This is a genomic window from Streptomyces aureus (genome assembly GCF_000725495.1).
In the GTDB taxonomy this organism is placed as follows: Bacteria; Actinomycetota; Actinomycetes; order Streptomycetales; family Streptomycetaceae; genus Streptomyces; species Streptomyces aureus_B.
On the sequence record NZ_JNZD01000020.1, the window covers coordinates 1 to 115,343 of the forward strand.

99 protein-coding genes and 5 pseudogenes (1 of these 104 running past the window's edge) are annotated in these 115,343 nt (G+C 68.2%); 48 read left to right on the forward strand and 56 right to left on the reverse strand.

Translation table 11 applies throughout. The features are described from left to right. Positions 1-526 precede the first annotated feature (526 nt). Entirely contained in the window at positions 527-763 is a 237-nt protein-coding gene (locus IO36_RS23500) for a hypothetical protein (RefSeq protein ID WP_037622868.1), read from the reverse strand. Between the two features lie 557 nt (positions 764-1,320). Between IO36_RS23500 and IO36_RS44745 the strand changes: the two are divergent. Then, positions 1,321-1,658 (forward strand): annotated as a pseudogene (locus IO36_RS44745) (GTP-binding protein); the annotation flags it as partial. Here the strand turns inward: IO36_RS44745 and IO36_RS44750 are convergent. From IO36_RS44750 to tap, 3 genes and pseudogenes are all read right to left on the reverse strand, one after another. Next, positions 1,594-1,869 (reverse strand): annotated as a pseudogene (locus tag IO36_RS44750) (DNA topoisomerase IV); the annotation flags it as partial. The pseudogenes IO36_RS44745 and IO36_RS44750 overlap by 65 nt on opposite strands. Before the next feature lie 9 nt (positions 1,870-1,878). Further along, positions 1,879-2,436, reverse strand: a complete 558-nt coding sequence (gene tpg, locus IO36_RS23505; RefSeq protein WP_037622748.1) for a telomere-protecting terminal protein Tpg — start codon at positions 2,434-2,436, stop codon at positions 1,879-1,881. A gap of 11 nt (positions 2,437-2,447) precedes the next feature. Beyond that, positions 2,448-4,673, reverse strand: coding sequence for a telomere-associated protein Tap (tap, locus tag IO36_RS23510; protein WP_037622749.1), 2,226 nt, complete (start codon positions 4,671-4,673; stop codon positions 2,448-2,450). Between the two features lie 245 nt (positions 4,674-4,918). Between tap and IO36_RS23515 the strand changes: the two genes are divergently transcribed. The 5 genes from IO36_RS23515 to IO36_RS23535 all read left to right on the forward strand — a co-directional run bounded on the left by IO36_RS23515 (position 4,919) and on the right by IO36_RS23535 (position 9,687). Then, on the forward strand, positions 4,919-5,845 hold the full coding sequence (locus tag IO36_RS23515) for an ankyrin repeat domain-containing protein (RefSeq protein ID WP_051900857.1): 927 nt from the start codon (positions 4,919-4,921) through the stop codon (positions 5,843-5,845). A gap of 17 nt (positions 5,846-5,862) precedes the next feature. Then, the gene (locus IO36_RS23520) at positions 5,863-8,310 is read left to right on the forward strand and encodes a DEAD/DEAH box helicase (RefSeq protein WP_037622751.1); all 2,448 of its coding nucleotides are present in this window, start codon (positions 5,863-5,865) and stop codon (positions 8,308-8,310) included. 63 nt (positions 8,311-8,373) lie between these two features. Further along, the gene (locus IO36_RS23525; RefSeq protein WP_037622752.1) at positions 8,374-8,631 is read left to right on the forward strand and encodes a toxin-antitoxin system HicB family antitoxin; all 258 of its coding nucleotides are present in this window, start codon (positions 8,374-8,376) and stop codon (positions 8,629-8,631) included. Then, on the forward strand, positions 8,628-8,879 hold the full coding sequence (locus tag IO36_RS23530) for a hypothetical protein (protein ID WP_037622754.1): 252 nt from the start codon (positions 8,628-8,630) through the stop codon (positions 8,877-8,879). The genes IO36_RS23525 and IO36_RS23530 overlap by 4 nt, the downstream gene beginning before the upstream one ends. A 133-nt stretch (positions 8,880-9,012) precedes the next feature. Beyond that, positions 9,013-9,687 carry a hypothetical protein gene (locus IO36_RS23535; RefSeq protein ID WP_037622755.1) on the forward strand — a complete coding sequence of 225 codons (675 nt, stop codon included), beginning with the start codon at positions 9,013-9,015 and terminating at the stop codon, positions 9,685-9,687. A 198-nt stretch (positions 9,688-9,885) separates the two neighbouring features. On the opposite strand, the gene IO36_RS23540 is transcribed toward IO36_RS23535, so the two are convergent. Both IO36_RS23540 and IO36_RS46910 read right to left on the reverse strand, forming a co-directional pair. Next, positions 9,886-10,782, reverse strand: a complete 897-nt coding sequence (locus IO36_RS23540) for a helix-turn-helix domain-containing protein (protein WP_037622756.1) — start codon at positions 10,780-10,782, stop codon at positions 9,886-9,888. A 1-nt stretch (position 10,783) separates the two neighbouring features. Beyond that, complete coding sequence (locus IO36_RS46910) at positions 10,784-11,047, reverse strand: hypothetical protein (protein ID WP_037622758.1); 264 nt, start codon at positions 11,045-11,047, stop codon at positions 10,784-10,786. A 519-nt stretch (positions 11,048-11,566) separates the two neighbouring features. Here IO36_RS46910 and IO36_RS23550 point away from each other — a divergent pair. Further along, on the forward strand, positions 11,567-12,082 hold the full coding sequence (locus tag IO36_RS23550) for a hypothetical protein (RefSeq protein ID WP_037622759.1): 516 nt from the start codon (positions 11,567-11,569) through the stop codon (positions 12,080-12,082). A gap of 24 nt (positions 12,083-12,106) precedes the next feature. Here the strand turns inward: IO36_RS23550 and IO36_RS43255 are convergent, their stop codons facing one another. Next, entirely contained in the window at positions 12,107-13,048 is a 942-nt protein-coding gene (locus tag IO36_RS43255) for a helix-turn-helix domain-containing protein (RefSeq protein ID WP_051900858.1), read from the reverse strand. 9 nt (positions 13,049-13,057) lie between these two features. Then, entirely contained in the window at positions 13,058-13,336 is a 279-nt protein-coding gene (locus tag IO36_RS23560) for a hypothetical protein (RefSeq protein ID WP_037622761.1), read from the reverse strand. A 724-nt stretch (positions 13,337-14,060) separates the two neighbouring features. On the opposite strand from IO36_RS23560, the gene IO36_RS23565 reads away from it, so the two are divergent. After that, a complete protein-coding gene (locus IO36_RS23565; RefSeq protein ID WP_078943385.1) occupies positions 14,061-14,804 on the forward strand; it encodes a TIGR02391 family protein in 744 nt (247 codons plus the stop codon). Between the two features lie 489 nt (positions 14,805-15,293). On the opposite strand, the gene IO36_RS43260 is transcribed toward IO36_RS23565, so the two are convergent. Continuing rightward, positions 15,294-15,884, reverse strand: a complete 591-nt coding sequence (locus IO36_RS43260; RefSeq protein WP_158997440.1) for a hypothetical protein — start codon at positions 15,882-15,884, stop codon at positions 15,294-15,296. 259 nt (positions 15,885-16,143) lie between these two features. On the opposite strand from IO36_RS43260, the gene IO36_RS46085 reads away from it, so the two are divergent. From IO36_RS46085 to IO36_RS23585, 3 genes are all read left to right on the forward strand, one after another. Next, entirely contained in the window at positions 16,144-16,911 is a 768-nt protein-coding gene (locus IO36_RS46085) for a hypothetical protein (protein ID WP_037622764.1), read from the forward strand. 100 nt (positions 16,912-17,011) lie between these two features. Continuing rightward, complete coding sequence (locus tag IO36_RS23580) at positions 17,012-18,670, forward strand: hypothetical protein (protein ID WP_158997442.1); 1,659 nt, start codon at positions 17,012-17,014, stop codon at positions 18,668-18,670. A 123-nt stretch (positions 18,671-18,793) separates the two neighbouring features. Next, positions 18,794-18,991, forward strand: coding sequence for a hypothetical protein (locus tag IO36_RS23585; RefSeq protein WP_037622767.1), 198 nt, complete (start codon positions 18,794-18,796; stop codon positions 18,989-18,991). Between the two features lie 142 nt (positions 18,992-19,133). Here IO36_RS23585 and IO36_RS23590 read toward each other — a convergent pair whose 3' ends face one another. From IO36_RS23590 to IO36_RS23605, 4 genes are all read right to left on the reverse strand, one after another. After that, positions 19,134-20,018, reverse strand: coding sequence for a hypothetical protein (locus IO36_RS23590; protein WP_037622770.1), 885 nt, complete (start codon positions 20,016-20,018; stop codon positions 19,134-19,136). Beyond that, positions 20,015-20,254: a hypothetical protein gene (locus tag IO36_RS23595; RefSeq protein ID WP_158997444.1), complete on the reverse strand. Its 240-nt coding sequence runs from the start codon at positions 20,252-20,254 to the stop codon at positions 20,015-20,017. The genes IO36_RS23590 and IO36_RS23595 overlap by 4 nt, the downstream gene beginning before the upstream one ends. Before the next feature lie 331 nt (positions 20,255-20,585). Beyond that, the gene (locus IO36_RS23600; RefSeq protein ID WP_037622772.1) at positions 20,586-20,948 is read right to left on the reverse strand and encodes a hypothetical protein; all 363 of its coding nucleotides are present in this window, start codon (positions 20,946-20,948) and stop codon (positions 20,586-20,588) included. 520 nt (positions 20,949-21,468) lie between these two features. After that, a complete protein-coding gene (locus IO36_RS23605) occupies positions 21,469-21,894 on the reverse strand; it encodes a RipA family octameric membrane protein (RefSeq protein ID WP_245173441.1) in 426 nt (141 codons plus the stop codon). Positions 21,895-22,020: 126 nt separating this feature from the next. Between IO36_RS23605 and IO36_RS23610 the strand changes: the two genes are divergently transcribed. The 3 genes from IO36_RS23610 (at position 22,021) to IO36_RS23620 (ending at position 26,605) form a co-directional block, all read left to right on the forward strand. Continuing rightward, complete coding sequence (locus tag IO36_RS23610; protein ID WP_167347412.1) at positions 22,021-24,729, forward strand: hypothetical protein; 2,709 nt, start codon at positions 22,021-22,023, stop codon at positions 24,727-24,729. Then, positions 24,729-25,805, forward strand: coding sequence for a hypothetical protein (locus tag IO36_RS23615; protein ID WP_037622774.1), 1,077 nt, complete (start codon positions 24,729-24,731; stop codon positions 25,803-25,805). Before IO36_RS23610 ends, IO36_RS23615 begins: the two co-directional genes overlap by 1 nt. A gap of 188 nt (positions 25,806-25,993) precedes the next feature. Continuing rightward, the gene (locus IO36_RS23620) at positions 25,994-26,605 is read left to right on the forward strand and encodes a GIY-YIG nuclease family protein (RefSeq protein WP_051900860.1); all 612 of its coding nucleotides are present in this window, start codon (positions 25,994-25,996) and stop codon (positions 26,603-26,605) included. 71 nt (positions 26,606-26,676) lie between these two features. Here IO36_RS23620 and IO36_RS23625 read toward each other — a convergent pair whose 3' ends face one another. Together IO36_RS23625 and IO36_RS43265 are read right to left on the reverse strand one after the other, a co-directional pair. Continuing rightward, positions 26,677-26,919 carry a hypothetical protein gene (locus IO36_RS23625; protein ID WP_037622775.1) on the reverse strand — a complete coding sequence of 81 codons (243 nt, stop codon included), beginning with the start codon at positions 26,917-26,919 and terminating at the stop codon, positions 26,677-26,679. A gap of 190 nt (positions 26,920-27,109) precedes the next feature. Then, positions 27,110-27,742 carry a PDDEXK family nuclease gene (locus tag IO36_RS43265; RefSeq protein ID WP_051900861.1) on the reverse strand — a complete coding sequence of 211 codons (633 nt, stop codon included), beginning with the start codon at positions 27,740-27,742 and terminating at the stop codon, positions 27,110-27,112. 432 nt (positions 27,743-28,174) lie between these two features. Between IO36_RS43265 and IO36_RS43270 the strand changes: the two genes are divergently transcribed. Further along, entirely contained in the window at positions 28,175-30,859 is a 2,685-nt protein-coding gene (locus tag IO36_RS43270) for an ATP-binding protein (protein WP_051900862.1), read from the forward strand. A 485-nt stretch (positions 30,860-31,344) separates the two neighbouring features. Continuing rightward, positions 31,345-31,644: pseudogene (locus IO36_RS23640) on the forward strand (IS630 family transposase); the annotation flags it as partial. Positions 31,645-31,648: 4 nt separating this feature from the next. Here the strand turns inward: IO36_RS23640 and IO36_RS48290 are convergent. After that, positions 31,649-32,092 carry a hypothetical protein gene (locus IO36_RS48290; RefSeq protein ID WP_037622878.1) on the reverse strand — a complete coding sequence of 148 codons (444 nt, stop codon included), beginning with the start codon at positions 32,090-32,092 and terminating at the stop codon, positions 31,649-31,651. A gap of 356 nt (positions 32,093-32,448) precedes the next feature. Beyond that, positions 32,449-32,907: a MarR family winged helix-turn-helix transcriptional regulator gene (locus IO36_RS23650; protein WP_037622777.1), complete on the reverse strand. Its 459-nt coding sequence runs from the start codon at positions 32,905-32,907 to the stop codon at positions 32,449-32,451. Positions 32,908-32,995: 88 nt separating this feature from the next. On the opposite strand from IO36_RS23650, the gene IO36_RS23655 reads away from it, so the two are divergent. Further along, positions 32,996-33,922 carry a quinone oxidoreductase family protein gene (locus IO36_RS23655; protein WP_037622779.1) on the forward strand — a complete coding sequence of 309 codons (927 nt, stop codon included), beginning with the start codon at positions 32,996-32,998 and terminating at the stop codon, positions 33,920-33,922. 37 nt (positions 33,923-33,959) lie between these two features. On the opposite strand, the gene IO36_RS23660 is transcribed toward IO36_RS23655, so the two are convergent. From IO36_RS23660 to IO36_RS23675, 4 genes are all read right to left on the reverse strand, one after another. Further along, positions 33,960-37,118 (reverse strand): DEAD/DEAH box helicase, encoded by a 3,159-nt coding sequence (locus IO36_RS23660; RefSeq protein ID WP_245173443.1) that lies wholly within the window; start codon positions 37,116-37,118, stop codon positions 33,960-33,962. Positions 37,119-37,527: 409 nt separating this feature from the next. Then, positions 37,528-37,800: a hypothetical protein gene (locus tag IO36_RS23665; RefSeq protein ID WP_037622880.1), complete on the reverse strand. Its 273-nt coding sequence runs from the start codon at positions 37,798-37,800 to the stop codon at positions 37,528-37,530. A 356-nt stretch (positions 37,801-38,156) separates the two neighbouring features. After that, positions 38,157-39,170 carry a hypothetical protein gene (locus IO36_RS23670; protein WP_037622781.1) on the reverse strand — a complete coding sequence of 338 codons (1,014 nt, stop codon included), beginning with the start codon at positions 39,168-39,170 and terminating at the stop codon, positions 38,157-38,159. A 316-nt stretch (positions 39,171-39,486) separates the two neighbouring features. Next, entirely contained in the window at positions 39,487-39,780 is a 294-nt protein-coding gene (locus IO36_RS23675) for a hypothetical protein (protein WP_037622782.1), read from the reverse strand. A 48-nt stretch (positions 39,781-39,828) separates the two neighbouring features. Here IO36_RS23675 and IO36_RS23680 point away from each other — a divergent pair, with 48 nt between their 5' ends. Beyond that, complete coding sequence (locus tag IO36_RS23680; RefSeq protein WP_158997448.1) at positions 39,829-40,848, forward strand: nucleotide kinase domain-containing protein; 1,020 nt, start codon at positions 39,829-39,831, stop codon at positions 40,846-40,848. A gap of 114 nt (positions 40,849-40,962) precedes the next feature. On the opposite strand, the gene IO36_RS48975 is transcribed toward IO36_RS23680, so the two are convergent. The 5 genes from IO36_RS48975 to IO36_RS23705 form a co-directional block, all read right to left on the reverse strand. Next, positions 40,963-42,117 carry an RNA polymerase sigma factor gene (locus tag IO36_RS48975; RefSeq protein WP_078943386.1) on the reverse strand — a complete coding sequence of 385 codons (1,155 nt, stop codon included), beginning with the start codon at positions 42,115-42,117 and terminating at the stop codon, positions 40,963-40,965. Positions 42,118-42,584: 467 nt separating this feature from the next. Further along, positions 42,585-43,430 (reverse strand): thymidylate synthase family protein, encoded by an 846-nt coding sequence (locus IO36_RS23690; protein WP_037622785.1) that lies wholly within the window; start codon positions 43,428-43,430, stop codon positions 42,585-42,587. A 50-nt stretch (positions 43,431-43,480) separates the two neighbouring features. Then, positions 43,481-44,395: an ImmA/IrrE family metallo-endopeptidase gene (locus IO36_RS23695; protein WP_037622786.1), complete on the reverse strand. Its 915-nt coding sequence runs from the start codon at positions 44,393-44,395 to the stop codon at positions 43,481-43,483. Next, positions 44,392-44,805, reverse strand: a complete 414-nt coding sequence (locus IO36_RS23700; RefSeq protein WP_037622787.1) for a helix-turn-helix domain-containing protein — start codon at positions 44,803-44,805, stop codon at positions 44,392-44,394. The genes IO36_RS23695 and IO36_RS23700 overlap by 4 nt, the downstream gene beginning before the upstream one ends. Beyond that, positions 44,802-45,083 carry an acyl carrier protein gene (locus tag IO36_RS23705; protein ID WP_037622788.1) on the reverse strand — a complete coding sequence of 94 codons (282 nt, stop codon included), beginning with the start codon at positions 45,081-45,083 and terminating at the stop codon, positions 44,802-44,804. Before IO36_RS23705 ends, IO36_RS23700 begins: the two co-directional genes overlap by 4 nt. 115 nt (positions 45,084-45,198) lie before the next feature. Here IO36_RS23705 and IO36_RS23710 point away from each other — a divergent pair, with 115 nt between their 5' ends. The 3 genes from IO36_RS23710 (at position 45,199) to IO36_RS43285 (ending at position 48,438) form a co-directional block, all read left to right on the forward strand. After that, positions 45,199-46,077: a nucleoside triphosphate pyrophosphohydrolase family protein gene (locus tag IO36_RS23710; protein ID WP_037622790.1), complete on the forward strand. Its 879-nt coding sequence runs from the start codon at positions 45,199-45,201 to the stop codon at positions 46,075-46,077. A 271-nt stretch (positions 46,078-46,348) separates the two neighbouring features. Further along, complete coding sequence (locus IO36_RS46920) at positions 46,349-46,702, forward strand: effector-associated constant component EACC1 (RefSeq protein ID WP_051900863.1); 354 nt, start codon at positions 46,349-46,351, stop codon at positions 46,700-46,702. 44 nt (positions 46,703-46,746) lie between these two features. Continuing rightward, positions 46,747-48,438 carry a caspase, EACC1-associated type gene (locus IO36_RS43285; protein ID WP_051900864.1) on the forward strand — a complete coding sequence of 564 codons (1,692 nt, stop codon included), beginning with the start codon at positions 46,747-46,749 and terminating at the stop codon, positions 48,436-48,438. Positions 48,439-48,622: 184 nt separating this feature from the next. Here the strand turns inward: IO36_RS43285 and IO36_RS23725 are convergent, their stop codons facing one another. Beyond that, the gene (locus IO36_RS23725; RefSeq protein WP_051900865.1) at positions 48,623-49,486 is read right to left on the reverse strand and encodes a hypothetical protein; all 864 of its coding nucleotides are present in this window, start codon (positions 49,484-49,486) and stop codon (positions 48,623-48,625) included. 1,001 nt (positions 49,487-50,487) lie between these two features. On the opposite strand from IO36_RS23725, the gene IO36_RS23730 reads away from it, so the two are divergent. The 8 genes from IO36_RS23730 (at position 50,488) to IO36_RS23765 (ending at position 59,854) form a co-directional block, all read left to right on the forward strand. Continuing rightward, complete coding sequence (locus tag IO36_RS23730) at positions 50,488-51,045, forward strand: hypothetical protein (RefSeq protein ID WP_037622791.1); 558 nt, start codon at positions 50,488-50,490, stop codon at positions 51,043-51,045. Beyond that, on the forward strand, positions 51,036-52,691 hold the full coding sequence (locus IO36_RS23735) for a Mu transposase C-terminal domain-containing protein (protein ID WP_158997452.1): 1,656 nt from the start codon (positions 51,036-51,038) through the stop codon (positions 52,689-52,691). The genes IO36_RS23730 and IO36_RS23735 overlap by 10 nt, the downstream gene beginning before the upstream one ends. 236 nt (positions 52,692-52,927) lie before the next feature. Continuing rightward, positions 52,928-53,764, forward strand: a complete 837-nt coding sequence (locus tag IO36_RS23740; protein ID WP_078943389.1) for an AAA family ATPase — start codon at positions 52,928-52,930, stop codon at positions 53,762-53,764. Beyond that, positions 53,761-54,528, forward strand: coding sequence for an AAA family ATPase (locus IO36_RS23745; RefSeq protein ID WP_051900868.1), 768 nt, complete (start codon positions 53,761-53,763; stop codon positions 54,526-54,528). The genes IO36_RS23740 and IO36_RS23745 overlap by 4 nt, the downstream gene beginning before the upstream one ends. Then, complete coding sequence (locus tag IO36_RS43290; RefSeq protein ID WP_051900869.1) at positions 54,525-55,646, forward strand: hypothetical protein; 1,122 nt, start codon at positions 54,525-54,527, stop codon at positions 55,644-55,646. The genes IO36_RS23745 and IO36_RS43290 overlap by 4 nt, the downstream gene beginning before the upstream one ends. Positions 55,647-56,385: 739 nt before the next feature. Beyond that, complete coding sequence (locus IO36_RS23755; protein ID WP_037622792.1) at positions 56,386-56,982, forward strand: helix-turn-helix domain-containing protein; 597 nt, start codon at positions 56,386-56,388, stop codon at positions 56,980-56,982. A gap of 23 nt (positions 56,983-57,005) precedes the next feature. After that, on the forward strand, positions 57,006-59,132 hold the full coding sequence (locus tag IO36_RS23760) for a hypothetical protein (protein ID WP_037622794.1): 2,127 nt from the start codon (positions 57,006-57,008) through the stop codon (positions 59,130-59,132). Next, positions 59,132-59,854 (forward strand): hypothetical protein, encoded by a 723-nt coding sequence (locus IO36_RS23765; RefSeq protein WP_037622796.1) that lies wholly within the window; start codon positions 59,132-59,134, stop codon positions 59,852-59,854. Before IO36_RS23760 ends, IO36_RS23765 begins: the two co-directional genes overlap by 1 nt. A gap of 136 nt (positions 59,855-59,990) precedes the next feature. On the opposite strand, the gene IO36_RS23770 is transcribed toward IO36_RS23765, so the two are convergent. Next, complete coding sequence (locus IO36_RS23770; RefSeq protein ID WP_037622798.1) at positions 59,991-60,434, reverse strand: pyridoxamine 5'-phosphate oxidase family protein; 444 nt, start codon at positions 60,432-60,434, stop codon at positions 59,991-59,993. Between the two features lie 634 nt (positions 60,435-61,068). On the opposite strand from IO36_RS23770, the gene IO36_RS23775 reads away from it, so the two are divergent. The 7 genes from IO36_RS23775 to IO36_RS43295 all read left to right on the forward strand — a co-directional run bounded on the left by IO36_RS23775 (position 61,069) and on the right by IO36_RS43295 (position 65,313). Continuing rightward, positions 61,069-61,443, forward strand: coding sequence for a hypothetical protein (locus IO36_RS23775; RefSeq protein WP_037622800.1), 375 nt, complete (start codon positions 61,069-61,071; stop codon positions 61,441-61,443). Between the two features lie 1,442 nt (positions 61,444-62,885). Further along, entirely contained in the window at positions 62,886-63,080 is a 195-nt protein-coding gene (locus IO36_RS23780) for a hypothetical protein (protein ID WP_245173445.1), read from the forward strand. A 5-nt stretch (positions 63,081-63,085) separates the two neighbouring features. Further along, a complete protein-coding gene (locus tag IO36_RS23785) occupies positions 63,086-63,424 on the forward strand; it encodes an ArsR/SmtB family transcription factor (protein ID WP_037622892.1) in 339 nt (112 codons plus the stop codon). Positions 63,425-63,540: 116 nt separating this feature from the next. Then, positions 63,541-63,897 (forward strand): ATP-binding protein, encoded by a 357-nt coding sequence (locus tag IO36_RS23790; protein ID WP_245173447.1) that lies wholly within the window; start codon positions 63,541-63,543, stop codon positions 63,895-63,897. A 50-nt stretch (positions 63,898-63,947) separates the two neighbouring features. Further along, positions 63,948-64,127, forward strand: coding sequence for a DUF6126 family protein (locus tag IO36_RS23795; protein ID WP_037622803.1), 180 nt, complete (start codon positions 63,948-63,950; stop codon positions 64,125-64,127). A gap of 210 nt (positions 64,128-64,337) precedes the next feature. Next, positions 64,338-64,835 (forward strand): hypothetical protein, encoded by a 498-nt coding sequence (locus tag IO36_RS23800; protein WP_037622804.1) that lies wholly within the window; start codon positions 64,338-64,340, stop codon positions 64,833-64,835. A gap of 127 nt (positions 64,836-64,962) precedes the next feature. Continuing rightward, a complete protein-coding gene (locus IO36_RS43295; protein ID WP_051900870.1) occupies positions 64,963-65,313 on the forward strand; it encodes a YceI family protein in 351 nt (116 codons plus the stop codon). A gap of 62 nt (positions 65,314-65,375) precedes the next feature. On the opposite strand, the gene IO36_RS23810 is transcribed toward IO36_RS43295, so the two are convergent. From IO36_RS23810 to IO36_RS23845, 9 genes are all read right to left on the reverse strand, one after another. Further along, on the reverse strand, positions 65,376-65,777 hold the full coding sequence (locus tag IO36_RS23810; RefSeq protein ID WP_037622805.1) for an SMI1/KNR4 family protein: 402 nt from the start codon (positions 65,775-65,777) through the stop codon (positions 65,376-65,378). After that, positions 65,743-65,925, reverse strand: a complete 183-nt coding sequence (locus IO36_RS44770) for a transposase family protein (RefSeq protein WP_280923749.1) — start codon at positions 65,923-65,925, stop codon at positions 65,743-65,745. Before IO36_RS44770 ends, IO36_RS23810 begins: the two co-directional genes overlap by 35 nt. An 81-nt stretch (positions 65,926-66,006) precedes the next feature. Next, positions 66,007-67,488 carry a hydrogenase large subunit gene (locus IO36_RS23815; RefSeq protein ID WP_037622806.1) on the reverse strand — a complete coding sequence of 494 codons (1,482 nt, stop codon included), beginning with the start codon at positions 67,486-67,488 and terminating at the stop codon, positions 66,007-66,009. Positions 67,489-67,491: 3 nt separating this feature from the next. Continuing rightward, positions 67,492-69,108, reverse strand: coding sequence for a proton-conducting transporter transmembrane domain-containing protein (locus tag IO36_RS23820; protein WP_037622807.1), 1,617 nt, complete (start codon positions 69,106-69,108; stop codon positions 67,492-67,494). Continuing rightward, positions 69,108-69,800 carry a hypothetical protein gene (locus IO36_RS23825; protein ID WP_037622808.1) on the reverse strand — a complete coding sequence of 231 codons (693 nt, stop codon included), beginning with the start codon at positions 69,798-69,800 and terminating at the stop codon, positions 69,108-69,110. The genes IO36_RS23820 and IO36_RS23825 overlap by 1 nt, the downstream gene beginning before the upstream one ends. After that, positions 69,797-70,753 carry a respiratory chain complex I subunit 1 family protein gene (locus IO36_RS23830; RefSeq protein ID WP_037622809.1) on the reverse strand — a complete coding sequence of 319 codons (957 nt, stop codon included), beginning with the start codon at positions 70,751-70,753 and terminating at the stop codon, positions 69,797-69,799. Before IO36_RS23830 ends, IO36_RS23825 begins: the two co-directional genes overlap by 4 nt. Next, on the reverse strand, positions 70,753-72,639 hold the full coding sequence (locus IO36_RS23835) for a proton-conducting transporter transmembrane domain-containing protein (protein ID WP_245173448.1): 1,887 nt from the start codon (positions 72,637-72,639) through the stop codon (positions 70,753-70,755). Before IO36_RS23835 ends, IO36_RS23830 begins: the two co-directional genes overlap by 1 nt. 143 nt (positions 72,640-72,782) lie before the next feature. Then, positions 72,783-73,265, reverse strand: coding sequence for an NADH-quinone oxidoreductase subunit B family protein (locus IO36_RS23840; RefSeq protein ID WP_037622810.1), 483 nt, complete (start codon positions 73,263-73,265; stop codon positions 72,783-72,785). Between the two features lie 176 nt (positions 73,266-73,441). Next, positions 73,442-73,792: an ArsR/SmtB family transcription factor gene (locus IO36_RS23845; protein WP_037622896.1), complete on the reverse strand. Its 351-nt coding sequence runs from the start codon at positions 73,790-73,792 to the stop codon at positions 73,442-73,444. A gap of 435 nt (positions 73,793-74,227) precedes the next feature. Here IO36_RS23845 and IO36_RS23850 point away from each other — a divergent pair, with 435 nt between their 5' ends. Beyond that, complete coding sequence (locus IO36_RS23850; RefSeq protein ID WP_037622897.1) at positions 74,228-75,025, forward strand: 2-phosphosulfolactate phosphatase; 798 nt, start codon at positions 74,228-74,230, stop codon at positions 75,023-75,025. A gap of 366 nt (positions 75,026-75,391) precedes the next feature. On the opposite strand, the gene IO36_RS23855 is transcribed toward IO36_RS23850, so the two are convergent. The 8 genes and pseudogenes from IO36_RS23855 to IO36_RS43300 form a co-directional block, all read right to left on the reverse strand. Beyond that, a complete protein-coding gene (locus IO36_RS23855) occupies positions 75,392-75,784 on the reverse strand; it encodes an STAS domain-containing protein (protein ID WP_037622811.1) in 393 nt (130 codons plus the stop codon). Positions 75,785-75,843: 59 nt separating this feature from the next. Beyond that, entirely contained in the window at positions 75,844-76,269 is a 426-nt protein-coding gene (locus tag IO36_RS23860; protein ID WP_037622812.1) for an ATP-binding protein, read from the reverse strand. Beyond that, positions 76,269-76,679: a pyridoxamine 5'-phosphate oxidase family protein gene (locus IO36_RS23865; RefSeq protein WP_037622815.1), complete on the reverse strand. Its 411-nt coding sequence runs from the start codon at positions 76,677-76,679 to the stop codon at positions 76,269-76,271. Before IO36_RS23865 ends, IO36_RS23860 begins: the two co-directional genes overlap by 1 nt. Continuing rightward, on the reverse strand, positions 76,676-78,406 hold the full coding sequence (locus IO36_RS23870) for a SulP family inorganic anion transporter (RefSeq protein WP_037622816.1): 1,731 nt from the start codon (positions 78,404-78,406) through the stop codon (positions 76,676-76,678). The genes IO36_RS23865 and IO36_RS23870 overlap by 4 nt, the downstream gene beginning before the upstream one ends. After that, positions 78,403-78,744 (reverse strand): ArsR/SmtB family transcription factor, encoded by a 342-nt coding sequence (locus tag IO36_RS23875; protein WP_037622818.1) that lies wholly within the window; start codon positions 78,742-78,744, stop codon positions 78,403-78,405. Before IO36_RS23875 ends, IO36_RS23870 begins: the two co-directional genes overlap by 4 nt. A 155-nt stretch (positions 78,745-78,899) precedes the next feature. Further along, on the reverse strand, positions 78,900-79,259 hold the full coding sequence (locus tag IO36_RS23880; protein ID WP_037622819.1) for a zinc ribbon domain-containing protein YjdM: 360 nt from the start codon (positions 79,257-79,259) through the stop codon (positions 78,900-78,902). Positions 79,260-79,560: 301 nt separating this feature from the next. Then, positions 79,561-80,411: pseudogene (locus tag IO36_RS44780) on the reverse strand (IS5 family transposase). Between the two features lie 399 nt (positions 80,412-80,810). Then, entirely contained in the window at positions 80,811-81,653 is an 843-nt protein-coding gene (locus tag IO36_RS43300) for an NAD(P)/FAD-dependent oxidoreductase (protein ID WP_051900872.1), read from the reverse strand. Positions 81,654-81,713: 60 nt separating this feature from the next. On the opposite strand from IO36_RS43300, the gene IO36_RS23905 reads away from it, so the two are divergent. Then, complete coding sequence (locus IO36_RS23905; protein WP_037622825.1) at positions 81,714-82,277, forward strand: DinB family protein; 564 nt, start codon at positions 81,714-81,716, stop codon at positions 82,275-82,277. A gap of 705 nt (positions 82,278-82,982) precedes the next feature. Here the strand turns inward: IO36_RS23905 and IO36_RS48295 are convergent. After that, entirely contained in the window at positions 82,983-83,567 is a 585-nt protein-coding gene (locus IO36_RS48295; protein WP_245173450.1) for a hypothetical protein, read from the reverse strand. Between the two features lie 623 nt (positions 83,568-84,190). Here IO36_RS48295 and IO36_RS23915 point away from each other — a divergent pair. From IO36_RS23915 to IO36_RS23930, 4 genes are all read left to right on the forward strand, one after another. Next, complete coding sequence (locus IO36_RS23915; RefSeq protein ID WP_037622827.1) at positions 84,191-84,454, forward strand: helix-turn-helix transcriptional regulator; 264 nt, start codon at positions 84,191-84,193, stop codon at positions 84,452-84,454. A 168-nt stretch (positions 84,455-84,622) separates the two neighbouring features. Next, positions 84,623-85,486 (forward strand): DUF6083 domain-containing protein, encoded by an 864-nt coding sequence (locus IO36_RS23920; protein ID WP_037622829.1) that lies wholly within the window; start codon positions 84,623-84,625, stop codon positions 85,484-85,486. Further along, positions 85,483-85,965 carry a hypothetical protein gene (locus IO36_RS23925; protein WP_037622831.1) on the forward strand — a complete coding sequence of 161 codons (483 nt, stop codon included), beginning with the start codon at positions 85,483-85,485 and terminating at the stop codon, positions 85,963-85,965. Before IO36_RS23920 ends, IO36_RS23925 begins: the two co-directional genes overlap by 4 nt. Then, positions 85,962-87,428: a UvrD-helicase domain-containing protein gene (locus IO36_RS23930; RefSeq protein ID WP_037622901.1), complete on the forward strand. Its 1,467-nt coding sequence runs from the start codon at positions 85,962-85,964 to the stop codon at positions 87,426-87,428. The genes IO36_RS23925 and IO36_RS23930 overlap by 4 nt, the downstream gene beginning before the upstream one ends. A gap of 78 nt (positions 87,429-87,506) precedes the next feature. Here IO36_RS23930 and IO36_RS44790 read toward each other — a convergent pair whose 3' ends face one another. Then, positions 87,507-87,713, reverse strand: coding sequence for a DUF3761 domain-containing protein (locus IO36_RS44790; RefSeq protein WP_078943399.1), 207 nt, complete (start codon positions 87,711-87,713; stop codon positions 87,507-87,509). A 668-nt stretch (positions 87,714-88,381) separates the two neighbouring features. Between IO36_RS44790 and IO36_RS23940 the strand changes: the two genes are divergently transcribed. The 6 genes and pseudogenes from IO36_RS23940 to IO36_RS23965 all read left to right on the forward strand — a co-directional run bounded on the left by IO36_RS23940 (position 88,382) and on the right by IO36_RS23965 (position 94,305). Beyond that, entirely contained in the window at positions 88,382-89,629 is a 1,248-nt protein-coding gene (locus IO36_RS23940; RefSeq protein WP_245173451.1) for a hypothetical protein, read from the forward strand. 61 nt (positions 89,630-89,690) lie between these two features. After that, positions 89,691-90,971 (forward strand): NucA/NucB deoxyribonuclease domain-containing protein, encoded by a 1,281-nt coding sequence (locus tag IO36_RS23945; protein WP_051900873.1) that lies wholly within the window; start codon positions 89,691-89,693, stop codon positions 90,969-90,971. Positions 90,972-90,991: 20 nt separating this feature from the next. After that, positions 90,992-91,540, forward strand: a complete 549-nt coding sequence (locus IO36_RS23950; protein ID WP_037622834.1) for a hypothetical protein — start codon at positions 90,992-90,994, stop codon at positions 91,538-91,540. Between the two features lie 526 nt (positions 91,541-92,066). Beyond that, entirely contained in the window at positions 92,067-92,549 is a 483-nt protein-coding gene (locus IO36_RS23955) for a lamin tail domain-containing protein (RefSeq protein WP_037622835.1), read from the forward strand. A 447-nt stretch (positions 92,550-92,996) separates the two neighbouring features. Continuing rightward, positions 92,997-93,292 (forward strand): annotated as a pseudogene (locus IO36_RS23960) (hypothetical protein). Positions 93,293-93,645: 353 nt separating this feature from the next. After that, positions 93,646-94,305 (forward strand): HNH endonuclease family protein, encoded by a 660-nt coding sequence (locus IO36_RS23965; RefSeq protein WP_037622836.1) that lies wholly within the window; start codon positions 93,646-93,648, stop codon positions 94,303-94,305. Between the two features lie 277 nt (positions 94,306-94,582). Here IO36_RS23965 and IO36_RS23970 read toward each other — a convergent pair whose 3' ends face one another. From IO36_RS23970 to IO36_RS24005, 9 genes are all read right to left on the reverse strand, one after another. Next, on the reverse strand, positions 94,583-96,307 hold the full coding sequence (locus tag IO36_RS23970; RefSeq protein ID WP_245173452.1) for a TerD family protein: 1,725 nt from the start codon (positions 96,305-96,307) through the stop codon (positions 94,583-94,585). 307 nt (positions 96,308-96,614) lie between these two features. Continuing rightward, entirely contained in the window at positions 96,615-97,028 is a 414-nt protein-coding gene (locus IO36_RS23975; protein WP_037622838.1) for a hypothetical protein, read from the reverse strand. Positions 97,029-97,257: 229 nt separating this feature from the next. After that, positions 97,258-98,964 carry a lytic transglycosylase domain-containing protein gene (locus tag IO36_RS23980; protein ID WP_037622840.1) on the reverse strand — a complete coding sequence of 569 codons (1,707 nt, stop codon included), beginning with the start codon at positions 98,962-98,964 and terminating at the stop codon, positions 97,258-97,260. Positions 98,965-99,114: 150 nt separating this feature from the next. Further along, a complete protein-coding gene (locus tag IO36_RS23985; protein ID WP_037622841.1) occupies positions 99,115-100,140 on the reverse strand; it encodes an FKBP-type peptidyl-prolyl cis-trans isomerase in 1,026 nt (341 codons plus the stop codon). A 168-nt stretch (positions 100,141-100,308) separates the two neighbouring features. Continuing rightward, the gene (locus IO36_RS46925) at positions 100,309-100,719 is read right to left on the reverse strand and encodes a hypothetical protein (RefSeq protein WP_158997456.1); all 411 of its coding nucleotides are present in this window, start codon (positions 100,717-100,719) and stop codon (positions 100,309-100,311) included. 105 nt (positions 100,720-100,824) lie between these two features. Beyond that, the gene (locus IO36_RS23990) at positions 100,825-106,791 is read right to left on the reverse strand and encodes a DNRLRE domain-containing protein (RefSeq protein ID WP_051900875.1); all 5,967 of its coding nucleotides are present in this window, start codon (positions 106,789-106,791) and stop codon (positions 100,825-100,827) included. Between the two features lie 2,128 nt (positions 106,792-108,919). Further along, positions 108,920-109,585 (reverse strand): hypothetical protein, encoded by a 666-nt coding sequence (locus IO36_RS23995; protein WP_037622843.1) that lies wholly within the window; start codon positions 109,583-109,585, stop codon positions 108,920-108,922. Between the two features lie 415 nt (positions 109,586-110,000). Then, positions 110,001-111,320, reverse strand: a complete 1,320-nt coding sequence (locus IO36_RS24000) for a TIGR02679 family protein (protein ID WP_037622844.1) — start codon at positions 111,318-111,320, stop codon at positions 110,001-110,003. Next, positions 111,317-115,343: the 3' portion of a TIGR02680 family protein gene (locus IO36_RS24005; protein WP_051900876.1), read on the reverse strand. 206 nt of this gene lie beyond the right edge of the window; the window shows 4,027 of its 4,233 coding nt (coding positions 207-4,233); the start codon falls outside the window, past its right edge — the gene reads right to left on this strand; it ends in the stop codon at positions 111,317-111,319. The genes IO36_RS24000 and IO36_RS24005 overlap by 4 nt, the downstream gene beginning before the upstream one ends.

A 115,343-nucleotide genomic window follows, 5' to 3' on the forward strand; every position in this document is an offset into this window, starting at 1 on the left:
CGTCCGGTCCGGGAGCAACGGCTCGATCCGCGCCCACTGCGCGTCAGTTAACGGCACACCCGGACCAACGATCCGATGATCTAAACGAAACGGCCTAGGTCGTACGTCATGCCGAGTGCGATCAAGATCACGCAAGGCCATACGTAGCCGGGTTGAACGTGGCCGGCGGCGAGTGCCAGGCCGCTTCCGCCGGTTGTGGCGCCGATTGCCGAGGCCCAGCCGGACCGCGGCACGGGGACGCTGAAGCTGATATGGCGCGCTGCGCCTTCTGCATCCGATTCGGTGACCGCGGGACCTTGTGTCGCTCGACGTCGCTGTTGGCGGTGTGTAGCTTCGGAATTGGTCAAGGGTTCCTCCCTCCTGTTCACGCATGTGGTGGTGGGGCTGGTGACTGCGACGGGGGCTCTGGAGGCGCGTCCGGCCGGCAAGCAAGGACCGTGATTCCAGGGCCCCTTCGTCGAGTGAAGCAGGCAGCCTTATGGTGCTGATGGGGCGGCTGCAAAAGCAGATCTGCCCGGTGACCGTTTCACTGCTCGGGAATGTCCCTCTTGGCGCGCAGGAGTGTCTCTCTGCTGATGATTACGATGCGCTCGTAATCCGCGCGTGCCGCGTGGGGAGGGAGCTGCTTGTCGAGTGCCGCTGTCGCTTCTGTGTCGATAACGGCGAAATTTCCGTCGCTCAGCTCGAAGATATCGGGGCGTGTGCCGTCCGGCAGGCTGCCTCGTTCGCGTGGAGATGCGCCGATACGACGCATGATCTTCAACTGGATCCCGGTCCTCAGGTTTAGACGGTGCAAACCATGGCACCTTATCCCGATTCGGGACATAGTCTACTTGCTGCGCGAATATCTATACCGAGGCGATCTCGTGCAGTTGAGGATTTTGCCTCGCCAGGGCAGCGCTATGGAAGCGAACTGAGCGACCAGAGGCGCAAGTGGGGCGAGTTGCTAGTCCGACTGCGTGCGACTGGCCGATGGCCGCCATTCCTCTGAATCTGTGGATCGCCGATAAGTCTTTCCACTCTTCGGCCCGTTCATGCTTTCTGCGACGCTGTTTGGGTTCACGCAGGCGTTGTTCCTTGAACCGGCGCTGCTGGGCGACCAGGACCGCGAGGATCCCTACCGCGAACGCGAGCCCTGCCGTCGCGGCAGAACCCAGCGTCCGCACCCCTTGGTTCTGTGTGGCCATGTCAACCCCCGAATCAGGCGACCGTCCGGCCGGCCGTCGGTTGTGGCGCGACAGGGAGCTGAGCGCCGGTCCCGTGAGCCGGTGCGCGCACCGGTTCAGAGAGGGCGCATGGTGAGTCGGTCTCGCCAGCTTCCTGGGTTCCGGCAAGACCACACTGCTCAACCACCTCCTGCACCGCAGTGGTGGCAGCCGTATCGGGGCCGTGGTCAACGACTCAGCGCGATCGAGATTGATCAATACCTGGACCGGCTGGCTCGGCCCTCCGCACGCATCGACGTCATCGTCATCGAGGCCAGCGGACTCGCCGAGCCCCAGGAACTCGTACGCATGGTGCTCGCCAGCGAGCATCCGGGGATCGTCTACGGAGGGCTCGTCGAGGTCGTCGACGCCGCCGAGTTCGCGAGCACCCGCGAGAAGCACCCCGAGATCGACCGGCACCTCGCCCTCGCCGATCTCGTCGTCGCTGGTCGAAGGGCGTCAGCTTTGCAGTGGTCTGGACGGAGTCGTCCAGCGTCCCCCGTGAACCCGCCACCGGGAAGACCACCAGGTCCTCCTCGCCGGTGCGCAGCTCGACGGCGCCGACGATGCGGTCGCCGTCCTTGAAGGTGATGACCTCCAACTGCTCCTTGTTCGAGGGGTAGTTGGGCACCACTATCTGCCCCGCTGCCCGATGACTAGAGAGACCTGCGGTCTACAGCTCGAACCGGAGGTCGACGAGGTCGGTGAGGTGGACTTCGAGGCCGTGGGCGCGGCGGCCGTTGTCGCGGAAGTAGACCTCGCCGAGTGCTTCGGCGGCGATCTGGCGCAGGTCGTCCTCGTCGGTGCCGTCCTGCTGGGCTTGGAGGAGGCGGGCGGCGTGGTGGGGAGGGAGGGGGAGGGTGAGGTGGCGTACGCGGGACTGGTCGGTGCTGCCGCCGGCGGCGGTGTAGCCGAACCGGCCCTGGACGTCGATCATGATGCCGTTCGTGGTGGCCGCGGCCTGCCGGGCCCGGGCGCGGATCTGTGGCTGCCAGCGGGCGAGGACCTCGGCCCCCAGCCGGTCGGCGAGCTGCGGGCGCGGCTTTTTGATCTGGTTGTTCACGTACCGCTCGACGGTGCGCTGGCTGATGCCGAGGAGTTCGGCCACCTGCCGGGTGCTGTGCTGGTGCTGTCGGACCAGGTAACGCATTTGCGCCCCGGCGGATTTGGGCAGCGGCCGTGTGAAGGCGCCCTGGACTGCCCGGTCGAGTTCTTCCGCGACGGTGACCATGCCGTCCCCCTCTATTTCCCGGTGTCCGGGCTGTCGGCCCGGCCGGTCTTGATGTAGCGGGCGAGGTTGGCGATGTGGCCGTCTGCGCCGAGTTCCTCGGACTTCTTCGCCCCCCACAGCACGCTCTGGGTGCCCTCGTGCTTGACCATCCCCGGCGAGACACCGAGGCGGAAGCTGCCCGCGACGGTCTTGCCGTCGGCTCCGTAGGGCAGGACGTCCAGCGGGCTGGGTCCGTCGGCGGCGTACACGGCGCAGTCGGAGAGGACCGCGATGGGGTAGCGGCCGGTGGCCGCGGCGAGGTTGAGCATCTTGCGGTGCATGTTGATGCGGGCGCGGGAGATGACGGCGGCGCGGATGTCGGGGCGCCAGGTCGGGCGGGCCAGCGCGGGCCAGGCGTGGCCCGGCTTCCAGCCTCCGCCGCGCGCCTTCTCCTGCAATTTGCCGATGCCGCCCTTGACCGTCATCTTCACCGCGTCCAGCACCAGGGCCAGTTCCGGATCGCGCTGCTTGTAGCAGTCCATCGCCTGAAGGAATTCGCGTGGGCCCAGTTTCTCGCCCACGCCGAGATCGGCCATGGTGGCGACGTAGGCGTCGCGCAGCCGCTTGTACCAGCCGTCCAGGTAGCGGCCGCTCTCCGGGCGCAGCCAGCCCTCCACCGGGGCCACGTCGTAGCCGAGCTCGACGGCGTAGGCGACGGTCGGGGTGGCGTACCAGGCCGGGCCCGTGGGGCGTTCCCCACTCGGCGTGAACGCGCTGGGCAGCAGGTCGCCGTCGAGGTCGCGCCACTGCTTGCCGATCTTCACCCGGGACGGGTCGACGTGGGAGAGGTCGACCAGCCAGGAGCCGGGCACCGCCGGATCGAACGCCGGACGCACGACGTGCACCGGGGGAGTGGCCAGGCCGACGACCGCGCCGTTGGCGGCCGCGCCGAACGCCAGGTTCACGTCGATGCCGACCAGGAAGTGCTGCATGCACTCGGCGTCCGTCATCTCCCGCGCCCAGTCGTAGGCCTCCTCCATCAGCTTCTCGCCGGGCCCGCGGACGTGGAAGCGGGGCAGGTCCGCGAGGACGGGGTGTCCGTCGGTCGCCTCGCAGGGCGCCGGATCCAGGGCTTCGGTTCCCAGCGATCCGGGCCGCAGTTCGCGGTGCCGCTTGCCGGCGGCGTCGGGCTCGCTCGCGCGGGTCGGCGGGTTGAGCGCCGTCATCAGGTGAAGCCCCGTCACCGCGGTGGTGCCCACCGGGGTGACGACCCGCTGCGCGTACACGCCCAGCACCCGCGCGAGCTCCGCCGGACCAAGCTGCGCGGCATGGCCCCAGGCACGGTCGTCGAGGGCGTGCCAGGAGGGGATGCACAGCTGCACGCAGCTGCGGCGGCCTCCCTGCGCGGGGCGGTAGATCCGCGCCCACGGCCCGAGCCCCCGCTTGGTGAGCTGCCACTCGGCGCGCTCGAGCTGGCCCAGCACCTTGTGCCCCTCCGGGAGCCGCCCGGCCAGCCTTGCCGCCTCCGGCAGCTGGGCGGGCAGACCGTAGCGCTCACACGCCGAGGTCGTGAGGACCAGCAGCGGGTCGGCGTCCCTGCCCGAACCGTGCAACCGCTCCGCCCCCAACTGCGCCTCGCTCAAAGCCCACTCGACCAGCGCGGGCAGAGACTTGGCGGGCACGTCCAGGAGCAGACCCCCGACGCCGTAACCGGTCACCTGCCCGTCCGCATCGGCGTCCAGGACCAGCAGCGGCCCGTGCCCGTGCTGCCCGTGCGCGGGCCCGGCACTAGGCGTGCGGGCAGCGGCCTTCGACGCGCCCGGACGGCGCGAGGCCGGACTGGACGCTGAGGCAGGCGCCGGGGCGGCGTCCTCGGCCTCGGAGGCCGGAACGGGGAAGTGGGCGGGAGCGGGCGTGGCTGTCGCCTTCGCGCCTGCGGGTCGCGGTCCCGTCGTGTCGGACGCCTCCGGTGCGGGGGCTTCGGGCTGCGGGGCTGCGATGGGAGCGGTGGTCTCCATGGCCGGGTAGAGGAGGGCGAGTTGGGCGAGCATGCGCGCGTACGCCTCGCGCTGCGGAGGCCTCGGCTCGGCCTTGCCCGACTCCCAGCCGCCGATCGTCGCCCGCCGGACATCGAGGGCCGCGGCCACCTCGTCCAGGGTCAGGGCGTGCGCTTGGCGCAGACGCCTGCGTTCGGCCGGCGGCGGCAGGGGGGAGCGGGACGCGATCAGCGCGTCGACCGCGTCGAAGAGCTCGGACATGGAACACCTCCGATGCCAACCCTACCCCATCAACCGTACATTGACCGTACGGATAGCGTGCTTTTCGCGTACGGATGATGTTCGGGGTGATAAGGTCCGGTTGCGGAGCCTGGATGGTGTGCCAGCGGCCTGGAGCGACGTGTGTTCGTGGCCGTTGTGCTGGTGCCGGGTGAGAGCGTGACGAAGCAGTGCGAAAGTCGTGCGGTGTTCTTCGAGGGGGATCGGTGGCGGCAGGCTGGGACGGGATGGGCTGGGACTGGACGGATGCCGACGACATCCGTCGGCGCCTCGACGATGGCGCCGATCCGGAGAGTTGGAGCGGGGGCCGGCCCTTGCACCGGGCAGCGGCGTTCGGCTCCCCGGAGGCCGTCGCGGAGCTGGCCCGCAGGGTCGGGGATGTGGACGCGCTGGAGAACGGGGTGACGGCCCTGTGGGAAGCCGTCATGTCCAGGAAGCCGGAAAACGCGCGAGCGCTCGCCGCCGCCGGTGCCGATCCCTGGCGGCCCTTGCTCGGCGGCTGGTCACCGGGGCGGCTGAGCCTGGCCGGACCGACACCGGAGCTGTTCGCGGCACCGCAAGGGGTGTCCCTGACCCTGACCGAGCGTGCGGCAGCGCAGGAGGCCGACCGCCTCACCGCGGCGCTGGGTGACTTCTACTACGACGGCACGGGCCTGGCCTGTGTGGCCGGCATCGACGCGGCCGAGGCGGTGAGCCGTCTTCAGGCGGCGCCGGTGGACGGCGAACTCATCGACGGGCTGCTGGAAGACCCCTACGCGTACGACATGGACGAGAGCCTGCAGATCATCGGCGTGACGTCCGTGCCGGGCGGCTGCGTCGTCACCCAGCCCTGGGGTTATGCGCCGCAGATGCCGGGCGTGCTGGCCCGCTTGTCCGCCGGCACGATCTGCTACGGCCTCTACGCCAATCCCAAGAGCGGCAACCAGGGCAGCATCGCCCGTCACGGAACGCTCGAAGGCTGGGACCTGCACCCCGGCGGGGAACCGCACGAGAACGACACGTCCGGGCAGGTGTTGGCCGCGTACCTCTACCAGGACAACGCCGTCGCCTACGCCTGCGCCTTCGCAGGCCTGCGCCTGGACGACAGACGCGCCGTGGCCGGACCTGCCGATGTGTGGGTCGAACTGCCCCGCCGCGGCTACTGGAATCACTGACTCGGAGAACAGCTGTCATGACTGCGGTGGAACTACCGCGCCCCGGCCGCCCCGGGCGCGCCCGGCTTTTCCCCGATCAGGCCGAGGCCGTCTCACGGCTGGCGCGTCACCTGCGGCGGCCCGGAACGCGCGCCCTGTACGTGTCGGCTACGGGCACCGGCAAGACGCTGGTCTCGATCCGGCTGGCGGACGAACTCGACGCACGCCTCGTCCTGTTCGTCGTGCCCACCCTCGACCTGGCCGCGCAGACCGCGCTGGCCTGGCGCCGCGACGGGCACCTCGAGCACATGGTGATCGTCTCCTCCATGGACGTGGAAGGCCGCAGCGACCTGGTCGCCGCGCACGTCATGTCGGCCACCGACCCGCGCACCCTGGCCGCGTTGATGTCCGTGGTCGGCGACGAGAAGGACCAGATCCCCGCGCTGACGGTGATCTGCACCTACGACTCCCTGGACAAGATCGAGAAGACCCGCAAGACCCGCTATGAGGTTCCGGCGTTCGACCTCGCGGTCATGGACGAGGCCCACCGCATCGCCGGGCGCGCGGACAAGAAGTGGTCCCGTATCAACGACGCGAAGCGCATCCACGCCGACCGCCGCCTCTACATGACCGCCACCCCCCGTAGCTTCCTCGCCCCGGAGCTGGCGGAGTCCGCCGACACCAGCCGCCCGCGCCGCCGCCGCGACACTGCCGAAGCCGACGTGGACGCCTTCGCCAACTCCATGGACAACGAGCAGGTCTACGGCAAAAAGATCTTCGAATATCCGCTCGCGCAGGCGGTGGAGGACGGACGCGCCGCGGACTACCGCATCGTGGTGCCCACCCTGACCGACGCCGACCTGCGCCGCCGCCTGAACCTGCCCGCCCCAGGCACCGCGGGCACCGGGGTCGGCACCGGTGCCGACGAGGAGGAGGACGACGGTGCGCTGCGCACCACCGCCCTGCACCTGTCCGTCCTGCGCGCCATGACCGAGCACAACCTGAAGAAGGTGCTGGTCTACTTCAACCTGGTCGCCGACGCCCGCCGCTTCGCCCGCGAACTCCCGCACACCCTGCGCCTGCTGGCCCGGACCGACCCGGCGCTTGTCCCCGGCCTCACCCCGCAACTGTTCTTCGCCCACGGCGAGCACACCCCCGCCCAGCGCGGCGACATCTTCACCGGCTTCGCGGCTGCCGACTGCGCGATCCTGGCGAACTCCCGCCTGATCGCCGAGGGCGTCGACATCCCCAGCGTCGATGCGGTCGTCTTCGCCGACCCCACCCGCAGCGTCGTGCGCTGCGCCCAGGCTCTTGGCCGCGCGCTGCGCCTGGACGTCTCCGGCAAGACCGCTTCCCTGATTGTCCCCGTCTACATCCCGCCCAGCGCCGACAGCGAGAACATCCTGGGCACCGCCTACGAGCCGGTGTGGGCGATCGCCACCGCGCTGGCCGGCCACGACCACCGCATCATGGAGCGGCTGCCGGACAAGGCCAACCGCCTGCCCCGCGAGACCAGCCAGGTCATCGCGCGCCGCTGGAGTTTCGACTTCACCGTCCACCCCGAGCGCATCGCCCAGGCCATGGACCTGGTCTCCTTCGACCCCTGCGACCGGCCCGTCTCCCGCTCCCGCCGCCTTGGCCTGGCAGCCGCCCAGAACTACCGCGCCGAAATGGGCCACCTCGACGTCCCCGCCGACTACACCGACCCCACCGGCTACACCCTCGGCACCTTCATCACCACCATGCGCGACGCGGCGAAAGCCGGTCTCCTCGAAGCCCGATGGACCGGCGAGCTCGACGCGCTCGGCATGATCTGGGACAAGCACGACGCCGCCTGGCGCGCCCGCCTCACCGCGGCCGCCGACTACCACCGCGCCCACGGCCACCTCGCCGCCCCCGCCACCACCCCCGTCGGCGCCTGGCTCGCCGAACAACGCCACCTCGCCGCCCACGACCGGCTCGACGCGGCCCGCGCCGACGCCCTCACCGCGCTCGCCCCCGACTGGCGCTTGCCCCACGGCGCGGACTGGCACCGCAAATACCACCTGCTACGCGCCCACCTCGCCACCGGCGCCGACCCGACCGCCCTCACCCCGGACACCGTCCTGGCCGCGGTGAAGATCGGCTCCTGGCTCCGGCGCCAGCTCACCACCTGGCCCGCCCTCGCCCCCGGCCAGCAGCAGCTGATGGCCGCCCTCGGCCTCACTCCTCAGACCAACCCGATCGCCCCCGCCCGCCGCACCCGCCGCACCTTCGAGCAGAGCGTCCAGATCCTGGAACTCTTCCTCCACCGCGAGGGCCGCGCCCCCACGTCCCGCGAGACCATCCGCGTCGACGGCGAAACCGTCCAGCTCGGCGCCTGGCTCGCCAAAACCCGCTTCAAACACGGCGGCGGCCGGCTCCCCGAAGCTCACGCCCGCCTGGTCGCCGCGCTGTTCGACGGCGACTGGACGACCGAGGGCGCCGTCCCGGCCGCCATGGCTTAGGCAGCCCTTGTCGCTCGACAGACTCCCTTCCCTGTCTGCTAGCAAATCGCTAACATCGCTGCTATGGGAATCGCACAGCTCAACACTCGTGTCGCCCAAGAGCTGGCCGACAAGGTGCGCGCCTCGGCGCAGCGCGCCGGGATGTCCCTCAACGACTACGTCACCGGCGTCCTCGAAGCCGACCAGGCCGCCGCGGACGGACCCGACGATCTACGGGAAGCCCGCGCGCGCATGCACGCCCGCGTCGCCTACCAGAAGTGGATCGCCAACGGCCGGTCCGAAACCGGTTCCATGACCATGGACGAGGTCTTCGGCGCGTGACGGCCATCCCCGCCCGGTTTGCCGCGCATGTCGGCGAGACCATCAAGAACCTGCCCGGCCCGGCCAAGGAAGAGCTCCACGACGCGGTGGTCCGTGCGTGCACCGACCCCTGGTCGTGGCCGCAGGCCGACAAGGACGACGGCATGGACGAGTCGGTGCGCGTCATCACGACCCGCAACGCCATCGTCCACTACGTGATCATCCCCGGTCCCGACCCCCACCTGTGGGTCTTCGCTATCACGGTCTGATGCGCACGGACGCGACGAGACCGGCCGACAGTTCGACCGCTCCAGGAGGATCCGGCAGCGCAGACCGGCACCCAGCGGCTGAACGAACCACATTTGTCTGGCTCGCGTGGGCGCCGCCCCATAGCCTCGGGGAATGAGCGAGAGCGAGGGGCAAGCACGGTTCTTCGTGCAGACGTGGGCCGAGGCGGTGCTGCGGCAGGCTGCTCGGGCGCGAACCATCCGGCACACAGCTGAGCAGAACAGTCGGGATTATGACCTGATGGAGGACTGGAGTCCACCGCTGTACCTGCTGGTGGAGAACTTCCGGACTCAGTGGGCTGAGGAGCATCAGCTTTTGTGGGCTGCCCATCAGCTGGAACGCTGGGACGCTCGGCTGCGCCGAGAGCGCGGACAGGAGCCGCGTCCACAAGATGCGTTCCTCAAGACGGTGCGTGATGCACTGGAGCATCTGGACGAGGTCGACTTCGAGGACGGGCAGGCCGTCGCACCGCCCGCTCCGACCAAGAGGGCCGAGCGCATCGGCCGCGCCGTGCGGGACCTGCCGGGAGGCGTTCTCGACCTCGGACTCGGTCCGGAGAGTTTGGTCGGCGGCATCTCTGCGCAGGCGATCGAAGCACGCGCACTTGAAGCGGTGCGGGCGGTCGAGGGAGAACTGGCTGCGGAACAACTCGAGGAACACGCCGCGTATCTGCGGGCCACTGAGAACGATCCGGCCATGAGGCAAGTGCTCGAAGACATCGCCGACGCCTACGACCATCCCGAACTCGTAACCCGGCTGGACCCGGATGGGACTGGCAGCACGGACTGAGCCGCCCACGTGCCCTTCCTGGCCGGGCGAGGTGGACGGCACAGCTGAATGTGCCGTCCACACCGAGCGGCCAACGCCCCGTCCGTGGCGCGTTGCTGCGAAGGCGGCAGCGATCCTCTGCTGCTGGTACCCGCCCGGAGCTACGGCATGGGGTGGCGGAGGTGCTGCGCCCGGACCCTGCGCTGCGAGGTGGCGGTGTCAGGCCGGGTCGCTGCGGTCGTTGTAAGCGCGCAGCACCTCGCGCAGGTCGACATGCTTCAGGGCGGGCTGCTGGGCCGCTGCCTCGGCTTCCCAGGCGGCGAGTTCCGCTTCGTCCCACCACTGGGATTCGGGCGCGGGGGAGTTGAGGTAGCCGAGGCCGAGGAGCTCGTAGTCGTCCGGTTCCTTCAGATATCCGGTCTTCCGTTTGATCTCCTCGTTGCGGTCCATGCGCGCGAGCGCACCGTCGGCGCCTTCGCACGAGGTGAAGGCAGGCGGCTCATCGCGTACGACGGGGGGTGGCGGCTGTCCCCAGGCGCGCCGTGCGGGGGCGTCGGCGAAGAGACGGCGATGGGTGTCCAGCCAGTGACGCCTGCTGGCGGCGGGTACGGGCAGCGCTTCCATGAAGGCGGTGAACAGCTCCTCTGTGGGAGGTATCTGTCGGTGCAGGACCAGGTGGAGGGTCGAGTGGGGCAGCCGCGTCCGGCCGTCCGGGGCGCGGCCCGCAACCTTCTCGAGCTGCTGCAGTGGCGGATACCCGCCCTCGATCCGCATGAAGATCATCGACTCGACGAACTCGCGCGGTGAGGTGACCAGCTTCGGGCCCAGCTTCTGCACGCCGGGCAGGACCTCCTCCACCTTCGCGTCGTACCAGGCCTGTGCCATGCCGTCCTTCTTGCGGCCGCAGGCGCGGGTGATGGCCTTCACCGTCTCCAGCGGGGGCACTGTCTTTCCTGCGAGGGCGCGGCGTACGACGCTCTCCGAGACCTTGCCGTCCTTGGCGAGCGTCTCAAAGGTCTTGCCCGAGGCGTCCTTGGCGTCGCGCAGGCGCTGGACGAGAGCCCGCAGTTCGGGGGGCGTGCTGGCAGGGATGGGGCTGAGCGGTCGGCCGGCCACCTTAGAGCGCCCTGCCGAACGCGCGGCGCCCGTCCAGGCGCCGCCCCGGCCGGGCACGCGCGAGTCGGCTGGCGGCCGCGGCCGCCAGCACCCCGAGCGTCGCGGGCACTTCGTGGCCGGTCGCGGCCAGCGCGGTGACGGCCAGAACGACGATGACGATGACGACGGCGTCACCGGCCGGGAGACGGTCGGCGAGCGGGTACGCGACACCGCACTCGGCGGCCACCGCACCGGCCGTGGCCAGGCGGGCGGAGAAGACGAACATGGTGCTCCTCGAACTGATGATGCAACAGATGTAGCTAGCCGCGCGGCCGTTGCGGGCGAGGCGCCCGCGGGGCTCGGCGAGGCCTCGATCGTGGCACCTGACAGGCCCGGCGGGCCAGGCCGATCAAACGCATTCCGACACTTGTGTCCACACGGACGTACCGTCGTCGCGCGAGCCCTTCATCTCGCATCACCGCAGCTCAGCGCGGTGCGAGCGCGGCATTCCGTCTCTTTATCCAATTTCGCAGGCTCGAAGCGGCAGCACCGCACGGCACACCCAGTCCGGGCCCCGGCCGCCCGCCCGCCGCTCCGTGACCCCGGCAGGACCACCGTCGTTGTCCTTCCTGGTGCCGCCCCCCTGTTCGCGCTGTGACGGTGCCCGGCTGAGTGCCGCGTCAGCCCACGACTGATGTGGACAGGTAGGTCCCAGACGCGCCGCGTCGCTCACAGCGCCCCGCCCGTGTGGCCACGCCACCCGTCAGGCGCCGGATCGTGGGACGGCCGTAAGGACGGCACGGCCATGACCTCCACCCACCCGCGCAAGCGACCGCAGCGGCGCAGCGACATCCCCTGCGGCCCGCAGCAGGACGCAGGCCTGCAGCAGATCCGTGATGCCCTGCCGCCCGCGCCCGCACCCTGTACGGCCGCGCCCTCCCCGTGCCCGGTGGGAGAGGAAGTGCCACCGCAGCTGCTGGCGCTGGTGAGCCACCACTGCCGCCGCATCAACGCCTACCTCGCCCGCGCCCAGCACCTGCATGGCGCCAGCATGAGCGAGTGGCAGCGCCTGGTCCTGTACGCCCTGACCGACGCCCTCGCCCACAACCACCTCCTGGTCGGCACCCTCGCCGCCTACCTCCAGCGCCAGGATCTCGACGCTGACCTGCTGCGCCGCTACCTGCAGTCCCCCGACCCCGACCGCTACATCACCCGTGAGGCCGTCCAGCACCTGGACGGCCTCACCAGCGCCGTGCCGGAAGAGCCGGCCGAGCCGGTCTGGATGGCAGTCGGCCGGCACGTCGCCCGCGACGGCAGCTGACCGCCGGACTGGGCGTTCCTCCCGCTACCGCGCCAGATGTTCGGTCCAAGACGGGGAAGCCTGGATGCTGTCGACCAGCGGCCGGGTGGTGCGAAGAGCGGGAATGCGGGCGGGCGCGGCAAGTTCGGGCGGGTATCGGCGCTGGAAGATCTCGGAGGAGGGGATGAGGGACTCGTCGTCGTCGAAGAGCAGGCGGGAGGAGAAGGAGATGGCATCGACGCCTGCGGGCAGGGCGGCGCCGTTGCGCCGGAGGTGTTGAGCTACAGCATGGGTGAGGCCGATGGTGAGGGCGGCCTCGACGTCGAGGGCGGGCAGGAAGTCGAGCAGGTTCCTGAACCGGGGGCTGGTTTTGTCGGTGTAGTGGGTCAGCCGCGGTGGGGGCGTAGGGGTTACGCGTACGCCCCGGACGGCGGTGAAGAGGCTGTAAGCCTCGGCGTACAGCCGCTGCTCGGCCGGGCGGACACCGCAAGCGGTCAGGAACGTCACGAGCTGCTCAAGACTGGCGGGCAGGCCCATGCGGTGCACGATCCGCCAGGCAGTGGTGGGCGGCAGCGGCGGCCGGTGCGGAACCAGGCGGCTGAGCTCACGCAGGGAGGGTGCGCCGGCCCGCTCGTACACCGCGGCCAGCGCGGCGCCGAGGTCGTCCTCGGTGTGGATGAGCGCGGGCTTCGGCGCGTCGAGAGAGCGAAGCCGCCCGCGCAGCGCGGTGCGGCCGCGATTGCGCAGCAGCCGGGCCCGGGTCTTGTCGGGCGCACTGGCCCGGCATGCTCGCAGGTAGGCGTCGAGAACGGCGGGAGAGGGCGCCGCAGCGCCGGACTCGGCGCGCTGGACGGTGCCACGGCAGATGCTGGCGGCCTCGGCCAGGGCGCGCTGGGTCAGCCGAGCGGCCCGGCGCAGGCAGACAAGGTGCTCGGCGAGGGCCGCGAAAGGGCCGTCCGGGGTGACGGCGGGGCAGGAACGGGTCACGGCTTCCCCCTACCTGCCCGCGGAGGACCGCACCGCGGCCTCGATGAGGACCGTCACCAGGCGCCGGCCGCCGCCGGCCGCGGTGAGGGTGGCCGCACCGATCGCCCCCAAGCCACCCAGCAGCGTGAAGATGCTGCTGGGCTGGGTGCCGGTGAGGAACAGGCCGCTGCCCAGCCCCAGGACGGCGACCAGCAGGATCAACGCGTGCGTAGGGCCGAAGCGTCCGGCAGCGCCACAGCTGCAGGCCGGGGCCGGGCCGGCCGGGCGGGGAACAGGGAGATCGCTCATGGTGCGGGGGTGTCCGTCCTGACGGGGCCCGCCGACGGACACGCCGGGGCCGGGCTACTGGTCGCAAGGTGGCGCAGCCCTGGGGCAGTTGGCCCTGCCCCAGGGTGCGGGCTGCGCGGGTTCACAGCCTTCCACGCCCGAGCTGCGGGCCACCCATCCGTCATGGGTGCTTTGCCGGATATGCGGCATCCCGGCCCCAGTGGTGTTCCGCATCCGCCACATAATCCGCAAAGCGCCTGTCCCGCGAAAGCGGGCCTGTGGACCGCGACGTGAACGGATGCCGCGCCTGCGGCGGCCCACTGTTTGTTCCAGCAGACTTGCGGCCTAGACCCCCCGAAGGGACTCTGCTCCCAGTACGCCACCAACGGCTATAGGTGGCCTCCTGACGGCTCCTGGTCGCAAGCCCAAAACCGCTTCAGGATCTTGGCAGGCGCGTTGGCCCGCGCCCGCCGACACAGAAGCCGGCACCCTCTTCGGTGCCGGCTTCCGCGTTACCCCGCCCAGGAACTTGTTGCCCCCGGGCCGGGCATGCACGACGAGCACCCGCGAGGCTCCCTTCCATCCGACGGCCTCCTGCCGCCTTCGTCCGGCCCGCCCCGCTCTTCCCGCAGGCAGGGCGGATCGAGAGCAGCACGTCGACCGACTCGATGGCCCGGTCCGGGCCCGAACACCAAGTGCCTGTGCAAGGCCTGAGTGTCAGTGCTGCGACGTAAGGTTGCGGCTCATGAGATTGCAGTACATACCGCCGGTTCCGGCAGAGCAGCTCCGACTGCTGCCCACGCGGGACGTCGCCCTCCTTCTCCTGCAGCACCTCGCTAGTGGCACCGGATATCTCCAGTACGCGAGCACCATGAGCTCGGCACGGCAGGCTTTCCAGGAAGAGCCGGATGCGAACGCGCTCGTGAACCGGCTGTCCGATGCCTGGTGCTGGCTGGAGGCGCAGGCCCTGCTGACCCGCGAGCCCAGCCAGTCCGACGCGTTTCGCCGGATCTCCCGCGACGGCATGGACCTGGCGAAGGACCCCCAGGGCATCACGCGGTTCGAGGCTCGCGAACGGCTCTCCGGCCCGCTCCACCCGGACCTGGAAGACACGGTCCGCACCAACTTCGACCTGGGCGACTACGAGACGGCGTGCTTCGCCGCGATGAAAGCGGTCGAGGTCGCCGTCCGCGACGCCTCCGGACTCGACAACTCCCTGGTCGGAGTGAAACTGATGCGGGAGGCGTTCCGGCCGCACGAGAACGGCAAGACCGGCGGCGCTCTCGCCGACGCAGAAGCCGAAGGCGGAGAGCAGGTGGCCACCGCCAGCCTGTTCGCCGGTGCCATGGGCGCCTACAAGAATCCCGCCAGCCACCGCACCGTCGACTTCGACGACCCGATCGAGGCAGCAGAGATCATCCAGTTCGCCGACCTGCTGCTGCGCCAAGTCGAACGCGCCAAGCGTCGGCAGGCCGCGGCAACGGCATAGACCCGTACACGGTGCCGTGGGCGGGGCCATCGTTTCGCCCCTACTGTGCTGGCCGGCCAGGTAGGCGGCCAGGACAGCCCGGCCCAGCTCGGCGGGATCCGCGCCGGTGGTCGCCCGGCCGAAGTCTTCGCAGATCCACACGCCGCTGAACTGCATCAGGATCTCCCACCGCACGCAGGCGGCCACGCCGTCGCGTAACACCACGCGATCATGCCCCCGCCAGCCGGCCTCCCGTACCGCTACCTGCGAGTACTGGCCGGAAAGCGCGCCCCCGCACCGGGGCGAGGAGGCTCGCACGTGCCGGGTGTGCCGGTCACCGGCGACCCCCGACCGGGGGCACCAAACCGGTTCGCACGGCTCTTGCGTTCTACCGTTGCCGGGACGCGTCGTTACGCCGGGTCGGCGGCGACGAGTGCCATCAGCGTGGGCGGGCCGTGCGACGAACACCCCCATCACGAGGCAGCGTAGCGGCCGTCGTGACCGGGCAGCTCAGATGCGGGAGCGCAGGTAGCCGGGCAGGTGCTTGTCGCAGCAGGCCCACTTCGTGCCGGACTTGTCGGTGACGGCGTACTTGAGCGTCTCGGTGCAGGGCTTGGCCTTGCTGCCTCCCCAGGTACAGCGGCTCTTACTGGCCTGCCCGGAGATGACGTCGGGGTCATGGCGCTGCACGTCAACGGCGGGCGGGCGCTTGCCAGTCAGTTCCGCGACGGCCATGACTTCCTCGGCGCCGAAGGCGCGGCTGACGCCGGAGGGGCTGAGGCCGGCCGCCGCGCCGAGCGATTCCAGCGTGTGTGGGCGCGGCTGGTGAAAGATCCGGCCGTAGGCCAAAAGGAGCCGGATCTTCTCGTCAGCATCCCGCTTGATCTCGACGAGGTCTTCGAGGGCGACCAGGAGCGCGTCGTGCTGCGGGCCGTGCTCCTGTGCCGCCTTGCCCGTCTTCCTGTGCCAGGCAGTCCATGCAAGGCGCCTGGCGTCCAGCGTGTCGAGATCCTCTTGTTGCGGGTCGGCCGGCCTCGGCCAGCGGATGGCGTAGATGTCCTCGTAGCGTGCTTTGAACATCTCCGGCGTCTCATCAATCATACCGTGGAGCATGCACAAGATTTTGAATGAGTACAAGGAGTTTTGATTTGTTGCAAGTTCTCGTGAATGCTTGGGTGTTCGCTGAATGACACCCTCACCCTTGCCTCAGCTGTGGCGTGCTGCCTCGTATGCCGCAGTCGGCCCGCGGTCGCGCGAGCACGACGCTGTGCGTCAACGACGCCGAGCGCGGACCTCGCTGGCCGATCATCTGATCAAAACGGCTACCTCGCGCGGCCCTTGCCTTCTACCGTGGACGGTCATGAGCACGCAGGCCTTCCGGGGCGCCTACCTTCTGCCGCTGTTCCACGCGATCGAGCAGGCCCGCGGTGATGGCGCTTACCGGCAGCTGCCCGCACCCGACCCGGCCAGCAGCCTGGCCACCGATGACGCCCCGCTGGGCCCGTACGCGGCCGCGCATCTGATCCGTGCCTCCTATACCGCCGGCCTGGCCCACACCGACGCCCTGCGCCGCCTGACGGCGGCCGGGGAGGTCGACCCCACCAGCCCCTGGACGCTGCTGCGCGGCGCGCTGGAGAACTTCGCCACCGGCCTGTGGCTCCTCGACGGCGCCGGCCGGGCCGAACGTCGGCGCCGCGCGCTGTCGCTGTGGGACGAGGACATGCGCAACCGCCAGCAGCACGAGACGGACACCGGCCACCAGCCCTCCGGTGAGGGTATGAGCGGCGCGCAGCGCCGCGCCGAGATACGGGGCATCGCCGACCGTCTCGGCCTGCCCCCGCTCACCCGGCCCACCACCCACCAGATCGTGCTCGCTGCCGCGCCCACCGCCGGCCTGACTGCCCTCAAGGTCGGCGCCGCCTGGCGGGCGGCCTCCGGGTTCGCGCACGGCCGCTACTGGTCCAACCTGCGCGCTTCCCAGCCGCGTGCGGCCATACCGGGAGCCGACGGCGTCCACACCGTCGCCCTCGTCATCGACGAGGACCACCACCGGCCGCTGGCCGTGTACTGCCACACCATGCTCGACCGACTGCAGGAGCACTACGACGCGCGTGCCCGGGCCCGCTGAGCGCGCTCCAACTGGCCCGGCCCGCCGGAGAGGACAACCTCGGACCGCTGGGCGATGGCCGAGTGCTGCACATCGGCAGGAGAGCACAGGAGTGGGGAAGATGTCCGGCAACGCAGAGACCAACGTGCGTATCGCGCCCAGCGCCCTGGAAGCCTTGACGCGGGTCACGGCCTGGCATGGGACGTCGCGGGATGCGACGATCCGCGAACTGCTCACCGAGCACGTCGCCGCGCAGGAACAGAGGCAGCCCGAGGACCGGATGACCCACATCTCCACCGTGCTGCGTTACCCGCGGCCGCCGCGCTGGCGAGGCGACCCCCGACACGACGTCCCTCTGCGAGTCCGGGCACCTGCCAGCCTGCTGCAGCGGGCCCGCGCCGTCTCCCTGCAACTGCCCGGCCAGCACCCGCGCGCCCACCGGGACTACCAGGGCCGCCTCCTCACCGATGCGGTGACAACAGCCATCGCCCAGGCCGAACCCTTCACCGACACCTTCCTCACCGACCTGCTCCCGCTCCTGCGCCACGGCGCCGCATTCGGCCTGTGGCGGCTGGTGGTGGCCGCGAGCAGCACTGCACCGGAGAAGGCCGCGCTGGAGAAGGCGCGCGCCGTACGAGCCGGCTACCGACGGACCGACACCCTGTTGACACCCGACCAGCACCACCTTTTGCGTGTCGCGGAGGTCCTGGACGAGGAGGAGGCATGGCATGCGGCCATGCGGTTTCGAATAGCCACCGTCGCAGCCCGCCGCTACCTCACCGGCCCGCGGGCCGAGGCCGCCGAGCAGGCCCTGTACGAGCAGGGCGACGCCTGGCACGAGTTGCAGCGGAAGTTTCTCAGGACCGACTGGGAAGGCAGGTCGTTCCGACGGCGGCACGGAATCACAAGTTACGACTGGACCGGCCGGGGCGGAACGGCAGTCTGGCGTGCCGAGCGCCGAGCCAACCTTGAATACCTCGAGGACTGGCTGGTCGACCGTGCAAAGGGCGATCCTGCCGCCGGCGTGATGGAAGACTCAGGAGCTCCCCTCTGGCTGCTGCGCACACCGGCTGCCTGGTCTGCTCACGCGCCATGGAGCGCGTCCGGCCGTGTTTCCCGGCTGTGCGCCTCGTGGGTCGCAGAAGGCCGCCTGCTGGCCTTTCCCTACCGCAACCGGCAGGCCTTCTGGCCGCTCCAGCGACAGCAGGGCACGCCCGGGCCGGCACCCGTGCCCGGCTTCGAATCCGTGGCCGCCGCGGCCGCCGGGTTGCGCCCCGACAAGGTCACCGGCTTTATCGAGGCGGTCCTCATCGACTGGAGTCACACCTTCGCCGAGGAACCCGGGGTGCGGACCGTTCTGGACCTCCCTGCAGACCGGGCCCGTCGCTTCGGCCTCATCACCGCCGAGGAACAGCACCGGGCCATGGCCGAGGCCCGCGCCATGACGCTGAGGACCATGGACGACTTCATCGCCTGGGCCGCAGAAGAGGGGGCAAGCGAGTTCGACCTGCACAGGTTGAAGGAGGCGCGGGGCAGCGCCCGCGCGTTCCACCGTCTTACCCGCACCTACCCCCGGCACGCGAGGCCGAAGTTCCGTGTGGCTTGGGCCACCTGGGCATGGCCCGGCGGATCGGTGGCCGCAGAACTCGCCGCAGGTACCCCGCCCGACCTCGTCCGGTGGCTCGCCGCTGCGGCTCACAGCGCAAGCTCCCTGATCCTGGAGCGGGCGATGGAGCAGGCCTGGCATCACGCCTTCGATCGGTACGGATTCCGTATGTGACACCCACCGTTACACAGAAAAACCCTCGCTCCTGTGAGTTGGATGCACGCTCGACGCACAATCCGGGCACGGCATTTGCGCGCCGCCAATCGGTGCGCCCGTCTCAATGGGGGAGACCTCGCAATGAACCGACCGCTGATCTCGTTTCTGGCCACCGGTGTCACCACCACGGCGGTAGCGGTGACCGGTGCACCGTGGTGGCTGGCCATCGCGGCCTTCGGCTGCCTCGTGCTGGGCCTGGCCGTCATCGCGCTGCAGTCGGTCTTTCCCCAGGAGTCCGCTCACCGGCTCGCCTGGTGGCGTGACCGCCGGAAGCGGTAGTGCCCGACGCATCTCGCAGGGGCAGCCACCGCACGCACGGCGGAGCCGTGCCGTCCTGCCTGTGCCAACCAGGACCGGAGGCCGCCGTGCACCCCGCTGAGTGTGGGAGTGCCGGCCGGATGCCAGGAGGAAGACGGCTGGGTCAGCGGCCGATCTCGTCGGCGCAGCGGGCACGCTCAAGATACGCGGCCAGCTCGGCGCGCAGGCCGCCCTGAGCGTTGGCCGCCAGCCTCGTCTGCCGCTCCAGCTCGTCGAGCTCGGCTTCGGTGAGCGAGTCGATCCCGGCGACCTTGCGCCGGTGCTCGGCTTCTTCCTCGTAACGCAGCTGCTGGTCGTACCAGTCGAGTTCGGGTTCGACGCGCCACGCCAGGGCAGTCTCGTTATCTTGCTGTCGCGCCTCGGCCCACTCGACCACCGCGCACGGGTATGAGGACGTCGGCCCAGGCGGCCCGGCCAGGATCCGCGCGCGGCCGTCTAGCAGGGCACGGGTGGCCTTCTCGCCTGCACCGATGGCCGCGGCGAAGTCGATCAGGAGCTGCTCACTGGCCAGCCCCCGACCGTTCAGGGTGTTGTCGAGGTCCCTGCGGGAGAACCGGCCCCCGCCCGCGGCGACGATCGCGCCCGGGGTGGGGCCGCCGGCGGCGGCGACCATGAGGGCCATGGCCCTGCCCATCCCGGTCGGGGTGGTGAAGCGGCGCGGTACGTACCGGTCTCCGGCCGCCAGGACCGGCTGCGGGCGGACGGCACCCGCAGCCGCCTCCCACACCTCAGCGGCCGTGGGGCCGTCGGCGTCGGCGCCTTGGGCGAAGGCGAGGACGGTGTGCCGCGTGGGCAGTCGGCCGTTCGGGGTCAGGGCCCGGCGCAGGGTGCACTCGGAGATGGGCATCCCGGCTAGCATCGCCCGGCGGGCGATGCTGTCGAAGGTCCGTCTGCCCTTGGCGTTGCGCATCCAGCCGCGCAGCGCGGTCAGTTCCACGGGTTCGGCCGCCCGCCTGCCGATCCGAACCGGGCTGCCGGGGCGGCTCATTCCCGGATCCCGGAGGCGAGGGCGGCGAGCAGGCGGCTCGCACGCCCGGGCAGCAGCAGGAGACAGACCGCCGCGACAAGCGCCGTCAGCACAGCGGGAATCGGGCGCTGGAGGATGGCGAGCACGGTCACCGCGGCGATGGAGGCGATGAGGACACAGGCCTCACCGGCTCCCAGACGCCGGGACGCGTCCGGGGCGGCCGGCCGGGCGCTGGCGGCGCCGGTGGACGGGTGCATGGGCATGACGGTATCTCCAGGTACGTGTGCTGGGGTTCGAATAGCCGCGGGCGCGGCGGGACTTCGCCCGGCGCGGTGAGCAGATGGTGGCAGCGCGCGGACCGCGTGCGCGAGCCGATCACGCCCGACCCGGAACCGACGTACCTTCCACGGTCGCCCCATCTGCGCAGGTCAGACCCCAGAACCGAGCAAAAGGCCGTCCACGACCGAAGCAGAGAGCCCGGCCTCCACGAGCGGTCGGCGACTCATCCTTGTCCGCCTGGACGCACGCACGGCCCCCACGAGCGGAACGCGGGCGCTGCCCGGCGCGCCCGGCCACTCTTTGAGGACTTCAGAGGGACCCACCAGGGCCGTCATCCGCGTCTTCACCCACCCCGCGCGAGCCCTTCGCCAGCTCTTCCATGGAGCGCATCCACTTCTCCCCGAAGCCGACGGCCCCCCTCTCGTCGCCGGGGATGTTGAAGATGTTCGGGTTCTCGGCAAACTGGTCCATCAAGATCTGGTACAGCCCGTCGAAGAACGGCGCGAGGAAAACCGCCAGGGACTCGGCGAACTGCCTGGGGGAGGGGTTGACGGCGACGACGTGGTCCAGAAACGGGAACATGCCGAGGTCGTCGATCCGCTGCCGGAGCGCGGCCTGCGCCGGGGTATCCGGCAGGAGCAGTCCGTGCAGCATGTACAGCCCGTAGAACATCCGCTGTGAAGTGCCACTGCGTTGTCAGCAGCCGCATGCTATTTCTTTGACAGCATTGGCTTGCCTGAGTTTGTCGCCTGACCTGGGGTAACGTCCTTCATTTCACTGGCATCTCATGGCACCAGGAACTGACAGGTAGTGGCATCAGCCCAGGACAGCTTCGTGGCACTTCCTATGGGCTCATATGAGGGTCGTGACCTGGGTGCGGGCTGTGGGCGGCATTAGCGGCTCTGAGTCTCGGGTGGTGCCGACCGTGACGATCAAGAACAAGGAAGCGTGGCTGGTGCCGGTGCTGGGTTCCGCCGCCCGGCCCGAGGGGCCGTACGGCTCAGGTACCTCCGCAGGCTGGAATCCTAAGTCCCGTTGGCGAGGGAACTTTTCGGTGGCTGAGGTCCCCAGCACTTTTCGGGGACGGGCAGCGCGACCTGCTGCTTACGTTCTCTGACGCGGTTACGACGGCGGGATGGTCGTGCTGGTGAGCCTGAGAGTTGGGGCGAGGGGTCAGCCGCAGCCTGGGTGATCAGGAGTCCACAAGCAGGATGATCAGGAGAGTGAGGTAGGCGAGCGCGAAGACGATCGGTACGCATTGTTCGATACGGGTCATGGGTAGGTAGCGGGACCCGTCTCTGCCTGCGCCGACGGCCGTCCATTCCGCGCGGTACCAGGGGCCGGCGGGCAGTCGTTCCTCGAGTGCGCCGATCACTCGGAACTTGGCTGAGCTGAGTTGCTGGTAGGAGCGCAGGATCCAGTACCAGGCGCCGCATTCCACGAGGAGGACGACGACGGCGAGGACGAGCACGGCGCTGGTACCCCAGGAAGGGCGGCGTCCTACGCTTCCGAGAGCGGCGAAGATGCTGCTGTTTATCAGGAGGAAGAAGGTGTTCGTCGTTGCCCTACGGGCGCTGATCCGGTCCGTCATCTCCACGTACAGCTTGTACTGATCCATGACTGCGGACTGGTACTTCTCGCAGTGGCCTGAATAGGCCGAGTGATCAATTGTGTCGTTCCACAGGTTGTCCCTGACGTGGTCAGAAGAGATGCGTTGGCGTCGGAGCACGGTTCCCCCGTTTCCGTGAACATCGATCAGAGTGATTGTCTGCGCTGGGATGCGGAAGGCCAACAGTGCCTCCGTAAAATGGGGTTGATCGGCAGACGGGGCACGGGGGGGCGTGGCGTGGGGGTCGAGGAAACACTCACTGATCTGGTCGGGCGGGTCGAGTCCTTCATCGAGCGCGGGGACTCGGCCGCAGTCCTCGATCAGGCTGCCCTGACGACCGCACTCGACCTCCATGGCGGTCAAGAAGCGCGGCCACGGACTGAAGGAGGTGGTGATGCGCAGGGCCAGGGCGGGGGCATCGGGTACGTGACGGCCATGTTCCTGTGGTGCCACACGGCCGCCGGTCACCGGCCACCGAACCTCCTGATGGTGTCTCAGGCCCTCAGCGCCTTCCTTCTGGTGGCCCAGGAGTCCGGGGCCGTTCCCCAGCGATGGCAGCCCCTTGTGTCAGTTGTGGTGCCTCACATCGAACGGGATGCCCGAGCGCGGCAGGGGATCACGCTCATGGAACGCGGTCTGCACGAGGATGACGAGACGGCTCTGGACAGAGGCATTCAGCTGGTCCGTGCAAGCCTCACGGGAGACCACCGTCCGCTCCCCATTGACGGCGAGGCGCGGCACAAGCTGTCCCTCGCGTTGTGGAGTCGCTTTGGTCGCAGCGCTGATCTCGCAGATCTTGACGAGGCCATCCGTCTCGGGGAACGGACGCTCTCCCAGGTCGAAGATCCAGGACGGGAGAAGTACGCGGAGTTCGTAGCTACGATGCTGACGCGACGGTATAGGACGACCGGCCTGGTGGCCGATCTCGAGCGAGCCGAGGAAGTCTGCCGCGGCGGCAAGGGCGCCGAGCACGACAAAGACCTCCCCACCGTACTGCTGGCACTCCTGCATGACATCCGCCTGACGCTGTTCGAGGCCGGCACGGACCTGGCCGTCGCCGATGACGTCATACGTCTGGGGGAGATGCTCCTGGGCCGGACCAAGGGCGAGGACCACGGCTTCATGCTGGCGGCGCACGCCGATGTCTATGCCCTGCGGTTCCAGCGCAGCCAGTCGCCGGCTGACCGCGACAAGGCGATCGAGTTCCGTCGGCGGGCTCAGGACACGTACGGCTTGGGAGCCGAGCGGCGCCAAGTCACGCTGGAACTGCACCAAGAGCTCCTGCAGAGGTGGAACCAGGAGGACCAGCCCAATGACCTGGACGAACTCATCGAGATGACCTCGGCCCTCGTAGCGGAACAGGAGGGCGAGGAACGCGTCTTCTTGCTGCGCCACCTGAACGACCTTTTATGGGCCCGGATACAGCGGACCATCTCCGTCGACGATCTGAACTCGATGATCGAGGTGTTGCGGGAACTGAACCGGCTGAACGATCCGCCCGATGGCCAAGACCTCTCTCATCTCTGCTATCTCCTCGCCTTGCGCAACCGGCGAAACCACGCCGTCATCGACCTGGACGAGGCAGTCACCTACCTGGACGAGGCGGTCGCCGCCGGACGAGCCTCTGTCGAGGCACCCGCTTCCGACGCGCACCAAATGGAAGGACGTCTGTCGAATCTCTTCGGCACCCTGGGCTTGCTCGCCGAGAGCACGGGATCGGCGCAGGCCTACAACGACACCGTGGAGGTTGCCGAGCGAGCCGCCGGGTTGTTTCCCGCAGGCAGTACCGACTCTGTCCGCCCGCTGATGAACCTCTCCACCAGTCTCTGGGCGCGCTTCCAGGCGCTTGGTGATCCGGCTGACCTCGACCAAGCGATCAGCTACGGGCAGAGTGCCCTTGATACACCGGGCCTCGACGAAGCGGCGCGCGTGGAGATCGGCGCGACGCTGGTCGTAAGTCTGGCCTTCAAATTCCATCGCCGTGGTGACGAAGCCACGCTGCGGCAAGCCCTGGCTGTGATCGAGCGAGGTATCGATGCGTCGCCTGCCTGGGTGCAGAGCCTGCAGGGCCTCATCCGCGCCGTGGCGCACCACATCGAGCAGGCATCCGGTCCTGAACCAAGCGCCGACAACACCACCGCAGACAACGAGAGGACATTCCGCCAGATCCACACGGGCCTGCTCGGGCTCTACGAACAGACTCTGTGGCTCTCGGCCGCACACGTGATGGAACTGGGCGCCACGACCGCCAGCCTGGAGCTGATCGACCAGTCACTGAAACTCCTCGAAGAAGCCCTGGAACTGTCTGACGAGGAGCGGCGCATCAACTACCTCGGACTTCGCGGTGAGATCCTGATCCGACGCTGGCAGATCTCCAAGGAACGGCCAGACCTGGACAGGGCCATCGAACTCCTCGTCCAGGCCGCGGCAGCTCCCGCCGAGACCAGCCCCGCCCGCTCGCTGGCCGCCCATCACGGCAACTCCGCGGCAACGGCTCTCTACCGCCGGTTCCGCCGCCGGCGACGTGCGAACGACCTCCGGGAAGCCGAGCGTCAGTTGGAGCGCGCGATCGGGCACGCCGCTACCACCGACACCGAACTGCACCAGCAGATGAGCGCCTTCCTGGACCACATCCGCGACTTCGGCGTCAAAACAGAAGTCTCAATAGTTCACTCGGACATCATGGAGTTCGACAAAGAAGACCTCATCTCACCGCAGGCCATGATGAACCTGGAAGCGTGGAAGGCTGGCGAAGCACGAAAATCCGGGCTGTCGTGGGTGCACACGCAGGACATTCCAGACCAGACGGAGAGCTCCGAACCGCCGACTCCCGAGGTGATCTGATGGCCAGCCGCCGCGTGTTGTTCCTGCGTACCTTCAGAAACGACGACACCAACTTCGTCATCGTCAACAACCTCGCGCTCGCTCTCGACGCGACGGACCGCATTGAGGTCGTCGGCGACACCCGGGACAGGGAACTCGCCACCGAGCACTGGCAAAAGGCCTTCGGCCAGCACAGCCGGCCCGAGAGCCGCATCGACTTCATCGTGTCCACCCGGACCGATTGGCGACGCAAGATCATGGAGAGAATCCACGAGGCCGACGCGATCGTCCTGTTCATCAGCCCGAAAGACCTCGACTTTCCCGAATTCTCCTTCTCGCCGTCCCGGAGCGAGATCGGCGGCGCGAGTAACTGGGAACGTTTCATGGACGAGCCGATGACACCTCCCCTCACCGGGCAGGGACTGCTTCAGGAGATCTCCTACCTCAACCGCCTGCAGCGCCTTCCCCACACAGTGGTGGTATGCGACGCAAAGTTCCAGCCCACCCTGGACGACCTGATCGTGCTCGGCGGGATGATCGGCTACGCGGTGGACCTGGCAGGCAACCTGATCACACCAAAACTCACCGCCACGGACAAACAGGTCGGACACCTGCGAAAAGTGTTCCGCGGCATCACCTACCAGCGACCGGATCCAAATTGTCCGACCATGCCCCTCCTCGCTGACGCCATCCGAGACGCCCTCACCGACATGGCTGCCGGAGGCAGTACACGGCATCTGCCTCCCTGGAAACTGGAGGACCTTGCCGGCGCATCACCGGAGCCGAGAAGGCTGCCACCCGACAACGAACTCAAGATCATCGCGTTCAGTGACGTAGAGAAGGTGTTCTTCATCCCCTCCGGCGAGATCATTCAGATCGACGAACAGGAGATGCGACGCATACTCAACCGCACGGCTGTGCGCACTGGATGTCCATATTGCCGGGCTCCTATGGAGAAAATGTTCTTCTACACAAGAGGACTGGCCAGGCTGGGCCTCGGCAACGCCTCCGGAGAGAATGACTGGCCGAACGCCAAGTGCCAGGTGTGCGGAAGCAAGTCGAGTCTTTTCGGCGAGGACATGCTTGCCCCGCAATAGCCGGTGAAACCAGCGCTGTGTCCCCTTCGGTGCAGGCCCGACGCCAATCTACCGATGGAAAGCTCGCCTGAGGCAGCCGGAACTATTGCTCCATCGGGTGGCGCGTAACCGTGTCGGACGAGAAGCCGTCCCGGCAGGCGAACCGAACGCTTTCGGCAGCACCACTCCCTACGGCAGGAACCCGCCCTGTGAACGTTTCCGTCTTCACTGCTGACCTCCACGTAGCTGGCCACGACATGCCGGACGTGTCCCTGACCGTGACATCGTCGCGGCGTCCGCCCGGTCCCCCCAACCACCGCGTGGACATAGACGTGGACGCTGTCATCGAACTGCTCGAGCTGGTCGAGGGCGGAGGTGCCAGCGTCGGCGCAGTGCGCGACATGCTCAACCGCGTTGTGGAAGAGGCCAAAGAAGAAGTCCGACGCGAGGACGAGTCACTCGTCCAGCTCAGAGACCAGTCCGTCCTCCACAAGGCTCCGGCTAAGAAGCCTCAGTACGACACCCGGTCCGTGTACGTCGTCTCTTCTGAGGCCGAAGCGAAGATAGTCAAGATTGGTGTATCCAAAGACGTCCCCGGGCGCCTGAAATCGCTGCAATCCGGGTCTGGTTCACCGCTGATCGTGCGCTGGACCTCGACTGGGGGCGGTCTCTTGGAGGCCCGCCTGCACGACCGTTTCGCGAGAAGAGCGCTGGGCGGTGAGTGGTTTGACTTCAGAGACGTCGCAGACCCCGTCGGAATGATCGCGAAAGCCGCACAACGTCTGCTGAAGGGCGCCAGCGTCGTCGAGCCCCCGGCATGAGGAAGGGAAATGGAGCGCCGCAACCACGTTCGGCCACTCCAATCTCCGGAGCGTCAAGCCAGGTCCTGCCTCTACACGGGGAAGAGGTCTTCCTGCGCATAGTCGGCGACAGCGCGCGAAGGGTAGGCCAGCCCGAGCAACATGAACGTTCGGGGACAGGCGGCGATGTTCCCGACGAGGGCGTGGACCGCGTGCCCGGTGGTGAACATCCAGGTCAGCCAGCGCTCGTAGAACTTGTCCCGCACCTGGCGGGGACCGCAGGTGCGCAGAAACTTCCGGTACGACTCGCTGGCCTTCCAGCCCTTGAGGTGCATGTCGTGAACGGGAAGGGGCCGGGGGCAACGGGCCGCCGTGCTGGCCGTCGGTCACCGCGTGATGCCACGTGTCCCGCAGGGCAGGCAGCTCGTGCTGTGCACCGGGCAGGCAGAGGAAGTCCTCGACGCCCCAGTCGATGAGCACGCCCTGGCGCGAGAGGCACAGCGCGACGGTGGAAATGGCGTGCGATCACAACACGCCGCTCTCGGGGCCGTCGGTAAGGCCGAGCTCGGCATCGGTGAACGGCCCACCCAGGTCGGGCATCGCGAAAAGACCTATCCGGGCGCTGGCCTCAACGAAGCGGACGAACCGGTCGACGGGCCGGTGGGTCTGTTCCTTCTCCAACAGTGCGTGACAGGCGCGGCAGCGCCAGGGACGCCTGAGAGTGATCCACTGCGCCCGTGTGCACACGGTGCATGTCACGAAATACGCGGACGGACCGAAGGGGGTTGCCCAGTTCGCGTAGCCGCTACGGGGCCGGTGGCCAGGTTCGTTCCACTCGGAGGGCAGCGACGGCTTGCCGAGGAGGACGAATTCACCGCCGGGCCACCGGCAGGTGCAGGCGGCCTGACACCGGCAGGCGCGGGTTCGGGCCAGCTCTTCTGTCTTCTCGGTACGAGGTATGCCCGGGCCTTTGACCTCGATCCAGGTACCGAGCTCGGGCAGCCAGAAGTCGGGGAGATACAACGTGCCGGAGTCCAGAGTGATCATCTCCGGTTCGTACTCCCACCGGATACCGTTGCCGTCCAGGGTGGCGGCCCAGTCGGCCTCAAGGCGTGAGCGGAACGTGGTGTTGCCGTAGCGGGTCGGGACGGCATCCATGGACGGCCCAGGAACCTCGGGTGTGCTGACCAAACCGGACTTCCGTTCTGCAGTGACGACCGCTTCGATTATGCCGGTGACCGCCTCGCAGCGGGGGCGCATCGGCTTCGGCACCCGTGGGTCTGGTCCCGTCGGCCGTGCCGGGTGTTCAACGACCTTGCGGGACAGACGGGGCTCGTCGTCAACTCCACGGGGAACACGCCGCGGTACGGAGAGCCGACCGATCAGCAGGATTCGAAGCCTGGCATGACAGGACAGCAGCCCTGACCGCTTGGGGCACCCCCCAACAGCAGCACTGCAGCCCCGGCCCCGCACGGCTCACAACTACATCCTTGCCCGGCAACCGCAGCGGAGACAGCCATGGCTTTCGACCCCACCTCGGGCCGGTGCGCTCCTGCCCTTGTTCCCGGTCTGCGATGAAAGGATGAGAGCATGCCCAAAACCCCCGAAGACTCCCACGCCGGCAGGCACGGCGACCCCGTCATCGATGCCGACCAGCTGGTGCGGATCACATCGCTTCACCGGGGGTTTCTCTACCAGCATCTGTACGCGGCAGCCTGCCTGCTGCGCTTCAAGACGGCAGGCCTGCACACGCTGCTGGTGGAACGCGACGAGGACCTCGAGGCAGTCCTTTCCGGACGCCACCTCTACCTGCAGGTCAAGACCCGCAGCAAGCCCCTGCAGTGGGGAGACATCAGCGGCGCGGTCGACAACTTCGCCGCCGCGCGCACCCGCCACACCGAGGGCAAACGCCCGGGCCACCCGCAGCTGGTCATCGTGGCCAACGTGCCCCTGGGCCCGAAGCTGGCAACGATGACGACCGCAACCGACTGGCCCGACGACGTCACCCTGCTGACCCCGCAGGCAACCCCACCAGAGGACTGGCTCCCCCCAGCCTGGACGGACCTCGAAGAAGGCATCGCCTGGTGCACCCGAGAAGCCGCGCAAGTCCCCTTCTCCTCGCTGAGCCCGCTCACCCTCGTGTGGAAACTCGCCGCCCGCGTCGTCTACGCCTGCACCGGCCACGGCAATCAGGCCTTTACCGCCGACACCGTCGAGGGCCTGTACGAGCAGTTCGTCCAGGAACTGCAGGACTTCCCTGCCCTCGACCACGACTACCTGCCCCAGGCCGACGAGCCCGACCTGCTGACCGACGCCCGGGTACGCCTGATCACCGGCTTCTCCGGAGCGGGCAAGACCGCCTGGGCCGCCCACGCGGCCCAGCACTGCCCCGAACCTCTCACCTACTTCGACACCACTGCACTCGCCGCCGACGCCGTCGCGGGCGGCCTCGCCCGCGAACTCGCCGCCCGGCACCTCACCGCCGACCAGCGCACCGGGCTGCCGCACGCCGTGGGAATCGACCTCCTGCGCGCCGTCCACCAGCATCTGACCGGCACACCGGTGGCCATCGTCCTCGACAACGTCCACCACCTCAACGCCACCGACCTGAAGCAGATCACCCAAACGCTGGCCACGGTACGCCTCGTCCTGCTGGGCCAGCCACGCCCCGACCAGACCACTTACAGCGCGCACCTGGGCATCACACCCGAATTCCTCAACGGCTGGAACGCCGATCATGTAGCCCAAGTCCTCGCCGACGCCGGGGCTCCCGCCGACGCGGCCACGATCGACCGCCTCATCACCCTCACCGGCGGACTTCCCCTCTACGTCCGCAATGCCGCCCAACTCGCCCAGAACCACTACGCCCAGGACACGGCCCGCATGTGCCAGGCCCTCATCGCCCGCCAGCACACCGCGCCCACCGCTCAGGACCTCATCCTCGAAGAGATGTTCGAGGGCCTGGCACTACAGGCCCAGACCACCGCATCACTCCTCGCGCTGGCCGAGATCCCTCTCACCCACGACGAACTCACCCGCCTCGCCCACGACACCAGCCTCAGCCCGAGCGACTGCGCGCGCAGCCTGCGTACCCTGGCCGGCCTCGGCATCCTCCAGCGCACCGGAGGCGGCCTGACCACCCTCCACGACGCCACCCGCGCACTTGCGGCCGACTACATCCCCCACCACCTCGGCACACAACACCAGCTCGATCTCACCCTCAGCACCATCCTTCACGACTCCCTGACCAGCGGCAGTGCCTCGACGGGACGCCTGGCCCGCTGGGCGCGCCTGCTGGCCCGCACTGAGCAAACCGAACAGCTGCTGTCTCTCGCCAGCCACGACTACTTCTTCGACCAGCCCTTCGCCGCCGGCCTCGAGCCGACGCTGCAGATGGTGGCCGCCGACCCGGCTGCCCGGCCCATCGACCGCTTTGACGCCCTCAATGCCCTGGCCAGTTTGGCGCTCGACGCCGACGACGCAGCAGCCCACAAGCAGCTGACCGAGGAACTGACCACGCTCGCCGACGCCCACCAACAGCACTGGGGCATCCGGGAGACTGTCGTCCTGGCCGGCCACCAGATGCACCAGCACGCCGACAGTCACGACATCACTGCACTGAATGCTGCCTACCTCGCGGCCCGCAAGGCCCTGCCGAAGAACAGCGCCGCCCGACGCATCCTGCGCTACAACCAGGCCAAGTGCCTCTGCCGGGCAGAACGCTACATCCAGGCCGACACCATCGCCCTCGACCTCGCTGAAACCTACATGGCGCACCTGGGCCTGGAGGACCGCGACATCGTCGGGACCAGCGTCGAGCAGGTGGCCGCACGGCTGGAAGCCGCTGACGCAGACCTCGATGACTGCAAGCGTCTCGCCGACTGCCTGGCCCTGGCCGTGCGCTGCAAACGGCAGCTCAGCCAATCGTTCGGCCTGTCCGCCCTGCACGCCATGAAGCTCTACCAACTATCCCAGGCATGGCGGCACTTCGTCATCATCGGACAAGACATCGCCGACGACTTCGTCGAGCTTGGCGACCTGCAGCAAGCCATGGAACTTCTGGACAACGCCTTGCTGCCGGCAGCCCAGCAGCAAGGCCTGGGTGACCTTCTCCTTGCGGTGCGAGCCCAACGAGCCGTCGTCCTTGCACACACCGGAGACTTCGCCGCGGCCCGCACCGAGATCGAAAGCCTGCTCCACTACAACGTGCCGCCCCCGCAGGCGCAAGAGATCAACAAGCAGAAGGGCCTGATCGAACACCTCGCACGCGGGTGAGCAGCCCAGACCTCCGGCCCCCTGGAAGTGACCGAACCGCCACCGGCTCGTCAACTCATGAAAGGGACAGGCCGAGTTCACATCCGCTCTTGTCGCCCACACCCCGCTGTCCCTTGAGAGACCGCAACCGGCGCCGCACCGGCCACACCAGCGGCACCGCGACGGACGACTGCCGCCACCGCTGCAGTGGAGGCTGGCAGTCCTCGGCCGACTGTGAGAACCTCCGGCAGCCTGCCGTGGCGACAGAACAGAATGCCTCAGGTACGGCCGAGAGGGCCGCTCGGAACGCTACAGGGCCTTGGCGTCCTCCCCGGCCTAAAGGCCGGGGATTCCCGCCTGCCCCCGGCCGGTCGGCTGGCAGCTTCGGGTGGGTTCCTGTTTCTTCCGCACGGGGTGCGGGTTGCGCGCTGTGCCGGCACGGGTGCCGGTCTTGCCTGCGCTCCACGGGCGTTTTGGGTCTCCGCCTGTCCGGCGGCGACCTTCCGAACTGGCGGATGAAGGCGTGGGCAGCCAAGAACAAGGTCGAGCTGTGCTTCACCCCGAGCTACGCGTCCTGGGCCAACTCCATCGAAGCCCACTTCGGACCGCTGCGGCAGTTCACTCTCGCCAACTCCCGCCACCCCAACCACACTGTCCAAACCCGGGCCCTGCACGCCTACCTGCGCTGGCGCAACCAGAAAGCCCGTCACCCCGACGTCCTTGACGCCCAACGACGCGAACGAGCCCGCATCCGAAGCGAGAAAGCCATCCGCTGGGGAGGGCGTCCCACCACGACGGCGGCCTGAGCAACTACACCTGCTCCTGGTACACCCTGATCCCGGTTGGATGGAGTCTGCGGATCACTGTCCAGGCTGCCCGCTCGGTCAGTCCTTGGGCCCACTCATCAAGATCGTCTCCGGCATCGTGGAAGAACCACGAACTGAAGCTTCCCAGGGCTTCCAGGGCCGGCTCGAGTACGTATCGAAGCTCGCAGTGGACCTGCGCGTAATGGTCGTGATCACCGTCGCTGTCGGAGACCTCGAACTGCCGGGTGAGATCCAGCGTGAACGCCGGAGGACCGCCGAACGCGTAGGTCCCGTACTGGAACAGGAGACCGTCCGCATCGGGTGTGTCCAGGACGTGGAACAGCCGTCGGCCGAAACGGAGGAAGGCAAACCAGACGTCTTCCGTGACCAGATCGGCAACCGCCCGGGTCCCCAGTTCGCCCTCAAGCACTCCCACGGCCTCATTCATCGACGGCCTCCCCGTCACACCCGCCCTCCTCACCCAACGCAACCAGGCCGAGCGTACTCAACTCGGCGAACCTTCCTGGTCAGAGCGCTAGGGACTGCCTCTTGGACCTGTCCGTGAGATCGTCGTGCCCATGATCGAGTCGGGCACTGGCCGTTGAGGTCGGTGCAGTTGATCGGGTCGTCATTGCAGGTGCCGTACGAGGTGGCGCTGCCCCCTGGTCCGGGGCGATCTGGAGGAAGCGCCCGGTTGTTGGGCTGCAGAGACGCTGCCCCATGAGGGTGATGCCCGGTGAGGTGTCAGTGGCCGGCGCACCGACATCGCTCCCATTCCCGTACGCGGCCGCCTCCGCGCCCACGTCACCCTGACCGTTGCGCCTGTACAACGGCCGACGCCAGCTCGGTGATCCGTGCCCGTTCGGGGGGTGTGAGTCCATCGGTAAGTGCCGAAATGCGCCTGCCGATCTCGGCAGTACCCCAGTTGGTGAGGTCTTTGCCGTCGTCAGTCAGGGAGACCAGAACCGCGCGGCCGTCATGCGGGGACGGTGAGCGCTTCAGCAGACCGCGCTTCTCCGCGCGGGCGACCAAGCCCGTCATCGAGGACTTGTCGAGGCCGAGGACTGTGGCCAGCTCGAGCATGCCGGCAGGGCGCCCCCGCAATACCCCCAACAGCCGGATCTGGATGACCGATAGCCCGCGCTCGGCGCCTACTTCACCCAGGATCCGCTGCACCAGGAAGGACAACTGCACGAGGGCGTCCACCGTATTGAGCGGGGCATCGCCTACGGCCGGTGCGGGCGGTTCAAGATCGGAGGCCATGCGGTCACCTTAGCTTGCATTAGTACGTGGCACAAACTATATTGCGAGTAGTACGTGCCACAAACTAAAAGAGTTTGGAGCTCCTCGCATGCATGCCGCAGTAGTCCACTCCTTTGGCACCCCGCCACGCTACGAGCAGTTCTCCGACCCCATCGCTCGCGGGAAGAATGAGGTCGTCGTCGACGTCCTGGCCGCCGGGCTCCACCCCCGGGTGCGCTCCCAAGCGGACGGCTCGCACTACACCAGCACCGGCGAACTCCCGCTGATTCCCGGGATCGACGGCGTTGTCCGGGGGCCTGATGGCCGCCTTCGTTACACGATCCTCGACGAGACCTCCCTGGGAACTCTGGCCGAGCGCACGGTCATAGAGCCCGACCGCAGCATCGTGCTGCCCAAGGATGTCGACCCGGTGATCGTTGCCGCAGCGATGAATCCCGCCATGTCCTCCTGGGTGGCGCTGCGCCGCCGCATCGACTTCAAGCGAGGCCAGAGCGTGCTCATCCTCGGCGCAACCGGCAATGCCGGGCGCATGGCCATCCAGGTGGCCAAGAAGTTCGGCGCCGCCCATGTCATCGGCGCCGGCCGCAACACCGCCGCGCTTCAGGCCCTTCGTCCCCTTGGCGCGGACGAGGTACTCCCACTCGACCAGCTCGCCGAGGCCGCGAACGTCGACGTCGTCATCGACTACCTGTGGGGCGAGCCGGCCGCGGCTGGCGTCGTCGACATGATCACCGCCCGCAAGGAGCGTTCCGATCCGATCACCTGGATCCAGATCGGGTCTGTAGCCGGGCCGACTTCCCCGATCCCCTCGGCCGCACTGCGGGCCGCACGATTGCAGATCGTCGGGAGCGGCATCGGCTCGGTCCCTGGCCGGGACTGGCTGAAAGAGCTGCCCAAGCTCGTCCACGCCATCACCAAAGGCGAGTTCGATGTCCGTTCGAAGGCCATGCCCCTCAAAGACGTCGAACAAGCCTGGTGTACCAACACCGGCGACCGGATGGTCCTCGTCCCTTGACGAAAACCCGCACCACATCTCCGGCTTGCACGTAGAGTTATTGGCTGCAGTAGACGGTGAAGTCACCCGCCGTGACCTGCCGTGCGTAGGTCTCGGCGCCTGCGAGGATGTACAGCTGCCGGTCGGTCACGGTGCCGGCCCGCAGGCCGGGCTGGGCGATGACGGTGTGGAAGCGGGGCAGCAGCAGGCGGGCCCTGTCCATGATCGCGATCAGGTCCTTGTGCTCACCGACCTCGTAGGGTGAGATTCCGGGGTTGCGACGGGTGTACTGCACGGCGCGGCCGCGCAGGTGTTCCAGAAGACTTTCGACGCTGCGACGCCACTTCGCGCTGCCCACGGCCTGACCGCAGACCTCATAGAGATCCGCGACCCGTGTTCCGGCCTTCTTCTTGGAGTACTTGCAGTGCACCAGCGTCACGTCGAGGTACTCGCCATTGACCTGGAGCCCGACCAGATCGGCAGCCTCACCGGAGCGGTCGTCGTCGATGAGGACGTCGAAGGTCCCGTTCGCTCGGAGGTGGGCAGACATGTAGTACTGAATGGAGTCGGTCCGTCGCTGGGGCTTTTGGGACTCCTTGGTGAAGTCCACGCCCCGCCAGTCCAGCGGCGTGAGCAGCGCGGTGTCGAAGGGCCGGCGTTCGTAGCGTGGGTTGATGAGTTTGCCGTCGCCGTCGATGAGCCGGTCGCCCTCCAGAAACAGGTCGGGCTTGTTGGCGTTGAGCCACTGCACCAGAGGCCGCGAACGAGCGTTTCTGCCGCCACCGACAGTGACGTCGGCGTCCTGCCCGCGGGGACGGTAGGTGAGCCCCTTGGCATCGACGGTGGCCTGGTAGGGGACTTCCCAGTTCTCAGAGACCAGTGAGAACAGGAAGGGGCCGGTGGGGGAGTAGTCGTCCACCCGGAAACCCACATCGGTGAGTGCAACCGCATGCCCGCCGTATGTGACCGTGAGGCGGTCGCGTGAGCCCGTGTAGACGCTCCAGGGCCACTGCACAGCCAGGAGGGTCAGTTCCGGTCGTTTGGTGAGGTCCTCAGGAATGATGAACCCCTCGAAGACCTGTCGCAGGTTAATGCTGGTATCGAGCAGCTTGGTTCCCTGTTTGTCACACCAGTCGATCCAGGCCTTGAGGCTGGATGCCGTGGAGGTGGACCAGAAACGGCCGGAGGATGCGGCGTTGATGGAGATGCTCTCTCCGTTGTCGAAACCGGACGCGGCCACATGCGTCTTGGTCTTGTGCTCCTGTGTGCTGTCAAAACCCTGCGACACGTCGCTGCCGACGTGGAGAGAGAACCGGGTGAAGTGGTTGTGGGAGTCCTTGAGGCCGACATTGGTCGGGATCAGACGGTCAACCTGCGCCAGAACCCGGTAGGGACGAGGTCCGTTGATCAACTCGCAGTCGTCGCCCAGGACAGCCTCGGCAAGCTCCTTGTAGTTTCCGGACTTCTCCGATCCATGGAGGTAGAGCAGCCGCCGTTCCTTGTCGAAGTACAGGATGAACAGCTCGTACACCACCTGCTCCAGCGCCTGCGGCGCACCCCAGCGAACCTTGTCGCGGCGCTCGACGACGAACCACGCAACCCGCTGATCGTCGCCCAGAGAGACGGCATCGCCCAGGACCTCGCTGTTGCCCCGGAACAGCGTCAGCGCTTCCTCGGGTCTCCACTCCTCGGACGGCGCCATGTAGGCCACGGCGCTCATCTTCGGCTCCAGTACCGTCACGGCCACCTCGGCCGGCGCGCCCTGGAACGAGCTGTCGAACTCGCTGGTCGCCTCCGCCTCGGAGGTCACCCTGTCGGTGATGTCGCGCAGCAGCACGTTCCAGTCGGCGTCCTCACGCAGCAGATGACGCAGCGGGGAGGATGAGGCAGACGCTTCGTGCAGTACCAGGACCGTGGCTTCCCCGAGTCCGCTTGCCGTGCGGGTGAACCGGCCGATGAACTGGATCATCGGGCTGAGGCTCTTGCGCGGCTCGTGCATGGCCGCGATCTTCAGCGCCGGTTCGTCGAAGCCCTCACCCAGCATGTCGACGCAGACGATGATGCGGCAGGTTCGCTGCCTCAGCGCCGAGACAGCGGCCTGACGACGCTTGACCCCGATGTCCTGGTGCACGACGGTGGGGTCGAACTCAGGAGCCAGACGCCGGTAGATCGCGGTGATCTGCTCGGCCTGGGCGATGCTGCCGGCCCGCGCCATGAGCACATGGTCATGACCTTCTGTACGGTCCAGACGCAGCTGGTCGACCGCGAGCTGGGCGAGCTCCTCGTCCGGGCTGTGCAGCCCGATCACGGCACGGTAGTTGATGTGCCGGAAGTAGCCGTCACGCTGTGCCTCCCTGAGAGGGAAACGGAAGATCGTGCGCCCCGGCAGGCTGCGACGGTCCTCGCGAAACGGCGTCGCGGTGAACAGCAGGACAGGCCGTCCGGCAAAGTCGTTGATGACGCTCGCCCAGGTACGTGCCGCAGCGTGGTGAGCCTCGTCCACGATCAGATGCGAGAAGGACGACAGCAGAGCTGCCCGCACGTTCCCCACGCTCCTGTTGAGGATCTGCGGGGTGGCGACGACGACATTGCATGCCTCGACGAACCGGACCGCCTCCTCCGCGTCCTTGAACCCGTGGTCAAGGCGGCCCACCCGCGGCCGCAACGCGGCCAGCGTGACGATCTGCTGCTCCTGCAGGATGCCCAGCGTCTCGAACTTCCCTGCGATCTGGTCCCGCAGGGCCGCGCTGGGCACCAGAACCAGCAGCCGTTCCATGCGCGCGGCCACCAGAAGAGCCATCATGGTCTCTGTTTTGCCGGTGCCGGTGGGCATGACCACGATGCCGGGATCACCGAGCCCCGAGTTCCAGTACCCCATCACAGCGTGCAGGGCGCCGACCTGCGGACGCCTCAGGCTGTGCGGCTCGTCGTGGGGACGAAACGCGATGGCGTTGCGGAAGGACTCCACCACGGTCTGCGGCGTATGGGCGTGACTGCCTTGCCAGTCCACACTGCGGCCGGGCCCGTCGGCCAGCACTGCCGTCAGCTCGTCGGCTGCAGCCGATGCCGTGCGTACCGCGGGCCAGCGGCCGTAGACGTTCGAGACGCTCAACGCCCCGGCTTCGTCGGTGACCTGCAGACTGCCGCCGGGGACCAACAGCTGACGTACCCTGTTGCGCCCGAATCTCTCCTCAGCCCACACGGGCTGCGTGCTCACGTTCACAGTGGTGCTCTCTTCACGCAAAGGGGAACCGGTCGGCGGAAGGCGCAGGGACCAGGCGGTGCCCGTTCAGCCGGTATGGCGCCCGCGATCGGCGGCATCGGTGCACGAAGGCCGTGCGCGGCGCTGACCGGCACTCGGGGCATAGCCCCGGCGAAGCTTCTGCGGACCTCGCCGAGGAGACCGAACCATGTCCCACCGCACCCTTCCGGCTCGTCATGAATCGGCGGCAAGAGCCGCTGGCCGCGACGCGCAGAGGCCGACCGGACCAGGGGCCTGACGGCCCCGAGACAAGACCCGTAACGGTGGACCGCGGAGCACGGGCCGGCATCCACTCGCCCTGCCACCCCGGCGCGCCCGATGCGACATAGACATTAGGAGCGCCTGGGCGCGGCAAGCGCGATGTCTAGATATTCGTCTCCAGCCACGCGGCAACTTCACTGCTCAGGTTGTAGCTCGCCCACGGGGTGCCCGTCACGTTCATCACGAGCAATTCGTCGTTCCGGTCGACGTATCCCCTGAGGAGGTCGCGCACCTGGGAAACGGTTTTCGGTGTCGTCACCACCCACGTGGACTCCAGCGGGTGGCACCAGGATCCGAGATCCTTGATCTCCTTGATCAGGGCGGTGTAGTTCTGTCCGGGCCTGTTCAAGTCGTACCCGATCAACAATGCAGCCATAGCGATCACTGCCTCTTTCCCGAGGCGAACCGCCCGCAGTCACCACAGGGTTGGAGAACCCGATGGCTCGTTGTAAGGTCCCAGGGCGCGACCAACGCACAAGGCCCCATGCCGGGTGGTTCGACCTCACGTCGAAGCCCCTGGCTGGGGCCTGTTTTGGTTCGAACGTCCACAAGTACAGCACCCCACAGGCCTCTCGGCAAGCAAGGACCCCATAAGTTGTGTTACTCGCTCGTAGGAACACAACATGTAGTGGTCCACACGTGTTTCAAGACTGAATGAACGTCAAAATCCCAACGCTACACCGCCGCGCTGACAGCGGCCGGGGCGCGGAAGTCGGCGAGGCAGGACAGTCCTCAGCCGCTCGTCCGCGCGACGAAAGCAGCCCGCCCCTCGCCGGGCCGCTCTGCGCACAGTGGCCGGGCCCGCGAGATCCAGCAGCGGAGCGACAAGTCGGCGAGGCTTTCGACGAAGTACCGGTCGGCGAGAACGGAACCCGGCGGGTGCACCTCGCGCGCGCTCATCCATTCCATCAGCGTGCCGGCAGCACCTCGTGCCAGCACGGGCTGATCCCTCGCCGCCCGCGTCTGGCGCCCTCCGCTCGCCCGCGTCCACACCTGATCCATGTTCTCCAGTACCTCCGCACGCAGGGACTCCAGCTCGTTGACGCTGATACGCGCTAGCTTCTCGATCCGCTCCCGGGGCGATGTCGTCTTCTGGCGGGCCATCTGCGAGACGTGGCACACGGCCGCGTAGTCCCAGACCGCGAGGCAGTCCTCGGTGACGTCGCAGTCGAGATGCAGTGCCGCTGCCAGATCTTGCATGAAGGCGGCGTCCGACTCCGGGAGCCGACGCCTCTCGAGCCCCACCAGAACACCCAGCAGGCGGGCGTCCACTTCCTCACGCGGAGAGCGGGCCAGATCGGGCTGACGCCGGAGGTTGATGCGCATCTGCCGGATCGCCCTGCCGTTCTCGGCCAGCGAGATCTTGGCAGCAGCCTCAGCTCGCTCGTACTCGCTGTCCATCTCGGCGGCCCACAGGGGCGGGACCAGCGCCTGCACACGCCCCACCTGCTCCTCGTGCTGCACTCGGTGCCCGAAGTACGCACCGGCCAGCGCGGTTTTGAGTGCGCGCTCCGGTACTGCGGCTCCGGAAAAGAAGGCAAGCAGGGCCAGGTCGTCGTAGGTGCGTCCAGGGCCGGCGTGCCGGGCCAGGGCGCAGACCAGATCTTCCGTGCCCTGCGGATAGAACCGTTCGGTTCCCCCGGCTCCTGCGCGGTGCGCACTGGAGCCCGGGATCAAGCCGTGCCGGCGCCAGCGTTCCAGCTGGCTGGCAGTTACCCGGTATCCGGACGCCGCCGCCAGGTCCATCAGTTTGAGATCTGCTCGGCTGGGTGCAGTTCTTGGCATGAAAGAACGCTACGCAGAACACGGATGCGTTTTCGGACCGCCGCTGCGGGGGTCGTACGGCATCGGCGGGGGCGGATCTTCACAGTCGGCGTGCTCCGGCACAGGACAGGAACTTCGCCGCCGGCACCCCGGCCGTCCGGCGGGCCGGGATGAAAGCCAGGGCTGTCGGGCCTCAGGAGCATGGCCGCGGCGATGGCCCGGTCATGGGACGCCAGCGCTGTGGTCCCCGTGGCGAGTGATTCGACCAGCCCCGTGACCTTCCGCCAACGCCGGTCGTTCAGGCAGATGCGGCGCGCCGCGGCCCGGGCGCCAGGACGTGGGGGAGGTCCTCGCGGTTCTCGTCGCTCGCGAAGGCGGTCTCGGGCAGGCGACGGTAGCGGTGCAAAAGAAGGGCCAACTCCTCGGGCTCGGCATCGGCTGCTGCCACCAGGGCGGCCAGCAGCTCGGCCCGAGAGGTGCGCTCACCGGCTGCTGCGGCGGCGCGGACCAGGATGTTCAGCCGCCGGTCGATGTCCTCGGGCCACTGCACCGAGGTGGTGCGGCGCTGCTGCTGACGGTGCAGCAACTCCATGACTCCTCCTCCATGACAGTCAACCTATAACGAATATATAATGAGGCTATGGGGACGTTGCTGCAAGACCGTCAAGCGATCACCGGGCCGCAAACGGTGCAGGTGGTGGGCCGGAAGCTGCGGCCGACGCCGGTGTTCGACACGTACTGGCGGTTCGCCGCGGCCCGGCAGGCCGTCTACGAGGCCCGCCTGCAGGGCCGGGAACAGCCGTGGACCGACGACCCGATCCTGGCCCGGCACCGGTTCACCAACTGCTATCGGGCGGCCGACCGGGTCAGCCAGTTCCTCATCACGGATGTGATCTACAACGGTCCGCAGGCATGGGAGGACGTATTCTTCCGCGCCCTGCTCTTCAAGATCTTCAACAAGGAGTCCACGTGGCGGCTGCTGAGCCGCGAACTGGGCGAAGTGCGCTGGGACAGCTACACCTTCGAGGCGTACGACCGGGTGCTGTCAGCAGCCTTCGCGCGCGGCGAGCGGCTGTACTCGGCCGCCTACATCGTTCCGCCGCCGCAGCTGGGGGAGGGCCGCAAGCACCGCAACCACCTGCGGCTGCTGGAGATGATGATGACGAGCGGCGCACCCGAGCGTGTCGCCCAGGCGGAGACGATGAAGGAGGCATACGAGATCCTGCTGGGCTACCCGGCGTTGGGTCCGTTTCTCGCCTACCAGTTCACCATCGATCTCAACTACGCACCGCAGCTCGCATTCTCGGAGATGGACTTCGTGGTCCCGGGACCCGGGGCGCGTGACGGCATCCGCAAGTGCTTCGGGCCGGCAGCCGACGGGATCGAGGCCGACGTCATCGGCTACATGGCCGCCTCCCAGGACGAGCATTTCGCCCGCCTGGGCCTGCCCTTCGCCGGGCTGAGGGGCAGGCCGCTACAGCTGATTGACTGCCAGAACCTGTTCTGCGAGGTCGACAAGTACGCGCGGGTCGCCCACCCGGACATCGCCGGTATCAGCGGCCGCACCCGCATCAAGCAGGCTTACCGCAGAGACGCTACTGCGGTGCAAGCCTGGTTTCCTCCGAAGTGGGGCCTGAACACCCCGGCCCCGGCACGGTAACCCCCCTGCCGCTGAAGTCCGGGGCGCTCGCGCTTAGGCCGGGTCGTTTGGATCATGTACTCACCAGCCCCTGCCAGCCATCAGACCGTCCGCCAGCCGAAGCTGCCGACCTGGCTAGGCCGTTGCCGGTCGCGCTCGGCGGGTCTCCCTGCGGACGCGCAACCGACGCTGCGCCACCCGCCAGGTAAGACGGGCCCCCACGATGCTGAGAACCAGGAGCCAGGTCACCCAGTGGTCGACGTTCAGGACCTCCGGAGTCCATGACGGTGTTGGTCTGTGCCCCGGACTTACGGGCGGCCATGGCGGACGATCGTCGGGCCCCCAGGAGGATCCGCCTTGTCCAGCGACCCAGGCCATGGCGATGCCGAACCCCATCACAGCCCAGACGAACATGACTCGTTCCGTGGCGCCCATATTCGTCAGCACCGCGAGCAGGGCGATGCGGCCCCGAGATACCCGGCTGGCTACCGTACCGGCGCTCACTCCAAGATCAGATGCCACCTCCGCATAGCTGTGCCCGAGCCCCTTGACGCCCCACAGGGCCTCGCGCTGCTCAGGGCGCAGGCGCCGCACAGCAGTTCCTACGACTAAGGAACGTGCCGTGTCGTTACCACTTGGCACGGTTACATCCTGACGGTCCAGCAGGGCAGGATCGTTGCTGGGCTCCGTGACGAACTTCCGCTTCTGTTCGTCGTTCACCTTGCTCCGGATAATGGCGTACACGTATCCCTCGACGTTGTCGATGCTGGCCTCGTTGCGCAGCGCCACCATAAAGGCCTCCTGGACCACGTCCTCTGGCGCCATTCGCGACGGCGGGATGCCCGCCAGTTGGAGACGGGAGCGGGCGTAGTGCTGCATGGCCTGATGGCAGCGAGCGTAGGTATCTGCGACCGAAGGGCGCGGCTGGAACGGGCTTGGGAGATAGCACTGGAGCGGCTCCTCGGAGAGCTCTGGCCGTTTGTCATCTTCTCCGTCCGGAGTGCGGATCGACTCGGCCGCCGCCGGTGCAAGGGGAGGATCAGCCGCCGCCGTGCGGGGCGCGGGAGGCGGGTCCTGTCGTTCGTACACCCACGCGCCGTCACGGTAGACGCGCTCGTAACGTGCCTCGCCAGATTCACGGCCTGCGCGGCGAGATCGCGGTACGGGAGTCTCATCACCGGGATCCGTGGGCAGGGGCGGATTGATCTGCACCCAGCCGCCGTACCGCCAGACACGCACCGTTTCCTCGCTCACCGCGGTGCCTCCGGTCGCTCGCAGTGCTGAAAGCATGGTGCGGACGCCTTTTGCAACTCGGCTTTTGCTCGGATGACTTCAGCCTTCCCAAGAGACCGCTGCCGAGAGGCCGCCGCGCTCAGAACCTTTCCCACGCCGGGCACAAGCACGGCGAGGGATACCACGATGACCGCTTCCCACCCCATGGGGGCCGCCTTTCACTTATCGGCCCATTCCCGTCGCTCGGTCCTGGTGCCGTTCACAGGACCAGGGGGACGAGAAGCCGGAAACCTTCCACTTTGTGGCGCACGTCACATCGATGGGTGAGGTGGGCCGGCAGACTTCTTGCCAGGCAGCACCCAGGCCGTCTCCCGTGACGCTTGCCGGTTAAGCCCGCGGCGTTTGGTGCCGTGCATCGCAGGGCGCGGGGCGCGCCCGATTACTGGACGCACCTCGGTGGCTCCGGCAACGCAGCGAGGTGCAGTGCCGGGCGGCGCGGGCCAGCAAGATCCGAAAGGGGCGGTCTAGGCTCCCAGTCCGAACAGTGGTGTGGTCACAGTGTCCTGGAGGGCCCCGAGTTCCTGCTTGGTGCAGTCCAGCCGGGCGCAGCCGGACATGACGCTCACGGTGCCGGGCGTGAGATCGGCATGGCGGGCGACCCAGGCGCACAGATGTCCCAGGGCCAGGTAGTTTCCGTAGGCGCGGTCGAACATGTAATGGCTGCGGTAGTAGGCGGCCAGATGGACGGTGTTCGTGGCGCTGTCGAACTGGAAGGAACAGTGGCTCAGGCAGGGGAAGTCCCGGGGCTGCGTGTCCAGCGAGGCGGCCCGGATGACAGCCTCGGGTCCGGCGTCAGCTGCGTCCGACTCCTCCAGCATGCCTTCGTCGCTGTCCGCGACGTGGGCGGTGCCGGCCTCGTAGACGGCGCTCCACTTCGCCGTGGTGCGCAGCCTGTTCAGGCGCGTGATCACGCGGGCGAGCTGGTCGACCGGCTCCGGCTTGTCGGGAGTGCCGGGGTAGGAGACGAGACGGCCGAAGTAGGTGCCGTGAACGTTGCGCCGGATCTCCTTCTGCAGACGCGGGTACACGGCCCTGTAGCGTTCGCTGAGCTGCTCGTGCGTCGTGCACGTCGCGGCGAGCGCCGCCGGGAAGAGCGTGTTGACGACCGTGGCGATGGGATACAGGGGCTCTTTGGTGCGAGCCGCGCGCAGCCGGTCCAGCTCGGCCCGCAGATGCGGGTCCTCCTGCAGCGGGCGGGCGATCCGGACCATGGTGTGGAAGGCCTTCTTGCCCGGGATCTCCGACAGGCGGGTGCAGGCTTCCAGCCAGGCGCGTGAGATGTCCGGGGCGTCGACGGTGATCGTGTGCATCGGCTCGCTCCTTGATCGACGGGGCGTCGGGAGTGCTGACAGACGTAGATTCAGGCCCAGGAGATGTCGGAGCCTTCGCGGCGTGGGGTGCGCCGCAGCGTCACCCGGAACAGGCCGGAGGATTGCGTCGTGGCGGTGACGAGGGTGTCGCCCACCATCTCTTCGCCCACCCACGCGACGCCGGGCCGATGCGGGGAAAGCCCCGGCAGGCAGATCTGACTGCCGTCATCGGGCGGGGCGGAAGTCAGGCCGGAGGGCAGGTGGTCGAACACGGCGGAGGGGACGTCCAGCATCAGGCAGTCACCGGCGGCCACATGCAGCAGGGCATCGTGGGCTGCGGGCGTCAGGACGTGGACGTGAGCGTGCGCTCCGAGCGGCGGCAGAGAGCCGGCGAGTTCCGTCTTCAGCGCGGCGGGGGAGTACTTGAGCCACACGGCCTCGGCAGACCGGTCGATCATCTTCAGCCGCACCAGATGACGCACCGTGGTGGCGTACGGCGTGCCAAGCCACCGAGCCATCCGGTAGGCGTCCAGGGGGGAGCCGGGACGCTGCAGGCCGCAGCGGGCCAGCGCGGCCCGGGCGGTCGGGCGGGGCATCAGGAACCAGGACGCGAAAGCCTCGGCCTCCTTCTCGTGCTGGGGCCAGCCCTCACCCCAGCGCCCCGACGACTGCTCCTCGTGGTCGATGCTGGTGCCGTGGCCCATCCGGTGGTGACCCAGCTCGTGCGCGGCCGTGTGCCGCATGGCCACTTCCTCGAGACCCGTGTTGAGCAGGCAGGCAGGCCCTCCGCTTCTTTGGTCTATGTACAGGCCCAGCAGACCGCCCAGCCTGCGCCCCATCACCTCCACCCCGTCCCGGCCCAATGCGCCGAACACATCGATGTATCCGTCACCTGCCGCTTCGAGGGCTGCGTGGGCCTGGGCGGCCGCGATCATCGCAGCGCCGTGCGCGTTGTTCCAGCTCACGCACGGCCTCTCTGAGCCGGGGACACCGGCCCCGACTCGTCTTCCTCGGCCTGGCGCCGGGCCTGCAGATACTGGATGAACTTCGCCACCTCGATGCGGTCGCCTTCGCTGAGAGGCCGTCCCGTGCGGGGAAGGCCGGCCAGCGCGTGTTCTCCCGCGTCGGCCGATTCCTCCTCGTCCAGGAAGTAGGAGGCCGGCAGCCGGTAGAGGCGGGCGAGCTTTTGCAGCTCCATCACCTCCACCTTGCGCAGTCCGCGCTCGATGTCGCTGACCGCCGAGCGCACGATGCCGGTGCGCTCGGCGACCTGCTGCTGGGACAGCCCAAGGTACTCGCGCGTGCCTTTGAGCCGCTGGCCGAGGCGGGCACGCCGGTCGGCGTCCTCGGCGGGGGAGGGGGCGTTGTCGTTCACGGCTGGGACTCCTTGGCCTGCTGCATGGTCTCGTGCACGGTCTCAGCGAACGCCCACACCGAGCGCAGGGAGCGCCCGGCTTCGGCGTCGGCAGGAATACGCACGCCGAAGTGTTCCTCGACGCGCGCCAGTATCTCCATGATCAGTACGGAGTCGACCGGCAAGTCCGTTCCACGGGCCGCCAGTTCCTCGTACACCTCCTGAACCGGCCTGTCCTGGTACGCAGCGAGGAAATCGATCACGATGTCCACGATCTCCTGGACGCTGTGCGACGGCATGCTCCGCTTTCCCTTCCTTCACACAACTCCCGGACACCCGGCCCTGCATGACCTACTGTAAAGCGATGTCGGAAAAACCGACAACCTTGTTGGAAGATCCTTCACGGGAGTATGCGTGCACCTCGCCCGCTATCAGCAAGCAGCCCTCAAAACCCTGCAGCCCGTCACCAACGGCACCGACCCCGTCCTCATACCGCTGCTCGGACTCGTCGGTGAAACCGGCTCCGTCGCCACCGCCTACAAAAAACGCCTGCGCGACGGAGCCGACGCCAGCCCCTCCAAACAACAGCTGCGCGAGGAACTCGGCGACGTCCTCTGGTACACCGCCACCCTCGCCCACCTGCTCGGCCTCGACCTCGAGGACATTGCCGCCGCAAGCCTGGAGAAAACCAAGGACCGCTGGCGCGCCACCCCCGACGACCAACGCCCCCGCTTCGACGCCGGCTACCCCCCTCACGAACAACTGCCCCGGCGCACCACCGTCACCTTCACTCCCACCCCCCACACCGACGGACGCACCGTCATCACCCTGACCCGAGAAGACGGAACCCCCGCCGGTGACCCGCTCACCAGCGCCAGCCACATCGAAGACGACTACCGCTTCCACGACGCCTTCCATCTCGCCCACGCAGCCGTCCTGGGCTGGTCGCCCGTCAGCCGCTTCCTCCTTGACCGCAAACGCCGCAGCCGCCCCGGCATCGACGAAGCCGAAGACGGAGGCCGCGCCATCGCCATCGAAGAAGGCATCAGCGCACTCGTCTTCTCCTACGCCAGCCGCCACCAATACTTCGAGAACCTCCGCCACGTCGACCACGAACTACTCATCACCATCGACCACATGACCGCCCACCTCGAAGTAAGCGTCCTGCGCGCCGCCGACTGGGAACAGGCCATCATGACCGGCTACGCCGCCTGGCGACAGCTGCGCAAACACGGCGGTGGCCACCTCGAACTCGACCTCGACGCACAGACCTTGACCTTCATCGAGTCCTGACCGGACGGTGGGTGACCTTCGCACGGCAGGAGAAGGGCCACCGGCAGTCAGACCTCCCCTGCGCCCGCTCAGGCGCACTGGCTCGTCAGTGCAGGACGTCGTGAGCAGCCCAGGCGCCGACCCGAACGGCCGAGCGGGACCCTCCGGGGACTTTTCGAGACACGCACGACCGCCCTCGGCGACAAAGGGCACGACCCCCGCCACAGGGCGCCAGGGGTGTCCGCAGACGTCGTATTCTTCAGATCGACACCACACGTGACACGGGGGAAGCATGATGCCTTACCGGCTGGCGATCGCCGCGCCCGACCACGCAGGCTCGCGCAGCCTGCAGCAGCTGGCCGAGTGGCTGCGCGGGGACGAACAGGTCGGTGACCATGCAGAGGTCGACCTTGTGGCGGCACCTATTGAGGAAGGCGACATGGGTTCGGCCTTCGACGCCGTTCAGGTCGTCGTGGACGAAGGCTTCCAACTCGCCAATCTTCTTCTGGCCGTTGCGACATGGCGTCGGACCACGCCCGTAAAGCCCGGCGTCGTGATCGAACGCAACGGGGTCCGGGTCACGGTCGACACCGACGACCCCGAGAAGATCGCGCAGATCGCAGAGGCACTCAGCGACGCGTCGTGATGCCTGCGGATCCAAACCACCTCCCTGACCCTGCACAGTCACACGTGGTGCTGATCGGCTTCGCCCGCTACGGTCACGCGCCTGACCTCCCCGCCGTCGACAACAACCTCAATGCTCTGCAGGAGTTTTTCACCTCTACCTCCGGCTGGGGACTGCCTGGCGAGCACTGCCATGTCATCCGGCAGGCAGCAGCCCCGGACGACCTGATCACACCGCTGCGCTCGGCCGCCACGGCCGCCCGTGACACCCTGCTGGTCTACTACGCCGGGCACGGCATCCTCGACGAGGACATGGAATTCTCGCTGTCCCTGCCCGGCTCACGGTTGGACGAGCCGTGGACGGGGGTGTCCTACACATGGGTCAAAAGGTTCATTGCCCGTGCCCGTGCCAAGCGCCGTGTCGCCGTGCTGGACAGCTGCTTCAGCGGCAAGGCGCACGCGGTCATGGGCAGTACCTCGGAGGCGGTCAAGGGGCAGGCGGCAGCGGCGGGGACCACGGTCATCACCTCGGCACGAGACGACCGCGTCGCCCTGGCCCCTGCCGGTGAGACCTATACCGCTTTCACGGGCGAGTTGTTGACCGTTCTCCGCGAGGGAATGGACGGTGGACCGGCCGTTCTTACCGTCGACCAGGTCTACGAGTGCGTGAAGCAGGCTCTGGCAGCCAAGGGCCGCCCGCGGCCCGACCGGACCGGCAGCGACACCTGCGGACACACCGTGATGGCAGTGAACCGGGCATTCGTACCGGTCGCGGCTGCAGCAGAACCGCACGTATTGGCGCACCAGCATCTACGCCGTTGGGTCGCACGCCTGCAAGAAGGGCACGAAGAAGCCGCCGACGCCGCACCGGTCCCCGCTTCTTCGACCGAGGCGGGGACCGTAATTGCCGCGGAGGGCACCCAACGGGGTGGCGACCCGGCCCGCGACAGCCAGCTGGCGAAGCGCTACGGCCTGCCCGATGCCGGGAAGACCTTTGCGAACGGCCGGTACGAGACCATCGCCATGGTGGGCCTCGGCGGAATGGCAGAGGTCTACCTCTGCCGTGACACTCTGCTGGGGCGCACTATCATCGCCAAACGCGTACGCAGTGACCAGAGCAGGCTGGGACCTGACCATCTCCGGGACGAAGCGCGCGCCGTGGCAGCCCTCAACCACCCCTCGATCGCCGTGGTGTACGACGTAGTACAAGAGGCCGTGGGCCAATACCTGATCATGGAATATGTGCCGGGCTGGGAGTTGGGAGTGGCGGCGGACGCCCGGCCCACGGTGCAGGAAATCCTTGCCGCAGCGATGGACGTCCTCGATGGACTCGAGCACTCGCATGCAGCAGGCATCATCCACTGCGACATCAAGCCGTCCAATCTCGTCCTGACCACGCAAGGGCGGGTAAAGATCCTGGACTTCGGCATCTCCAGTATCAACGAATCCATCCACAAGATGGGCACGTCCGCAGGGACGCTTCGCTACATGCCGCCTGAAGCCTTCGCTGGCGAACCTCCCCATGTCGCCCGCGACATCTTCAGCATCGGGGCGACTCTCGACGAGCTGATCACCGGCCGGCAGCGCATTCACCAGGCGCCGCGCTTCGGCCCGCCTCGACCGTCCTGGCCCTCGGCCCTCGTGCCCGATCTCGATCCCGGAGTCGAGGCCCTGATCGAAAAGGCCATGGCGCTGAATCCCGGCAAACGCTTCTCCAGCGCGGCACAGATGCGGGCCGAGATAGAGCGCTACATGTGACAGGACCACATGGCAGGCGGCGATTTGATCCGGTCCGGGTGATCCTGCATCTGAGAGGGCGGGCCTCCTTCATGATCGAGAGCAGGGATCAGGATTGCCCGGCCAAAGCAGAGCGTCCCCCCGCCGCGGCGCTGGCCATCGGGACGCGGCTGCAGGCAGAGGCTGCAGCCGCTCTCGACCCGGCTCAGTCGAACTCGTCGAACAGCATCTGCTGGGCGGCGGGCGCCGAGCGGGGCCGGGGGAGTGGGCGGGAAGGGTCCGGGGGAGGAAGCGGGCTGCCGTGCTGGCCGTCGGTCAGCAGGTGACGGCACGCGTCCCGCAGAGCAGGCAAGTCGTGCTGTGCACCGAGCAGGCCGAGGAAGTCCTCGACGCTCCAGCCGATGAGCGCGCCCTGGCGCGAAAGGTACAGCGCGACGGTGGACATGGCGTGCGTGTCGTTGTGGTCGAGCAGCAGGTATCCGGCGAGCTGGTAGACCGCTTCGCGGTGGAGGCGGTCCGGGTTGATGGTCGCCTTGCAGTCGATGAGCGCCCGGTCGAGGATGAAGTCGGCGTCCGCTCCGCCGACGGCGAGGCTGCCAGCGAAGACGGGGCCGCAGATCCGGGCGTCGGCTGGCAGAAGGCGCAGGTTCTCGAAGGGGCCGGGGTGGGCGGCGAGTTGCATCTGCTGCCGGATGTCGTCGACGACGTAGTCCGCCACCGCGTTGAGGAGATCGTCCAAGGACGCCTCCGGGATGCACAGGCCGAGGCTGTTTCCGCGCATCCACCCGCCGTGCCGGAAGATCGCTTCGAAGCTGGAGGCGACGTGACACAGCCGGATGAGCCGGTCCTCGTCCGCAGCGGCCAGACACAGAGGCTGTCCCGCATCGCTCTCGTACCGGGTCAGCTCCTGCACCATGAGATCGCCGGCCTTCTGCACAGCGCGGATCACCTCCCGGCTGGGCCAGCCGTCGTCGTCCAGGACGGCCCGCTCGATGCCCTCCTTGATGGGGGAGCCGGTCGGGGCTCCCAGAGAGATGCGCAGACGGTGGTCGATGGTGTGGCCGAGCATCCGGTACTCGGGCTTCAGTCCGGCCTCCGCCCGAGGCCGGACCGGGGCGGGAAAACAGGCTAAGCGTTTGCGGAGGTCGGCCAGTACGGCCCTGGTGTCAGGAAGCTGTTCCGCCAGAAAGCGTGAAATCGCGGAGTGGGGATCTTTGAGGTGAGAGGTAAGGCTCATGCGGGCATCCTGGACCACGGTTCTGACAACGTCCCCGCGCCGAAACCTTCCTGCGACCGCCCTCGATAGGCGCATCGCGCCACGCGCACTATCCAACCTGGACGCGGCATGCCTCCCCATCAGCCATGACAGCGTCGCCTGCGATCTCAGCAGGACTGCCGAGAGGCGACATCAGGCCAATTGTTTATTGAACGGCTAGCGTCGAATAAATAGGTGCAGTTCCTATTGTCAGACCCCGACGCTAAAGTGCCCGCCTCCATGCGGCGGCCGCCCATTCTGAATGTCGTGCGCATGATTGAGCGGCTCGAGGCGGTAAATTACTCGCGAGTGAAGAAGGCGTCCCTCCGGTTTGCCTCCGTGTCCGGTGGCGTCTAAAAGGCGATCCATGGGCAACAAGGGGCGACCTGCGCATTCACGTCGGCGGTGGCGGCGGTTCGGATCCGGGTTGGCTGAACCAATCCGCCCCTGCCCTGCAGTTGCGGGGCTGCCCGGGGTCGTCGGCCGCCGCCGTGCTCCGTGCCTCGCACCGTGCGGTCGACCGGATGCCGGCGGTCGCTCGAAGGCGTGAAGTGCCGGAAATGTGCCACCGCTTGGATGTCGGCCTGAACTTGCTTTGCCGTCCGCGCAGCGACCCTAGGGTGCCGTGCACCGAAGCCGAGCCCGGCTCTCGGCCAGCACTCAACTCGACTACGCCCAGGGCGCGTTGAACGTTCATCGATGCGTGAACCGCACCCTGGCTCACAGTCCGCCACGCACGCGCATCCATCGGCTTTGCCGCATGCGTTCCGGCGGGTACTCCGACACGATCACAGGAACCCTGGAGAAGACTGCAGATGGGATTCGGACGGCTAGGAGCCCGCGGCGTACCAGGGGCGGTGGCCCTCACCATCACACTCGACGAGATCGCCCAGGTCACCCACCCCTATCGGAGCCCGCCTCCGGAGCGCCTGCGACGCAACCTGCTCTATCTGACCCGCTCTCGCACCGGCTATACCTACATGCACGACTGCGGCATTCGCATGGACCGACGCATGATCACTGCCTGGCTCGCCGAGGAATGCCTTCCAGCAGCCGATCAGCAGCGACGACTGGAAGACGCCTTCCGTCTGCTGCGGCGCCGCAACATGACGTCCAGCATGACGCGCCGGCTCGATGCCGACGGCGGGACCCGGGTGGAGATCTACCCCGTCGACCAGAGCGCGGTCGAAGGAAAACACCGCCGCAACCCCCGCTGGCGGCACAAGAACATCTACCGCTGGGCCCCCATCGTCACGGCCTGGTCGTGCAGCGACCTGCACGAGCTGACCCGCGCGTGGCATGACGTCATCACCGACCTCGACTCCGACTGGCGCATGTACGAATACGTCGACCACCTGGGGTTTTGGGCCTGACCCCCGTCAAGCCTCAGCGGACCGTCCTCGTCGATCACGAGCCGAAGGAAATTCGTATGGAGCCCAACGACTCCGACGACCTCACCGACACAGATCCCCCGTGCAAACGGCGTGCACGCCGCGAGCTGGTGGAGCCGGCCACCCGAGCCCTGCTGCAGCTTCAGGGACGTGGCGAACTGACCACCGCCCACGCGCAGCTGGCCGCCTACACTCTCCGCCAGAATGTCAGAACGGTGTACCGCAACCTCGCCCGCGCCCGGCGCGGCGAGCCGCTGTACCGGCAACGGGAGCGCTTCGAAGTCACCGACGACCTCCGCGTCCTCCTGGCCTACTACCGCGGCAACATCAAACGCGTCCACGAAGAACTCGAACAGAATGCCAAGGCCGCCGGCCGCAAGCCGGTAAGCCTGTCCACCCTGCACCGCGCCATCAGAAGGGATCTGACCCCGGGCGACCTGGCCGGATTACGCGTGGGTCTACCGGCTTCCCGTAATCACGATCCGCACCTGCGCCGCCCGCCCACGGCGCGTAACGAGGAATGGGAAGGCGACCACAAACAGGCACCCGTGTGGGTCTGGGCCAACGGCCGACTCCTCAAGCCGTGGGTGACCTGGTTCTGTGACTGTCACACCGGCATGATCATGGGCTGGGCTGTCACCCCCCACTTCCCTCACCGCGGCTCCGTCCTGGCCGCCCTGCGCGCCTGCATCCTGAGCACCGGCCCCCACGGTCCGGCAGGCGGCCGGCCCACACGGATCCGTATCGACCGGGGCAAGGACTTCCTGTCCAATGCCGTCCAGGACGCCCTCGGCGCTTTCGCCGTCCAGGTCGACGTCCTACCGCCCTACAGCCCCCGCCTCAAAGGCAGCATCGAAAACCTCAACCTCGCCGCCACCAGCAGGTTCTTCTCCACCCTCCCCCGCTACACCGGTGCCCAGAATCTCGACACCCGCCGCAGAGCAGGCGAGAAAGACCCGCCGCTGACGTTCGAGGGCTTCACCGACCTGTTCGCCACCTGGGTCACCACCCGCAACACCGAACACAAGATGGCCGACTACGGCGGGCTCACCCCTCTCGAGTGCTGGAACAGCGACCCCACCCCGCTGCGCGAGGTACCAGCACAAGACCTGCATGCCTTCCTCCTCGAAAGCGACCGCTCCACCCGGGTCATCCACAGCCACGGCATCCGCTTCAAAAGCCGCGACTACATCGGCGGCTGGATGACCGGCCGCGCCGGTACCCGCGTCCGCGTCCGCTTCCAGCCCCACCAGATGGACGAAATCGAAGTCTTCGACGCCGACAACCGGCGCCATCTGGGGACCGCCCACCTCGCCGACCAGGCCAGCACAGAACAGATCGACGAGGTCTACCGCGCCCGTTCCCAACGGGCCCGCGATCTGCGCCGCGATCTGCGCAAGGCCGAGGCGCTGCGCAGGCGCCGCTTCAAGGCCGTCACCACCGCCGGCCCGGCCCGCACCACGGAAGTGATGACACGCAAAGAGGCCACCAGAGAAATGCGCGGCCTACGAGCCACCCGCCCCGCCGACGACCTGCCCCCCGACTACATGCCCCGCCGGGTCACCCCTCCCAGCGGCTGGGCCGTCCCCAGCACCCCCACGACTGCACCAGCCAAGGAACAGACGTGACTCCATGGACCAACACCACTGCCCCGAGGCCAGAAAGCACGCCCGCAACACCAGACCGGGACCGCCCTTTTGATGGCCGTTCAGGCCCAGAGCCCTGTTCGCCGAACCAGCTCCAACATTCAGACGCCGTCGACGTGCCCGATACAGCCACCAGCCAGCTTCTGACCGCCGCGCCACCCGTTCACGTCGCAGATCTCCAAGACCCCGACCCTTTGACGACCGTGAAAGAGACCGCCATGACCGACTCCGCACAGCCGAATCCCCGCACTGACCAGGGCGACGAAGTCGTCGGCGAACCCGACTTCTACCTCAACCTCGCCGACGCCCGCATCGTGGCCACCGAAGCCCTCCTCGAAGCCAGCGAGAACATCGCCGACACCATCGAAGCCCGTGCGATGTCCTGCATCTACGGAGACGCGGGCCTGGGAAAGACCTTCTCCGTCCTGGCCGCCCTGAAGGAAATCTCCGCCGAACGCGTCCTGCTGCTGCAGTTCCGCTCCCGCCCCACACCCCGTGACATCCGTCAGGAGCTGTTCAACGAACTCCATCTCGAAGGCGAACCCCCCTCCCACCCCAGCGAGTTCGACCGCCTCCTGAAGCGGACCCTCACCCGCAAGCCCTACGTCCTCGTCTGCGACGAAGCGCAGCAGTTCAGCCGGGAATGCTTCGAGTTCGTCCGCCACCTGTGGGACACCGGCAAGGGCGCGAACCGCCCCGCCGTCCTCTTCGTCGGCGGTGAAGAGGCATACAAAACCCTCTACAGCGAACCCGCCCTCGCCTCCCGCATCTACATCTGGCAGGAGTTCGCACCCATGGAAGCCGACGAGGTCCAAAAGAACATCCCACTCTTCCACCCCGTATGGGCCGACGCATCCCCCGAACTCATCGACTTCGTCTACGAAGAAGGCGCCGGCGGCACCTTCCGCGTCTGGTCCAAGATCACCTACCACGTCCTCGAAGGCATGAAGCGCCGCGGCCTGAGTGAAGTCGACGAAAACATCGCCCGCTGGGCCCTGCGCCGCGCACTGCCCCACCGCCGCAAGTCCCGCCGCCCCCAGACGGACGCCGGATGACCCACCAGCCGGTCGCCTCACCCGCGCCCCACTACCTCAACCTGCCCGGCGCCCGCACCGTCACCACCCAGACGGTGCGGGCCGCCGCCCACGCCCTGGACCGCGCCGCACGCGAACAGAGCATGATCTGCCTGACCGCCGACCCCGGCGTCGGCAAGACCTTCACCCTGCACACCCTGTGCGAGCAACGCCCCGACCTGCCCGCCCTGCACCTCCTGCCACGCCCCCAGGCCCGCCCCGACGACCTGCGGCACAGCCTCTACCGCGCCCTCAACCTGCCCGGCGACCCACCCCAGGACCCCGGCATCTGCGACGACTACCTGCGACACGCCCTCATGCATCCGCCACGCCTGGTCACCGTCGACGAAGCCCACCAGCTGTCCGCCGCCTGCATCGAATACCTGCGCTACCTCCATGACGACCCCGACCCACAGGTGACCATCGTGCTGCTCGCCAGCCAGCCCCGCCTCAAAGCCCTGCGCTCGAAACAGACGCTGATCAACCGGGTGGCCGCCTGGCATCTCATGGAGCCGCTCGACCCGGACGAGATCCTCACCATCCTGCCCGCCTTCCACGCACTGTGGCAGACCACCCCCAGCCACACCCTCACCCGCCTGGACAGCCTCTGGGCGAACGGCAACCTCCGGCGCTGGGCTGCCCTGACCCACCAGCTCCAAGCCATTCGGCACCGCCACCCCGACCACCCGGCCGACCCGGAAACCCTCCTGCGCCGCCTCAGGCCCCGACTGCCCCGCACCGCATGACCCCGACGTCCTCGCCCACCGCACCGGCCGACACCCTCGCCAAGTGGCAGCCCAGCTGGTCACCGGACCAAACCGACCCCGGCCTGCCACCTATCACGGTGATCACCGACCCCCACGACCACGCCAGCTACACCACCACCGCACTCGCCGCCCACCAGCCCGCCGCTGGCCGCATCACCGTCCACCCCACCCCTTTGGCCACCGCACCCGCCTACCTCGCCCACGACCTCATCCGCGCCCTCGGCAAACACCTCCCGCCACCGGGCACCGAACCACCCTGGTGGACCACCAACGCCGACGACTCCTGGCGGGCGGCGGTGGCATGGACCAAGGCCCTCGGCATCAGCCACTACGTCATCTGCCGCGCCCATCGCATCACCGCCCGCCACCTCGAACACCTCATGGCCCTGCGTGAACACACCCGCATCCAACTCACCCTCGTCGTCAGCGGCCCGACACCGGCCGCCCTGGCCGCCATCCTCAAAACCGTCCCCCACCACCACGCCGACACCCTCGAAGGCGCCCGCCGGCATCTGCCAAACGCCCACCAGCCCCTGGCCGCTCCCTCAGACCGCTACCCCTGGTGGCATCCCGCCCCCTTCCCCGCACCACCCGACGAACCCTGGTACGAGCTGCCCCCGCGCCCCCGCCGACCGGCCCCCCTCACCCACGACAGCCCTGGAGCCGATCGCACCACCGGCCGCCCCCCACCGACCGCCATCACCCACCCCGACATCAGCCATGAAGCCGTGGCCCAGCGCATCCACACACGCATCGGTCATCCCGCGCACGCCGCAGCCGTCGCTGTCCGTGTCCTGGCTGGCTACGACACCGACCAGCTGTCCCAGGTCACCATCCCCACACCGCAACGCCCACGCGCCGACCTGCCTGCGCATCTGCCCGCATGGGTTCTCCCTCTCCTGAACGCCTCCCGCATCTACACCGAACTGCAGGGTCAAATCCGCAGCGACCTGCCTGCCCACCTGTCGGGAGCCGACAAGCCCTTCCGCCTCGCTGGCTGGGACAAAGACGACGTCGCCCGCGCCACCGAGACCTGCAACCTCACCCCAGCCCCCACCCGCAAGCGCCCCAACACCTCCAGAATGAGCAGACCATGAACGCCTATCCAGCCCTGGACGCGCTCCTCGCCGCGCACACCCCTGCCGCCCCCCGCCGAACACGCCCGCAGACACCGCTGCCATCGAGGCCGGATGGAGCAAACCGCAGATCATCATCACGCTGACCGACCCGGAATCCATCGTCCGCAAGCTGATCGACAAGCTCGGCACCGGGCAGGCGCAGCAGGCGTGCACGGTACTGAAGCAGTTGGTGGAACAGGCCCCGAGCGATTCCCGACGGCTGCAGTAGGGACGCGGGGAGTGAACGCTCAGCGGCAGCCGCACGATGTTCTGCGCGAGGTACACCCGAAGCGGATTGCTCCGTACCGGCATACCACCGACGGCAACGGGTGCGGTGTGCCAGTACTGAGCGCGGGTGTGTGGGGGTGGGTGTGAAGAGAGGGACAGCGGCCGTTGACGGACGGCGGGTGCCCCTTCAAGTCTTCATCGAACGTACCACGTGATCGCTGCAGTAGACGCGCGATGGCAGCCCGCCCGGCCAGGGCCGGGCAAGCCGCTGTGACCATGCGGTTCGACGGTCACCTATCGCCTTGCTTGCCTCGCTCCCGCCGCGCGGAAGCGAGGCGACCGGCAAGCTCGTCCGTTCTCATCGCGGAGCCAGCAGGGAGGTCTGAGCACGCGAGCGGTGTCCCGACGGTCCATCTTTGACGAACCCTCCAGGACCCCGATAATGTTGGTCCTAAATCAGATATCAGAGTTGGCATAGAGGATAGATGAAATGCTGCTGACGACCGGGCAGGCAGCCCAGGAACTCGGCTGCGCCATCACCACCTTCCGCCGTCTCGTACACGCTGGACTGCTGCCGGGCCTGTCCCGCCGCGGCGTGCGCGTCATGGTCCCGCTCAACGTCGTCCAGGCACTCAGCGAACGCCAGCACGCCCCGCTGAACCAACTGGCCGCCAAGGAAATCGCCGTACTGCGGGTCGACGCGGCCAAGCCCGTGCAAGAACCGGACCGGGACTGGATCGGCTTCGCCGCAACCCTCCCCCCCAGCGACCTCCTCGCGGCGCTGCGCGGCTGGTGGCGATGCGACCCGGCCGACATCGCCGCCGGGGGAGTACTGCCCGTCACCCTGTCCGGCTACGTCGTCGCCGTCCTGACCGGCCTGGACCGATGGCAACGCAACGACGAGAGCCGCCACGCCTTCCCCGACGCGCGTCTGGTCGGCTACGTCACCGACCTCGCCACCCCCCAGACCACCATCACCGCTCAAACAGACGACGGCCGTCAGCTCGCCGAACTCCTCCTCGGCACGAGGCTCGCCTCCCACTCCGGCGGCGCGATCGCCTACGTCCCCACCCACACCGCTGACTGAACCGCCCGGACAAGGAAGCCCCGATGGACGCACACAGCTACAACGCCGCTCTCACCGAGCTGCGCACGGTGCGGGACGAGATCAAAAAGGCCCGGGCCGCGCTGACGAAACTGGAAGCCGACCGCGACCAGCGCATCGCCCAACTGGCCGCCTACAGCAAGGCAAAGGCAGAGCGCATCGCCCCGGCAGCCGGGCTCAGCGTGGCCGACATCGTCACCCTCGCTCCGGCTCTGGCCCCGGAGAGCCTGACCACCGCCGAGACCGTCCCACCCTCCGCAGAGCCTGCCGTCCCCGCCGCGGACGACAGTCCGGCCGAAGCCGCACGGGAGCCTGCCCCGCGGACCGGAGCCGTAGCGCCTGCCATGGCAGGCAGGCAGCCGTCGCCTACAGCGTCCCCCGCCCCGGAGAGCGGAGCCGTGGACCCTGGTACTGGTCGGGACAGGACCGCAGTCCAGGATGCACCGCGTGAACTGCCGTCGATCCCCGAAGGCCCTGCAGGGGACGGCTGGTTCACGCACACCCCGAAGCTCGTCTCCCAGTCCCCGAACTTCACCCAGCAGGCCCGCTCCACCGTCTTCCTGGACACCGACACCGGCGTGCTGGTGCACCGCCAGCAGACCCACCGCCTCGACCTGGGCGACGCCTCGGTCGCCGCCATCCTGACGGCCGTCTTCCATGTCCTGCCCGAGGGCGTGGAACGCATCTACATCACCGCCGGTGACCCCTGGCACCGCGACGCCGACCGCTATCCCTACCTGCGCGACGCGGTCGCCGCCTGGCTGAATGCCCCCACTCCCGGCTGGCGCACCGACACCGGACGCGGCCGCGACGGGATGGCCGGACACTTTGTCCACGCCCGCAACCCGGTCGGCCGCTACCAGCGCGAAAACGGTGAGGAGCACGTCGAAATCCGGTCCGTGGGGGAGTGGTTCGACGTCGACGCCGCTGACCCCGCGACCGTCCGCGACGCCTTCGTCCTGCTGTGGCAGGCCCTGCGCCGCCACTGGAGCGACGCCGTCATCATGGGCTCCCCCTCCCAGACCGGCCGCGACCTGTGGACTCGCACCATCCCCCAGCGCGGCCAGCACGCCGACGGCTTCCCCGTCCTCTCGGAAGAACTCCGCGGTCTGCTCCATGCCACCGCGGGCCAGGGCCGCAATGAACTGATCACCCCGCCCCGGGTCCCCGGACAACTGCCCCAACTGGTCGAGTACGACCGCACCTTCGCCTACGCCAAGCACACCTGGAAATCCCCGGTCGGCACCCCCCGCCGCATCACCGCAGCCACGTTCGCCGCCTGGTCCGAGAAGGAACAGCAGCGTGCCCTGTACGGAAGCGGCCACTGGCAGGTCAAGGTCACCGTCCCCGACACCTGGCAGCATGTCGGCATCCTGCCCGCCCCCGCCCCCGGCGACCGCGCCTGGCACTACCCCGCCACTCCCGGCGCCACGTTCACGACCTGGGCGGGCGGCCCCGAAATCCACACCGCCCTCACCAACCCCATCCAGCCGTGGAAGATCGAAATCCTCGACGGCATCCTCTGGGACGACGGCAAACCTCTCGACGACTGGGCCAAGAAACTCAAAGAGACCTGGACCAACCTCTCCGCCCAGGCCCATTTCCAGGGTGACCCCCAGCAGGCCCGCGCCGCCCACCTCGCCTCCCGCGCCGTGCGCTCCATCCTCCTGTACGGCATCGGCGCCTTCGCCCAACGCCCCCGCATGGTCACCGGAACCACCCCCCGCACCATGGAACGCGACGTCCCGCCGGACGCCGAAATCATCAGCTTCGACGACCAGTTGATCACCTGGCAGAAGCCCACCGGCTTCAGCCGCGACCCCAACGCCCACCCCGAATGGGCCGCCGCGATCTGGTCCGGCGCCCGCGCCGCCCTCCTCACCCAGCGCCACCGCGACGACAACACCTACGCCGGCGCCCTGCACACACCGGCTGGCACCGTCGTCGCCTTCCGCACCGACGCCCTCTACCTCACCGCACCCCAACACTGGCCGCACCACCACCAGCCCGGCGACTACCTCCTCAAAGGCCACCTCACCCACCCGGTCCCAGCCCCCACCACCGAGGAAGAACTCCTCGCCCTGCGCGACGCCGGACGCACCACCCTCACCCAGACCGAGGGACAGGCCTGATGCCGCCACGTCCTCGCCGCAACCGCCCCACTGGACAAAGCCAGTTGAACGAGGCCGCCCAACTCGCCGACCAGCTCCAAGCCGCGGGTTACACCAAACGCGACATCGCCCGCATCATCAACCGCGACCCCTCCCTGGTCTCCCAGTTCTACACAAAACACAAGGGCGCCGCCTTCGTCCCCGCCCTCCAACAGGTCCTGGCCGCCGTCCAGATGGGCGGCATCACCGACCTGCCCGAACTCACCGCCCTCGCCGCCCGCTACACCCATCGCCGCACCACCGCCTCCGGCACAAGAGCCCGCGTGCGCAGCAAAGCCGTCCTGATCACCCCCACTGGTACCGGCACCGGCCGCGTCGCCGCCCAGGCCATCGCCTCCGGCTCCTCCCGCCTGCGCCCCCTCATCGCCGAAGCCGCCCGCCAGGGCCTGCGCCTGGCCTTCACCGTCCGCCTCGCCAAAACCGGCTACCTGCACCCCTCCGGCAGCCGGACCGACTCACCCGGTATCCGCCGTGACGTCATCCAACGCGCAGACCACACCGAGGAACGTGCCTACGGCTCCGCGCAGACCGGCGGCCACGACGCGGCCGACTTCGCCCGCCGCGTCGATGCGGCGGGCGGGGACGTCACCGCCGCCGTCCATCAGTGGCTCGTGGAGACCGGACGCATCCGCCCCGACGCCCACATCCTTCACCTGGAAGTGCGCACCTGGCGCCCACGCTGAGCCTGCCGCACATCGTGCAGCCGCGAAAGAAGCACTGCAACAGGTGATGGGCAGGTCGGTGGAGTGTCCGAGCGATGCTGCATGCGTCTGATCTGATGGTCTACCGAGTTTCTGCGCCGGCCGGACGCGGCCGGGATCATCGGCGAGCTGTGTTCGTGAGCCGAATCCCGGTGACCACTTCGGGGTGGATGCGGACAGCGAGGTCCATGGCCTGGTCCACCCAGGGCTGCAGGCGCTGCTGGTAGTGCTCCAGTTCGGCGGGGTCGGTGACCAGGCTGGCATAGCCGGTGGCGACCACGCTCCAGCCGGTGTGAGTGCCGGGGTCGATGACGTCGGCTTCGTAGGCGACTACGACACCTGGAGCCGGGCTGTCCTGGATGTGGGCTGCGAGGGCGGCACCGTGGTGGGTGCGGACGATGATGTCGCCGCCGAGCACGATGTGGTTGACCGGGCGGATGGCCGGCAGCGCGTGCTGGGTGAACACGATCCGGCCCAGCGAGACGGTGCTCAGCAGGTGCAGGGCCTCGGCAGGAGCCAGTTCGAGGGTGCGGCGGCTCGGGGTGGGGGTGTCCGGGTTCATCGGGCGTTCCACAGCGGCTGTTCCGGCATGGTCACGTGTCCTTTGCACAGGTCACAGCAGGGCACAGACATGATCAGTAGACGGGTCCGAGCAGCGTGGCGCTAGGGCCGTTCGGCCCTTCCTGGAATGGATCGGGCCCGGTTCACCCTGGCTCATGGACGCCACTGCCCGCGCCACCGCGGATGCAGTTCATCGGCAGGGTGAGAACGCGGTGGGAGACCTCGGTGAAAATCACCCCGAGTGGCCGGTTCGGGTCCTGGGGGTCTTCGCCAAGGATTCCGCTGTTCGCACCCGTGCAGGACCCGTTGCAGGGCGTGGACGCGGGAGATCAGCCGGGGCCGGACAGCTGCAGTGCCACCAGTGGCGGCACCCAGATCCCGAACACGCATTCATGGGCAGGGGGGTGCCTTCGAGACTGATGTGCCGTCCGCGCCGAAGGAGCTCTGAGTACGTCCCTCGTACCCGATTCTTCGACAGGAATGGTCGGTAAGCGGTTCTCTTGCACTCATGCCCGGTCACCGGATGTCAGCCTCGAAGATACTCCGCTGGTGACTGGGGCCTGCGCATACGGTGCGGTCACGCGGACGGGGAATTGCCGTCCCTGCCGCGTGACCGGCAACCAAGGGGAGACGCAATGGCGAGTGTGGAAGTGTCGCTGAAGGAAATGATGACCGAGGCCGAGGGAGCCCTGGGGGCGGCCGTCGTCGACTACAGCAGTGGCATGGCCCTGGGTACCCTGGGAGGGAGCAAGAATCTGGACATGACGGTCGCCGCTGCCGGCAATACCGATGTCGTCCGTGCGAAAGTACGCGCCATGGAGCAGCTGGGTCTCAAGAGCCAGATCGAGGACATCCTGATCACCCTCGGACACCAGTACCACCTCATCCGGCCGGTTGCCGGGCGCAACGGCAACGGCCTGTTCCTGTATCTCGTGCTCGACAGGGCGCGCTCGAACCTGGCGATGGCCCGCCACCACCTCAAGCGCGTCGAGGGGCAGCTGGAGATCTAGACCGGCCGGAGCCCTGGGCTGACCTATGCCCACGATATGAAGACTTCTTCAAGTCGCCATATCGGCATGATCTCAACAGCGGATGCGCGTGGCCACGGGCGAGAGGTACCGGTACTCGTGGACACATCCTGCGGCGGCGCCCTCCCGGGCGTCGCCGCACCGTGGCGGGCAACTGGCCATCGGACAGGACGGATTTCCACAGGTAGCCGATCTGGATGAACTGATGATGGGAGCGGCAGGGCCCACGCTCGGGAGTCAGCGCGCATGGCGGACAGAATCCAGGGTTCGGCTTCGGTGTTTGCCGGACGCCGATGGACGAGAGTCTGCTGACAGGCCTGCTGGGGTGCGGGTGGCTCCGGTACAGGAGGCAGACACCGCGCACGTGATCCCTCGAATGCTCCCGGTGCGCCCCAACGCGCAGGCCGGACAATGGATTTGGGCTTGCCGGCTTGCGATACTGCAGGAGCGTGCTGTGCACGTCGGCTCCTGGTTGCCTCATCCCCGTGACGGCCAGGGGCCGTTCAGAGCACGGCCCTTCACGGCCCTTCACGGACACCCCGGCAGAGGCGCTCGCCGGCTGGCACTGCTTCGTGGCTTTCTCCTCGCAGGTTTTCACGTGCTCCAGGTGGGCCTCCTGCCTTGACGTTGCCTTCGGCCTGTACAGCCTTCCTCCCGCGAGGGCGCCGCCTTCGTCCGGTTCGACGGGTGATGGGGGAGACGCTGTCGATCACGCGGGGCTGCCGGGCTCATCGGAGGGGCTGGTGGGCCGGACGCCCTGTCACCAGAGCTGTCAGCCGGCCCTTCCGCCCTATCGCAGGTCCGTCCGCCCTCACTGTGCTGCCGGCTGGATGAACTGGCCCCCGGCGACCCGGCTGCGGCTGGCTGGCCAGCTGCGACAGACACTGGGCGACAGAGGCCGAAGAGGGGACACGCGACACGCAGGCCATGGACCACGACCGGGTCTGGGACACCGTCGTGCTGCCCACGGTGGCCCTGGGGCGCTACCGGGGATGGGAGCTGCACCCCGAGGAGAGCCTGAGGCGCGGCTCCCCTCCGGCGCTCAGGCCGTCCCCGTCTTCGGGCCGTCGGTGTTCCTTGCGGTGCTGCTGCAGTGCCCGCGCCGGATCACCGCCCTGGTCGCAATGCGGTCATCTACGCCGTCTCGATCGCCGGCACCGTAAAGGGGAGTGATCGCACTGGCAGCCAGGTGGATCAACTTCTCAGCCAAAGCATCCGGGCAACGCCGCTGCGGCTTCCTGGCGACCGTTTGACAGCGACGGCCGGCTTTCCACGGGCCCGTTCCTGCTCAGCCCCGGTCTCGGGTGCGGCAGCGGGTGGGATACGCCGGGGCCGTGCTCCTGCCGGGAGCGAGAACAGCCCGGCTACGTCGACTAGACTTGAAGAGTTCTTCAATTCACTAGTTGCCTTGATAGGCAGGTCGGGTGAGGTGGTCCGGGGTGGGTGGCTTCGTCGAGGCCGTGCTGGAGCGGGTACGCAAAGCGCGGGCCGGCCTCACGGCCGCTCTTGCTACCGAGAGCCCCTACGAGGTGGCCGTGGCACAGGGCGAGCTGGAGGACGCGCTGCGCCTGGCCCGAATGCATGACATCGACCCCGGCGAGGGGGCCTTGGAAGGGTGATTGTGATGCCGGTTCCGCTTTATGAGGCGAAGGCCGAGTTCTTCCGGATGCTCGGGCATCCGGTACGTATCCGGGTACTGGAGCTGTTGCAGGACGGCCCGAAGCCGGTGCGCGATTTGCTGGCCGCGATGGAAGTCGAGCCGTCGAACCTGTCTCAACAACTGGCGGTGCTGCGCCGCTCCGGGATTGTTACCGCCACCCGTACCGGATCGACGGTGGTCTACGAGCTGGCGGGCGGCGATGTCGCAGAGCTCCTCGCAGCGGCGCGGCGGGTCCTGTCCGGGCTGCTGTCCGGGCGCAAGGACCTGCTGAACGAGTTGCACGGTCCAAGGGCAGCACGGTGAGAGGCACCGGTCGGTTCCGGCCCCCCTGGCATCGGGACAGGCCCGCGGCGGCCGTCGAGCAGGTGCCGCCACCGGCGCGGCGGCACACTGTCGCGGTGCTTGTGGGACCCGGGGCGGTGACCCAGGCCCGCGAGGCGGTGGCCAGACATCTTGCGGACGCCGGCGTCGCTCCCGGCTCAGCGTTCACGGACGCGGTGCTGCTCGTGGTCAGCGAGCTGGTCACCAACGTGCTGCGGCATGCGACCCGCTCGCCGGTCACGGACGTCGGGATTACGGTCGGTGCCGGGCATCTGGTCGTCAGCGTGGCCGATGCCGAGCCGTGTCTGCCCGACCTCACCCCCGCTGGTATGGGGGCCGGACTGTTGATGGTGGCCGAGCTAGCCGCCTCGTTCGACGGTGCTGTCAGCGTGGAAACGGCCGCAGGCCATGACGACGGCAAGGCTGTCCTCGTCCGGTTCCTCCTACCCGCATGAGCACCGGCTTCATCAGCACGTAGAGATCGCAGGAACAGGGAGACGACACGGTGGATGACCAGACGGCCGACGGGCCCGCGAAGAAGCAGCGCCAAGGCAAGGCCAAGGACCGGGAAAGCTGGATCGAGCGCGGTGTCGCGCTCCGGGCGGGCTTCTATATCTTCGGCACCCATCTGTTCGCCGGTTTTGTGTGGCTGCTGTTCTACCTGGGCGGGCACGCGCACAAATAGCCGACGGCACAAGCGGGCCGTACATGCCGGGGGCCGGTCGGCCCGCCATGAGGTGCTTTGGCCCATGGCCAGCCGGTGCGGTGCCGGAGCACCGTTCTTGGGGACCCCCTGGTTCTCTGCCTGGGGCGTTCGTGCCCGGCGGTTGAACGGAGTGAGGGCCTGGCGCGGGCGGCTGTGGAGTGAGCACAAACTGAGAAAGGTCCATCCGAAGTGATCGCTGTCGTGGGACATCCCGATCTCACCACGCTGACGCTTGCCCTGCTGGAAGAAGAGCTGCGCACCCGGCTGGCCGGTCTGGCCCAGGCCGGCAGGGCGGGCCTGGTACGCGCCGGGCAAGGACTGCCGGTCGCCTTCGGGAGGGCCGCTCGAGCCGCGGGGCTGGCATTGGTGACGGTCCTGCCCGCGATGCAGGGAGTGCTCGCGCCGCTTCGGGAGGCGGACCGCAAGGCCGCCGGAGAGTTGCTGCTGCTGTCGCAGCAGGTGCGGTTGCTGGAGTACGAGCCAGGCCTCGGGAGTTCGTGCGTAAGCGCGGACGAGGACCTGTTGCGGGGCTGCACCCGGGTCCTCGCGGTGTGGGACGGGTCACCGTCGACCTTCCGGGATGCGACGGCCCATCTCGTTGCCTTTGCCCGCGGCCTCGGCCTGGACGTCGAAGTGCTCTGGCCTGCCGGTGCAGATCGTGTCAACACGGCTGGGGAATCGGTGTGACCTCGGCGCTTTCCGCCCCTGTGGCTCAACTGAGCCGGGGAGGCACTGGAGCTCCTGGGCGGTGCGGCTTTGAGGGAACGGGTGGGTTTTCTCCCCTGGCGCTCTCCCTGCTGAAGGAGGGAGAGCCTTGTGGCTCGCGCTGCGAGACTTCCTGCTTCGCAGCCGACTGCCGGTCCGCAGGTGTCCGCTGAGGTCTTGCACACAAGCCGACACCGTCCCTCCGGCGGCAGCAGGGTTCTTCGCTGCATTCACGTTCGAGGGCCATCTGACTATCCGCGGTATCACCCGGCCGGTGACTTTGACGCCCGCGTTCGGCCCCGGCCCCCAAGTCGGCACCAAAGCTGGCTTCTCCGCGACCACCGAGATCCGCCGCATGGACTTCGGTGTCAGCTGCAACGGCCCCATCCCCGGCGGCGTGGCACTCGGCGAGAAAGTACAGATCATTCTCGGCATCGAGGCAGACCTCACCACGCCCTAGACGTCCGGGATGGCTTTGTTCACGAGTTGGGGGATCAGGCACAAATTCCGTGAGGACGCCTGTCAGGCAGGCGAGGGCTCAGATTCGCCCCATTTCCATCCTGTTTCGGGGAACTGCTCAAGCAGGGCAGAGAACGAAGTTGCCTGGTGGATGGCAGAAGACCAGTCCTGCGCGGAGACGTCGAGCAGGACCAGAGGCGGGGGTTCCTGCCGAAAGTCGTAGGTGAGCATTTCGCGGCTTCCGTCCCCACCGATGACGACGCTACCGGGGAAGCGTTCCTGGAAGTCGCCGGCCTCATTGACTTCGATGAGCTCCGCAGTGGCATTGATCATCAGGAAGTCGTCCGCAGGAGGAACGAACCAGGCGATGCTCCCTTCCGTGGCCAGGAAGTGTCGGTAGTCCTCGGGAAATCGGACTCCGAAGCGGCGCTCAGCCTGCGCGATCTGGTCGTCGTTCGAACTCATGAGGCCGTTCTATAACGTTTTCGCAGTACAGTCGCCGAATCCTCAGCTCGATCCGTACCGGCCGATCCCCGACCAGCGTGTCGGCAAGGCTTCTTTCGTACCTGCTGTGCACCCGGTTGGACACCACCGCACACCCGGGGCAGACCACCCCAGCCTCCCGGGTTCTCGCCCTCAGATGAATCGCTCCGCACTCGAGGAAGTTCTCACGTACAGAGCCACCAGGAGGATGTCAAAGGTCGTTGCCCGCGTAGGAGAGGTTGAAGCTTTTATTGGTCAGCGGGAAGTCCGGGACGATCGTGTCTGCCAGGGCGAGCGGCAGAGCGGGCCAGTTGAAGAATGACGGATCGACCGGCTTGACCCGGGCCAGGGTGCCGTCGAGGGCGAGTTCGACACGGGTGGCGATGGTGCCGCGCCAGCCCTCCACCAGGCCCACGCCCGTACGAGGGCCAGCACCGGGAACGGGTGATGGGGCCAGTACCGTGCCTGGAGCCATGAGCCCGTCGGCCAGCTGATCAATGAGAGCGAGCGAGGTCTCGATCTCCTCGGCCCGGACCAGGAAGCGGGCCAGTACGTCGCCGCTGTCGTGGACGGGTACCTCGAGCAGGGCACCGTAGGGGGTGAAGGGGTGGGCGGTGCGCGCGTCGCCCGCCAGCCCGCTGGCGCGGGCGACGTAGCCGAGGCAGCCGATGTCGCGGGCGGCCTGCGTGGTGAGGATGGCGGTTCCGGTGAAGCGGTCACGGACGGTGGAGTGGCCGAGCGCCAGGTCGGTGATCTCACGGATGTCCTCGCCGATCGCCCGCAGGCGGACGGGGTCGGGCAGGGCGCGCAGGGCGGCGCCGCCGGGGATGACGCCGCCGCGCAGCAGTCGGTGTCCGGTGATCTCGGCGCCCAGGCGCAGGAGCTGTTCGCGGACGCGTTGGGCGTGGGTGTTGAGGATGCCGTGGCCGACGTCGTTGCAGAGCATGCCGAGGTCGGCGACGTGGTTGTGGAGGCGTTCGAGTTCGAGGAGGAGGGCGCGGGCGCGCTGGGCGTCGGCCGGGACTTTAGTGCCGGTGGCTTCCTCGACGGCCAGGCAGTAGGCGAGGGCGTGGCCGACGGCGGTGTCGCCGCTGATGCGTTCGGCAAGCGGCAGCCCGGCGGCCACCGAGCGGCCCTGGAAGAGCTTCTCGATGCCCTTGTGGACGAACCACAGGCGGGCCTTGAGTTTGAGGATGGTCTCGCCGACCACGGAGAAGCGGAAGTGACCGGGTTCGATCAGTCCGGCGTGTACCGGACCGACCGGGATCTCGTAGACGCCGTCGCCCTCGACTTCCAGGAAGGGATAGGGGCCCTCCTGCTCGCCGAAAGGCGGCGGAGGCCCGGCGTCGGGGCGCATCGGGTACCAGCCGCGGGGCCAGTGGAAATGCCGCACGAGACGGCGTGGCAGGGGGTGGTCGAGGGGAACGATGCCGTGCAGGTCGCGCATCTCGCGCTCGAACCGGCCCGCGGGAAAGGACAGCGGGGCCAGGGTCGGCACCTCGGGCCGGTCGCGGGCGAGGCGTACGTGGAGTTCGATGCGGGTGTCGGGTGGGCCGGAGGCGAACAGGTAGACGATGCGTACCGCGTCCGGGTCGTGGTGGGCGGCGATCAGGGCCAGACGGTGTCCGGCGGCCAGCAGTTCTTCGGCCCGCTTGGCCAGTTCCGCCGCGTGGATGTCGTGCATGGTGCGCATGGCTCAGCGTCCTCCGATCGTGTGCGCGGCGGTGGTCAGCAGGCCGGCGAGCGGGCCCAGGGTGATGCCCAGAGCGGCGCAGGCCGCGAGGCCGAGGACCAGCGGCCACAGGTTTGAGGAAGGCTCTTCGTCGGCATGCGGTCCGGGCCCGGGGCCCAGGATCATCCGTGCCGTGCGGGCGGTGATCGCGGCGAAGGCCGTCAGGACCAGGAACAGTGCGATGGCCACCGGCCAGCCCATGCCGGCGGTGAACCCGGCGCGGGCGATGCCGAGTTCGGAGGCGAAGAGGCTGAAGGGCGGGAAGGCAAGCAGTGCGGCCACCGCGAGTCCGAAGGCCCCGCCCAGCATAGGGGCGCGGGCGAGCAGGCCACGGACACGGCCGATGCGCGCGGTGCCGGTCAGGTGCAGGATGCGCCCCGAGGCGCAGAAGGCCACGGACTTGGCGAGCCCGTGTCCGGCGATGTGCAGCAGGGCGGCGGACAGAGCGAGCGGGGTCCCGATCGCCGTGCCCAGGGCGATCAGGCTCATGTGCTCCATGCTGGAGTAGGCGAGCATCCGCTTGTAGTCGCGCTGGGCGAGCATCAGTGCGGCCGCGAGGGCGAGGGTGAGCAGGGCGATGACGGTCAGCAGCACCCGGGTGAAGTCCGGACCGAGGGCGGCATTCGCGATCATCCGGTAGCGCAGGAGCGCGGCGAAGGCGACGGACAGCAGCACCCCGGACATCAGCGCGGAAACCGGCGCCGGGGCCTGGCTGTGCGCATCCGGCAGCCAGGCGTGCAGGGGCACGAGGCCGGCCTTGGCGCCGAAGCCGAGGACCACGAGCGTGATCCCGAGCCGGGTGACCGCCGGATCCAGACGGTCGGCGCGGGCGGCCAGGGTCGGCCAGTCCAGCGCCCACGCCTCGCCGATACCCGCCTGCCGGGCCGCGTAGTAGATCAGCACCGTGCCGAGGAAGGCCAGGGCGATCCCGGCCGAGCAGATCACCACATACTTCCAGGCGGCCTCGACGGAGGTACGGGTGCGGCGGTGGCCGACCAGAAACGCGGTGACGATGGTGGTGGCCTCGATCGCCACCCACAGCACGCCGAGGTTCGCGGTCACCACGGCCAGACACATCGCGGCGAGAAACGCCTGGACGAGGATGTGAAAACGCCACACGCTTCCCCCGGCGGCCCGGCCGGCCTCGCCCTCGTCCGCCAGATGGGCGGGGGCCGAGGCACAGGCGATCAGCGCCACGGCACCGACCACCAGCAGCATCCACACGGTCAGCGCGTCGGCCCGCAGCAGACCCGAGTACGCGCGCAGGGCCCGGCCGCCGGACACACGCAAGGCGAGCAGGACGGCGCAGGCCAAAATCCCGGCAGGGGACACAAGCGCGGCCCAGTCGGCCAGGTGCCGCCCTTGGGCCGGGGGCGCTTCGCGCACAGCCGTCGGCATGCGGCCGGCACCATCTGTGCCCGGGGCCGGACGGCCGCCCGCCATGACGGGCTCGGCCGTGCTCGGCACAGCGAGGACCGAACCGGTCCGGGGACGCAGCCCCGCAAGCGCGTACGCCCCCGCCACTGCCAGCGGCAGCGCCGTCGGCACCGTCAGCAGCAGGACACTCGACACTTCACCCATCAGTCGTGCAGCTCCCGCAGGTCGTCGATGTCGGTGGTGCCGAACGCCTCCCGCATCCGGGTGGTGAGGATCTGCAGCACCAGCACGGCCAGCAGCACGTCGAAGGAGACGCCGAGTTCGACGATCAGCGGCACTCCGGCGGCGGCCAGGAACGCGGTCGCGGTGATGCCGTTGTCCAACAGCAGGAATCCGACCACCTGGGAGAGTGCCCGGCGGCGGGTGACGAGGGTGAAGAAGCCGATCAGTACGACGGCCAGGCCGACCGGCAGCGCCTGTGTCTCGGGGGTGGGATCGAGCTCGACGAGCGGCCGGGCCACGGCGTAGGCGAGCAGGGTGAGTGCGGCGGCGGTCAGCAGGGAGGCGGCGACGTTCACGAGCGGCTGGGTCTCGCGGCTTTCGCCGGTGTCGGTGCCGTACCGCTGCTGGCCGGCGGTCAGCGCGGTCAGAGCACGCCGGACCAGATACGGCAGCAGCCCGGCGCGCAGCACGCCGATACCCACACCGACGACGACCAGGTCCCAGCGCCGCTCGTGCACGCCGAGCAGCACGGGGATCGCCGCGAGCGCCACGCCCTGCAGCGCGAAGACCCGGACGATCGCGGTCAGTTCGCGCCGCCACAGCACGATGACGGCTGCAAGCAGGAAGGCCCCGCAGGCCAGGTCGAGGAGCTGGGTGAACAGGCCCTCGCTCATGACTCACTGCTCAGAAAGTACGAGACGATCACCGCGAGGAGAGCCAGCAGGAAGGACCCGGCGAGCAGTTCGGGCACGCGGAACAGCCGCAGCTTGGCCCAGAACACCTCGGCCGCCGCCAGCACCGCACCGAGCACGGCGACCTTGAGGGTGAACAGCGCCAGCGCGACGGCCAGGGCGGCCCAGGAGGCGCTGGTGGCGATGCCCCACGGCGCGAACAGTGAGGCCAGCAATCCCAGCAGCAGGGTCAGCCGCATCTGAGCACCCAGTTCGACCAGCGCCAGGTCCGGGCCCGCGTACTCCAGCACCATCGCCTCGTGGATCATCGTCAGTTCCAGATGGGTGGAGGGGTTGTCCACCGGGATCCGGCCGGTCTCGGCCAGCACGGCGACTGCCAGCGCGGCGGTGGCAAGGAGCCCGGCCGGAGAAGCCAGCCGAGCCGGGTCGTGGACGGTGCCGGAGACGATCGCCGGCAGGTTCGTCGACCCGGCTGGTATCGACAGCGCGAACACCGACAGCAGGATCGTCGGCTCCACCAGCGCCGCCACGGTCATCTCCCGCGAGGCCCCCATCCCGCCGAACGCGGTGCCGCTGTCCAGCCCGGCCAGCGCCAGTGCCAGCGTGCCCAGGGCGATCAGGGCCACCACCAGGATCAGATCGGCCCGGTCGCTGATGGGCGTGTCGGTCGACAGCAGCGGGACCAGCGCGGCCGCCACGGCGACGGTGGCCACCACCAGCGCCGGAGCGATACGCAACGCCGGCCCGGTCCCCACCGGGGTGATCGGCTCCTTGCGCAGCAGCTTGCGCATATCCCGCCACGGCTGCAGCACCCCGGCCCCCACCCGGCCTTCCATCCTGGCCCGCACCTGCCGCATCCACCCCGCAAGCAGCGGGCCGCCTGCTGCGACGACGGCCACCTGCCCGGCCACGGCCACATATCCGACCCCGCTCATCACCAGCCCACCGCCAGTACCAACAACAGGACGACCAGGACGACGAACCCGTAGCCGAGATAGAGATGCACACTGCCGCCCGCCAGCCGCCGCGCCGCCTGCCCGGCGCGGGCCAGCGCGCCGAGCACCGGCTCGTACAGACGGTGCTCGATCCGGTCGGGCACCCGGCGCTGAAAACGCACCCGCTCCACCAGATACGCCGACTCGCGCACCGGCGTGACGTCCACGTCCTGCTCGGGTGCAAGGACATCGTCGAAGACGCGCTGCAGCGGCTCGGCGAACGACATCGCCGTATATGCCATACGCGGGCTCGGGGCGCCGCCGCCGCAGTCCCACAACCGTGCGTCCCTGCGCCGGCGGCGATGCCCGTACAGCCGGGGCAGCCCGGTGGCCACCGCGAGTGCGACGGTCAGGGCCGCCACCACCCACAGCGGGGCGAGCAAGGAGGAGATGTTGTCGAGCCGCACCTGCAGCACGCCGCCCCGCAGCGCACCGTCGCCGGGCAGTCCGGCCGCGCTCACGGCCCTGCCGAGACCGTCCGCCAGCAGCCCGGGCACCAGCGCGAGCGTCGCGCACAAGACCGCGAGCAGCCCCATCCCGGCGAGCATCAGCGGCGGCGACTCCTTCGCCCCGGCCGCCTGCGGCCCGCGCGGCCGGGCGAAGAACGCCACTCCGAGCGCCTTGACGAACACCGCCGCAGCAAGCCCGGCCGACAGCGAGACCAGAGCCACCGCCAGCGGCAGCACCACCGCCGGGGCCACGCCCGGCACCTGCAGCCCGTGGATCAGCGACTGGAGCAGCAGCCACTCACTGATGAACCCGTTGCCCGGGGGCAGCGCCACCGCACCGAGCGCCGCCACGGCGAACAGCCCCGCCGTGAGGGGCATCCGCGCCCGCAGCCCGCCCAGCAGATCCAGATTGCGCTCGCCGGTGGCCCGCAGCACCGAGCCGGCCGCGCAGAACAGCAGCGCCTTGAACGCGGCGTGGTTGACCACGTGCAGCAGCCCGGCCGCCAGAGCCGCCGCCGCCAACGGCTCGTCGCCGTAGGCGGCGAACACCCCAGCCGCCCCGACCCCGACCAGCACCAGCCCCATGTTCTCGCAGGTCGAGTACGCCAGCAGCCGCTTGAGATCAGAGGCCATCGCCGCCTGCAAAATCCCGTACACCGCAGACAAGCCGCCCAGTGCCAGGATTGTCAGCCACCACCAGGCCGGCCCGCCGCCCAGCAAGTCGAACCCCACCCGAACCACCCCGTAGACACCGAGGTTGACCATGGCCGCGCTCATCAACGCCGAAACAGCAGAGGGCGCCTCGGGATGCGCACGCGGCAGCCAAGCATGCAGCGGCACCGCACCCGCCTTCGAAGTGAACGCCGCCGCCGTCAGCACGAACACCCACCCGCGCACCGTCGGCGACACACCGGCGGCGCCCGCCCGCAGCGCGGCAAAAGTCTCGCCCCCGGCCCGCGCCGCGAGCAGCAACAGTCCGGCCAACAGCAAGACCAGGCCGAGATGGGTCATCACCGCGTACCAGACGCCCGCCGCCCGCACCGGGGCCCGTCCACGATGCTCGGCCCACACCAGCAGCAACGAGGTGAACGCCATCAGCTCCCACAGCACCAGGAACGTGGTCACCGAAGCCGCCGCCGGGACAAGCACCAAAGTGAGCGCGAACAGGGGCAGCAGCGCCTGCCCGGCACGGGAGGACACCCCGTGCTCGCCGTGCCCGGTGGCATACCCGATGCCATAGACCGCCACGGCGGCGATCACCGCACCCGCGACCGCCATAAACAGGCCCGCAAGCGCATCCACCGCCAGATACGCCCCGGCCAGCGGCATGAGGTCCGGGAAGTCGGCCGCCCACCGCTGCCCGCCCAGTGCAGCCACCCCCGCCGCACAGCCTGCCACCCCCACTCCCGCCGTACACACCCCGCTCGCCCGTACACGCGCCACGCCCGGCAGTGCTGCCCCCGCCGGAGCGCCCACCGCGGCCAACCCGGCGGCCGTCGCGAGAGCGGCCGGCACCAGGCTCACCGGCCGGTCACCCGCCGCAGCGCCGCCACAATCTCCTCCGGCCTCGGCGGGCAGCCGGGCACCTCCAGGTTGACCGGCACGACATCGCCGACCGAGCCCTCAACGCCATACCCCCCGGCAAACTCACCGCAACTGAGCGCACAGTCACCCACCGCGACCACCAGCCGAGGCTCACCCATCGCGGCGACCGTACGCCGCAGCGGCTCCGCCATATTCCGCGTCACCGGCCCGGTCACCAGCGCCACGTCCGCGTGCCGGGGCGAGGCCACCAGCCGGGCCCCGTACCGCTCGGCGTCGTACACCGGGTTGAAGGCGCCCGCGATCTCGATCTCGCAGCCATTGCAGGACCCGGCGTCCACGCAGCGCACCTGCACCGAACCGCCGAATTCCCGAGCGGACGCCAGGACATCACCCGCAGGCGCCGGCGGCGCCGCCTCGGCCACCCGCCCGGTCTCGCGGATCTTGCGCAGCAGGCCCATGAACGCTCCCTGTCACGGTGAGGAGTTGTCCGCAGGGGACCGACAGGCCTTCCCACGAATGGAGTCACGACACCCGTCCAGCACATAGCCGCCTTGTCGGCCGAGGGGAGCGGCCGCCTCCCGGTGCCCAGAGTGCTGTCCAATCCCAGGAGACGGCCGCCGATCGAGAGCCGCCGCTACGACGGCGGTTTCGCCTCCTGCTGGGCGGCCCTCAGGTCGGCGAGCAGCTCGGCCTGACCGGTCAACACCCCGGACAGGATGGCCCGGGCGACCCTGAGCAGCTCCGCCACGTACGGGCTGGTCAGGGAGTAGTACACCGTCGAGCCCTCCTTGCGCGTCACCACCAGGTTCGCCCGGCGCAGCACAGCCAGCTGCTGGGACAGATGCGCGGGTTCGATGCCTACCTCGGGCAGCATCTCCGCGACGGCGTGTTCGCGCTCGCTGAGCAGTTCCAGGACACGGATGCGGGCAGGGTGTCCGAGTGTTTTGAAGAACTCGGCCTTCAGCTGGTACAGCGGGGTGCTCATCGTGCTGTCGCCTCCCCGGAACAGCAGTCCGGCCGAGCCGGCCAGTCCTTGGTGCATCGCGTCCACCCACTCATCAACATGGCGCCCATCTTCGCCCGCGAAGTCGGCCCTGCCGAATCCACGGGCGAGGACGCCGTTCACCCGATTCAAACGGCGATGACCTCTTGACTTGCTAATATTAGCAAGTCGATAGATTGCGTGAGGGAGGCTTGAGTGAGAATCACCCCACTGCATGGTCTGAGCGTCGCCTGGCTCAAGTGCCCCGCATGCCGCCTCAAATGCCGCCCCGGCGCCGTCGGCCCGGACGGTCGGTGCCCACGCTGCGCTGAGGCCCGCATGCTGAGGCTGTCCTTCGGCGGCCGGGCCAAGCACCCTGCCGCGGACACGAGCCGCGGCTGACGGATTTTCGCTATGACAGGGGAGAAAGGGCGGGGGATGGCCGACTGGGCGGCACAGTCCGGCAGCGGGATCCGTTTCGAGTGGGGGCAGGCCGGGGCAAGACGCCTGGCTGTCGAGGCTGCTTGCCTGGTCGTCGTGGACGTGCTGTCGTTCACGACAGCAGTGAGCGTCGCTGTCCAGGTCGGCAGCAGAGTCCTGCCGTTCTGGCTACCAGCCGCCACCGCTACCGCTGCCGAGCGGGCCGGTGCCGAAATGGCCGCCGCGATCTACGCCCGGCAGTCGGGCGCACGGCTGGCCGTCACCCCCAGCACCATCACACCCGATGCCCCGTGGGCCCTGTCCCCAGCTCAGCTGCGCAAAGCTCCCTTCACCGACCGCCTGGTGCTGCCATCCCCGGACTGCAGCACCATCACCGCTGCCGCGCGGCCCGGCGTACCAGTCATCGCGGCCTGTCTGCGCAACATCACCGCCGTCGGCAGCTGGATCACCTCACACGGCTACGGAACCCCCGAGCGCCCCGTCGCCGTGATCGCCGCGGGCGAACAGTGGCCGGACGGCAGCCTGCGCCCAGCCCTGGAAGACCTCCTGGGCGCCGGCGCGCTCATCTCCGACCTGCACGCTCAAGGAGCAGGCCCGCTCTCCGCGGAAGCCGCGGCCGCCCGCGCGTGCGGCGAAAGCACGGCCGATATCCCCCACGCGATCACCGCCAGTGTTTCCGGCCGGGAGCTGGCCGCGATGGGCTTCGCCGAGGACGTGGCGATCGCCATCGAGGAAGACACCTGCCCGGCTGTACCGGTCCTGGACGGCGACGGCGCCTTCGCCAGGGCACGGTGACACCCGCCGGCCGGTGAGGTGCCGGCCTGACCCCGTCAGCGGTGGGCCACTCCCTGTTTTTTCGCAGGAACCCCAGTCCTCAGCCGGGTGAAAAAGGCGATCCTCGGCCCAGAGCTGCGCGAAGTGCCGGAGCTCTCTGCGTCCCCTGTGTGACGGTCAGACTGGGCGCTTCTGGTTCTCGGTGCGCCGTGCCCGCCAGCCGGCTTCAGCCCGCCCCAGGACGGGACTTGTCGGGACCGGCGGACGGGCGAGCCGCGACACATGCCAGGTGCTGTGCACAAAAGACGGCCTGTACGCCACAGCTCGTACGCTGCCGCTCCCTCTTCTCCGAGTCGAGCAGGCCAGGCGAAGGACACCGGTCGGCGATCAGGCGGACCAGCCGCTGGTATGCCACTGCTGTCGACCATCACTGCCCTGGCCGTCCGCGTCATGTCCCGCGATGGCTGCCGCAAGGTCGGTGTGGATGGTGATGGGCGGGCAGTCGCCGGCAGGGACGAGGGAGCCGTCGGCGGGGATCGCGGCCAGTTCCAGGCTGCGTCCGTGTGCGCCGAGCCGGCGTGCTGCCTCAATGACGGCGAGCTGGCCGTTGACGGACCAGCTGCGCAGTCCGCTCATGTCGACGACGACTGGACCGGTGCCGCGGGCCAGGACCCAGCCGATGGCACCGGTGAAGCGATGCGCGCCCTCGGGTCCGAGGTGCCCGGAGAGGGAGAGGAGACTGAAATCCTCTCCGGCGGTGTAGTGCCATTCGATGGTCATGATGGTGAACCTTCTTGTGGGTGTTACCTGTTCGGCTCGCCTTCCTGGATCGGCTCTGATCACAGGGGCAGGGTGATCCAGATGCTTTTGCCGTTTCCGTCGGCGTCGCCGCGGACGACGGCGGTGCCGCCCAGACCGAGGGTGAGTTCCATGACGGTGCTCAGACCACCGGCCCCCGTGCCGATCGCGGCCCCGTACAGCGCCGGCTGGTGGGGGTGACGGTCGTGGACGGCAAAGGCCAGGCAGTCGGAGCCGGCCGCATAGATGACGGTGAGCTGGGGGGAGAGCGCCACAGCGTGCCGGACACTGTTGGTGACCAGTTCGCTGAGGATCAGCAGCGCCGGGTCGACGCTGGGGTGGCGCAGGCTGATCCCCCATTCGGTCAGGGCCTGTTCAGCGGTCTGGCGGGACAGCCGGACCGAGGACGGCTCGGTGGGCAGGGTGAGAACGTGCCGGTAGGGCAGGACGTCGAACAGCCCGGACATCAGCTCTCCGCCCCTCGGACCAGCCGGAAGCCGGACACCGTCTGAGGATGGATGCGGATGATCGCATCGTGCGGGCCGTGGCTCCAGCCGGCGAGCGTCCGGCGGTAGTGGGCAGCCTCGGCCTGGTCGGCAATCACCTCGGCGGGTCCGGCGACGGTCACTGTCCAGCCGGTGCCGGTCGCGGCCCGGACCTCGTCCACGTGGTACGTCGCTGACAGCCGGCCTGCAGCGGCCTGCACCGGGGTGCGCACCACCAGCCGCCCGAATTCCCATACGTGCCGGGCCGGGCGGACAACGGTCAGATCCCGCTGCACGAAGACCAGGCGGCCCAACGCGGCCCCCTCCAGCAGCCACAGTGCCTCCGCGCCGGAGACCTCGACCATGCGCAGGGTGGCGGGCGTGGTGCTCATCGGGGTGCTTCCTCTCTCATCTCTGTGACGTTGCGGACGGACTTCCCGGCGGGGAGAAGGACCCCGGTTCTTTCCAGGTGGCCGCGGGCCCCACGGATCGCTTCGGGGGTAGTGGCGTACTCGCGACCCTCCAGCTGCAGGAGGTCCAACACGCCGACAGAGTCGAGGACTCGGCGCTGTCCCGGTCTGATCCCGGAGGTCAGGACGACGATTCCGCGCCGGTTCAGTTTCTGGACCGCGTCCTTGAGCACCAGTGCCCCGGTCGCGTCCATGGTCGACACCCGCGACATACGAAGGATCACCACGCGTACGTCGGCCACCTCGGTCATCTCCAGCAGGAAGCGGTGCGCGGCGGCGAAGAACAAAGGCCCGTCGATGCGGTAGGCGATGATGTGCTCGGCGAGCAGGGCGTGTTCCTCGGCGGTGTGGTCTCCGTGGTCGAGAGGGACCTGGTCGAAGCGGGCCTGCTGGGCAACTGCGCGCAACGCGAGAGCGCCCGCGACGACCAGGCCGATGATGACGGCGTACACGAGATCCAGGGCCAGCGTCGCGACGGCGGTCAGGACGAGGATCAGCGCGTCCGAGCGGGTGGCCTTCGCCATCGCCCGCAGCGAGCCGACCTCGACCATACGGATCGCGGTGGCCAGCAGGACACCGGCGAGGGCCGCCAGCGGGATCTTCGAGACGAGAGGCGCGGCCGCGAAGACGATCACCGCGAGGACCGCGGCGTGAGTGAGCGCGGCGAGCCGGGAGCTCGCACCGGTGCGCACGTTGACCGCGGTGCGCGCGATCGCCCCGGTCGCCGGCACGCCACCGAACAGTGGGGCGGCGATGTTGGCAAGGCCCTGGCCGAACAGTTCCCGATCCGGGTCGTGCTGCTGGCCCACGGTCATGCCGTCGGCGACCGAGGCGGACAACAGCGACTCCAGCGCGGCCAGCGCCGCGACCGCCACCGCGGGGGCCAGCAAGGAGCCCAGCGAGCCCAGGTCGAGGAAGGACAGCGAGGGCGCGGGCAGCCCCGAGGGCAGTTCACCGATCGGTTTCGCCCCGCTCAGCCCGGCGGCCTGTGCCACGACCGTGGCGGCGATCACCGCGACGATGGAGAATGGCACGGTCGGACGCCACCGGGCTCCCACGAGCATGACCACAGCCACCGCGACAGCGACGGTGACGGCCGTCCAGTTCGGGTGCCGCACGAACTCCTCGATGGCCCGCCAGGTCACCACCAGTACCCGGTCGCCCTCCGGTTTGGGCACACCGAGCGCGCCCGGAATCTGCTGCAGGCCGATCACGCACGCGATGCCCAGCGTGAAGCCTTCGACGACCGGCGCGGGCACGTACTGCATGTACCGCCCGGCCTTCAGTACGGCGAGGCCGACGAGCATCATGCCCGCCATCACGCCGACCGTGAGGACGCCTGCCGGACCGTACCGGCCCACGATCGGCACCAGCACCACCGTCATGGCGCCCGTAGGCCCTGACACTTGTAGATTCGATCCGCCGAACAACGCGGCGAGGGCGCCCGCAACGACGGCGGTGGCCAGGCCCGCCTCGGCGCCGAGCCCAGAGGAGACACCGAAGCCGAGGGCAAGCGGCAGCGCGACGATCGCCACCGTCAGCCCGGCGAGCAGGTCCCGGCGGGGGGATCGCCCCATCTCAGCCAGGTCACCGCGGGCAGGCAACAGGGAGGCGATCCGGGCTCGGACCCGGCTGATCCCCGAGATCATCGCGCGACAACCTCGGTCTCCAGCAGCTCGGCCAGCAGTTCGTTGCGCCCGGACAGCATCTGGGTCAGGATCCGGCGCGCGGCCTTCATCAGGTCCGCCACGTCCCCGCCGGCCAGCGCATAGACGACCGTCGAGCCGTCCCGCGTGGCGGTGACGATCCCGGACCGGCGCAGCACCGCCAGCTGCTGCGACAGGCTGGACGGCTCCACCTCGATCTCCCCGAGCAGCTCCCGCACCGGCAACGGCCCGTCCTGGAGCAGCTCCAGGACCCGTATCCGTACGGGATGCCCGAGCATCCGGAAGAACTCGGCCTTGGCCTGGTACAGCGGAACCGACACGACCCCTCGACTTCCCCGGACGGCGCCCCACCCGGGGCAGGCATGAAGTGCTGTGCCTGCGGCTACCTACAGACACAGCAAACACAGCATCTAACCAATTGCTAAATTTTGCAATTCCGCATGACACTGCCGCCCCGGTCACCGCGAGTGACGGGTCAGGCCTTCTTGACCACGCTGGACTTGAGCTGCATCGCCCCGAAACCGTCGACCTTGCAGTCGATGTCATGGCCGTCGACGCCGTCGACCAACCGGATGCTGCGCACCTTGGTGCCGGCCTTGATCCCCGAGGGGCTCCCCTTGACCTTGAGCGCCTTGACGACGACCACGCTGTCGCCGTCCTGCAGCACATTGCCGACAGCGTCCTTGACGACCCGCTCCCCGGCAGTGGCCCCGCCCTCGGCACTGCTTTCGTCAGGAACCCATTCGTGGCCGCACTCCGGGCACACCACCAGGGCGTTCATCTCGTAGGTGTACTCGCACGAGCACGTCGGACAGGGAGGAAGATTTTCGATCATTCCATCAGAATATCCGGCCTCGTCCTCAGACAGTCCGTAGCTCCAGCCTGCCGGTTTCCGGCCACATCGACCGAACGGAGTTGGCCTCGCAGTCCTCTGCTCGCGATCACCGGACACAACGCAGGCAGGCCTGTACCGGGTTTCCGAGACTTGGTGTCGCATGCCTTGAACGCCGGTGGGGGTGTCAGGGACGAGCGTGTGAACGCGTTCCGCGACTTGGTCGCGCGCGCCATGTCGCGCGGCCCCGACGGGGCCTGGCTGGTCGCGGGCGGACAGACGGCGCTAGGCCGTTTCGTTTGGATCACCGGGCCGACCACAGGAAGATGCTCGCGATGTGGAGTCCGGCCAGGTAGATGGTCGCGGTCTTTTCGTAGCGGGTGGCGATGCCTCGCCACTGCTTCAGGCGGTTGATGCAGCGTTCGACGGTGTTGCGCTGCTTGTAGGTTTCGCGGTCGAAAACTGGTGGCCTGCCGCCCCGACTTCCGCGCCGCAGGCGGTGGCCTCGTTGGTCGGCCGGAACGGGGATGACCGCCCGGATCCCGCGCTTGCGCAGGTGCTCGCGGATCGCGCGGGAGGAGTAGGCCTTATCGGCCAGGACCACGTCCGGCCTGGTACGGGGCCGCCCTCGCCGTCGAGGAACGCGAAGGCGGGCCATGACGTGGGTGAAGGCGGGTGCGTCGCCAGCCTGTCCTCCGGTGAGCACGAAGGCCAGTGGGCGGCAGTGGGCATCGGAGGCCAGGTGGATTTTTGTGGTCAATCCGCCGCGTGCCCGGCCGATGGCGTGGTCTGCCGGTTCGCCAGCTGATGCCCCTTTTTACGGGCGCCGGCCGCGTGCTGGTGTGCGCGCACGATGGTGGAGTCCATCGAGACGGTCCAATTGAGGTCTTCGTCGGCGTCGGCCTGTGCGACCAGCACGGTGAGCACCCGCTCCCAGGTGCCGTCGATGGCCCACGTTCGCAACCGGTTGTAGACGCCCCGCCAGTTGCCGTATTTCTCGGGGAGGTGGACCCACTGCGATCCCGTCTGAAACTTCCATGCGATCGCGTCGATCACTTCTCGGTGATCCCTCCACCTGCCTCCCCGTCGAGGTGTCCGATCTGGGAGCAACGGTTCGATCCGCGCCCACTGCGCGTCAGTCAACGGCACATACAAACAACGACTGGCGGGGCTGGTTGGAACGACGCTGCTCGTCAGGCGGCTGGCCCAGTACGAAGCCGCCGCACGTCCCGCGCGAGCGTGTACAAAGCGCTGAGGAAGATCACAATCCCAGCCACGAGCCAGAGGACTGACGACCCCGAGTGGTACTCGCGAACGCCGAGAACGAGCAGCATCACGCTGGGAAGGACGAAAAAGGCCGAGATCAGAGCGCTGACGCGGTTAGTCACTCGGACATCATCAACGACAACCTCGACCAACGGAAGTGATCCAAACGAATCGGCCTAGCTGCTTTGGCGCTGCAGAAGCAACAGATGGATCAGGCGATTTACCACTTTGGCGGCGCGGTTGGGGTCGGCTACAGCGACGTCGTCGGGGTATAGGGCGCGCAGGTGGCTACCACGGCGGGCCGTTGACCGCCCTACTCGCCGTCGGTGACGTCCGTGATGCGCAGCGAGCGCATCCCGCCGGGCCGCTCGGCCAGTCCTGCAGGGTGAAAGTGGTGGACAGGACCTTGAGGGCCACGGCGGGATGGAAGAGCACGGCGGGGGAAGCCACCATGTTCACCACCCTCACGAACCTCGCCCAAACAGCTGCGTCCTTCACCGCGACATGGAAGAGCCTCGTGTTGTACCAGTGTGTGAACCTCGCCCCAAGGGGTCTACGGTCCGGATTCCACATCAGGTCCGAATTGGTGGAGAGCGTCCACGGGCTGAGTAGCAGCCGGCCCACCCGCTTCTGGAAACTGCCGGCCAGACTGTCCAGCGGCTTTCCGGACGCACTGCGGCGGGCCAGCATCTGGTGCAGCAGTTCCGCCTCCATCGCGGCCACGGTCAGCCCCTGTCCATAGACGGGGTTGAAGACGCAGACCGCGTCCCCGACGGCGATCAGCCGGTCCGGCCAGTTCATGACGGCGTGATAGGGCCGCCACTGGTTGTCGACGTTGGTGTAGCGGTAGGTGGGCTCTTGGAGCGTGCGGCGTTCGATCTGCAAGGCCAGGCGCGGGTTGTCCAGGTTCTCGGCGAAGCGCAGGTAGCCCGTGTCGTCAGTCGGCGGCTGGTCCTGGAAGGCGAACAGCGAGCACGTCCACCGGTTGCGCTTCACGGCCAGCAGGACCCCGGCCCGGGGCGCACGGGGAGCGAACAGCATCTGGTAGGCGATGGAGAAGTCCGGGTGGCTCGGGTGGCTTTCCTCGGGCCGGTCGAAGTTCATCGACGTGTAGGTGACCTTCGCCTTCACGGTCCGCTTCGCGGGGACGGTGGGGCGCAGCCAGGTCCCCGTTGTATGTAGTGTGCGGAAATGACAAGAAGCGAGCGGCTGGCGGAGCAGCTGGACTGGCACTGGCGCACGAACCTGCGGCCACGGCTGAACGGTCTTACCGATGAGGAGTACTTCTGGGAGCCGGTGCGCGGCTGCTGGAGTATCCGCCCGCGTGGCACGTCGGCCGCACCGATGTCGGAAGGTTCGGGGGAATGGACGATGGACTTCGCGTCCCCTGGCCCGGAGCCGGCGCCGGTGACCACCATTGCCTGGCGGCTGGCGCACATCATCGTCTCGTGCCTGGGCTATCGGGTCGGATGGTACTTCGGCGGCCAGGACGTCGACTCCGGGACATTCGCCTACGCGGGGACCGCTGACGAGGCGCTGAAGCAGCTCGATGAGATGTATGGGAGATGGAACGCGGGGGTCCGCGCACTCTCGGACGCTGACCTGGAGAATCCGCCCACGGTGGGGCCTGAGCGGTTTCCCATGGAGAACAGGGTCCTGCACGTCAACAGGGAGCTGATCCATCACGGCGCCGAGATTTCCCTCCTGCGCGACCTCTACCGCTGGCAGGACGGAGCCGTACCGCGCCGAATATGACTTTCCGGTGACCGGCGATCGAGCTTCGGAAGCCTACGTGGACTTTGTGACGCTCCGTGGCTGCGAGTTTCAGTGAAGCTGCGCCCTCTTGAAGTAGCTGGTCAGGGTGGTGGCGTGAGGGTCGCTCGGGGCGGTCATGCTGGTGTTGGGCGGATGTCTCGGGTGTAGATCATCTGTCAGCGGGCTCCTTCGAGGCTCGTCAGGACGAACAGGGCGCGCAGCAGGCACGGCAGCCAGGATGCGCTGATACTCCGCTGGCAACGCGGACTCCAAAACTCCCGGCCCGCGCTCCGGGACCACCCTCACTGCCCGACCCGCCATCTGAACCTCCGGCGATCCGGCCTGGGCCCGCTCGGCCCGCACCTCCGCCAGCTGCTTGACCAGCTGTTCTTCGAGTCCGTCCAGCTCCGCACGACGCGCGGCGATCCGTTCCTGTGTATCTCGGGGGCCATCATGCGCCGGAGCGTACGAGCGGCGCCGATCCCGACGGACGAGAACCCGCAAAACCAACCCTGCCAGACGATCTACACCTCAGACTGCCGCCCACCACCAGCACGAGCACCCCGAACGACCCTCACGCCACCACCCTGATCAGCTACTTCAAGATGGCGCAGCTTCCATGATCCAGCGGCGCCGGCCCAGTCGTTGTGATGAGTCAATGCCTTTGCGGGCGATGCGGAGAGTGGCGCGTCGCTGATAACGCGATCACTGTTTCGGCATGTCCGCGTCCTGAGGGCCTGCCGCCGGAAGCTCCACGGCCCACTCCCAGGTCACCTCGTCAGTCTCGCGATCGTGCTGCCAGCAGGAGAGGAGACGAAGGGCGACCAGACGGTCGAGGAGGTCTGCGGTCTGGCGAGGGGAGTGCCCACACAGGTGGGCCACGAGGGCCATCTCCGTTTCGGAGCCGGACGCGCCCGTGTGTACTGCCAGTACGAGCGCGTTCAGGCGTTCCCCATCAGCCGTACCGACGGGCGGGGCCAGACAGCCCGGCCGCAGCGCCCAGTGAGCCGCGCGGCGACGGGTACCCCGACCCGGTTCCTGATCGAGGACTGCGGGATCGAGCAGCCGCACCCGGGTGAGGGCAGCCGGAGATCCAAGCGGTTCCAGCCAGCCGTCACGCGCGAGTTCCCGCCACACTTCGCCACGCCGGTACAGCCGCATCCCACGCAGCAGCCCGGTGGGAAGCGAGACCGTGCCATCACTGTCGGCACGCAACGCGCACTGGAGGGCCAGCAGACGCGCGGCGGGGGAGGAGACGCTCGAAAGTGCGGCCGCCAGGTAGGTGAGCATCTCTCGCACGCGGGTGCGCTCGCCAGGACCCCCCAGCGGCTGGAGGCGGCGACCGGAACGTTCGGGTGGACGGGAAGCAAGCAGGGTGGCAGGGACAACGGCGGTGTGACTGATGGCGGCTGCACAGGCTGCGCAGGTGTCCGAGAGACGCCAGAGGCGACCACTGCGGTCGCGGGTCAGGGCGAGCAGTACCGGTCCTGCGCATCCGCGGTGGCGCAGATGCCAGGAGCAGCCCTGAGCTCGGCACTGGCAGGTACGTAGATGCGTTGGCAGTACGTCGGCACGCGCATGGCGGGCCAGATGCGCCACGACGGCAGACCGCGCAGAGGCACCCTGGAGGGCAGGGGGGTGCACGGCGCAGTGATGACAGACGAGCCTCAGGCCGCCTGCCCGTGAACGCAGTTCCACTGTCCAGATGCGCCGCACCGCGGGGTGCGCGCCAGCAAGCCTCATCGGCCCGTCGTCCTCCTGTCTGTCCACACAGCCAAGCCGGGAGCTCCAGAGGGCACCCGGGAGCACGCACCGTAGTGCAGATCTCTGCACCGTGAACGTCACTCCCGCCTCGGTAGATAGTGCAGAAGTCTGCACTGACAGGGCAGGGTCCTGCACCGTCGGATGGTGGAGTGACGATCTTGCCGCCCGACCCCGACTTCACCGCACTGCGCATCGAACTCGCGCGCCTGCGGGGCGAGCGCGGCTGGACCTTCGACGAACTCGCCGACCGCAGCGGCCTTGCGCGGCGCACCCTCATCGACCTCGAACACGGCCGCACCACCGGCAGCCTCACCACCTGGCACACCCTCGCCCACACCTTCGACGTGCCCATCGAGCAACTGCTGAACACCCTCTGCGACGACCACACCCCGCCCGGACCCCTGGCCCCCTGACCGTGTCCAGCCCGCCTGGGCCCAGGGCGCGAATCACCCGAACCGGCGAGCACGCATCGAACGCTCCAGCGGTTATCGGATCGGACGTTCGGCCACGCTCGGCTGTCCAGGGGACTCCGGCCCGGCCTTCCCCTCCGCTGCGGAGTGTCGCCTGGCACGGTGCCCGTCATGCACCCCACCACCGCCCCCGCCGGATGCCACTGGGACGGCAGCCCACGCACCGCACGCCCCCAACGCCCACTGCGGGTGACCGCCACCAGCCCGAGCCGTCTGCTGCGCACCGGCCAGAGCAGCCGCTGCCGCCAGTGCGGTCACCGCATCGACCGGTACCAGCGCTCCGGCCAGCAGCCCATCGTCCTGCACCCGACGGAACTGGACACCTCTCAGGTCCCTGCCCCCTATCGGTGGCATCTGAGTGGCGGCATCGCCCACCCCCACAGCGATGGCAGCGCGTGGTGCCGCATCCCGCACCACGCGCTCTGCCCAGAACACGCCCCCACCACGCCGCCCGGCCCCTACATCGAATCCCTGCGCCGCCAACTCGCCGTCCGCACCCGCCGCCTGATCGACACAGGCCAGTTCACCCCAACCCCCACCGCCTGCGAGACAGACTCCCGCCCCAGCCGAGACTGCCCCGCCCGGCCCGTCGTGCAACTGCTCCTGGGCCGCTACCTCGCCGACGGCCCCCTCGAAGCCATCCAGTGCGTGGCCCAGACCCGCCAACGCCACCGCTGCGCCCAAACCGTGCTCGACCCCAGCCGCCCCCGCGGCGCATGGACCCTGCTGCCCGCCACCCCGCAACGCGGCCAACTTGTCCTGCCCGCCACACTCATGGCCGTCTACGACCTCAGCCGCCTGCCCTACGCCGAGCAGCTGCGCTGGCGCACCCAGCGCTGCCCCGCCCACGCCGCAACCCCCGACGCCGCAGATCTCACGCCGGCCGGATGGCAGGTCTTCGACCCCCTCCTGCACACGGCGCACCTCCACACCCGACTGCCCCACGTCCCGTTCACCCAGCGTGAAGAGGCATGACCATGCGGCACCACGCCCTGGACATCACCCTGACCAGAGCCCTCACACCGGCCGAACTCCACCGGGCCACCCGCACGATGCCGTTCGCAGCCAACCACGACACCACCCACCTCCTGGCCCTCGTCCGCGCCAAAACCCCGGCCAAAGCCCTCAACCGGCTCCGGCACCAGGTCGGCGGACGGCTCCCCATCGACGTGATCACCACGCACTACCCCGACCCACGCGGACAGATCTTGCTCAACCTCACCTTCTCGCCCGCCGCATACGCCGCTCTTGAGACTGCCGCCGAACACACGAGAAGACCACCGCACCTGTTCGTGCAGGAAGCCGTCCACCAGGCCCTGGCCCGGCACGCCGATCAGGAAGCCGATCGCCTCGACCGCGCACTCCAGCACCTGCTCGCCGGCACCACCCCGCCCCATCTCCTGGCAGCCGTTGGGCGCATGCTCACCCACACCACCGGAGCAGCGCCGTGCTGAAGCCCACCGACGAACAGCAAGCCGCCGCCGACGCCTTCCACGCCGGCCAGCATCTGGCCCTGCAGGCCGGTGCAGGCACCGGCAAGACCACCACACTCGCCGAACTCGCCCGCGCCACCCGGCGCTGCGGCCGCTACCTTGCCTACAACCGCGCCATCGCACAAGACGCCCACGCCCGCTTCCCGCCCACCGTCAGCTGCAAGACTGCCCACGCCCTGGCCTACGCCGCCGTCGGCCACCGCTACACCCGCCGCCTCAACTCCCCGCGCCGCCCCGCCTGGCAGATGGGCCACGCCCTCGGCATCACCAAAGCCATCCGCATCGGCGAACGCGACCTGTCACAGAAGACCCTCTCCAACGCCACCCTGCGCACCGTGGCCCGCTTCTGCCACACCGCCGATCCGGACGTCGCCCGCCATCACGTCCCGCGCCTGCGCGGCCTCGAAGACGCGAAACTGCACGCTCAACTCGCCGATCACATCGTGCCGTTCGCCCGCAAAGCCTGGACCGACCTGCAAAACCCCGACGGCGGCGCAGTCCGGTTCGAACACGACCACTACCTGAAGATCTGGGCCCTCACCCAGCCCAGGATCGACGCCGACTTCCTGCTCCTGGACGAAGCCCAGGACACCAACCCCGTCGTCGAACAGATCTTCCTTGCTCAACGCGGCCACGCCCAGCTCGTCATGGTCGGCGACTCCGCCCAGGCCATCTACGACTGGCGCGGCGCCAAAGACGTCATGACCGGCTTCGACGGCACCCAGCTCGCCCTCTCACAGTCCTTCCGCTTCGGCCCTCACCTCGCGGACGAGGCCAACCGGTGGCTCGCCATCGCTGACGCCCCGATCCGCCTCACTGGCACCGACACCGTCCCCACCGACCTGGGCCCCGTCACCCGCCCCGACGCGGTGCTGTGCCGAACCAACGTCGGCGCCATGGCGCAAGCGATGAACCTCCTCGCCGCCGGCCAAAAGGTCGGGCTGGTCGGAGGAGGCGACAGCCTGCGCGCCCTGGCACTGGCCGCCCAGGACCTCAAAGACGGCCGCCGTACCAGCCACCCGGAACTCGTCCTCTTCGCCACCTGGGGAGAGCTGCAGGACTACGCCTCCCACGACCCGGCGGGACGCGACCTGCAGCCGCTGGTCGACCTCGTCGACACCCACGGCACCGAAACCATCCTCGACGCCGTAGCCCAGTTCGTCCCCGAACAGTCGGCCGACGTCACGGTCTCGACCGCCCACAAGGCCAAAGGACGTGAATGGGCCTGCGTGAGGATCGCGGATGACTTCAGGCCGCCGAAGGACAGCGGCCAAACCGACGACAACGGGCGGGCTATTCCCGGCCCGATCGAAAACAGTGAAGCCCGACTCGCTTACGTGGCTGTCACCCGCACCCGCCAGCGCCTCGACATGAGCGGCCTCTTTTGGATCGACGACCACCCAGACGGCAGACCCACCAGGTGACTCCTGTCAGCCGACAGCGCCTCCCTGAGCATGCATCCAGGCAACGCCCCCGAAGGTTAGGGGGCGGCGCCCGCTTTTCTATCGGTACCAGTACTTCACGCCACGGTGGTGGGAGCAGGTGCCGCGGAAGCGGGCGCTGTAGGAGTAGGTGCCGTCCTTGCACTTCGCCGTTGCCCCGCGCGGGTGGGACGAATTCGCCTTGCAGATGCCCGTCGTGTGCCGAGCACACGACGCGGCCGCAGCGTCTGTGGCAACAGCCACCGGAGTCAGCAGCGCACCTGCCATAACAACCGCAGCCACAGCTCCCCGGAATTTGGTCAGCACAAAGTCCCCCTCATTGAGTCGGAGGCGTGATCATGCACCGTCGGCCAGATGCCTGCGCTGCTCATCCACCCCTCATCATCGGGTCGTGACACTCGAGGCCGAAGCGTCACCAAAGGTTCGACCCAGACGAACATCCAATCGACACAGTGATCTATGGAGCCGCTCCGCCAGCATTCGGCATGCACTATGTGCCAGTGGCAGTGAAGGAGGTGGGACAGGTGCTGCGCCGCGGCTTCCGCGCGGTCGTCTTCTCGGCGGCCTTCTTGGCAAGCTGCTTCTTTGCCGGCTTCGCAGCAGCGGTCTACTTCTTGGGCGTGTCGTGGACGGTTGCGTTGCAGCCCCGGCACTTGCGGGCCTTGGCCGCGGACTCCTTGAGTGTGGCCATGAGGTCGACGATCTGCCTCACCGCCTCCTTCGGTTGATCAGCGCCGCGAAACGCAGGGCGCACTTCGTCCTGTCGCTTTTATGTGACGTGATTCATGACTCGGTTCGAGTCAACTTGCCCTGCAAACAAGTGAGTTACGGAAATTCGACTATAGGTTCCCCTGTGACCACTCTTGATCGTTCCAGGGGGAATCTTGTCGCGTTCACACACGAGGCGACTGGCTCTGGCATGTGCCGGTGCCACCATGCTCACTGTTTTCGGGGGCGCTGCGCCAGCCAGTGCCAGCGCACCCAACCAAGCCTGCAGCCTTCTCTACAACGCCCGCATCACCTTTTGGGCGATGACCTGCAGCGAGCCGGGGGAGCCGATGATCGGCGCGTTTGCCACCTGGCGGAACGAGCCGCTCGTGTTCGACCACACGGACACCGGTTCCGCGACCGTGCAGGCATCGAATTACCTGCGGGTCACGCCGAACACCTCGAGCAGCCCGGACGGGCCCAACATCGAGATCGGCCTCTATGCGCAGAAGACGGGGAGGACCACCAACAGCTACGGGCCGCGCTGGACGGAGCTGACCAACAGCGGCGGACGCACCAAAGCCATCACGGCCGGCGTCGATCCGAACAAGCCGAACAAGCGCAACCACACCTACATGACCGTGCGTCAGGACCACGGCAACCAGTGGGACGTGCTGTACGACTTCAACAAGGTCGGTTCCACCACCAGTCAGCTCAAGGTGCTGGGCGGCGCGACCAACCGGATCGACGTCGGGCTTGAGGTCACCGGACCTCAGTACATCGACGTGCCGGCGATCTCGAACCGCATGCAGTACATGACTGGGAACAAGGTGTGGGAGCGAGTGGCCACGCGCAACGTGGCCAGGTCCGTCACGCTCCCCGCGTGCAGTTCGAGCAGCAGGCCGCCCAACTGCTTCACCACCAAATTGACCGACGGCACGAACTTCGCCCAGTGGACGGTGAGCAAGCCGCGCCAGCACGCTGTCGCTCTTGCCGCACCAGCTGCCGCGAACACCAGCCTGCCTGCCACCTTCAACGGCGTCGACCAACAGGCCCTGCAGTCCTGCATGGACGACGACCCCGACACCTGTCTGGCCTCTGTGCCCGGCCTGGCCGAGTGCGTCACCACCGCACGGATCTGTAATGCCGCAGCCCTGCAGCACGATGCCACTGCAGATGACACAACGACCGACGCGGACGTCACGGCCGCCGGCATCCGAGACCAGGCGGCCGCTGCCTTCGACGTCCCTGCCGACGATCTCACCGTTGCCCCGCCGGTCTTGTCGGCCGGACCCCGGATCAGCCGCTCTGAGGGTGACAGCAGCAGTGACGGCGCCTGGGCAGTGACCTCGACGCACTCCACCCCCGGCCTGCACCCCACCGACCAGCGCTTCGACGGCTTCACCGCCCGCTACTCGGCACGCACCGGCGCTCTGCTGGAGGCCTGCTGGGGTGACCTCTGCGATGCCTCATGAACGCCGTCACCAGCATCCGTGGACATCTCCCCGCCCTCGCCCGCATGCAAGGAGCTCTCAGGTGAACACCCCGCTCACTCTGGCCCGCCTGACCCGCGGCGCTGTCACTGCCACCGCCCTGACCCTGCTTGCCGCGGTCACCACAGGCGCCCACCCCGCGCCGGCCGCGGATGACGCCTCACCCACACCAGCCGGGTTCGTCGACGCCGCCTTCGTTCCCGCGGAACAGCTGCAAGGCTTCGACCAGCTCGTCCCCCTGGCGGACTACCTGCACACACACGGCTCCAGCCCCGCCCGAAAGACCGCCGATGCCCCGGCTCCCCCGGACCCGGACCTGAAGCAGCAGTGCGCAAGCCACGCTGCCCAGGCCCAAGCCACCGCAGGCTGGATCAAATCCCGCTTCGAAAGCTGCCAAAAACGCCCCTACGACCTGGTCCTGCGCGACACCCGAGGCACCACCACCCTCGGCCGTCTCAAATTCGACCAGTGGATCCTCGGCTTCTCCTACGACGGCAGCCGCCGCGTCGACTACATCTCCAGCATCGAGAACATATTGATCCAGCCCATCCCCACCGAAGACGCCACGAAATGGCGCGTGGGCCAGCACTTCCGCCAGAGCATCAACGCCTCCACCAGCGACCCGAACCCCCAGGTGACCGAGCCGCAGACCAAGGAACGCGACGAACTGCTCGGCGAGTGGGACCGCACACCCCAGTGGACACTCACCTACACCGCACCCGACAGGGGGCCCCTCTTCGAGCAGGGCAACCAGCAGCGTGTGTACTCCACCGTCGTCATGGACCTGACCGCCAGCTCACCCAATTCGACTCCCTACGGAGGAGGCGTCGACAACTACCACTCCAGCGTCCGCTACGACTACGCCGGCAGGCCAGCAGGCAAGTACAAGGGGACTGTCTTCACCGCCGCCCGCGTAGAACTGGTCATGAGCCAGAAGGATCCCGAGGCCAAGCAGAGTGCCCTGCACATCTACGACGCCCTGAACCGACCCGAGCGCACCTTCCCCTCGTGGCCCGGCAAGTCGGTTCCTGGAGCGAAGGAACCGCTGCACCGGGTCATTGATCCGGACAAGGTTGAAGCCAACCGCAAGAAATCCATCCAGGAATGCAGGAAGGTCTGGGGGGACTACACCGGCAGCGGCCTGGAGTGCGACGAGTATCCCTTCGCCTCCACCGAGGAAGGTTCTACCAAGGGCGACAACCGCTTCTCCGTCCGGCTGATCGACGGCCCGGACAACCGCAAGGGCGGGGAGTACATCAACGCGGTGTACACACTCAACCGGGTGCTGAACGGCGACCCCTTCTACGTGAAGATCACGAACTAGCTGAAAGGCTCCGACTGGCCATGGCGCTTCTCGCCGAACATAACGTCACCGCAACCCCCGGCCGCCGCGTCCTGGAGGTCTACGACGCGGACGCCTTCCTCGGCGACGGAGCCGCCCTGAAGGCCGCCGAAGTACAGGTGGTAGCGGGAAACGGCTACCACCTGTACCTCCTCAGCCTGCAACCCGACATGCCCGTCCAGATCACCATCCGTATCTGGGACTCCCCACCCGAGCCGCCGGCTGACGCCGAAGGCCACGGCGCCATCAGCCTTGAGTCCGAGACGGGCATCCTGGTAATCGGCCAGCTCGACCGCGGCCCCGCCCCCTACGACGTCGTCCTTCCCCGCCCGGGCGTCTACGAGGGCCACGCCTGGTGGACCAACCGACGAGCAGCAGGCGACTACTACGACACCACCCTCGCCCAGCTCCCCGACGACGCCCCCGACACTTGGCTCACCGAAGCCTGGAACAACTGCCCCGTCACCGAGCGGTACGTCCTAGACCTCGCCTACATCCGGGAACCCGAACCCGATGATGATGATGATGACGACGAAGAGGACTGGGCTTAGATCGGCGGCGGGGAGTTGACCAGCCGAGCCGCACCACGTGGTCAAAGTCGGTACGGCCCTCAGAGGGGGAGTTCCGAAGTGTCATCTGAGTCGACGCAGCTGACGTCCTGAACAGGGAGGGCCGCCCCGCGCGTTCGTCGGCCGGGCTCACTCTGCGAAGACCCGTCCCGTTTTGCGGGACGGGTCTTTTCGTCGTTTGGAGCCTACCGACCAGCAAAGAGGCTGTTACCCACTTTCGGGTGTCAGCCGGGCATGCGGTGGGGTGGCGCCACCTGGCGGGCAGTGCCTGATGGCCAACTGCTGCAAGGGCGCTGAGACCGGGCCCGCGTCAACTTCGTACACCGGCGAAATAGATGAATGCTGCAGCCAAGAGTCACAGCGGTGCGGTTGATCGGTAACGCACCCCGGATCGCGTTCACATCCTGACGAGTCGGAGGGCAAGGTGTGAATGCGCGGCCGGCCGGTCGCCACCCGCACACCGCACAACCCGGCACCCACCAGGGCGTTTTGAGATTGTGCCCGCACAATGCAGGGGGAACCTGTGACCGTATCCACGTCTGCCCGCCGTCTGACCGCCGCCGCGCTGACCGCTGCTGCCCTCACCGCAGCGATCGCAGTCCCGGCATCCGCCACCGACCCTCGCCCACACCGCCAGGGCGTCGAGATCAGCCAGGTGCAGTACGACTCCCCGGGCCCCGACGACCGCTCCAACCGCTCCCTGAACCAGGAATGGGTGGAGATCACCAACAACACCCGCCGCAGCGTGAACCTGGACGGCTGGACCCTCTCCGACGCGGACGGCCACACCTACACCTTCGACCACTACCGCCTGGGCGGCCGCTCAACGGTCCGCGTCCACACCGGACTCGGCCGCGACAGTCGCACCGATCTGTTCCAGGACCGGCGCGCCTACGTGTGGAACAACGACCGCGACAGGGCCACGCTGCGCAACGACCACGGCCGCTTCATCGACGACGCCTCCTGGGGCCGCCGCCACTTCCACCACTGACCCGACCTGAACCACCACCGCTCGCCGGGCCCGCTCCTCGCCGGGCGGGCGGTGGTGAAGCCAGGATGGGTCGGGCCGATCACCTGCGGTCCGGCCCACTGCCTTGTCCGGGACCATGGGAACAAGTTCAGTGACGGTCGGTGGGCCGTGGTCGACATACGGGACTGGAGCACGGCGCGCGAGTCGCACCCGCACCTGTGCGAGAACTGCCAGGACCAAGCCGTCGCAGCCGAACAGCAGGCTGAAGCTGGCGAAACGCGAGCGCCAGGACCAGGAGTCACCGCCAGGAGACGGAAGCTGAGCAGGCCGGGCAGAAGGCCGATGACTGGTTCGGACGTCGGCGCCACCTGATCCGGCCCAGGACAAGGCGCAGCGGCCGACCATGCAGGCAAGCGCAAGGTGCTGGGCGAGCTCGCGTTGTCGTCGGCGGCTGCAGCGCTGGAGGGCATGAACGGCGACGAGCAGCTGCTGAACCGGCGTGTTTACGGCGCGGGCCACGAGGACCTCAACCCCGGCCCGCTCCCGCACCGGACCTACGCCGCATTGGTCGGCGGACCGCTGGGCGGCCTGCTGTTGGACATCCACGGATGACGGACCGAGGAAGTCGATGACGGCGTGGCCCTGCCCACCGAGTTGTCACGGTGGCCCGGCAGTCGTGCCCTGTACGATCCGCACCCCGGCGAGTCTCGTATGCCTGTCCGGGTGTGACGTGCCGTCTCTACTACTCCGGTGACACCCCCTGACCGCCGCCACACCCTGGCCATCGCCCCAACCCCGACTGGTCACACGTCGCCGGGCTGCTGGCTGGTACCGGCTCGCTATAGCTGCCCTCGGTGGCCGTCCCGCGACGTCGGCCGACTACGCGCGAGGCAAAGCTCTGGCCAGCGGTGATCGCAGAGGGCCAGCTCGTGCCGTTTTGTCGGGTACCCCGCTCAGCGGCGGTACCAGCGAGAGGGCGATGACCGGTCCAGACCACGCAAGAGGGCGAGTTGCAATGGTCAGGGCAGAGCCGCACGAGCTGGTGGTTTGCCGCATTCGAGTGACCGGTGGTGGCGCCATCGAGGGGTGACCGTTTCTGCTTCGGTAGTCATGCCGCATGACGCTCAAGAAGACGCTGATCTGCATGCTGGCCGCGATGGCGCTGGCCGGTGGCCTACCAGTAGCTGCGGCACAGGCCCACGACCCGACCAGGATGGGGAGTGTGCGCGAATTGATCGCTGAACTCCCGGTGGCGGGTGAGGTCAGGACCGGCTACGAGCGCAGCAAGTTCCGCCATTGGATCGACGCCGACAAAGACGGCTGCAACACCCGCATGGAGGTGCTGAAAGACGAAGCGATCGAGGCGCCGACTCAGGGCGTCAACTGCACCCTCAGCGACGGCCAGTGGTTCAGCTACTACGACGATGCCCTCGTGAGCGGGGCATCCGGCCTGGACATCGACCACATGGTGCCGCTCGCGGAAAGCTGGGACTCCGGCGCCTACGACTGGACGCCCGAGCGCAGGCAGGCATACGCCAATGACCTGGGGTGGTCTCGCTCCCTGGTGGCCGTAACGGCCAGGACGAACAGGCAGAAGGCCGACCAGGACCCCAGCACCTGGATGCCGCCAGCCGCCGACGCCCAGTGCCACTATGTGGCCGACTGGGTGAGCGTCAAAACGCGCTGGCAGCTCAGCGTTGACCCCGCGGAACTGCAGGCGCTGCAGCAGGCTGTGGCAGAGTGCCCGGACGAGGAACTGACCGTGCCGCTGGCCTGAGACGCCCCGTCGCTCCCACCCCTGCGGCCAGCACCGGCGCCAGCAGGGGCGGGAGCGGACTGCGAGGTTACTTCCTGCACGGTCCGGCCGGACCGCCATCGACCGTGTCCGAGCTGCTGCTCCTCTTCGCCCAGGAACAGCAGTCCACAGCCTGCCCAGTCGTCGACGCCGCGGCTGCCGGTGCTCCCGCGCTCTCTTCTTCTCGGGCAGGCTGCGTTGAAGGTGCTCTGCCTCGTGCTCCGCAGACAGAGCGTCCTCCAGCACGCGACGGCTGCGGTTATCCGATGTCGACGCCGTGGGCGCGGGCGAGGCCGTCGAGGCCGTCGGCCCAGCCTTGGCCGATGGCGCGTAGTTTCCAGGCGGGCCGGTTGTTGATGGTGTGACGGTAGAGCTCGGCGATGACCATGGCACGGATGCCGGCGTCGGAGGGTGGTTGGAACGTCCAGGCTGTTCCAGTCGAGCCGTTCATGTGGAGGACGGCGTGGGTGAGGGCGGCGCAGGTGAGTCCTGCTTCGACGTCCATGTTGATGGCGATGGTCACGCGTCGGACCCGGTCGGGCAGGGCGGACAGGCGGATGGTGGCGCGTTCGACGGTGTGCGGTCCTTCAGGCTGTTTGCCGAGTAGGCGTGCGGCTCCGTCGGCGCCGGATGGCTGGTTGTAGAAGACAAAGTCGTCGTCGCCTGCGACTCGTCCGTCATCTGCTGTGAGGAAGAGGGTGAGGTCTGCGTCGGCGCCTGCGAAGCTGAAGGCGACGTTCAGGCCCTGCCAGTCTTCGTCGGGCAGGACGAGAGCTTGGCCGGGGATCAGCGTCACGGGTGTCGTGGGTGGTGCGGACGGCAGGGGAAGCACGGCTGCCGGTTCTTGATGCTTCCATTCGGCGAACGGTCTGATCCGGTAGGGATCGGTGAGCGGGCTGCTGTCGCCGGGCGGGGTGTTAGCGCCGAGGGTGACGTCGAGGTCTGCGAGGGCGGCACCACTCGAGTCGGGTTCGTCCTGCGCGTGGTCGAGGAGGTCTTGCAGGCCGGGCACCCGGGTAGTACTGAGGGGCTTGATGGTGCTGGAGAGGTTGCCGGATGCCGTGGTGGTCACGGAGCAGGCCACATCCTGGCCGATGTCCAGGAAACGCAGAGCGTCCTCGGGCTTCTGCCATGGAGTGGACTCGATCGCCGTGCGGGTCCAGCGGCCATAGGCCACGAAACCGAGGCGCTGGGTGTCGGGCAGTCGGGTCAGCACGGCAAGGTCGATAGCGGTGATCCCGGGGGCGGTGGCGAAGCCCTCCTTCAGGGTGGCGACGACGTTCGACCCCATGGAGGTCAGCCACCACAGAATCTTGTCCCGTTTGGTGAGGTTCTTCAGAGTCGGGCGCCCGCTCGGTGTCATGCCGGGTGTCTGCGTGGGCATGGCATCGAGATCCTGGTGCCGCATCACGACGGAAAGAACGGAGCCCTCCACCCCAACGGCACAGCCGGCTGCCGGGTTGTCGGCGAAAGCCGTGTTCACCGCCTCGCAGACCGTCTCCTCATCGTTGGAGACCAGAGCCTGCCACCACAGCTGCGCCTCGTCGGCCAACTGCCCCCGCACCTCCCGCAGACGGGCAGTCTCCGCATCCAGATACAGGGAAGCGTCCTGCTCCGCACACTGCTTGGCGACCGCACGCTCCGCGCGAGCCAGCCAGCCGATGCCCTGCAGGTGAAAGGCACGCGCCTCGGCCAGCGCCCACGGCAGACCCAGAAGCGGCGGAACGGGAATCTCCGGAAGACAGGCCACGGGAAACGACTGCAGATGAACACTGGTCATCTGACGACGCAGCTCGCGCAACTCAGCAATGGCCGCATCACGCTCCGCCTCCTGCTGCGCCCGCTCAGCCTGCCGCCGCGCGCGGTCCAGTTGCGCGGCCGAAGGGGCAACGGTCCGCGGCTGCGCCGTGCGGCGTGTGCCGGACTGCCCCCGGCCGCCGCCCAGAGAACTCGATGCGTAAAAAGGCCCGAGCCCTGAGGACACACGCGCACCGCCTGTGCCCACGCTGAGCCGCGCCGCCCGCGGACCAACCGATGTCCGCACACCGCGCGTAGAGACCCGCACACTCATCCCAGGAACACCGACACGGAACCCGAACCCCATGAAACACCCCTCTATCTCCCCGTAGTCAGATACCTCTGACGATGGCTTCTGACCCGAGCATCTTGACCGGAGACCCCACTCCTAGATGTGGAGAGATCGTAGACCTCTTCTTCACATTTCCTGCGACAGCTTCTGGCAGGCAAGAGCCGCTTTCCTGGGACCAGCATGTTTTCGGTGACCTCGGCGGCTACTGACCCGCCCTCCTGGCTGTCCACGACACCACCGCGCTGTCCACGACACCACCGCTTACCGGGCGGAGCTGTCGGTGCGTGTCGATGAGCCGGTCCTGTCCGATGACCCGATCCTCCAGCACGAACTCGCGTTGCTGGACTCCTGGTGGAACGACCTCGCCAGCACGCTGGAGAAGGTGTCGGCCGCCAGCGCCGACTGCATCGCCGTACGCCAGCAGTACATGCAGCGGGCCATCCCCGAGGAACTCGGGGATGGCCCCGGCGAGCAGGGCGCGGATCCGGTTCTCGGCACCGGCGGATCCGGTGCCGTCCAGGACGAACAGGACGCGGGGAAAGAGCGGGTAGCGCCGTTGCCGCTCCTCCAGCCCCGGCTCCTGGAAGATCCGCTGGCGCCCGGGCCGAGGGCACATAGCGGTGAAGGCGCCCGGGCCCCATCGTGGTCTGGTCGACCACTACGTACACCGCGGCGACGTCCTGGTGTCGTGCGTCGACGCGATCGCGCGAACCCAGAGCGGTCCGGCGTACCGGCTCGGTGTGGCGTGTTGTGCGGGGCGGGCAGATCTCGGCCGCGCGGGTGGAACGTACGTGAAGCCCGACTGCTGCTGGGCACCTGGTGTGGTGGCCTCACAGGCTGGAGTGCTACGAAGCGGCGGCGACCGTGAGTTCGATGGTCAGGGTGGCCCCGCCCGCGGTGGTGATGCGGAGCAGGAAGGTGCCGGTGGTGTCGTCGGCGTACAGCTTCGGCAGTTTGAGCAGGCCGTCCGCGTCCGTGGTGAGGGTGGCGAGGGTGCGTACGGGTTTGCCGTCCGCGTCCTTGAAGTAGGGGCCCTTGTCGCTCTCGCCCGCGTCGTCGGCGGACTTGACCAGGGTCGCGGTGGCGGCGACCTTGCCCGCGGCGGCGCCCTTGTAGGTGGCCTTGACCTCGATCTGGTCGGCGAACTCGCCGCCCGGGACGCAGGTCTGCGGGGTGTCGCCGGTGCGGGCCAGGGTGTCGGCCTGGCGCTCGGTGACGCTCGCCGTGTAGTCGAGGCCGGCCATGACGCGGCCCACGACGGTGACGCGGACCGTGAAGTCGCCCGTCTTCTCGCCCGCCACGAGGGCGGGCGCGGTGGCGACGCCGCCCGCGTTGGTGACCTGGGTGGCGACGCTCTCCCCGCCGGCGAAGGTGGCGTCGGTGTCGCCGATGACGGTGAACCGCACCCGGACCTTGGCCACGGGCTTGCCGGCCTTGTCGTCGGTGCGCACCGCGAGCTTCTGCGCGAAGGTGTCCCCGGCCGTCGCCGTGAGCTTCCCGGCACCCGCGTTCGTGAGGTGGTCCACCGTCTCGGTGGGCGTCGGCATGGGAGTGGGCGTGCTCGTCGGGGGCTGCGTGGGCGGCGGGGTCGGGGTGGCCGGCGGGGTCGGGGTGACGGGCGGGGTCGGCTTCGGGGTGACGGGCGGCCGGGGGCTGCTCGGCCCGGACGGCTGCGGGGGCGTCGGAGTCGGGTTCGTCGTCGCCGGCTCGTCGCTGCCGTGCGAGGGCAGCGCGCCGGTGCCGTCCGGCACCTCGTGGGTGCCCTTGCGGTAGTACTCCAGCCACGACAGGACGGTGGTGAGGTACGCCGTCGAGTTGTTGTAGCTGAGGATCGCCGCGTTCATCTGCGTCTGGACCGACATGTCGTGGTCGAAGCGGCACAGGTAGTGCCCGGCGGCCAGCGCCGCGTCGAAGATGTTGTTCGGGTCCTTCTTGCCGTCGCCGTTGCCGTCGCGGCCCGCCCACGCCCAGGTGGAGGGGATGAACTGCATCGGCCCCACCGCGCGGTCGTACGTGCTGTCGCCGTCGAACGCGCCGTGGTCGGTGTCCTTGATGCTGGCGAAGCCGTTGCCGTTCAGGACCGGGCCGAGGATCGGCGAGAAGGTGGTGCCGTTCGCGTCGACGCGGCCGCCGCGGGCCTGGCCCGACTCGACCTTGCCGATGGCGGCCAGCAGCTGCCAGGGCATGTTGCAGGTCGGCTTCGACTCGTGCAGCGAGGCCTCGGCCTGCTTGTAGGCGGCCAGCACGGTCGCGGGGATGCCCGCCTCGGCGGCGCCCGTGGCGGCGGGCGTGCCGCTTCCCGCGCTCGCGCTCGGTGCGGGGTTCGGGCTCTGCAGCGGCGGAAGGTCCGTGTAGTAGCGCGAGTTGCCGGACGCGATCCCGTCGTCCGTGCCGTTCGCGTTCCGGCCGGCGTGGATGGCGGTCATCTGTCTGCCGTGGTCGTCGACGGTCACTCCCGGGGCCTGGGAAGCGGACAGAGCCGCGACCGCGGCCATGGCCACAGCGGTGGTTGCCGCGCCCTTGCGCAGCCTCCTGCCGAATTGCGCCGCCATCGACCGAACCCCTCCCACCGACGACAGGCCCAGCCTGCCGTCTCTCAGAACCCTGCTGCTCTTTGCCGTTTTCGCCGTGCTCCCCAGCACAACGGCCCAGGCGACCCCAGGACAACTTCCTATGGATGAGTGACCGGTCCCGGCATCACCTCAGGTGGCGGACAGGATGTCGAGGACCGAGATCACCGTGGCGCCGGGCTCGAGACCCTTCGGGGGATGCGCACCGTACGCCAGCTTCGCGGGGATGACCACGAGGATTCGGCTGCCGACCCGCTGGCCGACCAGAGCGCGGTCCCACCCCGGGATGACGTTGCCCCGGCCGGTCACAACCGGCAGCGGTCCTCCGTCCGCCTGGGAGCTGAGGAACAGCCGCGCCTCATCCTTGCCGCGGGCGGGCTCCCACGCGGCCGAGGAGTGCTGGAGGACCAGGGTCTGCCCGGCCTTCACCACCGGGCCGGTGCCGTCCACCAGGCGTTTGACGACGAGCCCCGTGGGGGCCGCCTTGTCGGGGACGGTCAGGGTTGCGGTGGCGTTGCCCTTGTTCATGCGTACCTCGGGCAGAGCATCGGAGACCGCGTGCTGCTCGCCGGGGACGAGGGCGTGGGCGCCGATGACGTTCAGGATGTCGACGGCGAACACGACGGTGTCCTTGCCGGTGACCCCGAGCTGGGCGCTGCCGGTCGTCCCGTACGCGGCTGCCGGGGGTGCGACGACCAGGACCCGGCTCCCGGCGCGCCCACCTTGCACGGCCCGGTCCAGGGCAGGCAGCGTCGCGCCCCGCCCGATGGCGAACACCTGCGGCCGGGTCCCCTTGCCGTACGAGCCGGGCAGCGCCTTGCCGGTGCGCCACACCTTGGCTGTGTAGCGGACGACGGCGATGTCGCCAGAGTGTGCGGCGAGTCCCCGCCCCGGCGTCTGCGGCGCTACGACGAACTTGCCGCTCGGCGCGGACTTGGGGAGGGTGATCTTGGCCGGGTGTCCGAACTGGCCCGCGATGGCGGGCAGTACGGCGTCGGTGCGCACCGCGGCGGGCTCGGGCCGCGCGCGCACGGAAACGGTGGGGGCTGCGAGCGGCCGGTGCCAGCCGTCTGGGCGGGCCTTGCCCGATGAATGATCGCTGCTGCATCCCGTGAGCAGGACGGCGGGAGCTATCAGCAGTGCTGCGAATCTACGCATTTCTTTCCTGTCTTCCGTCCTTTCACCCCGCGGTGAACGGGCTGAAGGAGGCGGCAATACAAATTTCGGCAAACGAATCCGTCTTGAAGACGCGATCACAAGGCGCCGCGGCTTTCCTGGATCACTGGTGTTGGCTCGGATTCCACGGCCATTCCTTATCTTATTTGCTCATGCAGCTATTAGCCCGGCGGCCGCCGCTACGGCACACAGCACAACTCGGCAGACAGCTCGAGTTTTTCCATGCCGCTGCAGTCTTCGCCGCGCGAGATACCAAGTTGCATCGAGGGCGCCCCCGAGGAGAAGCGACCGAAAGAGAATATCGTCGAGGCTGGCGTCCCGGAGAGGCGTATAGTTTCGGATTCCACCTGCGACCAAAGCGAGTCCGATACCCATGGAGAACCAACCCCATGAGAAAGGGAATCTATTCAGTCGAGAGAGCGTTTCGGTAAGGTTCTCGATCTCGCCGACCACCGGATCGATGATCTTGAATTGCTTCCTCAGGTACAGGCGTGATGAGGTCACGGCGGTGATGGAGGCCACGTAGGTGATTACGGTGGCGGCGGAACCAGAATCGATCATGATGTCCTCATGGTGTCTCCGGGGCAGGGTGTCCGGGCGGGAATAACCCGCCCGGACACCCTTATGACGGTGCTATCAACATCGATGCACGCGATGTCGGTCGGTCTACGACCACTGCCACCATGGGTGGTGCTTCTTGTGGTGGAACTTGCAGTTGTCGATCACTTCATTGATTCCCAGAACCGATGCGAGGAACCTGACACCGGAGTTGCGGAGGTACCTCTTCAGCACTGTCCAGCTGGTGGTGCGCACGAACAGGCTCGCGGTTTCCCAGAGTCCTCCGAGTGCCCGGATATCCCGCCGCAGCTTGACCACCTTCGCCCACGGGAAGTACCACGACCCGACCGCTACAGTGATCGCACTGACGCACTTGCATATGTGGACGATGGTGCTCCACCACGACGTTCCAGCAGTGTCGAATTTGTTGACCGGGTCCTGGTTGGAATAGTCGTAGCTGTTCGCTGAGCCTCCCGGTATCGGGTCCGTCTGCAGGAAGCGGCCGTATGCCGGGTCGTAGAGCCGCTTGCCCATGAGGATCAGCCCCGAAGGCGTGTCCCCGGCTCGTTCCTTGGATCCGAGCCACCCATACCGGCTGGCTCCGGTGCCGTCCTCGGCGTTGCCGAATTCGTCGTAGGCGTGTGCGGTGGCTGCCTGGCCGCTGTTCAAGGGGAGCTGGACGGTGGTGTCTCCATGGAGGTCCGTCAGTTGCAGGACGGTGTCGCCCGTGGCGCTGGTGATGGCGTCCAGGTCGCCCTCGCTGCCGTGGACATTGCGGCTGGTAGTCCCGCCTCCGGTGCTCTCGGCGGACCAGGTGGGGCTGTCGCTGTCGTTGTTGTAGTGGTTGGTTGTCAGGCCGGTCTGGCTCCAGGTGCCGGCGTTGTTGGTCTCCGTGGTCCAGGACGCGAGGCGTCCGGCCGCGTCCATGCTCCAGGTCTGTCGGCTGGTGCCGAACGTCTCCTGGCGGACGAGGTCGTTGGCGTAGTAGCCGAGCGTCGCGCCGTTGGCCTGGGCAGCGGTGCGGCCGAAGGCGTCGTAGGCGGTTCCGCTGTTCACCAGCCGGTCGGCACTGTCGTAGGAGTTGTTCACGGTCGTGGCGCCGGTGGAGCTGCATGCTGTGCCCGCGGCGCTGACATTGGTGGCCAGGGCGGTGCGGTTGCTGTTGCCGTCGAAGGTGTAGCCGTGGCGGGTGCAGGTCCCGTCGGGGCCCATGTCGTCGGCCTGGGTCAGACGGCCCGTGGCGTCGTAGGTGTAGGCGCGGGAGTGGGTCAGCCCTCCGGTGTCGGTGTCGTTGACGGTCTGGCCCTGGATGGAGTGGTCGGCGATGTCGGAGGCGACGATAGTGCCGTCGCTGTCCTTGGTGTAGACCCGGGAGGTCTGCGCGCCGGTCTCGTCCTGGGTCACGGTGAGGGTGTAGCCGCCGGGCAGCTGCTCGGTGGCCAGGGCGCCGTTTGCGTCGTAGGTGGCCTTGAAGGTGCCTGCGACCGAGTCCGTGCGGGAGGTCTCCACACCCCGCGGGTCCTTGGCGGTGTCGTAGGTGTAGGTGGTCGTCGACGGGGCCGAGTCGGTCACCTGGATGGGCCGGTCGAGCGCGTCGTACTGGGTGGCCGCGGTGTTGCCCGCGCCGTCGTCGTAGGAGATCTCCCGGCCCAGCATGTCGGTGGTGTGGGTGATCGTCTGGCCGTTCGACGTTTCCGTGGCGACGGCGCCGGTGGCCGTGTCGTAGGTGGTGGTGGCGTCCGGGACCGTGGCGCCTACGCCGCCGGTGACGGAGGTCGTGAGGGGGCGCTCGGCGGCATCGAAGGTGGTCGTGGTGGTGCGGGTGGTGCCGTTGGCGGTGTCGGTCTGCTTGGCGGTATTGCCTTCGCGGTCGTATTCGTACGTCTTGGTGGGCAGCTGGCTGGGGTTGGAGCCGCCACCGGTGATCGCGTCGGCAGGTCCGACCGAGCAGACCTCATCGGCCCATTCCGGGCGGCCGTTGCAGGCCCCGGTGCCGGTGGCCGAGTAGTAGGCGGTCACGGTGGTGCCGGCGTCGCTGCCGTTGGACATGGGCTGGATCGTCTTGATGATCCGGCCCTGGCTGTCGTACTGCATGGTGCGGGTGATGTGCAGACCGTTCGGGTCCTCCGTGGTGGAGGTGGGCAGGCCCTTGACCCAGTCGTAGGCGGTCTTGGTGACCCGCAGGTCGCCGTCGGACGGGTAGCCGTCCACGTGCGTACCCACGGTGACGGTGGTGGGCTGGTTGTCGACCACAGCAGAGCCGTCGGTCGGCCGACCCTCGTTGTACGTGGTCACCGTGTGCTGGCGGGCTGCAACCTGGGTGCCGGCAGGCAGGTTGGTGCCGCCCGTGCCCGCGTTGAGCGTGGCAGTGAGGACGGTCTGGTGCAGCGGGCCGGTTTCCTCCTGTTCCCGGAGCCCGTCGCTGGAGTAGGTGTGGGTGGTCGACAACTGCTCGGCCCGCTCGGCGGTCGAGAGGTTGTCGATGTTCAGGGCGGTCAGCTCATTCAGACCTGCCCCACTCGTGGCGAGTGCGAGCTCGCGGTTGCCGGCGGTCAGCTCCCGTGTCGCGTGCCCGAACTGGTCGAACTCGCTCGTGCTGATGTGGCCACCGGGCTGGGCGGCGTTGGTCGCGTGGCCCGAGGCGTCCGTGTACGCGATCGCCGCACGCGTGTAGGCGGTGCCGGACAGGGCGGTGCCGTCGTGGGACGAGGGGACGGAGTCGGCGGGGAAGACCGCGGTGGCATCCGTCGGTACGTCGGTCTGTCCCCACGCGGCTACATCCGTCGTGCCCATCTGATACGGCGCGCCGGTGCCGGAGACCGGCACGTTGTAGACCATCGAGCTGGTGGCGGTGCCGCCGTCGGTCTGCGTCTTCGAGCCCGGGACCAGGGTCGGACGGGAGGCGGCCAGCAGCATGCCGGGGCCCGCGGTGGCCGCGTTGCCGGCCGTGCCGTAGGTGAAGGTGAACGGCAGCCCACCTGGCGGGGCCAGGGTGGTGACCCGGCCGGAGCTGTCGTAGGTGTAGCTGGTGCTCAGCGTCGGGCTGATCCTTGGGTCCCACTCCTCGCGCAGCCGACCGGAGTCGTCGTAGTTGTAGGCGGCAATGGAGGTGACGGTGGAAGCGGACGCACCGGGGTCGGTGGCCCACAGGCGGATGCGCTTGACCCGGCCGACGTAGTCACCAAAGGACGTTGACGTAGCGGTGGTGGAGAGGGGGTAGAGGAACTCCAGTACGCGGCAGCCCTTCACGGACGGGTCGGTCTGACAGGTGGCCGAGTCCACTGCGGAGGTCGGGGCGATGATGTACTTCGGCCGCGCCGCGGGCTTGCCGTTCACCGTGGTCTTGGTGGCGTACACGGTGGTGGTGGAGTTGTTGGTGGCCAGCTTCGTGGTGGCCACGTTCCATGTGGTTACCTGCGCGTCGGACGCGTCCACCTTGGCGAATGTGGTGTTCGTCCCTTCGTCGTCCGTGAGGGTGAACGAACCCGTCAGCGAACCGGTCAGGGTCAGGTCTTCCGCGCCGGGCTCGGGGTTCCACCCGCCGGAGCTGGTGGCGGTGAAACCGGTGGCGTCCCCGTCCACGTCGACCAGGGCCACCGAGGTGGACGAGGTCTGACGCACGTAGGCCCAGCGGGCGTCGGTGATGTTCGCGACCGTGCCGGAGGTCCATTGCGGGCCGAAGATCGGGGCCTGACCCTCCTGCTCGGCACCCGCGTTCGGGCGACGGGAGGACGCGGTACGCGAGACAGACATGTCGAACGCCGAGGCGTCAGTGGCCGACAGGGTGTAGTCACCAGTCAGAACATTCACCGAACCGGGACCGACCGCCTGGCTGGGCGCGGTTCCCGCGTTGCGGTCCAACGCAACCGTCGACGACGGCGAGTACCCGGTCGTGGTGCCGTCGGTGAACGCGGCGCGGATGTCCACCGGGCCGTCCTCGGTCAGCGACGTGGTGATGTTCCACGTCAGCGCGGGCGGCGCACCGCTGGGGGTGGCCAGCGGCCACGCCGTCACAGCCGAGCCGTCGCTGTTCTTCGTGACATCCGCGAGCGGCACGTTGTGCCAGCTGTCGGTCTCACCGCGGCGGTACTGGTAGGTGACACCGGTGTAGGTGGGCTTGCCGGTCGCGGACAGGGCCACCCTGCGCGCGGGCCGGTCGCCGTCGCCGGGGCTCAGCAGCGCTGCACCGTCCGCACCTACGCCGAAGGAGTACTTGGTGTTGGTGGCCGACAGGTTTCCGCCGGAGTCAATGGTTTGGGCGTACAGCGTGTGCCAGCCGTCGGCAGGCGTGATGCTGATGGTCAGCGGGTCACCGCCGGTGCCGTCCACCGTGTCATCGACGCGCTTGCCCATGGCCGCATCGTCTAGGCCCCACTTGAAGCCCTGACCGTCCGTCGAGGTTGTGTCCAGGGTGCAAGAGACCGCACCCGGTGCCTTTGCTGACCAGGTACTCGCCGGGTAGTCGCACGAGATGCTCGGCGCGACGGGCAGCGCGGTGTTCAACACAAACACCGAATAGCCCGACCAGGTGCCGTAGTCCGAGTCGTCAAAGCCACGGACCCGGAAACGCAGATGCGATCCAGCAGGGAAGGCGTTGGCCGAGGGGATGGTCAGCTTGGCTGTTCCACCTGATGCCACAGCTGCCGTGGTGGCCGTGTAGGTGTACGAGGTGTCGTTGTACGCCGGGTCGGGCGTTACTTCGAACTGAGCCTTGACCGTGCCGCCGTCGGCGTCGCTGACCTTTGCCGACAGCATCGGCGTCAATGAAGTGACGTAACGCTTGCCGTTGTAGGCATTGGCGACGCTCGGCGAAACTGCCGAAGCCGAGTTGGTGGCGTACGAGTTGTAGGTGACCGTCAGGTGCGGTTCCACCGTGTCGTCGCCGGAGATGTAGTTCGCCGAGCGGAACCGCCGCCAGGTGGTGGAGTCCGTCTCGCTGGCACCGCGAACCTGCAGCCCGTAGTTGGCCGAACCGTCAGCCCACGCCTGCACGATGGTGTCGAGGTCGAAGTTCATCGTGCCGGCCGGGCACGACGAGGAGAAGCCCAGCGCCGCCGTGTTGGTCACCGCACCCGTGGTGGTGGTCGTCGGCTGCGCGGCCCACGTCACCGAGGACGAGGACCAGTCCGAGGTGATGCGCCGGACCTGGGTTCCTGCCCCGGTGGTGGCGCAGGTCGAGGAGTAATACGAGTACAGCGCCAGGTTCGTGTCGATGATGTGCTTGCCCGCGAAGGGCGAGACGTCGAACTTGAGGTACGAGCGCGCCACGTCGGTGCCAGCGTCGTAGGTGCCCGACTTCAGCTCGGGCGAGGAGACCTGCGAGTCGGGGTAGTCGGGGTTCTGGACCCAGGTGTCGGTGGTCACTGCCAGCGTGGAGGTCGGGTCGATGGTCACCGGGTAGGTCGCGGTGGCCAGGAAGTCCTTGTCCGGGCTGAGGATCAAGGTCTGCGACCCGTCCGCATCGGTCTCGACCTGTGTGTCGACCCGCTGCTGGTGGGCGGATTCACCCGATGCCGGGTCCTTGGAGTCGTCCCACATCATCGGGGCCGGCGCCTCGGCGACCAGGTCCCCGTCCGCGTTCTTCAGCAGCAGATGCCCTGAGTCGGCCTGGGACAGCTTCAGCCCGTCCAGGTTGAGGGGGATCCGGTAGGTGGGCGTGCTGTCATCCAGCTGCTGGGACAGCTTGATGTTCTCGGAGAAGCCCTGGGCCAGCGCGGTGACCGACAGCTTCTGCCCGTCGCCCAGGTTGTAGGAGGCGGTGTCGTCCTTCACCGACGGGGTGGGCAGCTTGTCCGCCCAGCCGAGCCCGAATGAATCCTTGCCCTTGGCCACCGACGCCAGCTGTGTGTCCCCGCCGTCGGACACCGCGATGTCCGCAGCGGCCGCGTTGGGTTCCAGGGCGTCACCCGTGTCAGACAGGGCGGTGTCGATGTCCTTCCAGTGCCCGTCCTGCTCCACGCGGATCGGTCCGCCGTAGGCCTCGGTCTGCATGGCCCCGCTGGGCAGTGCATACGTCGTGGATTTTGACGTCCGCGCCGAGAGCACCTCAATCTTGCGGTCCTGCAGGCGGGCCATCAGTACCGCCGAAGCCTCGTCCTCAGCCTCAGCGGGTCCTGACGGAGACTCGGAGGCCGAGGCCGCCAATGCCTCAGATATGCCGTTATTGGGACTTGTTGCGAAAGCCATGCCGCTTTCCGCAACCAGGGCCCCCTCGGCAACCATGGCCATCACCAGGCCGATGGCTACCTGCCGCAGTCTTCGCCGGCGTGCAGGCGTCGGCCGCGACCCGATGAGGGTCGCGCGTCTTTGACGCATAGTCGGGTGTCCTTCCAGGTCAGCTGTCCAGCCGGGTCGCCCCGGCCGGGAAGCTGATCCTCTTCATTGGGAACACCCGTGCCGTCACACCACCGCGGAAAGGTCAACCTGAAGCAATGCAATGTTAAAGAATCGGAAATTTTACGTGAGCCTTACACGTATGTGAGATGTACGTAAGGTTCCGATGCACCCTCTTATCTGGGCAACCTGTCAATACGTCAGATTTCAAAATGATTCCGGAGTGCCGGTCAGGATTTTACGAATCGCTGGAGGAATATGTAGCGACACTCTCCGGAAACATGCCAAAACGATAGGCGAGCTCCAGGTCAAGTTGCGTCTTCCCAGTCCATGGGCCCGAAGGACTGAATTCCGGTCTGATCGAGGGTTCGACCTGTGGCGAGTAATGGGTAGCGCGTGCAACTACCGAGTCAATCTTTTGAGTTGCCCCTTGACAGCGTGGCTGCGGGCCAGCGCTTGTGCCCAGCACTCCGGTTTCAGATACGTCCGACGGGCTGGACGCAGCCGTTGAGACGGGATGCCTCACGAGGTCGTCCGGAGGACACTGCGGGAGTTGCGGAGCAGGCCAGACTCTGGCAGCAGAGCAACGATGCTCCTGCAGCATCCGGTGAACAGTTCGACTGCGGCCGAGGGATCGACGAGGCCGCAAAGGAGCCGCGAACGGTGCCGGCACGGCCAGGCGCTGCGGCCCTTGCCTGATGACGCCCCTCTTGATCGTCTTCTTGAACCTGCGTCCTGCCTATCTGACCGGGCGGGAGGTGGCGACGGGCGCTGTTGTGGTCCTCGTCCCGGTCTCGGGGCTCGCCGTCGGGACCAGAGGCCCACGCCGCGCAGGGCATCCACCATGCGCCCGATGGCCTGTGGCAGGCCACGCGCCATCAGTGTTTGCCCGTCATTCGAGCTGCGGTGTGCAGTTTCGACGCGGGACGATCACGACCTTGCGGCAGTGGCATCACGGGCCGGTGAAGTGCCGTAGCGGGCTGAGGGGTGTGTCGTTGTCCTTGCGTGAGCGCTGCGAGGGATGACGGTGGCGGTGTGGTGTTCGCTCAGCTGACCGGTGCCTATTGGCTGGCCGAGGCGTGTGGGGACTGCCCGAGGCGCCGTGCGTCGCTCGGCGACACGGAAGGCGAGCGACATGGGATGAGCGGTGACGGACCCGAACTTCCTGGTCGGCTTGGCTGGCTGCGTGTACTCATGCTGCCGGTCGCGGTCTTCACGGTGGCGGCTGCAGTGGCGGTGCGGGTACTCGTGTGACCGTTGGCCTCTCAGGGGTGATTGGTGTCGGTCGTACGGCCGTGTCACATCACGTGATTGGTCTTCGTTAAAGGCATGGTGGCCGGGTGACCACATCGTCGTGCCCTGCCGTCCTTCGCGCGCCGTGCGCGCCCGGCGTGACGTGGATGGTGAGACAAGGCGCTGGTACCGGCATCAGACTGCTCCTTGCCCGGGGGCACGGACTGGACGAGCCCATCAGGGCACTGACCGGGCCCCGTATCGCGAAGCGGCCAAGGCGGTCACCGCCGACTGTGTGACCTGCCAGGCTGTCGGGTAGCTGTCGCGGCTCTGGTGGAATTGAGCAGAGTGAACGCGACCAGCGGATTGCTCACTTGAACGAGCTATCCGATTGGAGGCGCTGAGACTTCACGGGGGAGTGTCTTGGGTGAGGCGAGTTGCTTGAGCTGCCGCTCTTCCAAATTGCTCGCCGGCGAGCCGGTACAGCTCACCCTTTCTGCGCCGCCGGGGTGGTGGTCGACAGACTCCGGTCAGTCACCCGGGGCCGCCCCGCCAATGGCTGGGGCGGCCCCGGGTGCGGCACAGGTTCTCTGAGCGGCGGCTGCGTTGACGCCTGGGGCAGTCCTGCCTACTCGCCTCACCGTTCCCTTGGGATGGGGGCATCGAAGACATCGACCACGAACTCCGAGGTCCCGCTGCCCTCGTAGTCGACGTCGTAGCGGCTGTGAAGCAACGTATGGACCCTTACCCACCGTCCTTGAGCCGTTGCATCCTCCGCTACGTTGAGCGCGCTGCGAACAGGGCCGACATCGCTGGCCCGCTCTCCACTCGTCCACGTCTGAAGGACCGTCGCTTCTGCGGGAAGCGCCCAGGTGCGAGGCTCGGCACTGGCTGGCACGGAAACCTCGTCGCTAAGCAGCTTGATGACCCACCAGACGCCGCCATCGCGCCGACTCTCGTTCGACATGCGAATTCCGAGCCCGATCGTGTACGCGCTCTCCAGATACTCCTCGAGCTCCTCGTCGATTTTGCCGAAGCAGACAGCCTCGCGAATAACATCGACCGGCCCGTACTCGGTGAAAGCCCCGACCGCCGGTGCACAATTGTCTCTGAGGTACTGCTGCGCGGCCATGCGCACAGGCTTCGGGGCTCGATTCAGGACCTCTTCGAGGGCTGTCTGGTCTCGATCAGCCAGGAAGGAGTTGAGTGCGCCGACCAGTTCCCCGGCCAAATGGAGATCACCGGCCCCCAGAGTGGTCACCGCCTCCAACTCTTCCCCCGGTCCTTTCACGAGGGCGAACACCCTGCTCCGTGCCGGGCTCGTGTGCGCAATGAATGAATGAATCACTTCTGTCTCACATCACATCTCAGCTCAGAAGCAGCCCGGGGCGCGAAGACGCGTCCGGGACTCCACAAGAACGGGGAACCCAGCCAGTTGGCGTGTCGCACGAGTTCCAGGCTCGTCCGCATGGCCGAAGGTGAGTTGCTGTCAGACCCGGCGCTTCAGCCCAGGGTCCGCATGGCTACCAAGACAGTATCCAGGTATATGAGCGGTGGCAACGAGGCCGTCCATCTTTGAGCATGAGCACGCCTGACATCGCCAGGTACAGCCGCGCACGACACGGGTAACTGGTCTTCACTTCTGCCCCTGCACAGGCCAGTTCGTTCTTACCAGAAGCAACTGGCTTTTGCACAGGTTCGCGCCGAGGGGGCTGGCGCTACGCGTCGACGGGGGTGCGCAGGTCGCCAAGGAGCTCGGCCAGGAGCGCTTCCTCGTGCACTGCCAAGCCTTGCCGCCTCATCACTGTCCTGAGTTGTGGATCCCACGGGGTGGGCACAGATTCCCCGGCCAGAGGGGTGAGACGGTCAGTGGGCAGCTTGGCCAGCGCGTTGAGGTAGTCAGCAGCGTGCATCCGCCAGGGGCGTGCTCCGGCACGTATCACGCGTTCGGCGATGGCGACGCCGGGCCAGTCGAAATCACCGTGATAGCCGACGTCCGCTCCGCCGCTGGTGAGTCGTTGCAACAGTTCCCATCCAACTGCGGACGGGTTGCCGCTTCCGCAAATCAGGATGCCGGGCAGGCCGTACCGGGCAGCGGCTTGAAGCACCTGCGGGTTTTCGCAGAAATGCACGGTCATTCCCGGTGGTGTCAGAGGAACATCGGGGACAGCGCGCAGTTCTTGCAGAGTCAGATGGGTTACCAACGCGAGGTCATGCCGGTCGCGCATCATCTGAGCCCAGGGGTGCGGTCCGGGCGGGGCGAGCCGCCACACCATGATAGTCCCTGACAGGACGTCTGTGCTGACGCCAACCCGTTCCCACAGCAGTCTGCGGCCTGCAGCCGAGTCGGGTGACGCCAGCGTGCAGGCGGCTGCAATGGCCTTGAGGACCAGAACCCCGGTGAGACGGCCCTCGTCGAGTCCGTGGGCATCGCCGGTCGTGTGCGCAGCCAGCTCACTCAGCTCCCACTGCTTCACAACTCCTGCTCCGTTGCCGGGAGGGGGGCGAAGAGGAGTGTCCGTGAGGGTGGCGATGGTGCGCACCGCGGAGCTGAGAGCGATGGTGGCTGCTTCGACGCCGGCACGGGTGAGAATTCCGGTGCTCCTCAACTCCTCGAGCCAGTCGGCGATCCAGCCCGCATGGGCCAGACCTGCACAGGTAAGGTCGCCGTCCAGCTGCTGCCAGAGCACGGTCCATGCTGTCTGCTGTGCCTCTTTGTTCGACGTCCGGTCCTGTAGGGGCTGGCCGGTCAAGTCCGCCACGACGCTGACGAGGCCGCATTGGGCGGCCGATGCCCTCAAGGCCGCGTCCAGGGCACCCAGTTGGATGCGGCGCAGGCCCGGATCGAGCCGGGTGCCGAGCAGTCCTCCCAGCCGCTTGGCGCCTTCGGTATCGAGCTGGACCTGCACGGTGCCGGTGGGGGAAAGGCGGTTGCGTTCCAGCCGTCTGCGGGCCGCCGCCCACAGAGCGGTGAGACTGGGATCGCCGAGGTATCCGCGGACGGGGGCGGGCATCTGGGGGAGGGATTGGCTGGTCATGATGCGGCGCGCAGGTGGCGGGTGCGGCCGTCCCAGTGGACGTGGGTAGTCACGGCCGCGGTGCCTTCGGCGCGGCGCACTTCGTAGGTGTCCAAGGCAGGCACCTCGGCGAAGAATCCCCACAGGGCGTGGCCGGTCATGACGAAGTCGAGGTCCAGGCGAACCAGGAGCGCCATCAGTTCACCGATGGTCCGGTGGTCGACTTTGGCGAAAGCGTCGTCCAGGAGGATCAACCGCAGGGCCCGGCCGGTATCGGGCAAACTGCTGAGATAGGCATCGGCGGCGGCGAACAGGGTCACATAGGACACGAAGCGGGTCTCGCCCTGCGAAAGCTTGGCCCGACGGCTGATCTTGCGCTCCTGGCCCGGTTCGGGACCGGTGATGTAGGCGTCCACGACATGCCAGGCCCGGTAATCGAGCGCCGTGTGCAGGTGGGTGGCGTATCCGGCTTGCGGGTCATTGCTGTAGGCGGCGTCCACGAGTGTCTTGAGCTGGCTGATGAGTTCTTCGGATTCTGTTACCCGCAGTACCTGTACGTCGCGTTTCATCAGTTCTTTGATCCGCATGATGTGCTCGTTGGCCGAATCGGCCAGACGCCAGCGGATCTTGACGCCGATGCCGTGGCTGGTGGTGATGGGCTCCAGCGAGGCGTTCATCGCCTTGACCAGGCTTTCGGCCTCGAGGATACGGTTGCGGAGTTCCTCGGCCATCCCGCCCAGGACGAAATTGTGAAAGGCCGTACGCTCACGCTGGGTCAGCGCGCTGCGTCCACGGTCGCGTCGTTCCCGCAGGTCGGCTGCTGCATCAGCGATGTGGCGCCTACCGCTGGCATCCGTCAGTTCCACGACGTGGAGTTCGTCCTCGATCGTGACAGTCACGTCGTAGGCGCCCGCGGTGTTGCGTTCCAGTACCGACTGGGCGCGCACCAGCGCTGTGGCATCGGCGGTGTTATCCGGCCGCTGCACCGCTGCCCGGACCTCGCGCACCGCCGCCAGGACGTCGTCCGCACTGGCGCTCGTCGACAGCAGCACCGCAGGCGCAATGGTGCCCGGGACCAGGGCCACGGCCAGAGCTGGATGCCCCAGGCGCCGGTGCAGCGTCTTGGCTTGCTGGACGAGAGCTGCCCTTGCCTCCTGCGCTTTCTCCCGGGCACCCTGCGCCTTCTCCTTGGCTGCGGCCACCTGGCCGGTCAGGCCGAGTACCTGGCTGTTGGTGCGCTGCAGGATCTCTTTGGTCTGCTTGAGTTCCCGCTCGGCTGCGTCGAGACGGTCGTGTACCTCCTGGGGACTGGACCCGAGGCTTTCGCGCAATGCGGCCAGTGCGGAAGCTTCCCGCAACCAGTCCAGAGCTGCCGACTCGGCGTGCTCCTCTGCCGTGCTGCGCCGATCGCGGACTGTGTTCAGGCGTGTCAGCAGCAGCAGCTGGCGGCCGAGGTGTTTCTTGACCGCCTCACTGGCACGGCTCACATTCCGGCACATGGCGTGTGACTGTTCCGCACAGGCCTGCATGGTCCGCAGACCGTCTGCGTCCTCGGGCATTCCCAGGGCCGTACAGATTTCACGGTGGCTGCGCTGGCGGGCTGTCCAGGCCCGCTGCATCCGCTCTGCCTCCTCCGCGAGCACACTCGCTTGCCTGCGACAAGCGACGGCGTCTGTGCGGGCGGAGGCGGCCTGCAGGCGCAGTGTTGCGAGTTGCACGGAGCGCGGAGCCTCCACCAGATGGCCCTCCAGGTCCCGCAGCCCGGTCAGCAGGGCGTCTTGTTGCTCGCTGCGCGCCTGAGCCGTCTGCTGCAGTTGTTCGAGCAGCACGTCGATCTCGGCGAGTCGGGCTGCGCGGGCGGCTGCCCGCGCGGTGGCGCCGATGTAGCGGGCGGTGGCGGGTAGATGACGGCCCCGCAGAGGGCCGTTGCCCCACGCCCCGTCGGACGACACCCAGGTGGAATGTCCTGGGCTCAGACCGATTTGATCCAGGACTGCGTTGATGCGAGCCGTGGTCCTACCATCGCTCCCGGTCGGGACGAGCAGCGTGCGTAGTGAACGCAGCGCCGGGGGACCGTCGGTCGTTAGCAGCAGCTGACCGTTGCTGGCGATCACGTTGCCGTCCTGCGTCAGCACGCCGTACAGCAGCCCCGAGGCCAGCAGGGCGCCCTCCACGCCGGCCCGTAGGGGGGCGTCGACCTCGGGACGGAACTCCAGCAACTGCCACAGTGCCGGAGCCCCGGGGGGTGGACTGTCCAGCCAGTCGGGCACCGCAGGCGGCACATCCCGCTCCCGACGCAGTTCCCTGGCTTCGGCCAGCAATTGCTCACGCCGGGCCTGCTCCTGTTGAGCTTGTGCAGCCAACGCAGCCATCTGCTGTGCGTGCAACGCCCTGGCAGGCGCAGCCATCTGCTGGGCGAGCGCGTCCAGGAAGGCCAGCTCACGGTCGGCTTCCGGGCCGTCTGGCACATCACCGGACAGGGCCTCGACATCGTTCAGGAGTGCGGCGACGGCCGTGCCGTGCCAGTCGATGGCACCCAGCAGACGCCGCGAGCGCGCGGATGCGGTCCAGGCCCGCCAGTCCACGGCCAGCTTCGTGGCCGCTTCATCGCGGTTGGTCTCGGCCCGTTCAGCTTTTCCTTCAGCTGTGTTGGCGTCTTCGGCGGCGTCTTCGGCCCGGTCCTGTGCGCGCCGTACCTTCTCGAGGGCCAACGCCACTTCCCTGGCCTCGCTGGCGCGTGCGGCTGCCTGCTGGGCTCGGGTGGACGCGGCGGAGCGCAGAGCAGGGATCGCTGCGAGCAGCTCGTCGATCGTCGCGGCGATACTGTCCGGGGCGGGGACAAGGCGAAGTGCCCCTGGGCGGTCTACCGGTTCCGGGTCGGCATCCACTGCGGTGCGCACCGGCTCCATCACGGGCTCCGACGGCCGTACTTCGATGTCCGGCGCAGGGGGCAGTGGGGTATGGAGACCTGCCCGGACCAGCAGTTCACCGGCTTGCTGAGTGATCTCGGCCGCCTCGTCCGCCGCATGCTTGACGTCCTGGGCCGCTTCGTTGCACGCGTCGGCGTTGCGTCCTTCTTCCTCGCGGGCCGCCTTGGCGGTTGACATGGCGTTGCGGGCGGCCGCTTCCAGGGCCTGCAGGGTGCTCAGGCGTTCGCTGAGTTCCCGGGCAGCCTTGTATTCGCTCGACTGCCGGATTCCGGCGACGAGTGCTTCCAACTCGTCGCGGTAGCCTTCTAGTTCACTGCCTTCAGCCACTGCGTCGGCATGGTCGCGGACGAGCTGGAGGTGCGCTTTCTCCCGTTGTGCGGCCGCCGTGTCGGTGTCCCGGGCGAGAACGGCCGCAGCCTGGGTGCGGTCACTGGCGGTGATGCAGACGCCCGTGGCGTATCGGGTGTAGACCCTGAGGAAGTCTGCGACGTGACCGTAGGCGGCTTCCAGCCGGGCCAGCGCAGCCCGGGTTTCTTCCAGCCCGTCGAGTTCCTCACCCGCTGTAGCGATGGCTTTGTCCGACAGAGGGGGCAGGGCGTCGGAAAGGATCTGGGGCAGACGGCCTTCGTCGATCCGATTGCCCACGTCGGGTGAGCGCAGTGTGTGCAACAACTGCAGCAGACCCGCATACCGCTCCCGTCCCTGGTCGCCGTGGAGTCCGAAGACAGCCGCGCGTACCCGGTCCCGGTGGACGTCGGGAGACGACGTCAGACGGTCCGCTCCGATGGCTGCGGCCAGACCTTCCTTCGACAGTGGGACCCGGCCGGTGTCGAGAAGGGACAGATCCTTGTCGACCTGCAGGGGAGTGAGGAAGTACCAGGCTTTCGCTTCCGCTGTGCTGTGCGAGAAGCGGATCAGGGCGCCTGTGGTCAGGAACTCTGTGCGCTGTTTGCCGCCGGTGTCCTCCACGTCACGGGTGAGCTCCAGCCACACATATCCGAGCCGGTTGGCCTGGCCCTCCCCGCCCGCCCGCATCAGGTCCTCCAGCCGGACCTTGCCGGACCCGGTGGCGTCCATGCGGCGCCGGTCGGCGTCCAGCACGAACGGCAACAGC

Excerpts from the sequence above, each read along its gene's own strand:
- IO36_RS23665 (WP_037622880.1), bottom strand. The coding sequence starts at position 37,800 with ATGGCTGCATTGTTGATCGGGTACGACTTGAACAGGCCCGGACAGAAC.
- IO36_RS23925 (WP_037622831.1), top strand. The coding sequence starts at position 85,483 with ATGACCATGCGGCACCACGCCCTGGACATCACCCTGACCAGAGCCCTC.
- IO36_RS23870 (WP_037622816.1), bottom strand. The coding sequence starts at position 78,406 with ATGATCTCGGGGATCAGCCGGGTCCGAGCCCGGATCGCCTCCCTGTTG.
- IO36_RS23985 (WP_037622841.1), bottom strand. The coding sequence starts at position 100,140 with ATGCGTAGATTCGCAGCACTGCTGATAGCTCCCGCCGTCCTGCTCACG.
- IO36_RS23755 (WP_037622792.1), top strand. The coding sequence starts at position 56,386 with ATGCTGCTGACGACCGGGCAGGCAGCCCAGGAACTCGGCTGCGCCATC.
- IO36_RS46910 (WP_037622758.1), bottom strand. The coding sequence starts at position 11,047 with ATGTTCGTCTTCTCCGCCCGCCTGGCCACGGCCGGTGCGGTGGCCGCC.
- IO36_RS48290 (WP_037622878.1), bottom strand. The coding sequence starts at position 32,092 with ATGAATGAGGCCGTGGGAGTGCTTGAGGGCGAACTGGGGACCCGGGCG.
- IO36_RS23775 (WP_037622800.1), top strand. The coding sequence starts at position 61,069 with ATGGCGAGTGTGGAAGTGTCGCTGAAGGAAATGATGACCGAGGCCGAG.
- IO36_RS23595 (WP_158997444.1), bottom strand. The coding sequence starts at position 20,254 with ATGCACCCGTCCACCGGCGCCGCCAGCGCCCGGCCGGCCGCCCCGGAC.
- IO36_RS23765 (WP_037622796.1), top strand. The coding sequence starts at position 59,132 with ATGCCGCCACGTCCTCGCCGCAACCGCCCCACTGGACAAAGCCAGTTG.
- IO36_RS43270 (WP_051900862.1), top strand. The coding sequence starts at position 28,175 with ATGCCCAAAACCCCCGAAGACTCCCACGCCGGCAGGCACGGCGACCCC.
- IO36_RS23585 (WP_037622767.1), top strand. The coding sequence starts at position 18,794 with ATGAACCGACCGCTGATCTCGTTTCTGGCCACCGGTGTCACCACCACG.
- IO36_RS23865 (WP_037622815.1), bottom strand. The coding sequence starts at position 76,679 with ATGAGCACCACGCCCGCCACCCTGCGCATGGTCGAGGTCTCCGGCGCG.
- IO36_RS23725 (WP_051900865.1), bottom strand. The coding sequence starts at position 49,486 with ATGCTCGGCCACACCATCGACCACCGTCTGCGCATCTCTCTGGGAGCC.
- IO36_RS23745 (WP_051900868.1), top strand. The coding sequence starts at position 53,761 with ATGACCCACCAGCCGGTCGCCTCACCCGCGCCCCACTACCTCAACCTG.
- IO36_RS23905 (WP_037622825.1), top strand. The coding sequence starts at position 81,714 with ATGACAAGAAGCGAGCGGCTGGCGGAGCAGCTGGACTGGCACTGGCGC.
- IO36_RS23850 (WP_037622897.1), top strand. The coding sequence starts at position 74,228 with ATGGCCGACTGGGCGGCACAGTCCGGCAGCGGGATCCGTTTCGAGTGG.
- IO36_RS23615 (WP_037622774.1), top strand. The coding sequence starts at position 24,729 with ATGGCCAGCCGCCGCGTGTTGTTCCTGCGTACCTTCAGAAACGACGAC.
- IO36_RS23590 (WP_037622770.1), bottom strand. The coding sequence starts at position 20,018 with ATGAGCCGCCCCGGCAGCCCGGTTCGGATCGGCAGGCGGGCGGCCGAA.
- IO36_RS23920 (WP_037622829.1), top strand. The coding sequence starts at position 84,623 with ATGCACCCCACCACCGCCCCCGCCGGATGCCACTGGGACGGCAGCCCA.
- IO36_RS23855 (WP_037622811.1), bottom strand. The coding sequence starts at position 75,784 with ATGACCATCGAATGGCACTACACCGCCGGAGAGGATTTCAGTCTCCTC.
- IO36_RS23525 (WP_037622752.1), top strand. The coding sequence starts at position 8,374 with ATGGGAATCGCACAGCTCAACACTCGTGTCGCCCAAGAGCTGGCCGAC.
- IO36_RS23845 (WP_037622896.1), bottom strand. The coding sequence starts at position 73,792 with ATGAGCACCCCGCTGTACCAGCTGAAGGCCGAGTTCTTCAAAACACTC.
- IO36_RS23515 (WP_051900857.1), top strand. The coding sequence starts at position 4,919 with ATGGGCTGGGACTGGACGGATGCCGACGACATCCGTCGGCGCCTCGAC.
- IO36_RS23980 (WP_037622840.1), bottom strand. The coding sequence starts at position 98,964 with ATGGCGGCGCAATTCGGCAGGAGGCTGCGCAAGGGCGCGGCAACCACC.
- IO36_RS23955 (WP_037622835.1), top strand. The coding sequence starts at position 92,067 with ATGCAGGGGGAACCTGTGACCGTATCCACGTCTGCCCGCCGTCTGACC.
- IO36_RS23520 (WP_037622751.1), top strand. The coding sequence starts at position 5,863 with ATGACTGCGGTGGAACTACCGCGCCCCGGCCGCCCCGGGCGCGCCCGG.
- IO36_RS23830 (WP_037622809.1), bottom strand. The coding sequence starts at position 70,753 with ATGAGCGGGGTCGGATATGTGGCCGTGGCCGGGCAGGTGGCCGTCGTC.
- IO36_RS46920 (WP_051900863.1), top strand. The coding sequence starts at position 46,349 with ATGATGCCTTACCGGCTGGCGATCGCCGCGCCCGACCACGCAGGCTCG.
- IO36_RS23860 (WP_037622812.1), bottom strand. The coding sequence starts at position 76,269 with ATGTCCGGGCTGTTCGACGTCCTGCCCTACCGGCACGTTCTCACCCTG.
- IO36_RS23940 (WP_245173451.1), top strand. The coding sequence starts at position 88,382 with ATGCTCACTGTTTTCGGGGGCGCTGCGCCAGCCAGTGCCAGCGCACCC.
- IO36_RS23810 (WP_037622805.1), bottom strand. The coding sequence starts at position 65,777 with ATGAGTTCGAACGACGACCAGATCGCGCAGGCTGAGCGCCGCTTCGGA.
- IO36_RS23990 (WP_051900875.1), bottom strand. The coding sequence starts at position 106,791 with ATGGCCCGCCTGCAGGACCGCAAGATTGAGGTGCTCTCGGCGCGGACG.
- IO36_RS23965 (WP_037622836.1), top strand. The coding sequence starts at position 93,646 with ATGACGCTCAAGAAGACGCTGATCTGCATGCTGGCCGCGATGGCGCTG.
- IO36_RS23605 (WP_245173441.1), bottom strand. The coding sequence starts at position 21,894 with ATGGATCAGTACAAGCTGTACGTGGAGATGACGGACCGGATCAGCGCC.
- IO36_RS23535 (WP_037622755.1), top strand. The coding sequence starts at position 9,013 with ATGAGCGAGAGCGAGGGGCAAGCACGGTTCTTCGTGCAGACGTGGGCC.
- IO36_RS23655 (WP_037622779.1), top strand. The coding sequence starts at position 32,996 with ATGCATGCCGCAGTAGTCCACTCCTTTGGCACCCCGCCACGCTACGAG.
- IO36_RS44790 (WP_078943399.1), bottom strand. The coding sequence starts at position 87,713 with ATGGCAGGTGCGCTGCTGACTCCGGTGGCTGTTGCCACAGACGCTGCG.
- IO36_RS23560 (WP_037622761.1), bottom strand. The coding sequence starts at position 13,336 with ATGAGCGATCTCCCTGTTCCCCGCCCGGCCGGCCCGGCCCCGGCCTGC.
- IO36_RS23580 (WP_158997442.1), top strand. The coding sequence starts at position 17,012 with ATGTCCGGCAACGCAGAGACCAACGTGCGTATCGCGCCCAGCGCCCTG.
- IO36_RS46085 (WP_037622764.1), top strand. The coding sequence starts at position 16,144 with ATGAGCACGCAGGCCTTCCGGGGCGCCTACCTTCTGCCGCTGTTCCAC.
- IO36_RS23625 (WP_037622775.1), bottom strand. The coding sequence starts at position 26,919 with ATGCACCTCAAGGGCTGGAAGGCCAGCGAGTCGTACCGGAAGTTTCTG.
- IO36_RS23730 (WP_037622791.1), top strand. The coding sequence starts at position 50,488 with ATGGGATTCGGACGGCTAGGAGCCCGCGGCGTACCAGGGGCGGTGGCC.
- IO36_RS23705 (WP_037622788.1), bottom strand. The coding sequence starts at position 45,083 with ATGCCGTCGCACAGCGTCCAGGAGATCGTGGACATCGTGATCGATTTC.
- IO36_RS43290 (WP_051900869.1), top strand. The coding sequence starts at position 54,525 with ATGACCCCGACGTCCTCGCCCACCGCACCGGCCGACACCCTCGCCAAG.
- IO36_RS23675 (WP_037622782.1), bottom strand. The coding sequence starts at position 39,780 with ATGGAGTTGCTGCACCGTCAGCAGCAGCGCCGCACCACCTCGGTGCAG.
- IO36_RS23815 (WP_037622806.1), bottom strand. The coding sequence starts at position 67,488 with ATGCGCACCATGCACGACATCCACGCGGCGGAACTGGCCAAGCGGGCC.
- IO36_RS23950 (WP_037622834.1), top strand. The coding sequence starts at position 90,992 with ATGGCGCTTCTCGCCGAACATAACGTCACCGCAACCCCCGGCCGCCGC.
- tpg (WP_037622748.1), bottom strand. The coding sequence starts at position 2,436 with ATGGTCACCGTCGCGGAAGAACTCGACCGGGCAGTCCAGGGCGCCTTC.
- IO36_RS23785 (WP_037622892.1), top strand. The coding sequence starts at position 63,086 with ATGCCGGTTCCGCTTTATGAGGCGAAGGCCGAGTTCTTCCGGATGCTC.
- IO36_RS23975 (WP_037622838.1), bottom strand. The coding sequence starts at position 97,028 with ATGTGCCCTCGGCCCGGGCGCCAGCGGATCTTCCAGGAGCCGGGGCTG.
- IO36_RS23820 (WP_037622807.1), bottom strand. The coding sequence starts at position 69,108 with ATGGGTGAAGTGTCGAGTGTCCTGCTGCTGACGGTGCCGACGGCGCTG.
- IO36_RS24000 (WP_037622844.1), bottom strand. The coding sequence starts at position 111,320 with ATGACCAGCCAATCCCTCCCCCAGATGCCCGCCCCCGTCCGCGGATAC.
- IO36_RS43260 (WP_158997440.1), bottom strand. The coding sequence starts at position 15,884 with ATGATTGATGAGACGCCGGAGATGTTCAAAGCACGCTACGAGGACATC.
- IO36_RS23880 (WP_037622819.1), bottom strand. The coding sequence starts at position 79,259 with ATGATCGAAAATCTTCCTCCCTGTCCGACGTGCTCGTGCGAGTACACC.
- IO36_RS23770 (WP_037622798.1), bottom strand. The coding sequence starts at position 60,434 with ATGAACCCGGACACCCCCACCCCGAGCCGCCGCACCCTCGAACTGGCT.
- IO36_RS23600 (WP_037622772.1), bottom strand. The coding sequence starts at position 20,948 with ATGTTCTACGGGCTGTACATGCTGCACGGACTGCTCCTGCCGGATACC.
- IO36_RS23670 (WP_037622781.1), bottom strand. The coding sequence starts at position 39,170 with ATGGACCTGGCGGCGGCGTCCGGATACCGGGTAACTGCCAGCCAGCTG.
- IO36_RS48975 (WP_078943386.1), bottom strand. The coding sequence starts at position 42,117 with ATGCTTTCAGCACTGCGAGCGACCGGAGGCACCGCGGTGAGCGAGGAA.
- tap (WP_037622749.1), bottom strand. The coding sequence starts at position 4,673 with ATGTCCGAGCTCTTCGACGCGGTCGACGCGCTGATCGCGTCCCGCTCC.
- IO36_RS23760 (WP_037622794.1), top strand. The coding sequence starts at position 57,006 with ATGGACGCACACAGCTACAACGCCGCTCTCACCGAGCTGCGCACGGTG.
- IO36_RS48295 (WP_245173450.1), bottom strand. The coding sequence starts at position 83,567 with ATGCTCACCTACCTGGCGGCCGCACTTTCGAGCGTCTCCTCCCCCGCC.
- IO36_RS23680 (WP_158997448.1), top strand. The coding sequence starts at position 39,829 with ATGGGGACGTTGCTGCAAGACCGTCAAGCGATCACCGGGCCGCAAACG.
- IO36_RS23740 (WP_078943389.1), top strand. The coding sequence starts at position 52,928 with ATGACCGACTCCGCACAGCCGAATCCCCGCACTGACCAGGGCGACGAA.
- IO36_RS43265 (WP_051900861.1), bottom strand. The coding sequence starts at position 27,742 with ATGGATGCCGTCCCGACCCGCTACGGCAACACCACGTTCCGCTCACGC.
- IO36_RS23690 (WP_037622785.1), bottom strand. The coding sequence starts at position 43,430 with ATGCACACGATCACCGTCGACGCCCCGGACATCTCACGCGCCTGGCTG.
- IO36_RS23565 (WP_078943385.1), top strand. The coding sequence starts at position 14,061 with ATGAGATTGCAGTACATACCGCCGGTTCCGGCAGAGCAGCTCCGACTG.
- IO36_RS23650 (WP_037622777.1), bottom strand. The coding sequence starts at position 32,907 with ATGGCCTCCGATCTTGAACCGCCCGCACCGGCCGTAGGCGATGCCCCG.
- IO36_RS23840 (WP_037622810.1), bottom strand. The coding sequence starts at position 73,265 with ATGGGCCTGCTGCGCAAGATCCGCGAGACCGGGCGGGTGGCCGAGGCG.
- IO36_RS23825 (WP_037622808.1), bottom strand. The coding sequence starts at position 69,800 with ATGAGCGAGGGCCTGTTCACCCAGCTCCTCGACCTGGCCTGCGGGGCC.
- IO36_RS23550 (WP_037622759.1), top strand. The coding sequence starts at position 11,567 with ATGACCTCCACCCACCCGCGCAAGCGACCGCAGCGGCGCAGCGACATC.
- IO36_RS46925 (WP_158997456.1), bottom strand. The coding sequence starts at position 100,719 with ATGATCGATTCTGGTTCCGCCGCCACCGTAATCACCTACGTGGCCTCC.